Raw genomic sequence first — 115,343 nt, 5'->3', positions numbered from 1 at the left:
CACTTGGCTCTAAAATTCCTACACATTTGGCTAAACGTTTAAATGTGAACGATTTTGCGACCCCTGTTTCTAGCATCGAGTCTTATAACGAAAAAGGTAATGGTGTTATTACGATCCAATCCACTGGTAGCTATGAATATATGGCTTATCAGGCGGAAAATAAACTCACCATTAGCTTAAAGCGTCCACAAGATAAAAACGTAACCTCTTTATATAAAACACCTAATTACTCTGGTAATAAGCTTTCTCTTGATTTTCAAGATATTGAAGTTCGTAGAGTTCTACAGTTACTTGCCGATTTTACTGGCATTAATATGGTAGCTGCCGATAGTGTTCAGGGTAATATTACTTTGCGCTTAAAAGATGTTCCGTGGGATCAGGCACTTGATATTATTTTAAAGACCAAAAATCTTGATAAGCGCAGAAATGGTAATGTTATTTGGATTGCTCCTGTTACAGAATTGATCAAGGCTGAAGAAGAAGAAGCAAAAGCTGTCGCGCAGAGTGTCAAATTGGCTCCATTGCAAACTGAATATATTCAACTTAAATATGCGCAAGCTCAGGATATTATGGGTTTAATTACTCAAGGCTCAAATAATAGTAATGGTTTGCAGCATACTTCAGGTGGAGGTACTTCAACTTCTACTAACTTAAATACGGGTGTTGATAGTTTAGGAAATAACGTAGGAAGTTTATTGAGTCCACGTGGAACGATTACTCAAGATGATCGCACCAATACTTTAATTATTAATGATACGGCTCAGTCGATTGATCAAATTCGTAAAATGATTGATTTACTGGATGTACAAGTTAAGCAGGTCATGGTTGAGGCGCGAATTGTAAGAGCATCTACATCTTTCACCAAAGAACTTGGTGTTAAATGGGGAATATTATCGCAAGGGATTACCAATAATAATAACTTGCTGGTTGGTGGTAGTGAAACAACCTTATGGAATTTAAGAAAGCCAGAAAAAGACAGTACAACGGGTGGTTATAAATATACGATTGAACGTCCAGATAACTTAAACGTCGATTTAGGGGTAACCAATCCGGCTGGAAGTATTGCCTTTGGTTTGATTAGCATGTCTGATTTTATGCTTGATCTTGAACTTTCTGCATTACAAGCTGATGGCTATGGTGAGGTTATTTCTACGCCTAAAGTGATGACAGCAGATAAACAACCAGCGAAAGTTGCGACAGGGCAACAGGTTCCTTATCAATCTACAACGAACTCTGCTGCAGGTTCAACGGCCACAACTTCTTTTAAAGATGCGCTATTAAGCTTAAACGTGACGCCAAGTATTACACCTGACGGTAAGATCCAAATGAAATTAGATATTTCAAAAGATTCCGTTGCTGGTGCAGCACCTAATGGCGAGTTAATTTTAAATAAAAATCAAATTAACACCAACGTATTGGTTAATAACGGTGAAACGGTCATTTTAGGAGGGGTATTTGAGCAGACCACCTCTAACTCACAAACCAAGGTTCCTTTCTTAGGTGATATTCCTGTACTTGGGCATTTATTCAGAAAAGATGTGAAATCTGATGATAAACAAGAGTTACTGATTTTCGTTACGCCACGAATTGTTAATGACACTTTAGTGAGAAATCATTAATATATTTTTCAATGAAAGCAATTGAAATAGGTGGCGCCTTGCCAAGCAAAGCGTTTGAAACCCTGCCAAATATTTATTTGGTAGGGCCCATGGGGGCAGGAAAAACAACCGTTGGACGTCATTTAGCCGAAATATTAGGGCGTGAATTTTTAGATAGTGATCATGAAATTGAACGCAAAACGGGTGCTACTATTCCTTGGATTTTTGAAAAAGAAGGGGAATTTGGATTTCGTGCTCGTGAAACCATGGTGTTGAATGATTTAACTTCCCGTAATGCTTTGGTTTTAGCAACAGGCGGTGGTGCGATTACTCAAGCACCCAATCGTGAGTTCCTAAAGCAGCGTGGTATTGTTGTTTATCTTTACACTCCAGTGGAACTACAATTACAACGAACTTATCGCGATAAAAACAGACCTCTATTACAAGTTGAAAACCCTGAACAAAAATTGCGCGATTTATTAAGAATACGTGATCCTTTGTATCGTGAAGTTGCTCATTACACGATTGAAACCAATCAGGGTGCTGCACGCGATCTTGCTCAAAAGATTTTGCAACTTATTTTGTCTAACACGCTAAAATAGCCAAACTTACTCGTGGTTTAATAAACTCATGCAAACTTTACATGTTGAATTAGGCGAACGCCGTTATCCTATTTTTATTGGCAGTCAACTTGATCCTAAACAGTTGCTTGAACCTTATATTCATGGTCAACAGGTCATGATTGTGAGTAACGAAACGGTCGCACCTTTATATTTATTTCACTATCAAGAAGTATTAAAAAGTTTGGGTAAAACGATAGCTACTTGTATTTTGCCCGATGGTGAAAAATATAAAGATATTCAACATTTAAATTTAATTTTTGATGCACTACTTGAAGCTGGTTTTAACCGAGATTGTACGGTTCTAGCTTTAGGTGGCGGTGTTATTGGGGATATGGCTGGCTTTGCCTCAGCATGTTTCCAGCGTGGGGTGTATTTTATTCAGGTTCCTACCACACTTCTTTCACAGGTAGATTCAAGTGTAGGTGGTAAAACTGGAATTAATCATCCACTAGGTAAGAACATGCTTGGTGCATTTCAGCAACCTCAAGTCGTTTTGGCTGATATGGCTCAACTCAACACTTTACCGGATCGAGAATTGTCTGCTGGATTATCAGAAGTTATTAAATATGCTTTGTTAGGTGATGCTGAGTTTCTGGTGTGGTTAGAGCAAAATATGGATGGGTTGGTTGGACGAGACGCTGATCTTTTAGCAGAAGCTGTTTATCGTTCATGTGCCCATAAAGCTCGTATTGTTGCAAATGATGAAAAAGAACAGGGCGAGAGAGCTTTACTCAACCTAGGTCATACCTTTGGTCATGCGATTGAATCTTATCTTGGGTATGGTACTTGGTTGCATGGCGAAGCAGTAGCTACAGGCATGGTCATGGCGGCTGATTTATCACAGCGTTTAGGCTGGATTTCAAGCGATGATGTAGAGCGTACAAAAAAAATTATTCAACGCGCTAATTTGCCGATATCATGTCCAAAAATTCCATTGGATGAATTCCTTGGATATATGGCACATGATAAAAAAGTCCTCAATGGTCAATTACGTTTAGTGTTGTTAAAGCAACTTGGACAAGCTGTAATTACTAAAGACTTTGATGTTGAACTCATGAAACAAGCTATTTTGGCAAATCAACACGGATAATAAATTAAGGTAACACATGACTGTATCACGTACACTTTGGCAGAATGTTCAACAATATATCTGGTTGGTGGGTGGTATCGTCTGCTTGTTTCTGGCTTTTCTTTTCTGGGTAATGACTGATAGTAAGAAGCTTGTAGAAGTAGAAAAAGCAGCCGATTCAGAAACACCCGTGCAAATTCAGCCAGAAAAAGTGGCAACAACGGCTAACTTAGGGGCTTTAGCTGATGAAGTTAGGCCTCTTGATTTAACGACTCGTACAGTTGCTTCAGGTCAGCATGAGGCAGAGTTCCGCGGTACAAAATTTATTAACGAAAACAAGAAACAGTGGACGCTTGAGCTGTTCCGTGCATCTGATGAAGATATTGTTAAAAACTTTTTAAAGAATCGTTCAGACCGAAATAAATTTATCTACTTCCGATTAAGTGGTGATAAGCAATCTGAACAATATGTTTTGACATATGGTGTATTTAAACGTTCTGAAGATGCAATTCAGCAGTTAACACAGCTGAATCTTGATTTGCCTGAATCAATTAAGCCGCAACCGCAACAATTTTCGACCTATGTACCACTAGTCAATGACTTGGGTGCAGATGAAATGAAAGGTGGGATTAGTCAAACTTATGAAGTGCGTTTACGTCCAGCTGCATTGCCTAGAATTGATGAGTCTTTGCTTATGGGTACAGGTGCAAATAATGCTATAAGTACGCAACCTAAAGTAGCTGCTCCAGCAACAAACTCCACAACTCGGACAACCATTATTCGCAGAGATGCTGAAGGAAATGTTGTGGATGTACATCAGTCGAATTCTGCTGCTGATACTGCTAAAAAGGCTCAACAAAATCGTGCAACTGAAGCTCCTCCTAAAAATGCAACAAATGAGGGCACAAAAGGGAACTAAGGATAAGAATAATGTGCACAAATATAGTGCAATAACAAAAGATATATATAATTTTTGATCAAGTGTGGTGCATATTTGGTCATTTATTAAAATGATAACCTGAATAAAACCGATCTATTTTTAATAAATATAAACACTTAAGCTCTAAAAATTATATTGGCATAGTTTTTGCTTTATTCTTGTGCTTATTAATGTACTGCTAACTATTTTGGCGCTCTAAAGAGTGAAGTCTATGCAGAGTCGTGGGGTCGAGCTGCTTTAAAAGAGTGCGAAATAAGTCAAAACATTTTTCTAGCAAAAACCAGTGTACGTAAAAATGGAACAGCGTATATTGGCTTATCAGCCCAAAATTTTTTTTTGCGAAACATTGAGCTAACTGTCGTCCATAGGCAATATCGCAGAAATAAGTTGTTTGTTTGACGCTCGAAAGAGCCTTATTGAAAGAAGGGTACGCTATGCACATGCCATCGCCTAATACTGTAGCTCCCGCTCAAGGTTTATATCAACCTGATGAGTTTAAGGATAACTGTGGTTTTGGACTGATTGCCCATATGAAGGGTGAATCAAGTCATCATCTTGTAGAAACCGCGATTCACAGTTTAAGTTGCATGACGCACCGTGGTGGTATTGCCGCAGATGGCAAGACGGGAGATGGTTGCGGCTTATTATTGGCGATGCCAAAGCAATTTTTTCGTGATGAAGCAAAAAAACTAAGTGATATTACACTTAGCGAAGTTTTTGCTGTCGGTACTGTATTTTTAAATGTTGATCCGGCATTAGCGCAGCACTCTAAAAATATTTTAACTAAAGAAATTGAGGCTGATGGCTTACGCGTACTAGCTTGGCGTGTTGTCCCTACAAATAACGATGCACTAGGTGAAATTGCACTTCAATCTTTACCAGCTTTTGAACAGGTCATTGTGAACTGTCCAATGGGTGTAACAGAAGTTGAGTTTAACCGTAAACTATTTTTGGCACGTCGTCGTGCAGAACAACAATTACTAAATGATTCATCGTTCTATGTGAACACGCTTTGTTCGACAGTAATCAGCTATAAGGGCTTGATGATGCCGGCTGCAATTGCTGAGTTCTATACAGATTTAGCAGATGAGCGTTTAAAATCTCATATTGTGGTATTCCACCAACGTTTCTCGACTAACACTTTACCGCGTTGGCCTTTGGCTCAGCCTTTCCGTTACCTTGCGCATAATGGTGAAATTAACACTATTACAGCAAACCGTAACTGGGCATTGGCACGTACCCCTAAATTTGAAAATCCATTGTTGCCGGGCTTAACTGATCTTAATCCAATTGTGAATCGTACAGGTTCAGATTCTTCAAGTTTAGATAACATGCTTGAAATCTTGGTCGGTGGCGGTATGGATTTATTCCGTGCATTGCGTATGCTCGTGCCACCAGCTTGGCAGAACGTTGAAACTTTAGATGCAGACTTACGTGCATTCTATGAGTTTAACTCTAAGCATATGGAAGCTTGGGATGGTCCTGCGGGCTTGGTTATTCAAGATGGTCGTCATGCGATTTGTATGCTTGATCGTAATGGTTTGCGTCCTGCACGTTGGGTCGTTACCAAAAATGATTACATTACCTTAGCATCTGAAATTGGTGTTTGGGGTTATGAGCCTGAAGATGTGGTTTCTAAAGGTCGTGTTGGACCAGGCCAAATTTTGGTAGTTGATACTTTAACGGGCAAAGTACTTGATACAAAAGATGTAAATACACATCTTAAAAATATGCGTCCGTACCGTGAATGGTTGCGTGACCATGCAATTCGCTTAAATGCCAACCCTGAACTTGAAGAACAATTAGTTGATAAGGGCTTAACTGGCGATGCTTTAAAAGCAGCTCAAAAAATGTTTATGGTGACATTTGAAGAGCGTGACCAGTTGTTGCGTCCTATTGCTGAAAGTGGTCAGGAAGCTGTAGGTTCTATGGGGGATGATACGCCAATGGCTGTATTGTCTCGTCAAGTGCGCCATGTGACTGATTATTTCCGTCAACAATTTGCGCAAGTAACAAACCCTCCAATTGATCCATTACGTGAATCGATTGTAATGTCGCTCGAAACCTGTTTAGGCCGTGAGCAGAATGTATTTGAGCAAGGCCCAGAGCACGCAGATCGAATCATTATTTCGAGCCCTGTTCTGTCTAACTCAAAAATACAGCAAATCCGTAGTATTGATCGTGCAGGCTATGAGTCTGTTGACATCAATTTGAACTATGCCGAAGAAGAGGGTTTGCAAGCTGCGATTACTCGTATTTGTGAAGAAGCGGCTCAAGCGGTTCGTGATGGTAAAACTTTAATTGTTTTAACTGATAAAAATATTCGTCAAGGTTTCTTGCCTGCAAACGCAGCGCTTGCAACAGGTGCGGTACACCATTACCTCATTAAAACTGGTTTACGTACTGATGCAAACATCATGGTTGAAACTGGTTTTGCACGTGATCCGCACCAATTTGCGGTATTACTTGGTTTCGGTGCAACCGCTGTTTACCCGTACCTTGCATATGACGTGATTAATGATTTGATTGCTAAAGGTGAGCTTTTAGGTGATCCAATCCATGCTCAAGCCAACTTCCGTAAAGGTATTGAGAAAGGCTTATTAAAAGTTCTTTCAAAAATGGGTATCTCTACAGTTGCTTCGTATCGTGGCGGTCAGCTTTTTGAAGCAGTGGGTTTATCATCTGAAGTTGTAGATCAGTGCTTCTTGGGTGTTCCAAGTCGTATTCAGGGTGCAACATTTGCTGATCTTGAAAAAGACCAGAAAAAATTAGCTGCTACAGCATGGTCAAATCGCAAACCAATTGATCAAGGTGGTCTGCTTAAATTCGTATTTGATAAAGAGTATCACGCGTTCAACCCAGATGTGATTAACTCATTACACAAAGCAGTTCGCTCTGGTAAATACGAACACTTTAAAGAATATGCTGAGCTGGTTAATAACCGTCCAGTGGCGACTATTCGTGACTTATTTAAGTTAAAAACAACGAATCCGATTCCAGTTGAGCAAGTTGAATCAGTTAAAGATATCTTGCCTCGTTTTGACTCGGCAGGGATGTCTTTGGGGGCTCTTTCTCCAGAAGCACATGAAGCGATTGCAATTGCGATGAATACAATTGGTGGTCGTTCAAACTCTGGTGAAGGCGGCGAAGATCCTGTTCGCTACGGCACAATTCGTAACTCGAAAATCAAACAGATCGCATCTGGTCGCTTTGGTGTAACTCCTGCATACCTAACTTCTGCTGAAGTATTGCAAATTAAAGTTGCTCAAGGTGCAAAACCGGGTGAAGGCGGTCAGTTACCGGGCGGTAAAGTAAATGGTTTAATTGCACGTTTACGTTATTCTGTACCGGGTGTAACACTGATTTCACCTCCACCGCACCACGATATTTACTCAATTGAAGATTTGTCTCAGTTAATTTTTGACTTGAAACAAGTTAACCCACAAGCAATGGTTTCGGTAAAACTGGTATCTGAGCCGGGTGTAGGAACAATTGCTGCTGGTGTTGCGAAGGCTTATGCAGACTTCATTACCATTTCTGGTTATGACGGTGGTACTGCTGCATCTCCACTTTCATCGATTCACCATGCGGGTTCTCCATGGGAATTAGGTCTAAGTGAAGCGCATCAAGCTCTTCGCGTTAATGACTTACGTGGCAAAGTACGCGTACAAACTGATGGTGGTTTAAAAACTGGTCTTGATGTGATCAAAGCAGCAATTTTAGGTGCTGAGAGCTTTGGTTTCGGTTCAACACCAATGATTGCGTTAGGTTGTAAATATCTACGTATTTGCCACTTAAACAACTGTGCGACCGGTGTTGCAACTCAACAAGATCACTTACGTCAAGAGCACTATATTGGCGAGCCAGAAATGCTCATCAATTTCTTCCACTTTATTGCGGAAGAAACGCGTGAGTGGTTGGCAGCACTAGGTGTTTCTTCATTGAAAGACTTAATCGGTCGTGTTGATTTACTCGAAGTATTGCCGGGTGAAACTGAAAAACATGCTCATCTTGATTTAAGTCCATTGTTAACTTCTCATCCATCTGCTGACGGTAAAGCGCAGTATTGTGAAGTACAAGGAAATGCGCCATTTGATAAAGGTGTGTTAGCTGAGAAAATGGTTGCTGAAATGCTTCCTGCAATTGAATCAAGTGCAGGTGGTCAGTACAACTTTACTGTTGTGAACTGTGACCGTTCGATTGGTGCTCGTGTGTCAGGTGAAATTGCTCGTCGCTATGGCAACTTAGGCATGGAAGTGCATCCAGTTGTGATGAACTTAACGGGTACAGCGGGTCAGTCACTTGGTGTATGGAACGCTGGTGGTTTACACATCCGTCTTGAAGGTGATGCTAATGACTATGTGGGTAAAGGTATGGCAGGTGGTCGTATCTCAATTTTCCCACCAAAAGGTTCACCTTTCCAAACTCAAAATACAGCAATTATTGGTAATACCTGTTTGTATGGTGCAACTGGCGGTAAGCTTTTTGCAGCGGGTACAGCGGGTGAGCGTTTTGCAGTTCGTAACTCGGGTGCATTTGCTGTAATTGAAGGTGCTGGCGATCACTGCTGTGAATATATGACAGGTGGTGTTGTGACTGTACTTGGTAAAGTAGGCCATAACTTTGGCGCGGGCATGACCGGTGGTTTTGCTTATGTACTTGACCTTGATAATGATTTTGTAGATTACTACAACCACGAATTGATTGATTTAAATCGTATTTCAACAGAATCTATGGAAGATCATAAAGAGTTCTTGTTGCGTATTATCGATGAGCATATTAAAGAAACAGGTAGTGCCTGGGCTTATAAAATCCGCAATGAGTTCGATTTCTACAGCCGTAAATTCTGGCTTGTGAAACCAAAGGCTGCTAATTTGCTAACGCTTTTGAAAACAACACAAGCTGATCCACAATAATTCCACGACTGCAACGACATAGGCAGGTGCGGGCAACAGTGAAAACCGCGCCTACCCACGGAGAGAGACATGGCAGAACGCCTAAATAATGACTTTCAATTTCTGGATGTAGCACGCCAAGACCCAGAGAAAAAAGATATTACTGTCCGCAAAGCAGAATTTGTGGAAATTTATAAGCCTTTTACATCGGAAACAGTCGCCAATCAGACTCACCGTTGTTTAGGTTGTGGTAACCCATATTGCGAATGGAAATGTCCTGTACATAACTATATTCCAAACTGGTTAAAACTCATCGCTGAAGGCCAAATTTTCCAAGCTGCTGAGCTTTGCCATCAAACCAACACACTACCTGAGGTATGTGGTCGTGTATGCCCACAAGACCGTTTATGTGAAGGTGCTTGTACCTTAAATGATGGTTTTGGTGCCGTAACGATTGGTAATGCTGAAAAATATATCAACGATACAGCCTTTGCTTTGGGCTGGCGTCCAGATATGTCAGGCGTAAAATGGACTGACAAAAAAGTTGCAATTATTGGTGCTGGCCCTGCAGGTTTAGGTTGTGCAGATATCCTAGCTCGCGGTGGTGTTAAACCAGTTGTATTTGACAAGCGTCCTGAAATTGGTGGCTTACTTACATTTGGTATTCCAGAATTTAAAATGGAAAAAGATGTGATGAAACGCCGTCGTGAAATCTTCACGGGTATGGGCATCGAATTCCGTTTGAATACTGAAATTGGCACAGATGTAACCATCGATGAATTACTTGCAGAATATGATGCAGTGTTTATGGGTATGGGAACTTATACCTACATGAAGGGTGGTTTCCCAGGTGAAGATCTTAATGGCGTTTATGATGCCCTAGATTTCCTCATCTCTAACGTGAACCGCTGCCAAGGTTGGGAAAAAGACCCAAGTGAATACATCAGTTTAGATGGTAAAAAGGTGATTGTACTTGGTGGTGGTGATACAGCGATGGACTGTAACCGTACTTCATTACGTCAAGGCGCTCATGATGTAACGTGTGCATACCGTCGTGATGAAAGCAACATGCCGGGTTCTGCACGTGAAGTAAAAAATGCCTATGAAGAGGGTGTAAAATTCCTATTCAATCGTCAACCGATCGAAATCGTTGGTGAAAATGGTAAAGTAACAGGCGTAAAAGTGGTAACGACACAAATGGGTGCACCAGATAGTCGTGGCCGTCGTAGCCCTGAACCAGTTCCTGGTTCTGAAGAAGTATTACCAGCCGATGCTGTTTTACTTGCATTCGGTTTCCGCCCAAGTCCAGCTGACTGGTTTGGTAACGCGAATATTAGTCTTGATGGTTCGGGCCGTGTTGTCGCGGTTGAAAAGCAAGAATTCAAATTCCAGACATCAAACCCAAAAATCTTTGCGGGTGGTGATATGGTGCGTGGTTCAGACCTTGTCGTGACTGCAATTTGGGAAGGTCGTCAAGCTGCCGAAGGCATTTTAGATTACCTTGGTGTTTAATAAAGTCATTTGTTAAAACACTCAAGAAAGCCTACTTCAAGTAGGCTTTTTTGTTTTCTACCATTAGTCACTTTGATGCTTTTGGCAAATACAATAAGCTCTTTTGCCCTTTTTAACCTTTAACGGTCACGACATACTCAAAGCTTCCTTCTTCAATACAATAGGTGTTGAATATGAACATCGCAGATATGACGGCAGAAAAATCATATTTAAATCGTCGAAAAGCGTTGGGTATTACAGTGCGTCGCCTTGAATTTAATCCAACGGCGATTAAACGTCACTATTTTGCAAACTCGCCACTTATGTCTCACTTTTTAACTGCACTTTCCTCGACTTTTCCTGTAGGAGAGCAATTTTTTGTAAATAGCGTGCGTAATGTGCGTGATAAAGTCTCAGACCCTCAACTACAAGCACAAATTGCAGCTTTTATTGGACAAGAGGCTATGCATTCCAAAGCTCATAGTGAGTTTAATGAAGCTTGGCGGCGTGATGATTATAATCTGGACAGTTTTCAAAACTGGTTAAATCAGCGTGATAAATATTTAAGAACGATTCCGCCTAAACTACAGTTGGCTCTTACCTGTGCTTTTGAACATTTTACTGCTTTACTTGGAGCATATGTTTTACAGCATCCAGAGTTATTAAAAACGTTAGATCAAGATGCGCTAAAACTTTGGGTATGGCATGCGATTGAAGAAATTGAACATCGTTCAGTAGCATTCGATGTCTATCAGCATGTGTACGGAGATGATCGTATCCGTCGTTTACTCATGCGTAGTGTCACGACAGGATTTGCGAGTCTCGCTTTTTATGGAACCACTCGTTTGTTTTGGCAAGATAAGTGGAATAGCTTACCTAAAATTGGGGGTAATTTGTTTGGGCTGTATTTACTGATGAAAATGCTTGTCCAGTTAATGCCTGAATATTTTTCATATTACAAAAAAGATTTTCATCCTAGTCAAAAGGATTACGGCAAGATGGTCGATTACTGGAAAAGTTCGTTAGCAGAAGAATATCAAATGGCAAGTTTTCAATAAGAAAAACATCCAAGATTAAGTTAATAAATAACCGGATTTAAAAATCCGGTTTTTAAAAATCAATAAAATAAAAGCAACACAATAATGCCAAATTCATCATACAATCGGGTAAAGAGGTTAAAAATATAAAGAAAAACTTGAGGATAATGTGACGATGAAAACATTGAAACAACTCGCAATCGCGACGACACTTGCCAGTACCTTACTATTTTCGGGGTGTGGCTATAACACGTTACAAGTAAAAGATGAGGCTGTAACAGCATCTTGGTCTGAAGTACAAAACCAATATCAACGTCGATCAGATTTGGTACCAAACCTTGTAAATGTAGTTAAAGGTTATGCTAAACATGAAGAGCAGGTATTAACCGAAGTAACACAAGCACGTTCTAATGTTGCTGGTTTAAAGGTTGATAAAGAAGTTTTAGAAGATCCAGCTTTACTTGAAAAATATCAACAGGCTCAAAGTCAGTTAACAGGTGCATTATCTCGACTGATTGCTGTATCTGAAAACTACCCAGATTTGAAGGCCAACACTCAATTCCAAGAATTACAAGTTCAGCTTGAGGGTACAGAAAACCGTATTGCAGTTGCCCGTAATCGCTATATTACAACGGTACAAGACTATAACTCGTATGTACGCCAGTTCCCGCAAGCAGTGACTGCAAAAGTAATTGGCATGCATCCAAAAGCCAATTTCTCAGCAGAAGCTTCTGCACAACAGGCTCCAAAAGTTTCTTTTGATTAATTTAATAAATCAAAGGAGTGCCGTATGAGAAATATTATATTGCTTCAGTCTAAGCAAATTAAGGTCTTTATTACGACCTTAATTTTGCTCTGTTGTGGTGTTCTTTTTCAGAATACGGCATGGAGTGAAAGTAATATTGCAACTGCTATTGATGAGACTGACACAATAGTAGCGGGCAAAATTATTCAAAAGCAGCAAAATCAAGCTACGCTGTCTAAATCGGGTGAACAACCAGCTTCGGACGTTGTTCCTCAGCCTAAAGTCGCTAACGATATGGCAGATGGTGAGTCAATTCGTGGTTTGCCAACTTTAAACCAACCTGTTATTGATCAAGCTAACATTTTAAGTGAGGCTGAGAAGCAGCAGCTCAACCAAAAAATTCTAAGTTTATACCAACAAGGCAAAGCGCAAATTGGTGTCGTTATTGTTCCAACGACGGGCCAAGAAGATATTTTTGATTATGCATTACGAGTGGGTGAACAGTGGCAATTAGGCTCAGCTAAGCGTGACAATGGATTACTCATTGCGATAGCGGTAAATGATCGCCGTATACAAATTTTAACTGGATATGGTTTAGAAGGCGTATTGCCTGATATTGTCGCAAGTCGGATTATTCGAAATCAAATTACACCTTATTTTAAACAAGCCCAATATGCGCAAGGTTTAAATGCGGGTCTTGATGAAATCGGAAGAATTTTAAATCTTGATCCAGAAGTTGCTCAGCAAGCTGCTCAAGATTTAAAAGAAAGACAACACCAAGCAGCAGAAGAGCAACAAGCCAAACAAACAACCCTGACAATGGCTTTATTTATTCTTGTTGCCGGAATTGTTGGTTCATTTATTGTAGGACGACCTCTTAGTGCATCTACTGCTGGTGTTGCTGCCGCCGTAGCAGGTTTTGTAAATGGCGCAGGTCTAGTGACTAGCTTATTACTTGGTGTTGGAATTTTCTTTTTACTCATCACCTCAATTGCTCAACTTATTTTACAGGCTATTTTGAGTGGCTCTGGCGGCGGTGGACGTGGAGGAGGCTTCGGCGGTGGTGGCGGAGGCTATGGCGGCGGTGGAGGTCGTTTTGGCGGTGGAGGTGCTTCAGGCTCATGGTAACAACATCAGAAACAACACAAATTATTACTCAGCCCAAAATTGAGGAATCTGTAGAGCCAAGCCTAAAACGTTGGTTTAAACATTTATGTTATTTTCCGGCTAGTAGTCGTTATTTTTCAAAACAAGATAAGCAAATTATTGCCGATGCTGTACAGCAAGCAGAACATGGACATATTGGCGAAATACAGGTTGTAATTGAAGGCCATATTCCATGTTCACAAGCCTATAGACAAAACACGCGTTTACGAGCACAGCAGTTATTTGCAGAATTAGGCGTTTGGGACACCGCATTAAATAGCGGCGTATTGTTATACCTAAATTTATGTGAACGTACTGTAGAAGTTATATTTGACCGTGGTATTAGAAATGCGACTAATGATCAGGTCTGGCAACAGATTTGTGAGTCGATCATTCAACAACTTAAACAAAAACAATATCAACAAGCTGTAGTGATTGGTGTACAGCAAATTGGAGAGGTGTTGTCACATTTTTATGACGAAAATATGCCCGATCAATCCAATGAATTGGGAAATGCTCCAATTATTATTAATTGAGTTATTTTCTAAAAAGTTTATATCTCATAGTTTTCTCAGTTTTTATTTTTTAGGGTGACTGACAAAAAATGTCACCTATTTATTTATTTTTAAAGAGAATTTTCTTACAAAATCAAATAAAAAAATTGATGGATTTTATTTAATTTTTTTTATATGTGATGTGTTGTGCTAAAAAGTTATATGACGTTTTTTGTCAGTTATTTACAGAGATTTTATATTCAATAAATTGAAAAAATAATATAAGTTTTTGTTTTATAAATAAAATAAAAGTTGGCATGAATGCTGCTATATGGTTGATAGCTGAAAAAGCTTATATAAAAACATACATACAATCTTTGGGGAAAAGGCTATGAATGCACAAAAAGGTTTTACATTAATTGAACTCATGATCGTGGTTGCGATTATTGGTATTTTGGCGGCAATTGCAATTCCTGCTTATCAGGATTACACGGTTAGAACAAAATGGGCATCTAATGTAGCAGATGTGGAAGGTATTAAGTCCGCTATTAAAAATTGTTTAAATGATCAGGCAACAGATGGTACTAAATGCGATACTCTAACTGAGCTTCAGGGGTATGATTTTCCTGGCACAGCTTTACCTAGCCCTAGCTATGCTACAGCTGCTGTAACAATTACTGGTACCGCTCCAGCAGCAGCCTCAGGAACTGCTCCAGCAGCGCCAGGTAAAGTAAATATTGCATTTACAGGAACATCTGAAGTGAAATCTCTAGTTTTTAATGCAGATTGTAGTGTGAATGCTGGCGGTAATTTCGAGTGTACTAAAACTACTACTGATACTTTGGATAAATATATGAAAGGTAGTAAGCGTTAATTTGTATCTAATTAAAAATAAAAAAGCGCCTTAAGTAAGGTGCTTTTTTATTTTATAAGTTGAAGTTTATCTAACTGTATTGCTTTTAAAATTAGCTTAATCTCCTTTATTTCTTGTTAAGATTATCCTTCCCTATTTCCATGTATAATTCTTTCAAGTTTTAGTCTTTAACCTGTCACTATGCAAGTATTCTTCCTATTCCTCGCTGCAATCCTGTTAGGTTTTGCATGGTTGTCTCCATTTCACTATAGTCCTTGGGTTATGTTTTCAAGTGAAGTGAGTACTTTTGGGGCTGGATTATGCGTATTAGCTGCCCTCATTCAGCAAAATATTAAAATTCCTAGAGCACAACTGTTGTTGCTGCCATTTACTTTAATTCCAATGGTGCAGTGGGGTTTTGGTCTAGTTTTTGATTTGAGCACAGCCTTATTGAGTTCATTTTACTTGTTAGGTTTTTGGTTTATGGTCTTGGCTGGCTACAACCTGTCTTTAGATCAACAAAAGCGAGATCAAATCTTTTCTGGTTTTAGCTTACTTGTAATTATTGTATCGCTTGTTACTAGTTTCATTGCAATTTGCCAATGGTTGAATATTGAGTCTCATATTCCGTATGTGCTTAAGTTGCTGGGTAATCGTCCTTACGGTAATTTTGGTCAACCCAATAATATGGCAACCTTTTTAATTATTGGATTATTAGGGTGTTTGTATTTATATGAAAAGAATAAAGTCACAATCTGGTTGTTGCTGCCTTCAACGCTCATTATTTTATTTACGGTCGCATTGAGTCAGTCAAGAACTTCATGGATAGTTTTTCCATTTTTACTTATCTATTGGGTGATCAAGCAGTTTAGAAAGCAAAAAAGATTTGGATTTGCTCAAGGCTTCTTGTGGTGCTTAACATTTTTCTTAATTGCTGGATTAATCTTACCTTATATTACTCAATTCATTGAATTCTCTACAAATACACAGATTACTGAAACAAGTACATTTGTTGCTCGTGCAGGTTCGGGGCATGAGCGTGTAGGCATGTGGATACAAATATTACATGCCATAGCACAGCAGCCATGGGCGGGGTATGGATGGAGTCAAACAAGTGTCGCTGTAGTCGATAGTATTCAATATGGAACTGTACATGTATGGTTTAATAGTGCCCATAATGTACTGCTTGATTTAATTGTTTGGAATGGTATTCCATTAGCAGCTGTAATTATTGCTTACTTTGCGTGCTGGTTCCTTTGGTTAAATCAACAGGCTAAAGAAACTATCTCAATTATAGCGATTATGATGGTGTGTGCAGTGTTTATTCATGCCATGTTCGAGTTCCCACAGCGCTATGCTTATTTCTTACTTACCTGTGGTTTCTTGCTCGGTATTGTTCAGGCGCAGACTCCAGTACTCAAGGGAGTTGTACTCAATAAGCAACTTTTTCGCTTAATATGGGTAGTTAGTTTGCTGCTTATTATTGCGATTTTACGTGATTACAATGTGTATGTTCTAAATAGTAATTTACTTTATAAGAATAAAAAGCCAAATGCAGAGTTCATGGGAAGCAGTAAAATTTTTGTTTTAACGCAGTTTGAAGAGCGTTTAAAATGGATTGAACTTAATCCAAAAACTAAATTACCTGAAGCTGATCTAGTCCAGTGGGGGAACTCGGTAAAGAATAAAGCAACTCCATATAATCTACGTAAATATGCAAAATTGCTGGCTTATAATGGAAAACCAGAGCAAGCAGAGCAGCAATTATTAATTTTAAAGCATCTCTATAAGCAAAAAATAACGCTACCAGAGTTATTAAAAGAAAAGTAATAAAAAAATCCCCTTGTACTCAAGGGGATTTTTTTATGAGAAATTACATCTGACTCTGGATGTAATTTTCAATGCCAACGTTGCCGATAAGGTCAATTTGAGTATCTAACCAGTCCCAATATTCTTCTTCTTTTTCTAAAATTTCTTGAACGAGATCACGAGTTACATAATCTTGTTCTGTTTCAGCGAGTGCAACTGTTTTTTGAATCGCCTCTATATTTTCTTTCACTTTACGAATGTCACAGTGTAGGACTTCTTCGGTGTGTTGGCCGATATAAAGTTTGCCTAAATGCTGAAGGTTAGGAAGGCCTTCTAAAAACAAAATACGTTCAATAATTTTGTCTGCATGCTTCATTTGACGAATTGATTCTTTATATTCGGCAGAACCGAGCTGTTCAATTCCCCAATCATTAAACATGCGTGAATGTAAAAAGTATTGATTAATTGCAGTTAAATGATGGTACAGCACTTGGTTAAGCTGATTAATGACATCACGATTGCCTTTCATTGTAGCTACTCCAAAACAATTTCTGCCTTAATCCAATTAAGGCAATCTATAAAACCATTTTAGTGAACAATCATGGATATGGCGAGTAATTTATGGAACAGCAAATGAAAATCGCAATCAAAAACAACACAATATTAGTACAGGAGAGTTTCCTGCCAAAAAAAACCGCTTGAATGAGGAACTATTAACGTTCCGCAAAAAGCGGTGGAGGAGCTAATAAATACGGTTAAATGTTTATAATTTTTTTAAGCAGCTACGGAAATACGAGCAGCGATTTCTGATAATTCTTCACTAATAATAGCACGTGCTTCTGGTGCACAGCGTCCACAGCAAGTACCGAGATCAAGCAAGTCACGAATTTCGCGATAGCTTTCAGCGCCATTTTCAACAGCGTCTTTAATATCTTGATCGGTAATGCCACGACACAAGCAAACGTACATGGGAGTGATCCCCAAATATAAATGCGATAATTGATATTATTGATAATTATTATCGTTTGTCAATGAAATTCATTTAAAATCTCATTTATTATTATTGGGATTTTGGATAAAAAAATACCACCTGAGCGGAAATCTGAGTGGTGTTCAGATTTTAAGCAAGGGTGGTATCTAATTTAGAGCTGAATATTTTTTAATTTCGAGTGTTTAATATTTTGTATCTTATTGATTGATAATAACAATACCATCCATCTCTACTAATGCACCTTTAGGTAGACTAGCTACACCTAATGCTGCACGGGCAGGATACGGTTGAGCAAAATATTCACCCATAATTTGGTTTACAAGTTGGAAATTTGATAAATCGGTTAGGAAAATATTAAGTTTGGCAATGTCTGCAAGTGAACCACCAGCAGCTTCACAAACCGCTTTTAAATTATCAAATACACGGCGAATTTGAGCTTCGATACCTTCTACAAGTTCCATACTGTATGGGTCTAAACCAATCTGCCCTGATAGATATAGCGTATTGTCTACTAAAATAGCTTGAGAGTATGTGCCGATAGCAGCAGGGGCATTTTCAGTATGAATCACTTGGCGGGACATTTGGTTCTCCTTGATTAAATCTCTTTCCATCATAATCGATGATAGGTTTGGACAAAAGTATCATCGATTTAATTGATTAAGTGAATTTGGAAAGTTTGATTTTGTTAAAGAAACATAAACCTGACCAATAGCTTTTGTAAAGATTAGCTTACTTTTGAAACTTCCATTTGGGGATTAGCAGCATCCAAACGTTCAATACGCGGGAAACCATAATGCATACGTAAGTCACGGATGACTTTTGCAATATGTTTACGGTTGTTGACTACAATATTAACAAAAGTTCTTTGCTCATTTGAATGAACCATCTCTACCCCAGCATTATTTTTACGACATTGATAGATCAGGTCTGATACCTGTTCATCATTCATTGCCATATCTATAGCGAGGTAGGCGGTAAAACGTACATCATCTACATCATCTGCTTTCCATTGAAGCGGCATAATATTTTCAGGATGTAGATGTTGTTCATGTAGCAAGTTATGGCAGCGGATGCGATGCACAATTAACCCACGACGTGTTAAGTGCCCCTGAATGGGGTCACCCAAAACTGGATTGCAGCAATGCGCATATTTAACGTCGATACCTTCGGTACTCTGAATAAGTCGATCTGAGTTTTCTACTTGTGGATGCTTGTCATGAGCAAATAGGTGATTAGCCACAAGTTGAGGAAGTAAGTCACCAACCGCAATTTGTTCAAACAATGTATTCTTGTTATCGATATGACGCCACTGCAGTAAATCTAACCAGTCAGCATCCGAGAGATCACTGATCGAACGATTGAAGAGTTTTAATGCGCGGGAAAGTGCTTGCTCACCGACAAGACGCTGTTCTTCAATTTCCTGATCTTTAAGAACATGTTGTAAAGCACGACGCGCTTTTTGCGTATTAATAAAGCTTAACCAGTCTGGATTTGGTGTTGCTAAAACATCCGTAATAACTTCGATAACCTGACCGCTAATTAATGGTGTAGATAATGGTTTAATCTCACCATCCACTTTTGCACCAACTGCATGGTTACCTAAAAATAAACTTGCTGAATAAGCAAAATCAACTACGGTAGCACCTTGTGGTAACTCGTGGAGTTGACCATGTGGTGTGTAAACCCAAATTTTTTCTTGATGTAAGTAATCTAATAAATCATTGAAGGTCGTTTTTGCACATTCTCCATCGATAAGTGTATTCAGGTTTTGCATAGAGGCCTGAATGGCTGAACGACAAGTTTGTGGGGCATTTTCACCAAGCACTACCCCAAAACGAGCAGCTTTACGCATAAGCTCGGTTTGAATGGTAAGAGATAGTGTAGTTTTTTCGCCTTTAAGTTTAATCAGTAAAGATTGGTTACCACCCGGTAGCGGACGACGGATATGGTCCTGATATTGAATGACCTGAAAGTTTTCTCTTAAAGCATCAACTAGACGGTCACAGTCAGCAATTGATTGTAAAACGATCTCAAAAGCATGACTATGGGTAAGCTCTTGTAAGTCCATCTCATTTTTGACGAAATGGCGTAATAATTCGATATTGTTATTTTTCTTTTTAATGCGGCCTTGAATGTGATAATTGTGGAGAAGTTCAGCGAGGTTTTGTTCCCAGATACTTTGATATTTACATCGCTCTGGTTTAGTTACACGTAGTGCATTTTGCACATTATCAAACATATCAAGATCAAGATTTTGATAACAAAGATTTTCTAGATTATCACCCATTTCATTCATGCCGACTAATCTTGCCATTGGCACAAAGATATCAAGCGTTTCTTGCGCAATGCGGGCGCGTTTATCTGGACGTAAAGCACCTAGCGTTGTCATATTATGATAGCGATCGGCTAATTTAATAATAATGACACGCGGGTCCTGTAGGGTTGCTTGCAAGATTTTTCGGAATGAGGCGGCTTTGTTATATTCTTTATCACTGGACTGGCTAAGTTTGGTTACACCGTCAACCAGCTCGGCAACTGTCAGTCCGAACTTTTCAGTAATATCTTCTTTTGTATATTGAGTGTCTTCAATAACATCATGCAAAAGGGCTGCCATTAAGGTTTCAGCATCTAAACGCATGTTCGCAAGAATGCAGCTAACAGCAATTGGATGCAGAATGTAGGGTTCACCACTTTTACGTGTAATGCCACTATGCGCTAGATCGGCAAAATCACAGGCAGCAAGCACTTTCTCGACCTCACTTACCGATAAGTAAGGGTCGACAATCAATTTAAGCTGTTGCTTGGCTTGGCTGACCTCTTCGCCTGGCATAAATCACCCTTTTTCCTAATGCTGAGAAACTAAATCTATCTACTTCTTAATGAAAAGCATATTGCGGAACTTGTCAATTTTTTCATTTGAAAAAGTGTGTTTTTTTTTCAATGAAAATAATTGCTTTTTTCAATATCTTTAAATTCAAGGCAAAGCCAAATAAAAAACCACCGCAGAAAAACGATGGTTTTTTTATTAAACAGAAAGAATTAGAAAGAAAAACCTTCTAAATTCAAGCTGTTTGTAGAAAGAGCAAGATCAAGACTAGAAGTTTGATAATCTTGTTCACGTTGCTTAAGAATTTCCTTAGTAACGTGACCTGCCGCGATTTCGCGCAAAGAAACTACAGTCGGTTTGTCGTTATCCCATTCTACAGTTGGCTCCATGCCTTGACGTGCCAATTGACGAGCACGCTTACTTGCAACGAGCACAAGCTCAAAACGGTTGTCTACATGATCTAAACAATCTTCAACGGTGACGCGTGCCATAAAAGTTCTCGTTTTGGAATGGTGAATTTGAACAGACTAAACAGTATAAAAGGCTTTCGATCTAGACTCAAGTTATTCCTGTTTTGGTTGAGGAGTAATCAAGTCTTGAATTAATGTTTGATAACGTTTCGCTTGCTGAGATAGCACTAGACGGTTTGCTGTAATTACAGCTTCAATCTCATGTAAAGCTTTATTAAAGTCATCATTAATAATGATGTAATCAAAGTTCGTAAAATGCTGCATATCTTCAACTGCACAGCTTAAACGATGTTCAATGACTTCAACTGAGTCTGTGCCGCGGTTAGATAAACGCTGACGGAGGTCAAACTGTGTTGGCGGTAAAATAAATATTTGCTTGGATTCAGGAAAAAGTTTGCGAACTTGCTCTGCACCTTGCCAATCAATTTCAAGTAGAACATCGTGTCCCTGAGCTAACTGTTGTTTTACAGTTGCTTGAGAAGTGCCATAGTAATTACCAAATACTTCAGCGTATTCAATAAAACCGTCATGGTTGACCTGGTCTAGAAATTCATCTTTTGTAGTGAAGTGATAGTGAACACCATCTAACTCACCGGGACGTTGACTGCGGGTAGTATGTGAGACTGAAACATGTAAATTGCTCACACGGTCAAGCAGGGCTTTCACCAAAGATGTTTTGCCCGTTCCTGATGCAGCAGAAACGACAAACAATAGACCCGACATGATATTTTTCCTGATATGATAAAATATCTTCGCTATTGTAGTGTACCGTGCGTTTAAACTGAATAGTTTTAATTGCAAATATTCAAGAGAAATTCCCCTGTTTTATTAATTTTGAGGCTGTTATGGAAATTGTGTTAGCTAATCCGCGTGGTTTTTGTGCCGGTGTTGATCGAGCCATAGCAATCGTCAATCGGGCTTTAGAATGTTTTAATCCGCCTATTTATGTACGTCATGAAGTTGTACACAATAAATTTGTGGTAGATGACTTGCGTCAAAGAGGGGCGGTTTTTGTTGATGAACTAGATCAGGTTCCAGATGACTCAATTGTAATTTTCAGTGCGCATGGTGTTTCAAAAGCAGTTCAGCAAGAAGCGGAGCGCCGAGGCTTAAAAGTTTTTGATGCGACCTGTCCTTTGGTTACTAAAGTTCATATTGAAGTGACTAAATATGCACGAGAAGGTACTGAAGCCATTTTAATTGGTCATGAAGGGCACCCAGAAGTTGAAGGAACCATGGGCCAATATGACAAATTGAAAGGTGGTGAGATTTATCTGGTTGAAGATGAAGCTGATGTTGCTGCATTGGCAGTAAGACATCCTGAAAAACTTGCATTTGTAACTCAAACAACTTTATCTATTGATGATACAGCTAAAGTTATTGATGCTTTGCGTGCAAAATTTCCTCATATTCAGGGTCCGCGTAAGGATGATATTTGCTACGCAACTCAAAACAGACAAGATGCTGTACGTGACTTGGCAGAACAGTGTGATGTGGTCTTGGTTGTAGGTTCACCTAACTCATCAAATTCAAATCGTTTACGTGAGCTTGCAGAGCGTATGGGTAAAGCTGCTTACCTTGTAGATAATGCTGATCAGTTAGAACGGTCATGGTTCAATGATACGTGCAAAATTGGTGTGACAGCGGGTGCTTCAGCGCCAGAAATTCTCATTAAGCAAGTAATTCAACGTTTACAAGACTGGGGCGCACAAGCACCTAAAGAATTAGATGGACGTGAAGAGAACATAACTTTTAGTCTTCCTAAAGAATTACGTATTCATGTGACTCAAGCATAAAGTGTGACTTGTTTAACATACTGATTTTAAAATAGTAAAACAGATAATTGTTGATATGACGATTATCTGTTTTTTTATACCCTTTATCTGCTTTGTATTTGTTTTGTAAATCTAAACCGTAAAATTTAAATAATAAATAAAAAATTCTTAAGTTTATTTGGGGTTTAAGGGGATGAGGGGAATTATTCCGCAAGAAGGGTTCACCTTGGTTGAGCTCATGGTGACGATTGCAGTAATGGCTATTATTGCGATGATGGCTGCACCGTCTTTTACTAAAACGATTCGTAAAAACGAATTGACCGTTGATACTAGTAATTTTGTTAACTTACTGGCTGAAACACGTTCAGAAGCTGTATTTAAACAAACTAATCGAGTGTTGGCTTTAGATAGTAGCGTGACAACCTTTTATAAAAAATGGATACCTTCTAGCCGCGTTGAGAAATACACAGGTGCTGCAAGTATTACGTATAACCGTCAGGGACAATCTACAGCAACTACAAACTTATGTTTTGTATTTCAGCATACTTCAGATAACACTTTAAAATCCTATATTTATGTGCAAAAAGATGGCATCGTTTTTTATGATAAATCGGCAACCAGCTGTCCGAATTAATTGGGGAAATAATAATGATAACGTCTCAAAAAGGTGCTGGTTTAATGGAAGTGCTTGTTGCATTACTTTTATTGAGCATTGCTGTACTGGGTTTTGTTGCTTTACAAATACGGGCAGTTGCTGCAAGCACTGAAGCAGGTCAGAACATTCAAGCAACCAATATAGCCCGAGATTTAGCAGAGCGTATGCGTGTAAACCGAGGTGGTTTAAGTAAGTATGGGGATATGGGTAGCACTGAAATATTAACAAACTGTTCTACCACATCTTGTGATGCTGATCAGATGGCAAAATATGATTATGCTCAGGTCAAACAACGTGCTACAGACTTAGGTATGAGTCTTGCCATGTTGGATTGTCAAGGTTCTACGTTAATTCGTCAATGCATATATGTAGCATGGGGTGGTACAACTGCTACAAATGGAAGTGGTGGTTCAAACTGTACCAATGGCACAGCCTATGTACCTGATGCCAAATGTATCATTATGGAAGTTTATAACCATGATTAAACCTCAACAAGCTTTTACTCTGATTGAACTCATGGTTGCTTTAGCGCTTGGTTTACTTATTGTTGCTGCAGGGCTTGCTGTTTTTTTAAGTAGTCAGCGCTCAATGGGACTACAAAGTAGTTTAGGAGGCTTACAGCAAAATGCCAATTTTGGACTTTCATCTTTAACACATGATTTACGACATGCAAATTTGAATACCCCATCGAGTCAATATGTAAATAATAAAATGATCGGCTCAGGTATCATTTTTGCGAAAGAAAACCTTCCTAATAGTTTGCAAAATATTCCCAATTTAGAAACTAAATTTGTGTCTTTACAAGGGAAAGATACTGATAACACTTCTGGGGAAAGTGATCAATTAACTATTCAATATGTGCCTGCTGCAAATGAAATTATAGATTGTGAAGGAAATTCGATTACCAATGCGCAGGCTAAAACTATTGTGCAACGCTATTTCTTAAAAGAGATTAGCACGTCTACAGGTGAGCCAGTTTCTTATTCATTGGCTTGTGATGCGGGATGGTATGCGAATGGCAATACCGCAATTACTGGTCTAGATAATAATGCTCAGCAAATTATGCAATACATTGATGCTTTTAAAGTGCGATTAGGTGTTAAAAATTTAGTAAATAATAATTTGCGTTATATGACTTTAGATGAATATAAAGCTGCTATGGGTAGTAGTGTGACTGATCCCAAAAATTATTTACAAGTGGTTTCAGTTGAAATTGGGATGTTAGCGCGTTCAACTGGAAAAATTGGTTCTGATTCAAATGTAAACACCCAGAAGACATTTAACTTGGCAGGACAGACTGTGACATTAAATGGAACAGATGCAGTCAATCAAAAATATTTACGACAGGCTGTAAGTCAAGTGGTGGCATTAAGAAATACATTGGGGGCATCATGAGAACAAAGCAGTACGGTGCAACACTCATTGTTGTTCTTATTATTTTAATTATGGTGACATTACTTGGAACACTTGCCATTAAATCGGGGATATTAGGCTTAAAAATTGCGACAAATAGTCAAGTAAATGCCTTATTGCTCGAAAACTCTGATGCAGCATTATTTAATATTGAGAACCCAGCAAAGATTGAGCAGCAACTGGCTTTAAATGGCATGTTTGCCTATTTTAACTCGGCAGATAATGCAAAAGATGAACTGGTATTTTGTTATAAGGCATCAGAAAGTACATTTTTTAGTTTGCAAAAAGCAAGTGTGATTACTTCTGATGGTGGCATAACGAAAATTGGGGTGGAAGGTTTTTGTAAGTCCAATTGGTTTGCAACAGGTCGTTCAGCTGTTTTATCTCAAATTTATTTAACTCGTGCAGCAACCACTGCAACTCCTTTTGGTAATGCGCCTTTAGGTACAAGTCAAGGGCAAAGTAGTATTCCTAGTATTTCAAATAATATTGGAGCTACTGTGATTTCTGTATTGCCAAGTTTTTCTGGCGCAAGTAGCTCAAGTATCGAGGCTTGTTTCAAAAAAAGTGCATCGGAAGTCGCAGCCTGTTTTGAAACTATAAATATACCTTACAACATGCAGCATGCAGATTATACCGTTGGTGGTTCGCCAAAGTTGGCATCGTAATATAGAAAGATTGGGGATTGAGAAAATGATGAACTTAAGTCAAAAAAAATGGCTTTCTATAACGATGTCCGCATTAATGACATTTACGACTTGTTATAGTGTTTCGAGCTATGCCAGTGATATTGATATTTATAAATCGGGCTTTACACCTAAACCTGTTGTTATGTTTGCATTAGACAATTCAGGATCTATGTCGGGTAAAAGAAGTGCTTTTGATTTAAAAGATTCTATGCAGGCGGTATTGCTTGGTGATGGTGATAAAATTAAACCAGCAAGGAATATTCGTGCAGGATTATCTACTTTTGAAAGCCCTCCATGGTATCCAATAAAAAATAATGATAATACGACTCTTTATTATACGGCAGTCCATCCTGCGACCAGTAGTGCTTCTTCTGATAGTTCAATAACTGCGCCACGTCGTGATGCCGGATATATTGCCCGACCAGCCCAGCTGTTGGACGATAAGGTAACTTATCCTTCCTCTCGTAAAGATTTATTTCCAACTAATGGTGATGTGATATTTAAGAGTAGTAATAATCAGCCAGTGGTATCAGGCGGGGCTTCCACCATAAATACTGATGATAAAAAAGTATATATTCGTTTTCAAGTGGATGTTCCGAGAGGAGCTACGATTAATTCTGCCTATTTGGAACTGCGGTCTAATATTGATAATGGAGCGAATAAACTAAAAGTTAGAGTAGCTAGGCATAGTGATTTATATATGTCAAATCCATCGGTTACAAGATTGCAATCCTACACTGGAGCTGATACATCAAAAACGATTCAAACAGGAGTAGATAATAATTATTTAACAACAATATTTTCTAATGCAACAACTCAAAGAGCTATAAATGCTTATAAAAATAGTTATGCAAATGATAATGTATCAAATCCAATGAATGTTTACTCTATGGATATTAAGAGTGAAATGGAGGAGTTAATTAAGAATAATAATAATTGGTGCGGAATGGGAGATATTATTTTTGAATTGTCTCGAGATAGTAGTAAAAACTATACTTTTTATTCTGACCGCGAGGATAGGGTAAATCCACACTTATATATTGATTGGACGCTCGATGATAATGCAAAACGCGCCAATAACTGCATGTTCACGGATACAAAACGTTCGTCTAGTCAGCGTATAACTAATCTAGGTAGTGTTGGTTCTGTAAGTACTATGACAGCAAGACAAGCGATGAATTTGCAAGTTCAGCGAATTATTACAGATACTGCTACTCCATCTGCACAATTGTATGCAGAAACAATAGCATATATGTTAGGGAATAGTACTAAACCATTAACTAATACTAATCCAGCAAACACTTCTATTGATGTTGCACAACCTGGTTTGACAACTGGCAGTGGTAATACTATTAAATATCTGAGTCCAATTGATAGTATACGTAATTATGTAAGTAATTCTACGAATGAGACTTATGCGAGTGTATATCATAAAGAACAAGAATGTGGTCAACACGGTATCTATTTTTTAACTGATGGTGAGGCGAATGCGCCTACTGCTAATGATAAGTTGTTTGCATCTTCAATGGGGTTGTCTTCCATTTCCTGTAATAGCTTTGATAGTTGTGCTCAATTCATGGCAAAGGGACTGCTGAAAACAGCTGGAAACCCTTTTAGTAATCGAGAAGTAAAAATTAAGACGTATACAGTTGGTTTTAATTATACAGGAAGTGCTTTATCAAATTGGGCTACTGCTGGTGGTGGGCAGTATACCTCTGTAAGTTCAAGTGATTCTGGTGGAGCAAAAGCTGGAGTAGTGTCTAGTATCAATAAATTCCTTGACGATGTCTTTGATCAAAATATTCCTCCTGTTGTTACAGGCTCACCAACATTGCCACAGGATGCATTAAATCCTCTGCGTATCCAGCCTTATGGCTATTATGCTTCATTCAATCCTAAACCTCAGGACAATACTCAAATGTGGGCCGGCAATATGGATAAATACCATGTGCTTAATGGTCAATTGTATGGAGCTAATAAGACGACCGGAATATTCAAAGATGGTTCATTTAATCAATCTGTAGAAGGTATCTGGAGTGGTGGAGTAAAAGGTCAGTTACCATTAGGTATTCATTTAAATACAGACAATATCCAAGTGGAAAATAGAACAATTTATACTAACCGGGAAATTACAGGAAGTGCAGCATCTTATACAGCAAATGAAATAAAATCATTGGAAAAGGTTACTTTACAAAATCTATTTGCTATTAACCCAAGTGATTCAACTCTATTTACTAATGATCCTGCTAAGAACTATTGGCTAAATTTATTGGGTTACAATGTTGGAGTGGATGAAGCTGTTGATTTAAGTGATGTGATTGGTAAAACAGAACTTCGCCAGATTGGTGCAGTTATGCACTCAGCTCCAGTTTTACTTACTCAAGAAGGTAAAATTACAATTACAGATGGACAGTTAGACACTACCAGTCGTAAAGATTACTTGTTATTTGGCACCACACAAGGACTTTTACATGTGGTAGATGTTAAAACAGGTAAAGAGATTTTTGCTTTCGTACCCAATGAAATGATGCAAAATGAAAAACAAAGAACAGCTTTCTTACAAGAAAAGTCAGATAGTCCAGAATTACTTTATGGTATAGATGGTCCTTGGACAGCGCATACCCAATACATTGCAAAGTCAGATGGAACACTCACGGTAAATGAGTCTGGGCGCACTGTAACAGATAGTACGAGTGGTAAAGACATTGCTTTAAAAGGATTGCAGTGGGTTTATGGTGGTTTACGTATGGGGGGACGCAGCTACTATGCATTGGACTTGTCTGATTTAACCAATCCTGAACTCAAATTTCATATTAATCCAGCTGGTGCAGACAATACAGATGGGACACTAAATACTAATAGTGCATTAAGTTATATGGGGCAAAGTTGGTCAAAACCAACATTAGCTTATGTTAATTTTGGTGGTGAAAAGAAACTGGTCATGTTTGTCGGTGGTGGTTATGACACTGGTTATGAATTGCCTAATTATAATCAGACCAACAGTAAGGGTGCAGGCGTCTATATGTTTGATGCCAACAATGGTAATTTACTTTGGTGGTCAAGTGCTAATGCATCTACAGATAAAGGTGCACAAGCATCAACTCAAAATAATGATTTAAAATATAGTGTAGTTAGTCAAATTAATGCTGTAGATCGTGATAGTGATGGTTTAGTTGATCATCTGTATTTTGGGGACTTGGGTGGCCAAGCTTTCCGTATTGACTTAAATAATACAACTACAAACAAATCTGATTTTGCAACACATGTAGTACGTTTACTTAATCAACATGTTGATAGTGATGGTACGAGCCCACGTTTTTATGAAATGCCAAGTTTCTCTGTCTCTAGGGATGAAAGTGGTTCACTTGTTGGTATTGTTGCACTCAGTTCGGGTAACCGTAGTTCACCCTTATCGGGCACTGTTGGTAAAAATAATACGACTGATTCAGCTAGTGCAAGTGATGGTGTATTTATTGTTTTTGATAAAGATGTAGTAAAAACTGATTTATATAGTTTAGACAATACTAAATTGAGTACAAAAGATATTAGTGTTCTTGATTCTTTAAATACATATTTTACCAAGACCTTTACTGGTGATGATTATAAAAATGGAGTAACTGTAGCTGGGCATAATGGCTGGAAATATATATATTCTAATAGTGCTGGTGTATATAAAGGTATGAATGGGCTTTATGCATTAGATGGCATGCTTTATGTCAATATATTTCACCGTGATGGTAATGGTATTGGTAGTACATGTACCGGTGGGGTAAAAGGCGATTCTAAACTCTATCAATTTTGCTTGCCAACTGGAAAGTGTAGTTTTTATGATAGCTCTACAACTCAACCGAATAATACAGATTTAGGTGCTGGTATTTTGGGAACAGGACTTGGAGCCTATTCTGGTAATGCTACGGGTAATAAGCTGATAAAAAATGTAGTTTCAACTGATCGTGATTGTACAACAGCAGCTAATAAAAATTTACCAGAATGCCAATTGTTCAATACTACTGCGAAGTTGCAACATTTGCGTTGGTATGAAACACGTTAAGGGGAAGTCAGGTTGAAACAACGAGCTTTTACTCTGCTTGAGCTAATGGTCACTGTGGTGATTATTGCGATTTTAGCTGCTATCGCGTATCCAAGTTATACGCGATACATTGAAAAAAAAGATCTAGCCGTAGCAAAACAAGAGGCTCAGCATATTGCTACGGAGTTAGAGCGTTTTAAAGCTAAAAACTTTAGCTATAAAGGTTTTGATGCGACTTACCTTTATAATGCTGGAGCGGTCACTCCTTATGATAAAACTACGGGTAAATTGCTGTTGCCGTTGAGTGCTACAGCAACTACAGCAAAATACACATTGACTCTATTAGATGGCAGCCAGCATTTACCTTTATCTATTTTAAAGGACTCTGATGATAAAGAGACGACAGATTCAGCGAAAGTACAGGGCTTAAGTTGGGTCATTGTTGTTGAGCGTGCTAAGGATAGTAGTGGCGAACCTAGGCAAGCTAATAACTATGATTTACTTATAAACAGTGATGGTTTTCGTTGTATGACAAAAGTTAAAGATGTAGTCAGCGCATATACAAACTGTGGTAGTAATAGTGAGACATGGTAATGAAAAAATATGAAGGTTTTACCCTCATAGAGCTAATGATTGTGGTTGCTATTATTGCAATTTTGGCAGCAATTGCTTATCCCTCATATACACAGTATAAAATTCGTGGAAATCGTGCAGATGTGCAAAGTGAAATGATGCAAACAGCACAGCGTCTACAAAGTTATTATGTGATTAATCATAATTATACTAGTGCAATGCTAGATAATGGTTTAGCTAGTAAAGATTATCCAGCATCCAATCCAATTTATACTATTGCATTAGTCACAAATTCTCAAACATGGACGCTTACAGCAACTCCTAAAACAAATACGATTCAAGCTGGAAACGGGACTGTACTTTTGAACAGTGAAGGGCAGAAATGTTGGACTAAAGGTCAGTCTTGTACAGCCTCAGCTACATCAAATTGGGATGGTCGCTAATTTAAATTCAAAACTGCGGATAACTCAAAATTTAATCTTTCTTTCAGGGCAAAAATCACGTAGAATGTTGCCCTCTATGAAAGGGGTTTGAAGTGTTGCCGATGGTCGGCGCAGGGATAATCCGTAAGAATTATAAGGCTTTTATCATGGTTGTTATTCGTTTAGCACGTGGCGGCGCAAAAAAACGTCCATTCTATCAAATCGTTGTGACTGATAGCCGCAATGCACGTGATGGTCGTTTTATCGAGCGTATCGGTTTCTTTAACCCGACTGCACAAGGTCAAGCAGAAAAACTTCGTTTAGATGCAGACCGTTTTGCTCACTGGGTTTCTCAAGGTGCTCAACCTTCTGAACGTGTTGCTTCTTTAGCTGCTCAAGCTAAAAAAGTTACTGCATAATTTTTTTGTAGTAGGTAGCCCATGACATCGACACAGAATGTTCCCGAAGATCGTATTCAGATTGGACAGTTACGTTCAGCTTATGGATTGAATGGGTGGCTCTGGGTGTATTCAAATACAGAACCTATGAGCAACATGTTTGACTACCTGCCTTGGTACATTGAGACCAAGGCCGGTTGGCAAACAATAGATGTAAAACGTTGGAAACCACATGGCAAAGGCCTAGTTGTTGCTTTGAAGGATGTGAGTGATCGCACTGGAGCAGAAAACTTGGTTGGCGCTAATATCTGGATTGCTAAGTCTCAACTGCCAAAAGCAGATGTAGATGAGTACTACTGGTCAGATTTAAAAGGCTTAACAGTGTTTGGTCTTGATGATGAAGAGCAGGAAGTAAACTTAGGTAAAATTCATGAGTTGTTTGAAACTGGAGCCAATGATGTGATGGTGGTACATGCTACCCCAGACAGCATTGATTCAGAAGAACGCATGATTCCTTGGCATAAAGATGTAGTACAACGTGTTGATCTTGAAGCTGGTCGTATTTACGTCAATTGGGGCGTAGATTATTAATCCTTTTAGGATTAATACAGCAGGAAAATAGAGGAGTCTGTGATGTTCTTTGCAGTCATTACGCTTTTTCCTGAAATGTTTGAAGCGATTACAGCCTACGGCATCAGCGGACGTGCGGCAAAACGGGATATTGTACAAGTCACTTGTATTAATCCTCGTGATTTTGCTGAGGGAAACTACAAAAGAGTGGATGAACGTCCATTTGGTGGTGGCCCTGGGATGGTGATGATGGCTGAGCCTTTAGCGAAAGCAATAGCGCATGCCAAACAGCTTGCCTCACAAGCAGGACATGTTCATGTTCCTGTGGTGTATATGTCTCCACAAGGCAAAACCTTAAATGAACAGGCAGTACAGCAGTTTGTTGATTACGACGGCTTAATTGTACTGTGTGGACGTTATGAGGGAGTGGATGAACGTTTGATCCAGCATTATGTTGATCAGGAATGGTCAATTGGTGATTACGTTTTATCAGGTGGTGAATTGCCCGCTATGGTGTTACTTGACAGTATTATTCGTCGTTTGCCGAATGTAATGTCAGATGAACAGTCAGCAGTACAAGATTCTTTTGTTGATGGTCTTTTAGATTGTCCACAATATACAAAGCCAGACCATTTTGAGGGGCTGGATGTACCGGAAGTTTTAAAATCTGGACATCATGGCAATATCGAAAAGTGGCGTTTTGTGCAGCGGTATCAACGAACTTTAGAACGTCGACCAGAGTTGGCTGAAAAAGTAGAGTTGAATAAGCAGCAGAAAAAATGGCTAAAAGATGCTAAAAGGAATGGTGGTAATTCTTAACCGCTATTCTCGGGAACGAAAGTTCTGCAACAAAACGAGAAGCAATGCTTCGAGTTAAAGCATGATTCTATTTAATGAATAGTTTTATGTATATTCTAAGGCTCTTTATAGACATGTTGTCGTAAAGGGAAAGATAAACGGGTTGATATGCGCTTTAGCCTCTATCCCCAGCGGAACCTCAGACCTCTTCTGACTCCGCACATATTGGAGATTCCACAATGAGTGGTAAACATCCTTTAGTTCAAATTATTGAAAATGCACAGTTAAAAACTGATATCCCTGCTTTTGCTCCTGGTGACACTGTTATTGTCCAAGTTAAAGTAAAAGAAGGTGAGCGTGAGCGTCTTCAGGCATTTGAAGGTGTTGTAATCGCGAAGAAAAACCGTGGTTTAAACTCTGCATTTACAGTTCGTAAAATTTCTAGCGGTGTTGGTGTTGAGCGTGTATTCCAAACTCACTCACCAGTTGTTGCTAAAATCGAAGTGAAACGTCGTGGTGACGTTCGTCGTGCTAAACTTTACTACCTCCGTGACTTGTCTGGTAAAGCTGCACGTATTCGTGAAAAATTACCAGCTCGTAAAGCGTAAGCTTATACCGAGTAAAAAAATGCGCCTTTTGGCGCATTTTTTTGTTTAAAAATTATAGTCCTTGTAGCTTTAAACGGTTTGCATGTTGACGGTAAACCGAGACAGGGTCTGAGGCAAAAATAGAACGAATTCCCAGCACTTGATTGACTTCATCTAAATGATTCCAGTTGTAATCATCACGAATTGTTTTACCAAATTTGGCGCTGCATCGAGAAACAAGACCATCATTATCACCAAATGGATCGACCACTAAACTACTGCCTGTAAGGGCGATATCAAATGGATCTAATGGATTAGTCAGAGCTTTATTTCCAGAGAAAGAATACATATAAATACCTTTCTCTTGGTATGTTCCTTCTCCACAAGAAGTGGTGGGTACACCCATAGGGAATTGAGCATTAAACTGAGCTGAACCTTTAGTTGATAAGCTATGGGCGCCTGCTAAAGAGTCATGCGGATAGCTAGTCGGATCTAGGCCTCCTGCCCAAGTAATTGCTGCTGAAAACCAGTTTACTAACGTTGCCAAGCCTGAAAGAGGAGTACCCTCAACGTTCAGAATGACATCTGCCATTGGTGAACCCTTATGAGGTGCACCAATCGTGGTAAGTGAGGCAACTTTTTCTGGCATGATACCGGCTACATAGCGAATTGTTGGACCCCCATGGCTATGACCGATTAAGTTGACTTTAGGCTTACCAGTAATGGCAATAATCTCTTCTACTTGCTGTGCAAGTTGTTCCCCACGCACTTCTGTTGAGTTAAATGGTGAGACTCTTGTAGCCCAGACATTTCCTCCATTACGAGCAAGATCAGGAAGAATTTGGTACCAGTAATCGAGGCCAAGTGTATCTGTTCCAACTCGGCTAAAGCCTGCCATACCGTGGTTAAAAACCATTGGATATTTTGTTTGTGCATAAGATGAATATACGAACGAGCTTTTAACTTGTTCAGCATTTGTTGCATGGGCCGCTGAAATACTCAGTCCTGAGAGCATTGCAGCGCAGAAAAACATTAACTTCCTTTTCATTTTTTACTCACTATTTTTATTTTGTATGAAAAGCAGCTTTCTACTGCTAGTGAATGTTTAGCCAGTTCCCAAAAAAGGAAAGGCTTAGTAATTAAATGGCAGTTCACCTCCCTGATCATGGACCGTTTCAAAAGTTCGAAGTCTTAGTTGTTCTTGTGATGAGTTAAATTGTTGTTGGCGTAATTGTTGTATTGCTTGGTTTTTAGCACTATCACTCATATTGCTTTTAAGAATTTCATCTCGTCCACCCAGGTAACTGTTGACCCTTTGTTGCCAAGCATTCCGCTCTGTATCTAAAGTTTCTAATCTTTGAGTCGCTTCGGCTCCCACAAGTGCTGTACGCATTTGCCGAAGTTCTTCTGCTGAACCCTTGCGAGCTTTAATTTGTTTGGTCAGTGTATGTAAATCATCAAGTTTAGAAAGTTCTTGCAGGTTTTGCTGCCAGTCTTCTGGAAGTTCTTCAAAACGTTCTTTAAGTTTTCGCGCTTTTTCAATTTCGCTTAAAGATGAGTCCTCAAGTATCTGCATTCGATCTAGCGTATAGTTCTGATAGATATCTTCGTTAGAGAAGAGTCCTTCAATTTCAGAGGTCGAAAAGAAGCGTTTTCTTATATCCTGAATTGAATTAAAGATCTTTTGAAAATAATTTTTATCTTGTTGTTTTGCTGATGGCGTTTGGATTTGAGCAAGTTGTTCACGATATTTTAAATAACGGGTCCATAAGTCCATAATCTGTGAACGAGCTGGCTCTAAATATTGTCCTTGAATAAATTTCCCAAAGTGATTTTTGATTTGTTCTAAATCATTTTCTCCATATTGGGTAATAAAATATTCAAAACAGTCGCGGGTTTGACTATTTACGACCAAATGTTGAGAACTATCAATTTTTAACTGGCAGTTAACTTCGGTGTCTTGCTGACTTTTACTATGGTAAGTATCTTCATTTAGCGATAGACGATCTTTGGGTGGAGCTGATGCTAAATTTTGAGCTGTATTTTCACTGACTTGGGCTGATGTTTTTTTTGAGTCAGGACTTAACCAATAGACACATGCAATGAGGCTCAAAATAAAAAATCCGAGCACGCACCACAATACCTTCTTCTGCATCCCTTGCATAAAGATATCTTCCTTAAGTTTTAATTTGTTGTTTTTTTACTCGATCATTAATGTGCCATAAAATAAGTGAAAAGGCACCTAAATATTGTGAAAATATCTTGCCGAATTTGCTAACATGTCGGCACTTTTTTCTAGCTTTGTGTTCCAATAAAAATGACGACAAAAAATCAAAAAATTTCTCGTCGCCATATTAGTGGTGTATTTCTATTAAATAAACCATTAGGGCTTAGTTCAAATGCGGCTTTGCAAAAAGTGCGTTGGTTATACCGTGCCCAAAAAGCAGGTCATACTGGAGCTTTAGACCCATTGGCGACAGGTTTACTCCCGATTTGTTTGGGAGAGGCCACCAAGTTCTCACACTATTTGTTGGACTCAACAAAGCGCTACCAAACCACCGTTCGATTGGGACAAACCACAACGACAGGTGATGTGGAAGGGGAAATTCTACAGGAGCGCTCTGTTCCTGTGCTCAGCCAAGAGCTTATTGAACAAGCCTTAGAAAAATTTAGAGGTGATATTCAACAAATTCCGCCAATGTATTCGGCTTTGAAAAAAGAAGGCAGGCCGTTATATGAACTTGCCCGAAAAGGTATCGAGATTGAGCGTGAAGCGCGTCCAATCACAATTTATGCCTTAGAGTTAATTGAATTTACTGAAAATAGTATCACTTTGGATGTAACTTGTTCTAAAGGAACATATATTCGTGTACTGGGCGAAGATATTGGTGAGGCACTTGGCTGTGGTGGGCATTTAACGATGCTAAACCGGACTCAAACAGGACATTTTGAGCTCATTCCGAGTTATACCATTGAATATCTGGAAAGTCTGACAGAAGAGCAAAGAGAAGCTTTGCTACTTCCAGTTTATGCTCCAGTTGATCATTTCTTAAAAATTCAGGTGCCTGAAGGGCGTGAAAAGTATTTTTGCAATGGTTTAGAAAGCAATATTGAGCATTCTGCAGAAGCAGAAGTTTTAGTTTTTTCAGATGAGCGCTGTCTAGGTTTAGCTGAGATTACTGATAGAAAACGGTTGGTACCTAAGCGTATCTTAAATTTGTAGTATATGTAGAGTATAGAGCATGGGCATGGAATGGGATGTTATCCTGAGTTTGATCTTTTTTGCGTTTACTGCTGGAGCAATTGATGCTGCTGTGGGTGGCGGTGGACTCATCCAGATTCCCGGGATCATGAGCACTTTCCCTAACATGTCGACTGCTACCGTAATTGGTACCAATAAAGTCTCATCCATTTTTGGTACTGCATCGGCTGCTTATACCTTTGCAAAAAGAGTAAAGTTGCAATGGAAGCTTTTAGCAGTCATTGCTGTTTGTGCGCTGATTAGTTCGTTTGCTGGCGCCGCTTGTTTATCGTTAATTCCTCAATCTGTATTAAGACCTTTCGTATTCGTAATGTTGATTGTGATTGCAATTTATACGCTAGTTAAAAAGAACTTCGGACAGGTTCATACTGAGCAAAAAATTACTAATAAAATGCTGATTTTGGCTGCTATTGGTAGTTTAGCAATCGGTTTTTATGACGGTATTTTTGGTCCGGGTACGGGTAGTTTCTTTATTTTCTTCTTTATTCGTTTTTTACAAGTCGATTTTTTACATGCTTCAGCTTTGTCAAAAATCGGTAACTTTATGACGAATTTAGCTGCTCTGAGTTTTTTAATTCCGACAGGTCACGCTATTTTGCACATTGGTCTAATGATGGCAGTTGCAAACGTGCTTGGTTCTGTTGTTGGGGTACGTACCGCGCTTAAATACGGAAGTGGATTTGTTCGTATTATCTTTTTAATTTTAGTGAGTATTTTGATTTGCCGTTTGGGCTATCAAATGTTTGTTACGGGTTAAATAAGATTAAAAGTATGAGCTGTCCATAAAATGCAGTTCATACTTTTATGTATCATTTAAAGCTAGAAATATAAAAATCATTACAGAAGTTTACTAGAAAGAAAACTGTGTAAAAAATAGTCTCATTTTAAGCTACTTAAACATTATAAATTTCAACGTATGATAAACCTTGAAATAAAAAAGATTTTTTAGCTAAAAATGAGGAAGAGAATGAATATTTTCGAAGCATTAAGAGAAAGCCATGAAAATCAACGTAGCCTTTCCGAACAACTTATTCAGACACATGGTTTAACCGAAGAAAGAAAAGAATTATTTGATGCATTAAAAAATGAATTGTATGCCCATTCAGTTGCTGAAGACCGTTATTTATATATTCCTTTAATGTTTGATGATGTTGGTTTAGATATTACAAGACATGCTTTATCTGAGCATCATGAAATGGATGAGTTGGTCGAGCAGCTCGAAAAAACCGATATGAGTAGCCCAAGCTGGTTAGCAATCGCCAAACAGTTGAGTGAAACAGTCCATCACCATTTAAAAGAAGAAGAGCATAAATTTTTCCAACAAGCAGGAAAAATTCTTAAAGACAGTGAAAAAGAAACGCTGGGTAATAAATATTTAAAGGAATATAAAAAGTATAAAAAGCAGCAATAGTATTTAACTATGCTACTTTTTTAGTACTTCTTAAAGTTACCCCAATCGATGCCAGCATTACACAAGCTAAAGCCATCCATTGCAGCATGCTGATTTCTTCGTGAAGTAATAAGAAACCCGTTAATGCTGCCAATGCTGGTGCTAAACTCGTTAGGGTGCCGTAAGTTAATTTAGTGAGTTGTTTGAGTGCCATTAAATCAAGTGCATATGGAATAGCAGTCGCTAAGACAGCAATAAGTAAAGCTTTACCCCAATACTGCGTTTCAAGTAATGCAGGAGCATTATGCCAGATGCCTATTGGTAGTAAGGTTAGGGCAGATAATCCAATCCCAATGGTTAAAGCATGCATCCCTATATTTTGGGTCACAACTTTTTGACCAAAATAAATATAGAAGGCCCAGCAAAATCCAGCCCCTAACGCGCAGGCAGCACCGACATAGGAAAAGTGGTGTTGTGTTGGGTCTTGCCAAGGAACCATCAGAGCAATACCTAACATCGCAAATGCTACCCAAATGTAGTCACTCTTTTGTTTAATCGAAAGTAGAGCAAGACCTAATGGACCAATAAATTCTAAGCCGACGGCAATCCCTTGAGGTAACTTGCCCAGCGACGTATAAAATAAAATATTCATGAGACCCAAAGACGCAGAGTACATCAATAAATCACGCCATTTTAAATAGGGTAAGCGCGACCAGATTTTCCATGAACGGAACATGATCGCGACAATAATCGTTGCAAAGCTCAACCTTAAAGCTGTAACGGTGAGAGGGTCTAATATGGCAATAAGCTGCTTAGCAAATGAAGCACTGATTTGATATGAGACCATCGACAGAATCATATATAGCACAGCAATAATGGGAAGATTCTGCATGGAAATACCCTAGGGCCTCATCTAATATTATTTAAAAATAACAATGGTCAATTATAGCGAATGCCATGTTTTAACTTGCAGTTTTAGTTGATTTAACTTACTGTTTTTTCACGTTCCAGACGTGCTTTTTGGGTAGTTATGGTACAACCGACAGAAGCTACAATAATTGTTGCAAGTGCCAACCATTGGTTCCATAACAAATATTCACCTAAAAAGATAAAACCAGAAAGTGCAGCAACTGCGGGTTCTAGGCTCATCAAGGTTCCGAAACTTAAGGGTGTTAAATTACGTAGGGCTAGCATTTCTAAAGAGAACGGTAATGCGCTGGCTAAAATTGCCAAACCAATAAAATAAAAAAGAGAGGGGAGCTCTATAACTTGCCCTATTGAGCCTGAGAAAAAAGTAATGGGTAATAAGATGCATGCGCCCACACTCATTCCTAAACACACAGTGTGATTGCCTGAAATACCTGAAGGTTTTTGTCCAGCAATAATATAAAGTGCCCAACATGCGCCAGCACTAACCGCAAATAATACTCCGATCCAATCTAGACTATGAGCTTGATTGAAAGGGAAAAGTAAAACGAGGCCAACAATCGCTAAACTGACCCAGACAAAATCATATTTTTGGCGTGCGTGATATAAGGCCACACTTAAGGGACCAATAAATTCAAAAGCAACTGCAATACCAATCGGTAATCGTTCAATCGATAGATAAAAAAGAGCATTCATTCCTGCAAGAGCAAAACCATACGCTAAAATAGCTTTCCAACGGACCTGACTATAATTAATTCGCCAAATTCTAAAAATAAAGGCAAGAATAATTGCACCTAAGCATAAGCGCATTGCTGAAACGGTAAGGGTAGGAAAGCTCTGGAACAGAAATTTAGCCAAGGATGCACTACTTTGAACGCTTAACATGGCAAGAATGAGAAAGCCCAAAGCGTGTAGCTGAGTTTTTTGGCTTGAAATGGACATTTTATTATTAGATCGATTGGTATACTTTTCACATGATAATGTAAATGTCCATAAAAAAGCCACAGACAATGCTGTGGCTTTTAAATTTACAGTTCGTATTAGAACAATACGCGCACGCGAATTGTACCTTCAACTTCATGCAACATATCTAAAGCTTCGTGAGAAGCAGAAGCGTCAACGTCCATTACGAGGTAACCGATGTCACCTTTAGTCATGAGTGATTGACCAGAAATGTTGATACCTTGTTCAGCAAACAAGTTGTTGATTTTAGACAATACGCCCGGTACGTTTTTGTGGATGTGCAATAAACGGTGTTGACCAGCAGTCAATGGTAACGCGATTTCTGGGAAGTTTACCGCAGAAAGCGTCATACCCTTGTCAGAGTAAGCAACAAATTTCTCTGCAACTTCTAAACCGATGTTTGCTTGCGCTTCCATGGTTGAACCACCAACGTGAGGAGTCAAAATCACATTGTCTAAGCCACGAAGTGGAGAAACAAACTCTTCGCCATTTGCTTTTGGTTCTTTAGGGAATACGTCAACCGCTGCACCAGCAATATGACCAGATTTGATTGCATCTGCTAAATCTTCAATTACTACACATGTACCACGTGCAGCATTTAAGAAGATTGCACCTTCTTTCATTTTTGCAAATTGTGCTTTAGTGAAGAAGTTACGTGTAGATGGAACATCAGGCACATGTAATGTAACTACATCAGCAGTCGCTAAGAGTTCGTCTAACGAACCAACTTGGCGAGCATTACCCATTGGTAATTTAGTCACTGCATCATAATAAATCACATGCATACCTAAGCTTTCAGCAAGAACAGAAAGCTGAGAACCGATAGAACCGTAACCTACAATACCTAAAGTTTTGCCACGAGTTTCGAAAGAACCGACAGCAGACTTATCCCAACCACCACGATGACAAGCCGCCGATTTTTCAGGAACACGGCGAAGAAGAAGAATCGTTTGAGCAAGTACAAGTTCTGCAACCGAACGCGTATTTGAATACGGTGCGTTAAATACAGGAATACCACGTGCCATTGCTGCTTTAAGATCAACTTGGTTTGTTCCGATACAGAAACAGCCCACTGCGATCAATTTATTTGCAGCTTCGAAAATTTCTTCAGTCAATTGGGTACGCGAACGAATACCAATAAAGTGAGCATCTTTAACAGCTTCTTTTAGCGCTTCGCCTTCAAGAGCAGTTTTGCGATAGTCAATATTGGTGTAACCCGCAGCGTTTAGAGTATCGACTGCGTTTTGGTGAACGCCTTCTAACAAAAGGAAACGGATTTTATCTTTAGGTAGTGAAAGATGTTGGCTCATTACGGCTCCGCTACAAAGGCCAAATTTGGTGGCGCTATCATAACATAATGGTCGGTACTATAGATATTTCGTTTGCGCCATCGTCTTATGGCAATTTTATCTATGTCTAATCACTTCTATTTATGGCTGGTTGGTAATTTAGAATATGTTTCGTATGGGATTTAAATGAGATTTTTCTCTGAAAGTCTTATAGGAAAGCATTTATTTACGTTAAACATGTTTTGTAGTGACAGTATCTCTATTCTGAACTTTATCGCTTGAGCTGTTGCATGTAGAATATAGGAGTTCCTTGAACATTATGGCTTTGCTCAGGTGAAAACCCTGAAAATATGAAGTCATAGTCCCACCATAGTTTACTTCTTGCTAGGTCTGCAAACGATGAATGCTCCAGTCGCTTTAACACCTGAGTTACTCACCCAATTAACAGCAATCGTTGGTGAAAACCGTATTAAAACCGATGCTGATAGTCTCGAAAACTGGGGTAAAGATCATACCAAGCATTTTAATCCGAACCCATCGGTCATCGTTTTTCCATCGACCACTGAACAAGTTCAGGCAGTTGTAAAGCTTGCGAACCAGTTTAATATCGCGATTACACCGTCAGGCGGTCGTACTGGTCTCTCTGCGGGCGCTGTAGCAACCAATGGTGAAATTGTCATTAGCATGGACAAAATGAACCAGATTCTTGAGTTCTTCCCAGCAGATCGTATGGTACGAGTACAAGCTGGTGTTGTGACTGAACAATTGCAGAATTATGCTGAAGAACAAGGGATGTATTATCCGGTTGACTTCGCATCAGCGGGTTCTAGCCAGATTGGCGGTAATATCGGAACTAATGCTGGCGGTATTAAAGTCATTAAGTACGGCATGACACGTAATTGGGTACTTGGTTTAACCGTTGTCACTGGTAAAGGCGATATTTTACGTTTAAACAAAGGTATGGTTAAAAATGCAACTGGTTATGCATTGCAGCATTTGTTTATTGGTGGTGAGGGTACATTAGGTTTAGTGACTGAAGCGGAAATTAAACTTGAGCGTCAACCACAAAACTTACAAGTTTTAGTTCTAGGTGTTCCTGATTTTGATGCAGTGATGCCTGTATTACATGCATTCCAAAAAGATATCGATTTAACTGCATTTGAGTTCTTTGGTGAACTTGCAATGCAAAAAGTTTTAGATCATGGACATGTACAACGCCCATTTGAAACTCAATGTCCGTTCTATGTATTGCTTGAGTTTGAAGCGCCATATGAGCCGATTATCGATAAAGCAATGGAAATTTTCGAGCATTGTATGGAGCAGGGTTGGGTACACGATGGTGTAATGAGCCAGAGCCTAGACCAAGTAGAAAGCTTGTGGCGTTTACGCGAAGATATTTCTGAATCAATCGCGCCGTTCACTCCATATAAAAATGATATTTCAGTATTAATTACTCACGTACCTGCATTTATTCGTGAGATTGATGCAATTGTTCAAGAGAACTATCCTGACTTTGAAATTTGCTGGTTCGGTCATATTGGTGACGGTAACTTGCACTTAAATATTTTAAAACCTGAAAACTTAACCAAAGATGAGTTCTTTGCGAAGTGTCAGGTTGTTAATAAATATGTGTTCGATACCGTGAAAAAATACGATGGTTCAATCTCTGCTGAGCATGGCGTAGGCATGACGAAAAAACCGTATTTGGAATATTCACGTTCGCCTGAAGAAATTGAATATATGAAAGCTTTGAAGAAAGTATTTGATCCGAATGGTTTGATGAACCCAGGTAAATTATTTGATCTTTAATACTTGATTAAATAAAAGAATCTTTGTGAAAAGCGTATCGAAAGATGCGCTTTTTTTTTAATCTATCATTTTTTATAAGCTTTCCAACCCGTCAAAATATGATAAATCAGCGGTAAAAGACAAAGAGCAAAGAAGCTACAAATTCCAATGGCCCACACAGGTAAGTTACGCGGATTACCTAAAAAGAAATAGGCAAAAATAGAATAAGACAACATTGCAAACATCGCCGTTGTACCTAACGGAAGCGTCACTCTAAAAATTAAAGTACTAGCAAATGTTTTATAAGGTTCCATGTTGCGCTTTAGGCTATAAGCAATAATCATGAGCAACACATAACCTAAAATAAACAGCATAAATAAAGCAGCCGCAAACAATAGAATTGTTCGCCAGCTCTTTTCTTGTGCGGTGTGATCACCAGATTCATAAACAACAGTAATATGTTCACCAACTACAGGCACATCACCAGAGCGAACTGAGTTGTCTAAAGTTAGAGTTCTGTTTTGATTATCTTTAAATTGAACCTGAGCAGTATGCATCAGTGTTTTAGTCTTATATTTACGTCCATTTGAGTCGGTACGTTCAGTATCTACCCATTCAGAAGTATAGTTCACTACCGTTGCATCGTAAGTTGGTTTGGTTGCTAAGCCGTACACTGCCTGAGAAACCCAATAAGTAAATGGGAAAAATAAAGCACTAATACTAAAAACCACAGCAAATAAATAAGCGAATTCAAACTTATTACTTTTACGATTTTTAGCTAACCGCTTGATCCAAAACTTGGTGAGTACAAATGACCAAATCATCAAAACTGCAACGACCACCAAGAAAACTTGTCCCGCATAAGTCAGTTGCATAATGACCCTATTTGTTATGTGTAATTGAAATTAATTTTATCAAACGATTGTCGTTAAAGTTGATTGAGCAAGAACAATTATTTGGTCTGTAAAAGAGTAGCTGTCTTTAGAACTACATAGTTTCTACAGAGTAACCGAGCAAGGCATAGCATCATAAAGCTATGCCTTTTGTTTTTGGTGATAAAAATGCAACGTTTATTTTTAATTTCAGCGCTCTGTGCTGGACTTTTCACTGGGTGTGCGACGACCAGTAAATTAATTCCTTTTGTGGGTTCCGAAACCCCAATGCAACAAGTAATTAAAGCTCAGCCTGAGATTGTAAAAGAGCACAATAACACCTCAGTTCAGCAAGTGTTTAACCGAGTAGAATCTCCAACTGTTTCCCGTATTGTTGTCATTCAAACAGGTTTAGTGGATGACTCTGTCTCTGCCATTCGAACAGAATATGCATTTAAATTAGTCGATGAAAAATGGCAATTGCAGAATAAGCAAAAAAGCTATCAGTGTGCGAGAGGGAAAGGCTCAAGAGGGTTCCAAACACAGCTTTGTTCTTAAAACCAAAAAAGACGATAAATATATCGTCTTTTTTTATGGGCTAAATTATACGCCGCTTTCTAAAATTTTAATTTTGACATCAATGACATCATCTTTAACTGCTTCATGATGTGCTTGCATATGAGGTGTAGCCAAATGTGCTTCAAGATGAGCAACACTTGCCCATTTTTCTAACATCACAATGGTGTCAGGCTCTTTAGTTTGAAAACTCGCATCCGAGATATGATCAACTAAAGGTTCATAACCATGACAACCATCTTCTGCTAAAACTGTTGGAATAATTTTTTGGAATGCATCCAATACGTTTTGACGATGCTGTCCAGCTGATTTGGTACGAATTTCTGCAATAATGGTTAGCATGGATTTTTCCTTATTAAGCTGCTGCAAATACAGTGTTCAAGTGTGCTTTATATTCTTCAACATAACTATCAACGTCAGGCATTTTAATCACGTCGTTTACAATAAAAGTCGGTAATGTGCCCATGCCTAAGAACTGATTAGCTTTATGAAATGGTAAATAAACACCATCTACGCCTACGCCGTGGAAGAACTGATCTGCATCGTCAAATGCTTCCATTGGTGCATTCCAAGTCAATGACAGCATATATTTTTTGTCATGAATTAAACCACCTGAACCATATTTTTTTGATGCATCAGAACGACTACGACCATCATTTGCGTAAAGTGAACCATGACCTACAGTAAATACATCATCAATATATTTTTTAACTGTCCAAGGCGCGCCCATCCACCAACCTGGCATTTGGTAAATAACGACATCTGCCCATAAGAATTTTTCAACTTCATTTTCGGCATCATAATCGCTATCGGCACGGGTCATTTGAACTTCATGGCCAAGTTCCGTGAGATGGGTCGTTGCGAGTGTGGTCAATGTGTCATTTAATTCACCATTTGAATGTGCAAATTGTTTGGCACCATTAATCACTAAAATCTTACTCATGGGAGTCACTCTAATTAAATTCCTAAATTTGATGTGTACTTTACGGAATTTACTCTTGTTGAAAAATGCATGAATTTGAAAAATATTGTTGACTAAAAATCAATAATATTGGGTTGCTATTTTATTCTGAGTTATTTGTTTTGAAGAAAAGCTTTATATTTATAAATCCGTTTACAATGTTGAACGGAAAAAAGTATTTGTAGTCTTTAGCATTAAGTTTGGGTAAATCTAAGAGATCACGTATGAGAAAAATGAGTTTGCTGATTGCTTTTAGCCTTGTAACGCTAACGGCGTGTACTCCAGCGAAAAATTCTTCTGCCCAACTTGCGGATAGTCCGATACAAGCAGTATTACTTGATCAGCCCGATCTTTTAAATGATGCAAACAATTTGGATATTTCACAGCAAATGAATGCTGCCGATGATCCCTCTAATGCTCAAGTCACTATTTTACAGACAGATCCTAGCGAAGATGCAATAACAAAAGTCCGTACAGAATATTTATTAAAACGAGACCAGCAAGTCTGGAAAATCGTGAATAAAAAGCAAAGCTATCAATGTACACAAGGACAAGATGCCCCAGACTTTCAAGTTAATCCTTGCCCTTAATGCTTAATTTTTTATCGAATATGTGGATAACTTTGAGTTTGTGCACAACAGGAATTTGTGGGTCTTTTAGTACAAAAAACTGAAATTTAAGCTTCTTGAAATTGCATGATTGCTGATCAATTTAAAAAGTGCTATTGTTGCGCTCGGCAATTGTGCCAATTGGTAAAATTACCGAATCTCACGTCATACATTTTTTCTCGTTTTAGACACCTTGTGAATACGGTGTTTCACATTCTAAACATGCACTCTCACGGCATATAAAAACTTATCTAAAGATTGATAGACCATACTGTCATCGTCAGGACTACATTATTTATTTCAATATGTAGTTACTGAGACATTTTGGCCGCTATTTTGAAGTGTACAACTCATGAAAAATATTCAAACGACAACGTTGAACCGTACAACGTTGATGTTTCCTTTGGCCTTAGTGCTATTTGAATTTGCGGTTTATATTGGCAATGACCTTATTCAGCCAGCAATGTTGGCAATTACTCAAGATTTTGGTGTAAGTGCAACTTGGGCGCCGTCTTCAATGTCATTTTATTTATTAGGTGGTGCCACGGTTGCATGGTTACTTGGGCCGTTGTCAGATCGTCTCGGACGTAAAAAAGTACTGCTAGCAGGGGTTTTGTTTTTTGCCTTGTGCTGTTTTTTAATTTTACTAACACGGCAAATAGAACAGTTTCTAGCATTAAGATTTTTGCAGGGAATTGGCTTAACCGTAATCTCCGCAGTCGGTTATGCCGCTATTCAAGAGAGTTTTGCTGAGCGTGATGCAATTAAAGTTATTGCACTCATGGCAAATATCTCGTTACTTGCACCTTTGTTGGGGCCAGTACTTGGAGCCTTTTTAATTGATTATGTGTCTTGGCATTGGGGCTTTGTCGCCATTGCTGTATTAGCATTACTCAGTTGGGTCGGTTTGAAAAAACAGATGCCAAGTCAGCAGGCTAGTGTAACTCGACAACCTTTTAGTTATCTTTTTGATGATTTTAAAAAGGTGTTTACTAACCGCCGTTTTTTAGGCTTAAGTCTGGCCTTACCGTTGGTGGGCATGCCTTTAATGCTTTGGATTGCTTTATCTCCAATCATTTTGGTAGATGAATTAAAGCTCACCAGTGTGCAATATGGCTTGGCTCAATTTCCAGTGTTTCTTGGTCTCATTCTCGGGAATATTGTTTTAATTAAAATTATTGACCGTCTCGCTTTAGGTAAGACCATTCTGATTGGTTTACCGATTATGCTGATTGGGACACTTATTTTAATATTGGGTGTAGTTTGGCAAACCTATTTAATTCCTTGTTTGCTTACAGGCATGACGCTCATCTGTTTTGGTGAGGGAATTAGCTTTTCAGTCTTATATCGCTTTGCACTCATGTCATCTGAAGTATCAAAAGGAACTGTTGCAGCGGCAGTTTCGATGCTATTGATGATGAGTTTCTTTGCAATGATTGAGTTGGTGCGTTATCTCTATATACAATTTCATTTATGGGCCTTTGTATTATCTGCATTTACCTTTATTGCTCTTTGGTTTAGTCAACCACGAAGTGCTTTAAAGCAGGAAATGCAAGAAAGAAAGCTCGAAGGAAATGATTAAATTAAAAAAACCGGAATCGATATTCCGGTTTTTTTGGCTATTCTTTTAACATTTTTTCCATTTCCTCGTGGTCTGTTTCATAAGTACAACCTAATAATGTCATCGGACTTTTTCCGGTCATTTCTGATAAGTTGAGATTATGATAAACAGTAAAAGAATCTGCTGTTGCAGGTTCTGTCTTGACAGTGCGAACACCTCTAAAAAAAGGTAATGTTTTAAAGTCTGGATGCTGAGGAATATTAAATTTCTTTGAAAGTTGTTGAACATTTACATTACGAAAAACGGCAGTTATACCTTGGCCAGCTAGGGCAATTTCGTTTGTCTTTAAACCAAACAGTTCAATGGGTTGATTAGTTTTATATAAATAAATGAAAGGTTGGTCTGAATCTTCAATTCTTTTAAAGCCAAGCGCTGATAAATTTTCATCATATTCAGAAGCAAAACTGGTATAAGTTTCTTGATCTGATTGACACTCTATAATCTTTTTTAAATCATTTATTTCAAATGCATATGATGTGCTACTCAGCAATAAAAAAGTGGCAGATAGAAATTTATATATCTTTGGAAAGTCCATTTTTTATCCTCAATAAAGTGTTATAGCTATTTAATCTCTTGTTCTAAAAGCTTACCTTTTAAAGTTAAGAGTTCAGGTAGGGTTTCTAATAGTAAACTCATTTGTTTTAAGACTAGAGTATAGCTTTCCGAAAAGTGCTCATGCGTTGTTAGATTTTGAATTTGTTTTAAAGTTCGCTCAAGAAAATTAAAGTCAACAGAAGCTTGTTCAAATAAACTCTGATTAAGAATGTGCTGACAATCTAGTAAGAGCTGTAATACCTGTTGATCCTCAATTTTCTGCCGTTGGCTACCTAACGCTGCCACATAGCTCAACTGGCTGTGGCTATAAACCAAATAGCGAAAAGCGTAATGAATGAGTTGAGGATTTGGATTCGGTTCAGCACTTAAACTCGAGATCATGTTCGACAGCTCGATTTGAGCATTATGAGCAGCACGACGAATTCGTCGGTACTCTATATCTTGATTTTTGCCATATTGATATTGCTCAACAATCACATTGAAATAATCTAATGTTGCTTTGCTGCTTTTCTTAATATTGTTGGGAATATTGCGAAAGTTCCAATCAGGCCAAATAAAGTTTACGGCAAGCCATGCAATAAAACAGCCTAACAGCGTATCTATCAGGCGAGGTAAAATAATGCTGTAGCCTGCACCTTTTAGGTTAAAAATTAATAGCACCATGAGGGTGGCCATAAGTGTAGCCAAAGCATATTTCTTTTGCCGTAAATAGAAAAAACAGACTCCGCAAATAATCGTAATGATGAGCTGACCTTCAATACTCGGTACAAAATATAGAATCGGTATTCCTAATAAAACACCGAGTAAGGTGCCAATAGTTCTTAGTTTAAGACGGCTTTTAGTCGCAAAATAAGTGATCTGACAGACAAACAAACTAGTCAGTAAAATCCAATAGCCATGCTGTGCAAAGGGTAATAATGAAATCGCATAACCTGCGGCGAAAACGACTGCAATTCGTATGGCATGTCTAAATAAGGCCGACTGTGGTGTAAGCTGTTGCCTGAGTTTTAAGATCAGATCTGAAAACCCTTGAATATCATCATCAAGTAAATTTAAGTGTTCTTGTCTTGTTTGGGTATTATTTTCAGGGAAGGGCTGTGCATATTGTAGTTGTTCAAACTGTTCATGCATGCCTTTTAAATTATCAAAAATAAGTCTTAAATTTTTAACTTCAAAGTTTTGTGGATGCTGCTGTATCCAGTCCTTTAAAGAACTTTCCAAATGGTTCAATACCGTCCGACTTTCTTGCGAAGGCTGAGATGGCCGATTATGCAAAATACACTGAGCTAGATCTTGGCACGCTTGTGCTTGTAGGCGCAGGTTTTTTTGGAAACGGAAAATAAGATCACTACGGCTGAAGTTCTGTTGAATATGCTCGTAATGTAAATAATTAGAGGTTGCTTGCTCGTGAATGTCCCGTGCAAAAAAATACAGGTTTAGCCAATAAATACTTTTATTACTTACCCTAGAAGCCTTGAGTCGAGTGAGTAGGGAGCTACGTATTTGATTAAGACTTTGGGCAACTTGCGTATTTTGTAAAGATAATTCATATAAGAGTTGTTCTACGTTCTCTTTATTGTCGGGATCAAACAAACGTGCTTTTGTTTGCAGTAGAACAGAAATTTCTTTAAAAATTTGTGAGAGCTTATCTTGTAAGGGAAGGGTTGGTTTAATAATAAAAAACACAATAGAAGTGAAGCCATACCACAAAGCGCCATAAACAAAGTAGGTAGGCTGTTGATACCAGTGTGTATATTCTCCTAAACCGAACATGCTATAAATGGAAAGCAAAATAGTGCCAAACGAAATTGTGGCGTAGCGTTGCCCTAACGCCCCTAATAAAATGAAAAAAGCACTAGAAATAGAAAGATATAAAATAAAGAAAATTTTGTAGGGAGCTAAAAAGCCAAGAATACTGCTGACTGTAAAAAAGAGGAGGCAGACATAAACCAAGTTACGTAGTCGAATACTTAAGCGATCATCAAAGTCGGTTAACGCTGCTGCAATTGCTCCTAAAGTCACAGGAACAATCAGCTCGTTATGGCCTAGCGAAAGCAAACCTAAAGTTGTGCCTGTGAGTACAATCAAAATTTGCAGGCAATAAATTAAAATCGAGTTTGTCTTAAAACTATTAAATATCTGGGTCAAATAATTCACGGCTTTTGTTCTAAATTAGAGAATACGTGAGAAAGCAGTATGTAACTTTAAATTTTTATTACTTCAAAAATATTATTCTTTTTATCTACAAAAGTCAGTCACTTTTTAAGATTTTATTAGGCTTAAACCAAGTTATAGTGATCAATAAATTAACAAAATTGTGGATATCTTTTTAGATACCCACAATTTAATAAACAGATAAATTATTTAATCACGCCACATGCGATTCGTGCTCCGCCACCGCCGAGAGGCAGAGGAGAGTCTGAATAATTATCTCCACCCGCATGAATCATGATCGCTCGGCCTTGAATATCTGCAAATTTCAATCGAGGTGCGATCACAGCAGTTGTTGCAACACCAGTATTATCGACCACTAAAGCAGGTAGATCGCCTAAATGGCCAGTCGTTGGCGTACCATGATGAGGAGCTTGATTCGGGTTATAGTGACTGCCAGCAGCTAAAGCTGCACCAGGTTTTCCATCTTTCTCAGCAGGATCACAAGAGGCATTTTCGTGAATATGGAAACCACGAGTACCACTAGGTAAGTCAGCTAAAGCAGGAGTAATAATTAAACCTTTGTCGCTATCTTGAAAGCTAATAGTACCTATTTTTTTACCAATACCATTTGCGGTAACTTCATTTACATCAACCACTTTTTTCGTATGCATTGTGGTTAATGAGTGAGCCGTGTCGGATACAGTTTTTGTGACTGAACTACAGCCGACTGCAAAAAAAGCTGTAAGCGCAAAGACTGCGCCAATTTTATTAAAAGTCTGCATGGTTGGATGCCCTTATAAATATATATGTCTGATTATTAGATTCAAACAAAGGAAGGCTTAGCCTACAAGTTAATTTAAATAGTCACTTTGTATCTTGAAACATTTTTAAATTAAATAAGTATGTCACTCTTTATGATTGGAAGATTCATTATCAGAATCATAAATCATGGTCGTTTTAGGCATAGGTTCAGGTTCAATAGTTTCATGTAACCATTCACGCCAAATCGCCAGTAAAATAGCTAAAATTACAGGTCCAATAAATAATCCCACCAAACCGAAACTCGCAATACCACCTAACACACCAAACATAATTAATAGGAATGGAATTTTAGTGGCACCGGAAATAACAAGCGGGCGAATCACATTATCTGAGCTACTAACAATCACCACACCCCATACAATTACACCAATTGCTTCCATGGTTTGTCCCTGAGAGAACAACCATAGACCGACACCTAAATAGGAAATTGGTGTACCAAATGGGATTAGAGCCAATAAGAAAGTAGCAATGGTGAGTACCATTGGGTTTGGTACACCCGCTACGAAATAACTTAATCCAGCTAAAACGGCTTGAGCAATTGCAGTTAAACCCACACCATAGACTACGGCACGAGTCGTTTCAGAAATCGTATCAAGATAGTGATGAACACGAAGGCCTATGACCATTTCTAAAGCTTTGCTCACCTGAGACAAAATCAGTTGTCCATCACGGTAGAAGAAAAAGAGGCTAAATACGGCAAAACCAAGTTTGACAATATTTTTACTAATTTCACCGAGCAGCACACGACCATAACTTAAATGGCTTTGTACCCAAGCTGCAATGTTCTGAATGGTGCTATTAGGATCGTTATTTAACTCATTGAGTGTGCGAGAAATTTCTTTTCCAACAAAAGGAAGATCGCGAATAAAATCAGGAACGCTTAAATGACCCGAAAAAACCTGACGTTGTAAATCAAAATATAAGTTGCGGCCTTCATGCTGCAAAATAAAAATAGCGCATGTAAAAGGTATGCCAACAACCAAAATGACCAGACTAATCATTAGTGTTGCATTTAAAGTATTACGGCTTTCTCCAAAAAAACGCTGAATTCTTAAATAAATAGGCCAAGTCATATAAGCAATGATGGCAGCCCAAAGAACAGGAACAATAAAGTATTTCAGGATATTAAATCCTAAAAAAATCAAAATAAAAAACAGCCCAAACAATAAAACGCGCTGTAAATTAGGAGCGTATGGATGCACGAACAATATTTCTCTAATTTTCTATGTAGAATAAAGTCATATTAACTGAAAAATAACCTGAGGCAAATTTTAAGGCTGTAATGTAAAGAACCTTATACAACTCTTTTTAGAAGCTAAAATTCACTTAAAACCACTCAGCTTTGTCTTCAACTAACTTGTTTAGAACAGGTTGCCATTGATCTTGAATACTAATAAAGTTTTTTTGTGGTTTATCAAAAACACTTAAACCCTGCATAGCTAAGCTACCATAAGCACTGCGTTCAGAAATCCATGCAACAGGTTCTTGTTCAATTTTTTCAAAAAACTGTTGAATATCTTTTGAGCTTGCACTGTTCGGTTTTACACGATTAGCAAGAAGTAAAATTTGTACTTTGCCTTTACGAATACGTTTAATATCTTGTAAATGCTTTAAAAAACGGCGAGTACTGTCTATATCAAAAAATGAAGGCTGAAGTGGAGTAATAATGGCATGAGCTTCGCTGATGAGTTGTTCAGCATGTTCACCTGAAAGTGCACCTGGTGCATCAATAATTAAATAGTCCAGATGTTTAGGCGCATCACCAATCGATTTTTCATGACGCCAGTCGAGGCTCTGAATCGTTGCGACGGTATCAGGGCGTTGTTTTAACCACTGTAAAGCCGATTTTTGGTTATCGGAATCTGCTAATGCTACTTTATATCCTTTTTGTGCCAATGCTGTTGCCAACGTAATGGCCGTCATGGTTTTCCCGCATCCACCCTTCTGATTTGCAATAAGTATCGTTTTCATAAATTCAATTATTTTCAGCAGCACATTTGTTTATGTTTTATACCTTAGCATCTTTTTATGAGAAGTAGATGACCGCATTTGACAAAAGTTTAAGCTGTTTCGTTATTTTAGATATGATTAGATCTGCAATGTTGATTTGTGCTTGTTAAGGAAAGTTTATGTCTGTATGGCTTGCCATGCTAATTGGAGCGGGTATTGGTATTATTATCACTACTATTATTTTATCAAATACTCGCAATGGCCGAATTAAGGCTGAATATGAGCAATATATTGCTGAACTTGAATTGGAGCACCAACAAGCTCTGATTCAAGCACAAAAGCGAAGCGTGAATACAAGTCGTGCGGTGTTGAAAGGGAAAATGGCAGAACAATTCGCTCCCATTTTGCCAGAATTTCAGTATCTACCGAGCGATGCAAAATTCATGGGCGATCCAGTGGATTATATTATTTTTGATGGATACACCGATTTTCGAGATGGTGATGGAACGGCAGAAGACATTAATATTATTTTACTTGATGTAAAAAGCGGTGGGGCAAGGCTAACCAAAGGCCAACAAGCAATTGCACAAGCTGTGCAACAAGGCAACGTCCGTTTTGAAACTTTAAGAGTGGATTTTGAAGATTAAATTTTAATTTTGAGTGCACAAAAATAGACGAAATTAATCTGTATTGTTACTAAATTCCGATATTTTTTTCATGGCTTGTGACTACTATAAATTGAAGATCTATTTAATTTGATCTAGCAATATTCGAGGTATAAAGCGATGAAAAAACAACGTTTGATGATGGGCTTGCTGGCTGCTATTGGCATAAGTTCAGCATTTGCATCGACCTCAAGTGAATATAATATTGCCAACGGTCTGAGTCCTATAGAAAAAGACCAATCCATTTCTGTGTTACAGCCTTTTCAAGGGAATTTCAGGATCTTGGGTTCAAAAGTTTATCAAAATGATGAACAAGCTAAGTTTTCACCTATTGACTATGCAGTAAGTTGGGGACTGTTTGCACAGCCTGAAATTGCACGCCATATTTCAGTTAAACAATATGACCGTTATCTAAACTGGAAAATTCCTAAATTACCTGTTCCAGCAGATCAGGCGATGCAAATGGTGTCTAACATGCACATCATTCCTGCGAACCCGCAAATCGCCCAACAGATTAAACAAGTAAAACGTGGAGATCTGGTCTATCTCAAAGGTGATCTTGTCGAAATTAAGGATAAAGATCTAGTCTGGAAATCATCGCTTACACCAACTGATACAGGTGATGGTGCTTGTGAACTATTTCGTGTGCAATCTATTCATTGGGTTGAAAAGCAAAATATATAATTTAAAAAAGCCTTCATAAATATGAAGGCTTTTTATTAAGGAATGTTGCACTTATTTCTGTTGCGATGCTTTCCAATATTTTAATTGGTTTTGTGCTTGTAAATAGTCGGCAAGATCATTGATCTGCTCATCTTTATTGGCTTGCTTATCACTCAAGTGTTTTTCTTGGTTTTCCCAATATTGATAAAGTAGACCTTGAATGTAACGGCCTTGTTCAGTTTTTAAATCCAAATCTTTTAGCATGGTCAGAGAAGAGCGCACATTATCAAGAGTACGTTGTTGCTCAAACTCTGTAGTGAGGGTTCCAGCTTCATGCATTTTTGCTAATTCGCTTTCCATCTCGTCACTCATTTCTGTAAAGCGGCGGTCATAATCCTCTAGTAGCGCAATATCGTGTGCATCATCAGCAGTTGCTGAAAAAGTCTTAATAGGTCTTTCATTCAGTTTTTCTAAAACCTGATCGGTAGATGAGGTGGCAGAAGGTTGCTCCGTCTTAGCAGGCTCATCCGCTTTTTTACAAGCAGTAAGAAATAGGCTAGAGCAAAGCAAAGACATTAATATGACCTGAGGTGTTTTCTTCTTCATAACTTTCAACCAAACCTATTCACTAATTATTTAACGGGTAACGTACTTTTCTGAAAGTGATATGCATACGTAACATATGGAAAATCAATCTGATCTTGAGGACCTAATCCCGTAAAATCATAAACAATTTTTTCAAACTGTGCTTTGAGTTGTAATTGATCTTTTTCAGTCATTGCGGCAATAAAACTTGTTGAGAGTAATCGTTTGCTCACCACTTGTTCGACACTACCTCGTTGTGACTGTGTAAACGTTTGTAGGCTATCAAACACAAATAAATCCTGCTGTTCAAATACGCGCTTCCACTTTTCACTATGATAACGGGGTGTATCTCCTTCAAGTGGAAGTAGAAAATCAGCTAAAGCTTTGACCCAATCCGTACGCTCATCGCGTTGATTCCAAACCAGCCCTAAATGTCCTTGTGGTTTTAATATCCTATACATTTCTGTTAGGGTATCTATGTTGTCAAACCAATGAAAAGATTGCGCACAAATAATGGCATCAATTTTATGATCTGCTACAGGAATAGAATGGCTAAAAGCCTGTAATGTTTTGATATCAGGATAAACGTGTTGAAGCTGCTGTAACATCTCGCCAATTGGCTCAACTGCAATAATATCTGCATGTGTTTGTTTTAAGTAGGGTAAGAATTTGCCAGTACCCGATCCAAGATCGATAACAGTAGAGTTTTACTGTATTTGGAGGCAATTTTGCAGCCAACTCACTATTTCTGCGGGATAATTAGGCCTAACTTGCTGATACAGTTCAGCAGCTGAGCTGAAGCCTTTTTGAGCGGCAGGATGTAAGGATTGTGTCATATTTTGCGCTTTTTAATCTGACTGGCATCTATAAAATAAGATACTCCGCAATCATAAATTGGCAAAACACCTATTTTGTTTCATTTTTGACGTTGTATGTGGGAGCAAATTTTCTTTCGGTGTGAGCATGGATAAGCAAATTATTTTTGAAGACGAACACATTAGAGCCATTTTTTTACCAGGCGATTCTAATACATTGGTTCTCTCTTTTGGCGATTTGATTACCCGAGCGAGTGGCTTATCTATCAATGCTGAAAAGTCCCTAATTAAATACCAATACAATGTTATTGGGATAATGCCAAAACAAAAATCATGGTTTCCTCAAGCGAGCATGATTGAGCTGGCGAAAACAATTTCGCCTGTTCTTCAGGGTTTTAAAAATATTGTGGGTTATGGCGGTTCGATGGGCGGCTATGCAGCAATCAAATATTCTAATTTATTGAATATGAACCGTGTGATTGCATTTGTGCCTCAATATTCAATTGATCCTGATCAAGTTGAAGATCGACGTTATGCTGAGTTTTTCGATGCTGTAGCAAATAAAGAGATGCAGATCCAGCCGCAAGATGTGGATGCAGCACGTGAATACGTCATTGTTTATGACCCTTATTTTTCGACTGACCGCGAACATTACCTAAAAATAAAAGCGTTGTTGCCAAGCTTACATACGATTCATTTGCCATTTACTGGTCATGAAGCATTGTCAGTACTGGCAAGTTCAAGTTTATTGCATGATTTTATTGAACATGACTTTGATGAAATTTATTTTTATCAGCAAGTTCGTAAGGTCAAAAAGCAAAGTAAATTTTATTTTCGTAATGTGCTTGCACATGTTCTTTCGCATCATGACGACATGTTGTTAAAAATATTACGCCAAAATGATTTTCAGCTTGATGAGCGTTATTTTGATAACCCGCTTAAACAGGCTATTACTCGTAGCCTCATGAAAGCAAAACAGGCGACTGAGTTAGACTTTCAAAAACTGGGTATTAAAGTACAACAAACTCAGCAAGAGGCGAGTTATATAGAAGGGTTACAAAATAGCTTTGGTTCAATTTTGGTCTTCAATCTCATTAACTCTAAGTTTGAGAGTTATACTCTAGATGTTCTGTTGGCAAATAAGTCTTATTTGATTCCAATTGTGGCTGAACACACTGGTGTAGTTCACATTGAATTAAATAACGAAACCTATTTGTTAGGAATGAATGATCGTAAAGTCATTAAATTGTTTAAGTGCGAAGAGCCTTTAACATCTGACATGAGTCCATTTGTAATCAAAAAATATTCCGACTTTTTTGCAATCAGCTATAAACAATTGAATTTATCTTGTGATGAACATGAGATGTGTGAATTTATAGAAGGTTCGATACAGCCTACTGAACAACTGATCTCAATCAGCTATTAAAACGTTATAGCGGTTAAATAAAGCTCAAACCTTTAGGTTTGAGCTTTATTTTTTGCTTAAAAAATATTTTTTCATAAACTTATTTGTATATTAATTTAAAATTCATTATTTAAATAAATAGTACATTTGATCTGCGAATATTTAGCGTATTAAATGTTGATATAAGCAGGGGTGTCTATAAATAGTATATTTTAAAATAAATGGGTTGTGCTTATATATAAATTATAGAAATAGTATAAGGTTAATTAAAATACATAAATAACTATATTTTTCTATAAGAATTTGTTTTTGTTGTTTATTTTATTTAAAGAGAAAAGGGTTGCTTAAAATAAGTTCACTATTCAAAGATAATTGCATATTTATTTTTTTATCCTAAAATGATTTTTTACTAAATTGTCGTTACAGTTTTTTATATGCAATCATTAAATTATCGGAATAATGATGCATCGCAACATGGAAGTTCTGCACCTTTGAAACGAGCAATGAGTACTCGGCATTTGGTGATGATCTCCCTTGGCGGTGCCATAGGTACAGGTCTTTTTTTAGGGTCGGGTGATGTAATTTCCCAAGCTGGCCCAATTGGCGCAATTATTTCTTATTTTTTAGGCGGTTTAATTGCCTATACCGTGATGTTATGTCTGGGTGAACTTGCAGTACATGTACCAGAATCAGGATCATTTGGTGAGTACGCTCGTCGCTATATTGGTCCGGGCACAGGGTATATGATTACTTGGCTCTATTGGTTAACTTGGACAGCAACTTTAGGAACCGAGTTTACCGCCGCAGCTTTACTGGTTCGAGAGTGGTTTCCCTCTACGTCTGTTTGGGCTTGGACACTATGTTTTGGTGCCTTGGTTTTTTTCCTGAATGTTAGTTCAACACGATTATTTGCTGAGTCAGAGTTTTGGTTGGCACTTGTCAAAGTTGTTACGATTATCTGTTTTATTGGTTTGGGTTTGTTGGCAATTTTTGGTTTTATTCCTTACCACGGACATGAAACTGCACCGTTGTTTGGTAATCTAACTGCTCAAGGTTGGTTTCCGCATGGATTATTCCCAATTTTTGCAACCATGCTGATTGTTAATTTTGCCTTTTCGGGTACCGAATTAATCGGAGTAGCTGCGGGTGAAACTGAAAATCCTGAAAAAACTGTTCCAAAGGCGATTAATGCAGCCATTTGGCGTCTATTAATTTTCTTTGTTGGCACAATTGTTGTAATTAGTTCATTGTTACCATTTCATCTTGCTGGCTTGAGTGGTAATGAAGTAAGTAATAGTCCATTTGTGACTGTGTTTAATTACATTGGTATTCCATATGCAGAAGATATTATTCGCTTTGTAATTATTACGGCTTTACTCTCTGCTGCAAATTCAGGTTTGTTTGCTGCTTCACGTATGATGTGGTCGCTTTCAGTAAAAAACCAGTTACCAAAAATATTTTCAAAACTTACACCTTCAGGAACACCTATTGTGGCTATTGTGGTCACAATGCTGGGCGCTATTCCAGGTTTACTTTCAGAACAGTTTGCACCGGAAACTATTTTTAAAAATTTATTAGGTGTTGCTGCTTTTACAATGGTTGTAGTGTGGATTGCAATTTGCGTATCTCAATTCAATTTCCGTAGGCAGTGGTATAAATCTGGTAAAACTGCAAAAGATTTACGTTTTGCTGCTCCTTTGTTTCCTTTGACGCCAATTGTGGGCGGTCTGTTCTGTGCTATTACTTGTATTAGTATGGTGGTGGATCCTTCGATGCGGGTCGGCTTTATCTGTTGTGTTGTTTTTATTATTTTATGTTATGCGAGCTACTTTATTTTTTATCACAAGAAAGATGTGGTGCAGAGCTAAGCAAAGTATGCTTTTACAAGCGTAGTCAAAAGGTCCCATTTGGGGCCTTTTTTATGGTCTGTAGGAAATTAAAAGAAAGGGACTTTATATATTTTTTTTAAAAATGAATTTTTATTTTTAATCATGGAAACAAATGTTGTTTTATAAATTTACCATTGATCGGATTTTTATTAATATTTATTTATTATAAATATTTGATTAAGTCTATGTTTAGTCTTGTTATTTAATAAGGTGGTGTTTTTAGTTTTTTGGAATAGAGGGGTGGAATAGGATTAATATGGATTTAATGTGGAGAATAGATAATTTTTTGATGGTTTTTGAAAAGATTGAATTTTATAACTAGTTGTTATTTATAATTAAAAATATTTACATTTTTTATATTTATGGAAGTTTATTTTCTATAAGTTTTTTTTATTAGAGTTAAGGTTTTTTTAATATTTGTTGTTTTTTTATTATAAAAGACAGTACGATTTGATTATTTTTTCTCTGCTTATTTATTTTAAAATGTTCTAAATGAGCGTGCTCTGTGCTATATTTATTGGAAGATTTTATATCTATGTTTCGGCTTAATTTTAAGCAGTATGTATGGAAATAATTAATCTGTAGCATTATTGAACAAAGTTTATTTTTAAAAAGACTAATGGAGGGATCTATCGATTAGTCAAAAATAATTTTATGGACTCATGATTTTTGTAAATCATAGTTCTTTTTAACTCCCAAACGGTTATGTCGCTTCTTTTGTATTCATATTTCAGCCGGCTGGTTTAGTGGGTTGTGGTTAGTTTTTGCTTTTATAAAGCTATCTTTATAAACAGTAATTTAGACAAAAGAAAACTTGTAAAAGATATCGATATATAAAAGTAGATCATACTTTTAGTATCAACAAATGGAATTTAAAAAGTCTGATGCTTTAGAAGGGCAGAAGATTTGGTAAATAAACTAAGGCATTGTTATTTCAAAGTTTTAGTTGATAAATAATAAAGATTGCAGATTTATCAAATCTGAATCTATGAAGGTATATAGGAAAAAAGATGGCAGATCTTTCATACGTAAATGAACACAGCGATGCTTGGCAAACTTACTTGGCACAAATTGACCGTGTTGCTCCATATTTAGGTCACTTGGAAGAGTATATCGATACTTTAAAACGCCCAAAACGTGCGCTTATTGTAGACGTGCCAATTGTAATGGACGACGGTTCTATCCAGCACTTTGAAGGCTACCGTGTACAACACAACTTGTCTCGTGGTCCTGGTAAAGGTGGTGTTCGTTACCATCCAAATGTTGATTTGAACGAAGTGATGGCATTGTCTGCATGGATGACAATTAAAACTGCTGTTTTGAACTTGCCATTTGGCGGTGCAAAAGGTGGTATCCGTGTTGATCCGCGTAAATTATCAAATCGTGAATTAGAGCGTTTGACTCGTCGTTATACGACTGAAATCGGTCACATTATCGGGCCTCAAAAAGATATCCCTGCTCCAGACGTTGGTACAAATGCCAATATTATGGGTTGGATGATGGATACTTATTCTACGAGCCAAGGTTACACGGTAACAGGTGTTGTAACTGGTAAACCAGTTCACTTAGGTGGTTCTTTAGGTCGTGTAAAAGCGACTGGTCGTGGTGTATTTGTTACAGGCCGCGAAGTAGCTGCAAAAATCAATTTACCAATTGAAGGCGCAAAAATCGCTATTCAAGGTTTTGGTAACGTTGGTAGTGAAGCTGCTTTCTTGTTTGTTGAATCAAAAGCGAAAGTTACACACGTTCAAGACCATACAGGCACTATTTTCAATGCTGACGGTATTGATCTTGAAGCGTTACGTGATCACGTAAATGCAAATCAAGGTGTTGGCGGCTTCGCTGGCGCGCAATCAATTGCTGATGAAGATTTCTGGACAGCAGAAGTTGACATTATTGTTCCTGCTGCATTGGAAGGTCAAATCACTGTTGAACGTGCTGAAAAACTTAAAGCTAAGTTGATTTTAGAAGGCGCAAACGGCCCGACTTATCCTAAAGCTGAAGATGTGTTAGTTGAGCGTGGCATTGTTGTAGTACCTGACGTTGTATGTAACGCCGGCGGTGTAACTGTAAGTTACTTCGAATGGGTTCAAGACATGGCGAGCTACTTCTGGACCGAAGAAGAAATCAATGAGCGTTTAGACAAATTGATGGTTCAAGCTATGGATGACGTTTGGAATGCAGCGAACAGCAACGCTTGTACTTTACGTACAGCAGCTTACATCTTGGCATGTGAGCGTATTTTAAAAGCTCGTAAAGAGCGCGGTATTTTCCCAGGCTAATCTGCGGAAATTACTTTTAGAAAAAGTGGTCTGAGCAAATACAAAGGATGTTATAGGGTTTATTTGTTCAGTCCCTTTTTCTGAATTATTAAAATTTAAGTGATATCGAATATATTAAATAAATACTGAGGTAAGCATGGAACAGCCAATTTCTGTAACTCGAAGCAACTTTAACGACTGGATGGTTCCAGTTTTTGCACCGGCAAATTTCATTCCTGTACGTGGTGAAGGTTCGCGTATCTGGGATCAAGAAAATAAAGAATATATTGATTTTGCAGGCGGGATTGCAGTAAACGCATTAGGTCATGCGCATCCAGTGGCAGTAAATGCTTTAACAGAACAAGCAAAAAAACTTTGGCATGTGGGCAATGGTTATACAAATGAACCTGTTCTACGCCTTGCAAAACAACTCACTGAAAATACATTTGCAGACAAAGTTTTCTTCTGTAACTCAGGTGCTGAAGCGAACGAAGCGGCACTAAAACTTGCACGTAAAGTGGGTTTAGATAGTGGTGTTGCTGGTAAAAGTGGCATTGTGGCATTTAATAATGCTTTCCATGGTCGTACTTTATTTACCGTTTCAGCGGGTGGTCAACCTAAATATTCACAAGACTTTGCACCACTTCCAAACGGAATTAACCACGTTGCCTTTAACGATTTAGAAGCTGCAAAAGCGGTGATTAATGAGCAAACGTGTGCAGTCATTGTTGAACCGATACAAGGTGAAGGCGGCGTTATTCCTGCTGACATCGAATTTTTAAAAGGTTTGCGTGCACTGTGTGATCAGTTTGGTGCCTTACTTATTTTTGATGAAGTACAAACGGGTGTAGGCCGTACCGGTGCGCTTTATGCATATATGAACTCTGGTGTTATTCCAGATGTGTTAACGACTGCAAAAGCATTAGGTGGTGGTTTCCCCGTCGGTGCAATGTTAACAACAGATAAATTTGCTCCGCATTTTTCAGTCGGTACACACGGTACGACTTACGGTGGTAACCCGTTAGCAAGTGCAGTTGCAGGTGCAGTATTCGAGTTTATTAATACACCTGAAGTACTTGAAGGCGTGAAACATCGTTATCAATATTTCCTTGATGCACTAAATGCATTAAACGCTGAACATCAGATTTTTGAAGAAATTCGTGGTCAAGGTTTACTGATTGGCTGTGAATTAAAAGCTGAGTATGCAGGGAAAGCTAAAGATATTACGACTTGGGCTGGTGAAGAAGGCTTACTTGCTTTAATTGCAGGCCCGAATGTGGTTCGTTTTACTCCGTCGCTTATCATTCCTGAACAAGATATTGATGAAGGAATTGCTCGTTTAAAAAGAGCATTGGCAAAATTGGCTAAATAAAAAAAAGGAAAGCTAGCCATGATGATCGTCCGTCATGCCGAGTTTCGAGACCTTGAAGATATTTATAAATTAGCGGGTAAGTCGGGTGTAGGCCTGACTTCCTTGCCACAAAATATGGATACACTTTCGGCTCGAATTTCACGTACTCGCAATACTTTAAATGGCAATGTCCATAAAAGTGAACAAGGCTATCTGTTTGTTCTTGAAGACACAGAAGCTCAACGTGTTATTGGTTTAAGTGCAATTGAAGTTGCTGTAGGACTCATTGAACCTTGGTACAACTTTCATGTTGGTACTCAAGTACACGCTTCAAAAGCCTTAAACGTTTATAAGTCATTACCTACCTTATTTTTGAGTAATGACAGAACGGGTAGTAGCGAACTCTGTACATTATTTTTAGATCCAGAGCGTCGTGAAAACCAAAACGGTAAATTCTTATCGAAAATCCGTTTTATGTTTATTGCTGCTTTTAAGCAATATTTTGAGAAAAAGTTAATTGCTGAAATGCGTGGTTTCTCAGACGAAAATGGATGTTCTCCGTTTTGGGATGCGATTGGTCACCACTTCTTTAATATGGATTTCTCAACAGCAGACTATTTGAGTGGAATTGGGCAAAAAGTATTTATTGCAGAGCTTATGCCACGTTTTCCAGTCTATGTAGATCTCTTGCCAAAAGACGCGCAAGAGGTAATTGGGAAAATGCATCCACATACTCTGCCTGCTTATCATGTGCTTGAGTCGGAAGGCTTACGTTATCAAGGATATGTCGATATTTTTGATGCGGGTCCAACCATTGAAGCCAATATTGATGAATTGCGCGCAGTAAAAGAAAGTCAGTTCTTAAACGTCAAAATTACAAGTGAAGCTGCGGTCGGTAAGACCCAATATCTCGTTGCCAATGATAATTATCATGACTATAAGGCAATGTTAATGAAGCTTGATCTTGTTGATAAAACTATAAATTTAACAGATGAACAAGCTGAAAAACTCGGTGTACAAGAAGGTCACGTTGTTCGTGTGTTATCACTAAATCCAATGGAAGTATCCTGATGTCAAACTCTTTATTTATAAACGGTGTCTGGTTACAAGGCAGCGGCACAACATTTGAAAAAACAAATCCAGTTGATAACCAAACTGTATGGTCGGGTGCTGAGGCAACTGCTGCTGATGTAGAGCAAGCTTGTCAGGCAGCGCGTACTGCATTTCCAGCATGGGCACGTTTACCACTTGTAGAACGTGTAGCGATTGTTGAAAAATTTGCGGCTTTGCTTGAAGAAAATAAAAAGCATTTAGCAGAAGTGATTAGCCAAGAAACCAGTAAGCCATTTTGGGAAACATTAACTGAAGTTCAGTCAATGATTGGCAAAGTTGCAATTTCAATCCGTGCTTATCATCAGCGTACAGGTGAAAGCTCAACTGAAATGGCCGATGGCGTAGCATCTTTACGTCACCGTCCGCATGGTGTGCTTGCAGTTTTCGGTCCATATAACTTCCCGGGCCATTTACCAAATGGGCATATTGTTCCTGCGTTACTTGCAGGCAATACCGTGGTATTTAAACCAAGTGAATTAACGCCTTGGACTGCTGAAGAAACTGTGAAACTTTGGCAGCAAGCTGGTTTGCCAAATGGTGTGATGAATTTGGTGCAAGGTGGTCGTACCACTGGTGAAGCGCTAGCTGCTTCACATGAAATTGATGGTTTATTGTTTACCGGAAGTGCAAACACAGGCTATCACTTGCATAAGCAAATGGCGGGTGCTCCTGAGAAAATCCTTGCGCTTGAAATGGGCGGCAATAATGCATTGATTATTGATGAAATTATTGATGTCGATGCTGTGGTTAATCTCACTATTCAATCTGCATTTGTTTCGGCGGGTCAGCGTTGTACATGTGCACGCCGTATCTTGGTAAAAAATGGCGCAGAAGGTGATGCATTTATTCAACGTTTTGTTGAGGTTGCTAAAAACCTAAAAGTTGGTCGTTGGAACGATGAACAACAACCATTTATGGGTGGCGTTATCTCGTCAGTTGCTGCAACAAACATGATGCTTGCTCAGCAAAAATTGCTTGAGCTTGGGGCAAAAAGCTTGTTGCTAATGACACGTCCACAAGAAGATAGTTCGTTACTTACGCCAGGCATTGTTGATGTAACAGGCGTGACAGATATTCCAGATGAAGAATATTTTGGTCCACTTACGACAATTCAGCGTTATGACAACTTTGATGAAGCATTAAAAATTGCGAATGCAACTCGCTTTGGTTTGTCTGTTGGTCTAGTTTCACCAAAACGTGAACTATTTGATCAAGTACTTATTGAAGCGCGTGCTGGTATTGTGAACTGGAATAAGCCATTAACAGGTGCTTCAAGTGCTGCACCATTTGGTGGTGTCGGAGCATCTGGTAACCACCGCGCAAGTGCTTTTTATGCAGCTGATTATTGTGCTTGGCCAATGGCTTCACTTGAAAGTGACAGCTTAACCTTACCAGAAAAATTATCTCCAGGGATTGTGTTGCCTTAAACACTAGGGAAAGAAAAATGAAAGGATATGAAGTAAATTTCGATGGTTTAGTGGGTCCAACACATCACTACGCGGGCTTGTCGTTTGGTAATGAAGCATCGACAAAAAACCGTAATAATGCCTCGAATCCAAAATTAGCAGCCAAACAAGGCTTGTTAAAGATGAAAGCCTTGGCTGATCTGGGCATGAAACAAGGTGTGCTTGTTCCACATGAGCGTCCACATGTTCCAATGTTACGCCGTTTAGGTTTTACAGGAGATGACATTAGCGTTGTTGCTCAAGCAATGCGTCATTCACCTGAACTATTATCATCGTTAAGTTCAGCTTCGCCAATGTGGACTGCAAATGCGGCAACTGTTTCACCTTCGGCAGATAGCCAAGATGAACGCGTGCATTTTACCGCAGCAAACCTGAATAATAAGTTTCACCGCTCAATTGAAGCTGAAACTACAAGTCAGGTCCTTCAAGCGATCTTTAAAAATGAACGTCATTTTGTTCATCATGAAGCGTTGCCACAAGTGGCTTTGTTTGGTGATGAAGGTGCAGCAAATCACAATCGTTTAGGCGGTGATTATGCTAAACGTGGAGTTCAAGTTTTCGTTTATGGTCAACAACATTTAAATAATGGTTTACCGGGACCAAAACGCTATCCAGCTCGTCAGACACGTGAAGCAAGTGAAGCAATTGCACGTTTGCATCGTTTAGATGATGCACATACCGTTTTTGTTCAACAAAATCCGGATGTAATTGATCAAGGCGTTTTCCATAACGATGTGATCGCGGTAAGTAACCAACAGGTTTTATTCCATCATCAACATGCCTTTTTAAATCAAGATCAAGCTTTTGCTGAAATTCGTCAAAAAATGGCAAGCATCGGTGAAGATTTTATTTCGATTGAAGTGCCTGAAAACCGCGTTACCGTTGATGATGCCGTAGCAACTTATTTATTTAATAGCCAGATTTTGACTCGTCCAGATGGTGGAATGACCATTGTCGTACCGGAAGAGTCTCGCCAGAATAAGGCAGTTTGGGGTTATCTGAACGATATGGTTCAGATGGGTACACCAATTGATGCTATTCAGGTATATGACTTACGTGAAAGTATGCGTAATGGTGGTGGTCCTGCATGTTTACGTTTACGCGTAGCTTTAAACGAAACTGAGTTAAATGCTGTAAATCCAAAAGTATTAATGAATGATCAATTGTTTGGCACACTCAATCAATGGGTGGATAAACACTATCGTGATCGTTTAGCACAAGAAGATTTAGCAGATCCGCATTTACTCATGGAAAGCCGTATGGCGCTCGATGAGCTGACTAAAATTTTAGGTTTAGGTTCGGTTTATCCTTTCCAAAAATAATGAGGAGGTGACATGCAAGATTTTCTAGCATTAACCTTACAAGGTGAGCAGCCTACAACATGTGAAGGAAAACAAGATAATTTTTCTTGGCGTTGGTTAGGTGAGGGACTTCTTGAATGTACGCCAAATGCACAGTACGACAAAGCCGTCGTACTGTCAGCTGGCGTACATGGTAATGAAACAGCACCAATTGAATTGTTATCTCATCTTTGCACAGATTTATTTACGGGACGTTTAAACCTTGCTGTGAGATTGCTGTTTGTATTGGGTAACCCCTATGCAATGCGTCAAGGTAAGCGTTATGTGCATGACGATGTAAACCGAATGTTTTGTGGTGGATATAAAACTCTACCTGTGACTGAAGAATCAAAGCGTGCTGAAGTTTTAGAGCAAGTTGTCACGACTTTTTTTCAGGAAAGTTCAAGCCAAGCAAAACGTTATCACTATGATTTGCATACAGCAATTCGTGCTTCATTATTACCAACATTTGCTTTATTTCCCTATCAAACGCATGCTTATGATGCAGATTTGACAGCGAGCCTTGAAGCAGCCGATTTGGATGCTTTGGTTTACCACAATTCGGTCGGTAAAACCTTTACGCATTTTACCAGTGAAAATTTTAAAGCTGCGAGCGCAACTTTAGAGTTAGGCAAAGCCTTACCATTTGGACAAAATGACTTGAGCCAGTTTGCTGCAATTGATGAAGTTATTCGTCATGTGGTTTCTGAGCAAGCCTTGCCTCCGCGAAATAAAACAAAAATTCGGGTCTTTAAAGTATCGGACTCTTTAATTAAAAAAGACGAAGATTTTCAGATGAACTTATCGGCTGAGGCTCCAAATTTTTCGACTTTTACCAAAGGTGAAATTATTGCGACTCAACCTTCTGGCAATTATGTTGTTGAGCAAGATCAAGTCTGGATTTTATTTCCAAATCCAAATGTGAAACTTGGCTTGCGTGCAGGTTTGGTTTTAACTGAAACCAGCTGAACATTTGATTTTTAAGAAATAAAAAAGGGCAATTAACTGCCCTTTTTTATGTATAAGCTATTAGTTCGTACCGAAAAGACCTTTAATCCAAGATTTCTTTTCTGCTTTTTGTGTAGACGTTTGAGCACCAGCGTTTATATTTGCGTTTGTGTTAACTCCAACAGGGCCAACGTTAACACCAACATTTACACCAGTTTGAGCATTAATTGCATGTGCTGGTTCAGCTGCATTCAACTGTGCTTGGGCATCAGCTTTTGTGTCTGCAACAAATTCTTTTTGCTCAGCTTGGTTTTGAGCTACACGAGTTTTTACTGCATCTACATGAGCTTGAGCATCAGCTTGTTTTTCAGCAGTAAATTCTTTTTGGTCAGCTTGGTTTCCAGCAACTTTAGTTTTTACAGCGTCAAAACCTGCTTTTGTATCAGCTTTAGCTTCAACTGCTAGATTTTTAGTACCGTTTGCAGCTTTAGTCGCTACATTTTTAGTACCTGTTACTGCTTCGGTAGCAAAATGTTTAGTACCAGTTGCAGCTTTAGTTGCTACATTTTTAGTACCTGTCGCAGCTTCGGTAGCAAAGTGTTTAGTACCAGTTACAGCTTCAGTTGCTAAGTGTTTAGTACCTGTCGCAGCTTTAGAAGAAAGTTCAGTCACTTTTCCTGTTGTTTTTTTAGTTGCTTTAACCGTAGTGTCAGCAGCAACATGACCAGCATGCTTTGCTGTGCTACCTACAGTGTGTGCAGTATTTTTGACTGTGTTGGCTACGCCACTAACAAGACCGCCCGGTTGTACATTTACTTGAGCAGAAGCATCTGCATTAACGCCCGCACTTTGTGCAAAAATAGAAGCAGAAGCAAGAACACTTGCAGTAACGATAGCTGTTTTCATCATTTTCATTGCGATATCCTTCAAAGAATATACCTTTTTAGTGAGGTATTTCATAAATGCAAACGAATCATAGCCAAGAGAATATGGATTTGGGAACTGACTTCATCAAAACGTTACAACAGTGTTACGTTGAGTAAACAGACTAGGGATGAATTGTGGAGATTAATAAAAATTAATAATAAAGTGAAAAAGAACATTTATTTATTAGAAATTCTAATTAAGAAAAATTAGCTCTTATTTTTTCATTTGGGGTTTTCGAATTTATCCTCTATATCTTTAAATGTGATGTAAATCTCATTATTTATTGGGGTAAACGGCATAGTTATTGCTTATTATGAGAATAAGTCGCTTTTTAGCACTCTTTTGAACCATCTTCTGCCAGAAATATAAACGTACAGGGCAGAACTGTATTTTTGCTTATTCGGGATAAAGTTATTCTAACTTTTTAGTGGTTATGTATTTCATTAAATAGACTTTTCACATGAAAAATATATTAAGAAATGCTGCTTTATTTCAAATAATCAAAAATAAAAATAGATATCTATAAACAAAAAAACAGAGATATGACAGATGAAAATTATTGCTTCCCTTCTTGTAATAGTCGGCTTGGTCGCCGTTGTCCTTTATTTAAAGCCCACAAGTGGTGCATCTGATGTGTTTAATTCTGCTTTACATGAGTCGAATTCGTCACAACCAGACACATCGTCTTTTCTTTCTAAACTTAAGGAGCCTACTCAACCTAAAAATCTATCTCAACATTTTACTCATCCACAATCGGTATCAGCTGATACTGTTCCTTTTTATGACACAAAAAGTGATCTTTCTATTCAACCGATTGATCCAGAAAAAGATCCAGCAAATGAAATAAAAGCGAAATAAGTAAATTGTTAGTTGAAAAACTACGGAGAAAAATAATGCAAAGTAAAACGTTATTTCTATTAGGTCTATGTACGATTTTAAGTACAACTGCATCAGCTCTCCCTTTAGATTCTAAAGGTGCTAAACAGCGATTAAATCAGGCAGCAAAACAAAAAGTATTTCAGGGTAAAATCGATTTAGATGCCTTGGTGAATAATGATTCGAATGATTTAATTGTTGAATACAATATTGCTTCGGTGAGCGTGCCTTCCGGGTTAGAACGGCGAAGTTATATTGCAACAAATAAGAAAAATTTACAGGCAAGGTTTAACCGTGCTGGTGGTGTTCAAGTACTTCGAGACTACAATAACTTGCCTTTAGCTTTTTATCGGATTAGTAACCGCGAAGCTTTGGTCTCTTTACTCAATGACCCTAACGTTAAAGCGGTTTATCCAAATCGTATTAATCAAACCGCGACCAATGAAAGTTTACCTTTAATTAATCAACCACAAGCAAATGCCAATGGTTTCACTGGTGAAGGCTCTAGTGTGGCCGTGATTGATACTGGGGTGAATTATCTTCACTCTGATTTTGGGTGTACGGCAGTAAACACACCATCAAACACTTGTCGGGTGGTTTATTCATTTGATAGTGCACCAGATGATGGCACTTTAGATGATGATGGGCATGGTAGTAATGTTTCAGGCATTGTGTCCAAGGTTGCCACCAAGACTAAAATTATTGGTATTGATACCTTTCGACGTGTTCGGGTAAATGGTCAGTGGAGTAGTACTGCTTATGACAGCGATATTCTGGCGGCTTTAAACTGGACTGCAAATAATGCTCAGACTTATAACATTAAAGCGGTGAATTTAAGCCTTGGTGTGCCAGGTGTTAAATACACTTCAGAATGTAGTAATAGCAGTTATGCAACAGCATTTGCTAATGCGCGAGCTGCTGGTGTGGTTCCGGTTGTAGCTTCAGGCAATGATGCATTTTCAGATGGAATTTCATCTCCTGCCTGTGTTGCTGGTGCAGTAAGAGTTGGTGCTGTTTATGACAGCAATATTGGAGGAGTGTCATGGGGAAATCCAGTGAAATGTTCTGACCCAACAACAGCAGCAGATAAAGTAGCGTGCTTCAGTAATGGGGGTAGCCTTGTGACTTTATTGGCACCCGGAGCAATGATTACCGCGGGTGGTTACACCATGGGCGGTACATCTCAAGCGACACCGCATGTGGCAGGTGCGATTGCTTTATTGCGAGCGAATAGCGTGAGTCCAACAGAAAGTATTGATCAAACCATTAGCCGTTTAAAAACGACAGGTAAACCAATTACTGACTCAAGAACGGGCTTGGTTTTCCCACGTATTGATTTACTGACAGCAACAAATGGCTTGATTGCTAATTAAATAGCTTATTTATAATTTTTTAAATTAGGTCCAATAAATTTTTAAAATAGCTATAACCCGTTGCAGAAGGTAGCTTTTGCAACGGGCTTTCTATGGAAGAGTATTACTTACACTTTTCTAAATTTGCTGGATTAAAGTTATTTTGGAGTTTTTTGAAATTATTCTGAATTTCTGGATCTTGAATGTTAAAAGTGGTCGAGCTTTTGGTTGTAGAGTTAGTTGCCTGATTTAATATGCCTGATTCATCAGGGTATTGTTGTGTAAATGAGGTGGCTGAAATGAGACGACCTTTATCATTAAATACCCAGTGTTCGGTAACGTGTCCGCCCCCTAAATATCCCGTAAATTCAATCATACAAGCTTGCTTATCTTGTTTAATGAGTTTGGCTACATTACCTGTAGTCGATGGATAAGCTTCAATATTCGTATCTTGCTCTAAAACTTGTGCTGAAGAATAAGACGAAGAAGGAGGTGCAGAGGTCGCACATGCAGTTAATGCTAAGCAGCATAGTGATGAAAAGAGAAGTTTTTGACTATTCATAAGGCAGATTCCTAGCTCTTTATAGTTGATGATCATTAGTTCTAGTTGAATATCTGTATTTATAAAAGCGCGAAGTTATCACGCTGTCCAAGCAAATTAGTTCGTTGTTGTGCTCGATTTACTTAACTGACCTTGCTCTATCGGAATGCTTTCACCATTTCGGCTACTGGTAATATTTTGCTTCGCCTGATCTATTTTATTTTCTGTAAAAGCTTTGGCTGTATCTGCTTTTTGCTGAACGACTTCTGCTTTTTTAGCCGTAAATTCTTTGGTGTTTTGCCATTTTTCACTAATTTTATTTGAGGTCTTTTCAGAAGCTCCTTGAATAGAGTCTCCTAAATTTTGTATGCCTTTTCCAGTTTTATATAACAATACACGACCTAAACTTGGGTTGTCACCATAAGGTTGTGCTTTAGAGGTTGTTTCACCCACTTGTTGTGGTTGCGTTGTTTCTGCAAATAAGGTTGATGAAGCCAACATAGAGGTCGCAATACATAAAATGTGTATGGTTTTCATTTTGGATAAATCTCCCCAACCAGAATCAAAAGATGAAGTGGTGATCTTACTGTTAAAAATAAAGCTTGTACTGCAATGAGATAAAACCCATACGATTTGATTACGATAAATCATCACTTGATCGCAATAAAGTAATTACCCCAATGGCTCATAAACAAAATTCAGACTTAATTAAGTCTAAAAACATATCTCGAGCTTTATGGTTACTGACATTTTTATGCCAGAAAAATTGATTCTGCATAAAAGCAAGGTGTTCAAATTTATAGCCTCGAATATTGGTTAAATTTTTATATTGTTCATAAATACTCTTCGGTACCAAAGACACACCAGAGCCTGCACTGACGCAACCAATAATAGTGGCGTAACTGGTAATGCTAGTAATTGGAAGTGAAATATTTTTGAGCTTAAGCCATTCTTCAAGAGCTGCTCGGTAAGGACAGCCTTCAGTCCACATAAAAATTTCTTTACCAATCAGGTCTTCTTGGTTGTGGATTTCTCTCAAAGAATGAGATGCAATCAAGACCATTTCTTCTTGATAAATACTAAGTTTATTTAGCATAGGGAACTCAATATTACCCGCGACAATCGCGCCATCAAGTTTATGCTGAGAAATATCAACTAATAGTTGTTTCCATGTACCCGTAATAATTTGAATGGAAACTTCTGGATAACGTTGATGATATTTCGCAAGTAAATTGGGTAGGCGAGTCGTAGCAGAAGATTCAATAGCCCCAATTTTTAATGGACCAGAGGGCGGTGCATCTGGATGAATACTTCGTTTTGCTTCATCACACAGTGCCAAAATTTTATGACAATAATTAAGGAAAATCTCACCAGAAGAAGTGAGTTTTAAACTTTTTCCTTCACGATAAAATAGCGGTGATCCTAGTTCTTCTTCAAGTTGTTTAATGCGTGTTGTAATATTGGATGGTACGCAATGCAGTTGCAGTGATGCCTTAGCCATTGTTCCGCACTCAACCACCGTCTGAAACATTTTTAACTGGGTGATATCCATATTTCATCATTCACTTTTAATGAATATTTGACTCAATATAAGTTAATTTTATTCAACTATCCATGCGCATATGATGAAAGAGTTCCATTTCATTAGTGCAGATTTAACATGGCAATTTCTCTTGCTGCCGAAACCCAGCCTCCCGCATTTAAGCTCTATTTATGTATTGCTGTGACCGTCTTTTGTTGGGGCTATTCACCGATTGGCGTACATAGTGCTTTGCATTCATATACACCGCAGCATATTGCCTTGCTTCGCTTTTTGATTGCATCGTTTTTTTTACTGCTTTTGGTCATGAAAAAAGGCATTCAACCTTTAAAGTGGAAAGAGGCTCCTGCACTTGCTGTATTAGGATTTTTCTCTGTAACTCTGCATCATTTGCTTATAAATACAGGGCAGCAATATGTGAGTGCGGTTGCATCCAGTATTTTGAGTCAATCCATTCCGTTATTTACCTTTATTATTTCAGCTTTGCTTTTTAAAGAAAAAATCAGTTTTAAACAATGGTTATGTATCTTGCTCGGTCTTTGCGGCGCCGTTTTGGTAGTCAGTGGAGATCATGGTTTTGGTGTACCGAGCCCTTATAGTTTATTAATTGTTTTAGCCGCAATTGCATGGGGTCTCTACTTTAATTTATATAAGAAATTTGCTTTAAATTATGATGCCTTGAGCATGATGTGCTACATCATCTGGTTCGGAACCATTCCTTTACTATTTTATAGTGCCAATTTACCTAATGAAATTTTACATGCCACTTGGCAAGCCAATATTTCGGTTATCTTGTTGGGTATTTTCCCAAGTGCAATGGCTTATGTACTTTGGGGATATGTACTTAAAAATATGCCGTTAACGATTGCATCGAATTTTTTATATTGCTCGCCAATTGTTGCCATGAGTTTAGCCGTTGTTTTCTTAAATGAAAAACCATCAATGATGGTGTTGTTAGGTGGAGTGATTATTGTGGGGAGTTTGGTGTGGATGAATTGGGGGAATAGGCGTACGATCGAATAAGCTATCGGTATTTAGCCTTTCTACGTCATATGTTGCTTACTTTAAGAGAATGAGATGATTGTTGTTACTTTGACCTATAAAAAACCATTAGCCGAAGTTGATGCTGTACTCAAAGAGCATATTGCTTTTTTAGATCATTATTATGAGCAAAAGAAGTTTCTGGCATCAGGGCGTCGAGAAAATAGAGTGGGTGGAGTGATTTTAGTTCTAAGCTCTTCGATTCAAGAAGCTAAAGAGATCATGAAAAATGATCCGTTTTATATTCATGATGTGGCTGATTATGATTTTATGTGGTTTGAACCATCGAAAAGTTTAGAAGAAATTAAAGCATTTGTTTAACGTAAAAAATAAAGGGATCTATAGAAGATCCCTTTATTTAGTCATAAGCTAATTAACCCTGCAACACGCTCACATCAGCAATAGCAGTAAACAAGTTACGCAACTGAGCCAATAAACGTAATCGGTTTGCTTTCAGGTCAGCATCATCTGCCATTACCATTACGCCATCAAAGAATGCATCAATCGGCGCGCGAAGTGCTGCAAGCTTAGAGAGTGCAGCAGTGTAGTCTTTTGCCGCGAGTAATGGTTCAACCACAGGTGTAACTGCTTGAAGCTCAGCAAATAATGCTTTTTCAGCATCTTCAACTAAGTTCGCTGCAACTACAGAACCTTCTGGTGCAGCTTCTTTTGCAAGAATGTTAGCAACACGTTTGTTTGCAGCAGCAAGTGCGGCAGCTTCAGGTAATGCGCGGAAGTGGTTTACAGCATTTACACGTTTGTCAAAATCAAGTGGAGATTTTGGTGCAAGTGCTTGAACGGCTTGAAGTACGTCAACAGCAACGCCTTGGTCTTCGTACTTTGCACGGTAACGACCTTCCAAGAATGCAACAGCATCAGCACGAGTCTTGTCGTGGTCTTTAACGATATCGCCATAACCTTGAAGTGCAAGATTTACTAGCTCTTCAATTGTTACATCTAATTCATTTTCAATGATTAAACGTAAAATACCAATGGCTGAACGACGAAGAGCAAATGGGTCTTTAGAACCTGTAGGCGCTTGTCCAATACCGAAAATACCAACGAGGGTATCTAAACGGTCAGCAAGGGCAATCGTTGTGCCTGTTTTGGTTTTTGGTAAAACATCACCAGCAAATTTTGGTAAATATTGCTCGCCTAAAGCTTCTGAAACTTCAGTGTTTTCGCCTTCAATACGAGCGTAGTAAGTACCCGCAATACCTTGAAGTTCTGGGAACTCACCAACAAGCTCTGAAGTTAAGTCGCATTTAGCAAGTAATGCAGCTTTTTCAGCATCGGTTGTGTTGGCACCAGTGATCGGAGACAACGCAACTGCAAGTTTTGCAATACGTGTTGATTTGTCCCAAAGCGTACCAAGTTGTGCTTGGAATACCATGTTTGCTAGTTTTTCTTTACGAGATGCAAGTGGTTGCTTTTGATCTTGTAAGAAGAAGAATTCAGCATCAGATAAACGCGGGCGAACAACTTTTTCATTACCTTCAATAATTTGAATCGGATCTTTAGACTCAATATTTGAAACAGTAATGAAGTAAGGCTGCAATTTACCTTCGCTATTAATCAAGCAGAAATACTTCTGGTTGTCTTGCATCGTCGTAATAAGGGCTTCTTGAGGAACAGCAAGGAAGCGCTCTTCAAAGTTTGCACGAAGAGCAACTGGCCATTCAACGAGGCTTGTTACTTCATCAAGTAAGTCACTTGGAACAATAGCAGTTGCGTTAACTTCATCAGCTAACTTTTTCACTTGTTCTTGAATAGTTGCTTGACGTTTTTCAAAGTTTGCAACAACGTAAGCTTTTTCTAAAGCAGCTAAATAGTCATTTGCATGCGCTAAAGTCACAGCTTCAGGCGCGTGGAAACGGTGACCATAAGTCACATTGCCAGCTTTGTGATCTTGAATAGTTGCGTCAACAATTTGGTCATCTTTAAGTAAAAGAACCCATTTCACTGGACGTACAAATTCGGTACGGCTTGCAGCAGAACGCATGCGCTTAGCAATCGGTAAGTTATCTAGCGCAGTTTGTAAAATCTGTGGAAGTAAAGCATCAAGGCTTTGACCTTTCACATCTTTTAAATAGCAAACTTTTTCAACTTTACCTGCTTGGAAAGTAGAAAGCTGATCAACTGTAACACCTTGACCACGCATAAAGCCTTCAAGTGCTTTAGTTGGTTTGCCTTCAGCATCGTAAGCCGCTTGAACAGCAGGGCCGTCAAAACGTTTTTGTGTATCAGCTTGAGCAGCATCGATATCAACAATTTTAAGCGCTAAACGACGTGGAGCAGCATAAGCTTCAATTGATGCGAAGTTTAAGCCCGCATCTTTTAAGCCTTTTACCGTTTCGGCTTGTAATGCATCACGTAAGTTTTTTAAGCTTTTTGGTGGAAGTTCTTCACAGCCAAGTTCGAATAAAACAGTATGTTTGCTCATTAGTTTTTCTCCGCCTTTGCTGCTTCACTTTCAGCTTGTGCTTTTAGCTGTGCCAATACTTCATCACGTAAGTGGGGTTCTGCCATTGGGAAGCCAAGCTCTGCACGTGCTTGTACATAACTTTGTGCAATAGCACGCGCCAAAGTACGTACACGTAAAATGTAACGTTGACGCTCAGTTACAGAAATTGCGCCACGTGCATCAAGCAAGTTAAAGGTATGAGATGCTTTAACAACTTGCTCATAAGCAGGAAGAGAAAGTTTTGCTTCAATTAAACGGTTTGCTTCTGATTCGTAAAAATCAAACAGTTCAAATAGTTTCTCAACTGGAGCGTATTCAAAGTTATAAGTTGATTGCTCAACTTCATTTTGATGGAATACGTCGCCGTAAGTCACAGTACCGAATTGGCCTTTGGTCCAAACAAGGTCATAAACCGAGTCAACACCTTGAAGGTACATTGCAAGACGTTCTAAACCGTAAGTGATTTCACCTGTTACTGGGTAACATTCAATGCCACCGACTTGTTGGAAGTAAGTGAACTGAGTTACTTCCATACCGTTAAGCCAAACTTCCCAACCTAAGCCCCAAGCACCTAGCGTCGGAGATTCCCAGTTGTCTTCTACAAAGCGAATATCATGAGTAAGCGTATCAATCCCGATTGCTTTTAAAGAATCAAGATAGAGCTGTTGGATGTTGTCTGGATTTGGCTTAAGTACTACTTGGAACTGGTAGTAGTGTTGCAAACGGTTCGGGTTTTCACCATAGCGACCATCTTTTGGACGACGTGAAGGTTGAACGTATGCAGCATTCCAAGTTTCAGGCCCTAAAGCACGTAAGAATGTTGCGGTGTGGAATGTTCCAGCGCCCATTTCCATGTCGTACGGTTGTAGTACGACGCAGCCTTGTTCGGCCCAATAGTTTTGTAGGGCAAGAATTAAGCCCTGAAATGTATCAATGTGCGAGATGGCGCGACTCATGTAGCATCCACGAATTTATGAGAAAAATTGCCCCTAAGTATAAGGATTTTGTGGGGGAGTGGCAAAGACTAGTTTCTATACCTATAAAAAATTATTGGCTGTCATTTAGCTGGGATTTTCCTGCATGTTTTGCTTTTAATCGAGGTTGAAATGATGCAAAAAACCAGAAAATGAGGCTAAGAATAAAACTTACAGTGAATGTAGAGGTTGAGATCAAAGTACGTCCAACAGTTGGGAATACATAATCAAATATTGGTAAATTATGAGAAATATTTTCATAGATAGCTAAGAAGAAATAAATCAAGCTAAATGATACATGTGCGCCTAACCACATTAATGGAAAGATAAAGCGGTTTTTAGTAATGAGTACTTGGCATATCTTAAGTAGTAATGGGAATAAGATAATATAATAAGTACCAACAAAGATTCCAATAATATAGAGGAGATCAAGTGCAAACTTGCCAGTAAGTACGGACAATAAAATTAAGAGGCTGATCGGGATAAGAGGGGTAATAATAAGAGCAATTTTAGGTTGGTATTCGATATTTAGCGTTGTAGGATTCATCTTAATCATAGTGAGTTATGTTTTTTTAATTCTAAAATGATCTACTGATAATGTCCATGAACCATTAAAACAAGATTATTATCTTTTGTATTTAATACATCTTTTGATAGGATGATTTTTCATAATTTAAATTAGATTGTTTTAGAATGAATTTGAAAAAATATTATTTTGGAGCTTTTATATTATTTTTAGGCTTTGTTGGTTTTTACTCTTTAAAGAATAATTGGATTTATTATTCCGCTAAATATAATCAAAATTTCAATAAGTTAAATGCGGATGAGCTGAATAATTATGCTGCATTATTATATTATAAAAATAGAAATGATTGGATTCGAAGTAAAGAGGGTGATGAGGCCACTGAAGCAAAAAAAGCCTTAGAAATTGAAAAGCTCTTTCAACAAGCGGCTGAACAAGGGAGTGCTTTAGCTAAATTGAATTTGACTACGCTTTATTATCGGAAAGAAGACTTAAGTACTTTTGTACCTAAGATGTTCAAACTATCTGAAGAGGCAGCGCAAGCAGGCAATGCAGATGCTCAGTTCAGGGTAGGTACGTTTTATCATCTAGGTTATGGTGTAGATACAGATTATAAAAAAGCAATGTATTGGTATACAAAAGCTGCTGAGCAGGGTAATCCAGCAGGAATGAATAATATAGGGGTTCTTTATCAACAGGGTTTAGGCGTAACAGAAAATGGTAAAGTTTCAACAGATTGGTATATTAAAGCCGCCAATCTTGGTTATGCGAATGGTCAAGAAAATATGTTTCAAAATTATTATTCTGGGTTAAATGGTCTACCTAAGGATAAAGAGGAAGCAATGAAATGGCGCGATATGTGCTCTTACCGTACCGAGGAGATACCAATACAACCTGTTTATAATATTGATCTTAAAGTTGATGAAACCTATCCGAACACCTGTAAAAAATAAGTAAACCTTTAAACTGTAACTGTGCAGAATGATTGGGGTTATTTCATAAATAGTAGAAATGGATTGTTTCCTATTACTGAGGGAAATTCAACTTATAAGGATTTTATATTCAAAGAGTAGAGCGTTCATTCAATGTTTATATTCTGCTCTTTGGCCTTATTATCTTTGTAGTTATACCAAGTCAATAATGCCCAAAAATTAAAAGCTGTAATTAAGGTAGAAGCCCCAACCCAACTAAAAACTAACTCAGAAAAGAAGGATTCTAAAGGTATATAAATCAGCTCTTTAAAGAAAATGAGTACCCCAAATGTCGTTAATAGTATTGTTAGAAAATTTAATAGCTTAAATCTATTTAGTAGTAAGGATATTGCAATAAAGAATGGTAAAAAGAACAGATATATAATGATTAAAAAATAAAGCATAGGATTTGTTGAAATTAAAATAATGAGTACTGGTATGGGTGCGAACAATAGCCCCTTTATTATGTCTAAATAGCGATAGGCAACCGTTACAGAATTTTTGTTATATTGAGACATATTAAAAATTATAGAATCGAGAATTAATTATGCTGAAATTTTGCTGCAAACTCATTGTTTTATCCAGCCTTTTTTGTAGTACATGGCTTTATGCACAGACCGATGCTGATCAGCAAGATGAATATAATCAATGTGTAGATCAGACCATTAAAGAAATGCAGCTTGAAAGTATTAACAACATGGTTGTGCATAGTTGTTCTGAACAAGCTAAAAAGACTTATGAAGAAAAAATTGTGGCTCTCATTGATCAAATTCGTACACAAAGCGAAGAATATAAACAGCCAGAACGTTATCAAGATATTTTAAAATCTCAGCGACTTTGGAAAGCTTATGTAGATCAGGAATGTAGTAATGCCGGTTCATATATTGGCTCACCGATGTATTCGTATTGCCCAATGCAAGAGTATGCAGCGCGTGTAAAGCAACTTGAAGAATACGTTAATTAGACGGATTATTTTAAACGTCACCTCATGACGCTTAGCGTGCTTCACTGGATTAAATTTAAGAATGCAAAATGATATTTTTTAAACGATGCCATAAATGAGTCGTTTGATATGTCTGATCGCATTCGAGAAAAACTACAGATTCTTGCCGATGCTGCTAAATATGATGTGTCTTGTTCATCAAGTGGCAGTGACCGTAAAAACAAAGATAAAGGTCTAGGTGATGCTAGTCATTCAGGAATTTGCCATAGCTATACTGAAGATGGCCGCTGTGTATCTCTCTTAAAAATTCTATTTAGTAATGTATGTATTTTTGATTGCGCCTATTGCGTTTCACGCCGTTCTAATGATGTCCAGCGTGCAGCTTTTACCGTGCAAGAGGTTGTAGACTTAACCATTAATTTTTACCGCCGTAATTATATCGAAGGCTTATTTTTAAGCTCGGGCATTTTTAAATCAGCCGACCATACGATGGAGCGTATGCTTCAAGTTGTGAAGAAGTTGCGCCTTGAAGAAAATTTTAATGGCTATATTCATCTAAAAACTATTCCGGGAGCATCGCCTGAACTGATTCATGAAGCAGGTTTATATGCTGACCGTATGAGTATTAATTTAGAGATGCCGACCGAGGTTGGCCTAAAAACTTTTGCACCAGAAAAATCACATCAGGTAGTGCAAAAAGATTTAGGTTTAGTCCGTGACAGGCTGATTCAGCTTAAAGATGAGCGACAAATCATTAAGCATGTGCCGAAATATGTACCAGCAGGGCAGACCACCCAAATGGTAGTGGGCGCTCATCAAGAGTCAGACCAAGATGTCTTGTTTATGGCAGACAAGCACTATAAAGAATTTAAACTCAAACGCGTCTATTTTTCGGGCTATATCCCAATTAATACTGAAAATAATTACTTGCCAGCAGTGGGTTCTGCACCGCCATTACTGCGGGAAAACCGCCTCTATCAAAGCGATTGGCTGATGCGTTTTTATGGTTTTCAGGTCAATGAAATCGTCAATGAAAAACACCCAAATTTGGATCTTGATGTAGACCCAAAATTAAGTTGGGCTTTAAGGCATCCTGAGCAGTTTCCAGTAGATCTAAACCGTGCAGATTATCAAATGATTTTGCGTGTACCGGGCATTGGGGTGAAATCTGCGAAGAAAATTGTGCAGGCTCGCCGCTTTGGCAAAATCCACATCGATTTACTTAAAAAGTTAGGTGTTGCCTACCAGCGAGCAAAATTCTTTATCCACTGTGAAGACAGTCCAAAATTCCAAAAAGAATTATCTTCAAGCTTTATCCGACAGCAGATTTTAACGCAGGGTTCATCGAAATATGTGCAGCAGCTTTCGCCCCAATTAAGCCTTGGGTTTTAGTTATGTTTAATGATGAAGTGGCTTACTATTTTGATGGTTCAATGATTGGACTGCTCAGTTGTGTGTTTCGCGCATTTCAATTTAAAGAATTACAGGTCAGACTCTGTTTAAATGATGTGGCTCAACATGGGTTATTTGCCGATAAAATTGAGGTTTCAAATAATGAGCAACATGCCGAACGTGTGTGGTCCGCGCTGCAAAAAAAGCTTTCTTCGTCTTCTTTAAGACAATTTTATTTTGCTTATTTATCTGAGTCTTTAGATGCCTATCAGCATTTATTGAATTACTGTATTTATGTGTTTACTAGCCATGTTTCCATAGAAAAAGATTATTCGCACCCAAGTGTTTTAGCAATTTCGCAGTGGACGAAAAAGGTGGGGCGAGAGAAGCATCGAATGGAAGCTTTTATCCGTTTTAAGAAAACCAAAGAGGAGCTTTTTTTAAGTTTGGTACGTCCCGATTTTAATGTTTTACCGCTCATTCAGCCGCATTTTAAACGGCGTTATCAGGACCAGCATTGGCTCATTTATGATGAGAAACGTAAGTTTGGACTTTATTATGATTTACGTGAAATACATGAAGTTTCATTAGAAGCCTCGGATGTTGATCGTAATTTAAAAAATGGAATGAGCCAAAGCTTTCAGCTTGAGCTTGATGAGCAAGAAGTCTTATATGACCAGCTTTGGAAAGATTATTTTAAGAGCGTGAACATTACGGAACGTCAGAATATAAAACTTCATGTGCAATATTTGCCGAAACGTTATTGGCGCTACTTAAATGAAAAATTAATTGAATATTAAAGTTTTAAAATAACAAAAGATGGTTCAACAGAGTTTCTTATCTTTGAAAGATATAATTTAAATGCACTTTATGTGGCTTTGAGCGTATACTTTTGCCCGTTATAAATAACGGCATATCCCCAAAGGTGTACTGTGAGTGTTATACAGCGAGAATGGTTACAGATTTTAAAACCAAATTTTAAGGTTTTGCCTTTAAAAGAACGGTTGCTTTGTGGTGTTGGAGCACTGTGTGGTTTAGCAATTTCTTCCTTAATTAGCTGGTATGTTTTAGGTGGAATTAATGCCTGGTACATTGCACCCATGGGAGCTTCATCTGTTCTCTTATTTGCTGTGCCAACCAGTCCATTGGCTCAACCATGGAATGTGATTGTTGGTAATACGCTAGCCGGAATTATTGGAGTTGCCTGTGCACAGTGGATTCCTGATTTAACCACTGCTTTTAGTGTCGCAGTAGGCTTTGCCATATTCTTAATGATGACCACTGACTCTTTGCATCCACCAAGTGGTGCAGTCGCGATTACGGCTGTGTTAGGTGGTGCTGCAATTCATAAATTAGGCTTTTATTTTATTTTTTATCCGGTTCTGCTCAACTCGTTACTTTTACTCGGTTTTGCCGTCTTTTTTAATAGATTAATTGGAAGACATTATCCAGTTACCGCACGTCTCAATGAGCGTAGTAAAGATCCAACACCGACTCAAAAAGTATCGATTCAACCGAAAGATATTGAATACGCTTTAGAGCACCACACTGAATTGCTAGATATTAGCCAGTACGATTTAGAAAAAATTATTTTAGATGCACAAGAACATGCCAACGAACGCATAGTCAATCAATATACCTGTCAGGATATTATGAGCCGTGATGTGATTAAGCTGCATGAAGATGATGATATTCATCAGGCACTGGATAAGTTCAAGCATATTAATCTCATGAGCTTACCGGTGGTAAATGCTGACAATCATCTAGTAGGAACTTTAGCTTTATATGAAGTTGTGGAATGGTTTAAAGGTGCAGCGGACCCAAGAAACTCTTGGCAGCATTATGTGAAACAGATTATGAGTCATAGAGTGGTGACAGTATTGCCAACACAGCCTATTCAAGATCTTGTACCTTATTTTGTCGAAAAATCTTTTAATTATATTCCGGTGGTCGAAGAACGGAAGTTAATCGGAATGATCAGCCGCGCAGATATGATTGCTGCTTTACAACAACAGTTAAACCGTAAAATATAATCTAAAAAAACAGAGCAAAAAAAAGCTACGGTTGATTAGGGGATGCAACCGTAGCGACCAAAATTAATTAACGTGTTTGTTCTTCATGTACAGTTCGGACGGATTGTCGATAGCCTTCAATATGTTCTGGCTGTTTTTTCGGAATGACTAACCACAAAACCAGATAAACTAAGATTCCGGGAAAGGCCGCACTCATAATTGAAATCACAACAAAAATAATGCGTAGTAAAGTTACGTTCCAACCAAAACGTTCAGCAATACCACCCATTACACCGGCGATCATGCTATGTCGGTTCGAGCGATATAAACCAGAACTGGCCATCTAATTCTCCTTAAAAATAAAAAGTTGCAAGGAGTTGTTTATTCTCTTGCTTAATAAAAATATGGAGACGAAATAACGGGTTTAAAGTCTTCTAAAAAGTAAAATGGTTAAAATATGTAAAGGATTGGAATGAAGGAAACTAACATCAACTAAAATGCACCTTTTCAGGGCTTAAGGGTTTATGGCAGCAATGGGCTCGTGCCTGAAATGAATATAAACATGGTTGTTGCTGTTATCTGTGAATAATGTATATGTCTTTGAAGCGGTCTAGGTTTTTAGTTAAGCATTTGGTTGTAGGGACTATGATGTGCCTGACACTTAGTGCTTGCGACATAAACCATACCAACTCCAAAGATCACTCTAGTGCAAGTTCTAATTCTACCGATGAAGAAAATTTAATAAAAAATAGTACATCTACAAAAACATTAGATTATGTGGCAGGTCGTACTTTTTTACCTGAAGAAAATTTAGATCAAACCAAAAAATTAAGCGCAATTTCATTGCAATATGTAGGGCGATATCACACCCGAATTTCATGTGAGGATGCGTTTGCCGATTGTGAGTCTGGAGAGGCAGAGTACATTTTAAATTTATTACCCAATGGATCAGCTTATTGGAATGTTATTCATTTTGGCCGAGTGGGAAGTAAGGATGGAGCCAAAAGTACTGCTATAAATCAGTTGTGTCCTGATTTAAATTGGAAAGTACATGAAAGAGAGCATGAGTTAACCATTCACTGTCCTTTATCTAATGTTAATTTTTATTTTAATGTTGATTCAAACAAAAGATTGATCGTGAATCTAGAAAAACTGTTTTATAGCGACTACGGTAAAAACCGTGAGTTTTTGGAACAAAACTATTTTGTTCCGAAGCAAGCTTATGTCCTGACTAAAGAATAAATATTAAATTTTTACTTGAATAAAAAAGAGCGCAATATGAATTGCGCTCTTTTCATTTCACGATTTAAAAATCATTAGTAGTCGAAGCTAAAGTGTTCAACTGGTAATGATGTTAATGTGCGAGAGGTTGTCACCATTGATTCTGCATGACCTTGAGTACGAGGTAACATACGGTCAAAGTAGAAGTCTGCAACTTTGATTTTTGCTTTATAGAATTCAGGTGTTTCTGCACCATCACCTGCTTCTAGTTTTTCAGAAGCAATGACTGCTTGTTGCGCCCAGAAATAAGCCATCATCACGTAACCTGAGAACATCAAGAAATCTACAGAAGCAGAAGATACGATGTCACGGTCTTTACGTGCAGCAAGCATGATACGAACTGTTAAAGTGTTCCATTGAGCACAAAGCTTAGTTAAATCCCAAGCAAAACGACGTAAGTATTTATTACGTGCGTGTGCAGCACAGAATTTTAAGATTTCAGCAGTGTAGTCACGAACCACTTTACCTTTTGAGCTAAGCAATACTTTACGACCAATCAAATCAAGTGCTTGAATGCCTGTTGTACCTTCGTATAGCGTTGAGATACGAGCATCACGAGCGATTTGTTCCATGCCCCATTCTTTGATGTAGCCATGACCGCCGTAAACTTGCATACCGTTGTTTGCAGCTTCTAAACCAAGTTCAGTCAAGAAACCTTTCAAAATTGGTGTGTAGAAACCAAGTTTATCATCGTAGTCTTCGTAAGCAGCTTGGTCGCCACGTGTTAATGCATCTGTCATTTTGTCTGCAAGTTTTGCAGCATGATAGATCATTGAACGACCACCTTCAGCAATTGCTTTTTGAGTCAACAACAGGCGACGTACGTCAGCATGATGAATGATGGCATCTGCAACTCTTTCAGGTTCTTTTTTACCAGAAAGTGCACGCATAGACATACGATCTTTCGCATAAGGTAATGCACCTTGGAACGATAACTCAGCGTGCGCAATACCTTGAACAGCAGTACCAATACGTGCTGTATTCATGAAGGTAAACATTGCATGTAAACCTTTGTTGACTTCACCGATTAAATAACCAGTGGCGTTATCAAAGTTTAGTACAGCGGTTGCAGAAGCACGGATCCCCATTTTGTGTTCGATTGAACCACAGGTCACTGCATTACGTTCACCGATGCCACTATCAGCAGTTGGGATAAATTTAGGTACGATAAATAATGAAATACCACGAGTACCAGCAGGCGCATCTGGAAGACGTGCAAGTACGATGTGAATAATATTTTCAGTTAAATCATGTTCACCGGCAGAAATGAAGATTTTTGTACCAGAGATTTTATAAGTGCCATCTGCTTGAGGTTCAGCTTTAGTTTTAACTTGCCCTAAGTCGGTACCACATTGAGGTTCGGTTAAGCACATTGTGCCGCTCCAAGTTCCTTCAACAAGTTTAGGCATATACGTTTGTTTTTGCTCATCGGTACCGAATTGCAAAATGGTGTTCATACAACCCGAACTTAAGCCAGGGTACATGGTAAATGACCAGTTTGCAGTACCCATCATTTCTGATTTGATGAGGTTTAAAGACATTGGTAGGCCTTGACCACCAAATTCTTCTGGATAAGAAAGACCTTGCCAACCACCCATAACGAACTGGTCATAAGCTTCTTTAAAGCCTTTAGGTGTAGTTACTTCGCCGTTGTCAAAATGGCAACCTTCTTCATCGCCAGACTGGTTAAGTGGCGATAATACGTTTTCACAATAATCTGCCGCACCTTCAAGAATCATATCAACGGTATCTGGATCTGCATTTTCACCATTTGATAAAGTTTTGTAGTGAGCAGGGTAATCTAATACTTCATTCATTAAGAAGCGAATATCGTGTAGCGGGGCTTTATATGCTGGCATGGCTTTAATCCTAATTTTGAATCATTGTGGGATTATCTGAATCGATGATTTGATTATTCACTCGCATGATAAAAATACAATGATAATCACATCCGAAAGAAATGTCAGAAAAGCGAATTTTGTCGAAAATAAATACACCTGAAAATACATTTTCTGCTACATTCAGGACTTATACTTTTATGTGAAAAAACAACTATTTTTTTATTTTTAGCAAGTTTTGCTAAAAAGATAAAGCGATAAGGTTTTAAAAAAGGTTATGCATTTAAAATATCTCAGTTTATGTTTATTCAGTTTGGGTTTGACCGCATGTGCGCAGCATAGCCTACGTCCATCAGTGGCATCTGCTCATTTAGATCAAAAAGTCATTCAGGGTATGAATGCAATGTATGAATACCCAAGCTATGACTACCGCGGGCATTTTAAAGTTAATGTTGATTCAAATCAGCCCAACAAAATAAGCACTGTAGAGAAAAGTGCTCAACTTGATGCTGAAGTGCAAAAAAAAGTAGATCAATATTTACGTGAACAAAAAATTAATTTGAATAAAAAACAGAAGCAGGCGCTTTATGCTGCAATTGCAAATGAGCAATCTGTTTCAGGTGTATCTGGCGAATCACGTTCAGAAAAAGTAAATGCCGTATTAATCAATTTATTAAATGATCTCCAATTTAGTTACGATGGTTCAGTTCATTATCATCAAAAAATGGGGTCTTTCAACCTCACTGCAAGATATGAAAAACCGACTTTGCTCGTGCAGGCAAAATTGCCAATGGTGCTTGATCTAAAGGATTATAAGTTTTACGTTAATTATTTCGGATTAATGCCTTATTTAGTTAATAAAGATAATCAAAACAACTTAGCCTATGTCGATTTTTCGAAATATAAGGATCTGTTTACGAACGTCGATATGAAGAAGTTCGTTGAATATGCGAAGGCTTCTGGCGCCGTGTCTTATCGTTTGGCTGATCCGCAAAATTTACAACGTTTACCAATTACAGACGCTGACCGCAAAGCGGGAATTGTAGAAAAAATTCGTTTAAAAGATACGGTTGAAGAGTTGCTGCTGCAAGTCGATCTATATGGTCAAGTCAATGAAAAATACCTGCAAAAAAGTGTTTTAGGATTTGATGATCAAAAGATTGCTGAATCTATAGCAACTGAACTCGCAGCTTCTGAAGCTAAGAAAAAGTCGGGTGGTGCCGAAGGGCAGAAGGTTTCTTCTGAAGATGCAGCAGCAGTCAGCCAACAACTTTACTCACTCATTAACGCTCATTTTGGCGGTACATTGGCTTCTGAGGAAGGCGATGAAGAACAATCAAGTGCAGCTCAAGATGCCGCGGCAGCAGCAGAGGAAGCTTCTGCTTCAGGCCATGATGAGGATGCTGCTGATGTTGCGGTAGCGGATGCAGAACAAACTACCCAAGATGAAGACGGCCCAACCCTTACAGAAGAACAATGTGTTGAATTACAGACCCTTAAAAAACCAGTAGTTTTAGGGGATATTAATTACTGTCAAATATATGGTGTTGATGTTCTTGATCAAAGCGTAGAGAGTACCCAAAAAACTCAGATCAAGTCTCGTCAAGCTGCTTTAAAACAAACTTTTGCCGCTTATGATCAGAACCAGTTTGTGAATGATGAAGCATTCAAAGCTTTATGGTTAAAGTACAAAGCAGAGATCGAACAAGCTTTACCAAAACAAAGAAATCCAATTACGATTGATGTTGGTCTCGATGAAAAAGGCCGTGCAGTCAACGTAGATTATGATATTGCATATACACCTGCTGAATTTAACCATCGCTTCAATATTAAAGCAGACATGCAAATTCTAAATTATGGTAAAGCAACCTCAATTAATCAGCAGCAACTTAAACAAGCTAAATCAGTTGCAGAGGCAAGCAAAGGTTCTTTGTTTGAAAACTTCGTAAAAGGTTTTAGTGAAAAACTTGGGCAGAGTGATGTTTCTGAACATCCAGTTGGCTCACATAGCGATGTACAAGATTTAGATTCGAATCTGGCGCTGTTGGCTAACCAAACTTATGATGCAACACGTGCCTATGACAAAACGTATAAGGCTGTGTTTATTGCAAAATTGACTGCCGAAAAACCGTCATATATTAATTATTATTCAGTTCAACAGTTGCAAGAAATTGCCGAAGTTTATGCTTATTGGTTCTCTGAAGAAGAAACCTATAATCCTCAAGGTAAGGCTTTAGAGCGTATCGAGGCATTGCAGAAAAAGCATCATCTTGAACAAGAAGATCAGTTTGATAATGATTTAGGCCGTGCTGTAGACCATATTGTGACTACAACAATACAAGGTAAGGCGGGGCGTGAAGCATGGCAAAAATTACAGAAACAATATAAGCAGCCTGAGCAGCTTTTCTCAAAACAATATCAATTAGAATTTGAACAACAAAATGGTGCTTCTGCTGAAGAGAAACCATTGTTATCACAAACGGCTGATATTTTAGGGAAGGTGTATGTTGCTGCACGTAAACAGCAACTTAAGGAAAAAACAATTCAGAATTTAAAACCTGAACATAATGAATTTATTGATTATGAGATTTTCCGAGATGTTTATCAGCAAATGGTTACGACCAAAAAATAATAAATGAAGTAAAAGAGAACCTACATGATGTAGGTTCTTTTTTTATATTTATAGAAAATCTTTTAATTCAGGTCTTACGCCATTCCAGATAGAAAAGGATTCAATAGCCTGACCGACTAACATCCCAAAACCTTCAGAATAGGGCACATTGCGTTGTTTAGCTTGATCAAGGAAGCTAGATGGTTTCCCATATGCCATTTCATAGGCATATTTAAACTCTAAAGTTTCTGGGAGTTGTAATGCATCACCCGAGAGGCTTGCAGAAGTCGCATTAATTACAATATCAAACTTCCCTTCTAGCTCATTTAGAGAAATTGCTTGTAATTGAGCTTGCGGGACGGCTACTTTTAGGTCATCTACAAGTTGCTCTGCACGAGCTAAAGTACGGTTTGCAATCACAATCTTTTTTGCGCCAGCTTGTACTAGTGGATAAATAACACCACGAGTTGCACCCCCAGCTCCTAAAATTAAAATAGTCGTATTTTCCAGGTTCCAGTCTAAAGCTTGAATCGCGGCAACCAAGCCTTGGCCATCAGTATTATCGCCGTGCAATTTCCCATTTTCCATCCATAACGTATTAACTGCTTTTGCAATCTGAGCACGCTCGGTTAGCACATCGCACAAAGCGAAAGCCTGTTCTTTAAACGGCACAGTAACGTTCATGCCACTTCCGCCATTTGCAAAGAAACTACGCATACTCGGCTCAAAACCATCAAGAGGGGCAAGACGTTTTTGATAGTCGAGATCAACACCTGTTTTTTGAGCGAAAGCATGATGCAATTCAGGAGAGCGTGATTGTTCGATTGGGTTGCCAATTACTGCAAACTGTTTGGTCATTCTTATATCCAAAATTTTAAAATGGCATGAAGCAGTTAAAAACGTGTGCTGAATATTCAGCAGGCCTCACTATAAGCCAAATTGGAATAAGAAAAAATATTTGAATGAGGTTCAGAAAAGTGAAAATAAAAAAGGAGATTCTTTAGGGTGGAAGCCAAAGAATCTCCAAAAAGCAAAAAATTAAGCGACTTTTTCTTTTAGATTTAACCAGTCACGTGGTTTTAGGTAATAGTCGGTTAAACGTTTCTCTGCCGAATCTTCATCCCATTCTGGACGATACGACCAACCTGCAAGGTTAGGGAGGCTGACTAAAATAGATTCGATCCGTCCACCTGTTTGTAAGCCAAACAATGTTCCGCGGTCGTACACTAAGTTGTATTCGACATATCTACCGCGACGGTAAAGTTGGAACTCTCGTTGAGCTTCGGTATAAGGCTGTTCACGATGTTTTTCAAAAATTGGCAGAATGGCATTTAAATAGCCATTACCTACAGCTTGAATATATTTAAAGCAAGTTTCGAAATCCCAGCCATTGAGATCATCAAAAAATAAACCACCAACTCCTCGTTGTTCATCGCGATGTTTTAAATAGAAATAATCATCACACCATTTTTTATGTTCAGCATAGACACTGTCACCAAAAGGCTGACACAGGTCGTAAGCGGCTTGATGCCAATCGATAACATCTTGTTCATCTGGATAGAACGGTGTTAAGTCAAAACCACCACCAAACCACCAAATTGGATCTTGTCCTTCAGGCTCTGCAACGAATAAACGTACATTGGCATGAGAAGTTGGAATATTGGGGTTTTTAGGGTGAATCACTAATGACACACCAAGTGCCTGCGCTTTAGCACCAGCAATTTGAGGGTGTCTTTCTGTAGCAGAAGCGGGGAGTTTACTAATGTTGATGTGAGAAAACATCACACCACCTTTTTCAATCACTGTACCATTTTGCAAAACTCGCGAACGACCACCACCACCTTCAGGACGTTCCCAATCATCAATAATAAATTCAACCGTACCGCCGCCAGCTTTTTCTTGTTGTTCTAAACCAGCACATATACGGGCTTGTAAATCGAGGAGAAATTCGCGGACACGTTGAATATCTGTTGAAGTCGGATGTTGCATAGTGACCCTCAAAGATGATTGAGATAGGAGATAGATACATCAAAGCATAAAACCATAAAAAAAGTAAGGGATTTTTAAGAAATGTCTTAAAAATCCCTTCCAATTATTTTTAAATTTATAATTTGGGCTTAAAAATCATCTTTTTGATAAAGATGATCCATACGTTCACGTTTGGTTTTTAAATATTGTTCATTAAAAGGGTTGCGTCCAACCGTTAATGGAACGCGGTCAACCACATTAATTCCTTGATCTTTGAGTGCCTGAATTTTCAAAGGATTGTTGGTAATTAATTTTACTTCTTTCACTGCTAAGTGATCTAGCATAATGCTACACATGTCATAACGACGTGCATCGGCAGGTAAATTTAAAAGTAAATTTGCATCTACGGTGTCATGACCCTGATCTTGTAAAGCATAGGCGCGAATTTTATTAGTCAGTCCAATGCCACGGCCTTCTTGACGTAAATATAAAATAACGCCTTGACCTGCCTCGTTGATGAGCTTTTGAGTTGCCTGCAATTGAGGACCACAGTCGCATTTTAATGATGCAAAAGCATCACCTGTTAAACATTCTGAATGTACACGAACCAAAACAGGGCCTGTAGGTGGATTTTCTAACCCTTTAGAAAGTGCCACATGTTCTTCACCTGATACTGGATCTTGAAACACAGAAATATTGAATTCACCAAAAGCGGTCGGGAGTTTTGATGTTGCAATGAACTCTATAGGCACAGATTAACTCATCTTTTAACCGAAAACGGTTTAAAGTATAGCGTAATGCTGGGAGATTGGTCGAATTGTCATAATCATTTTGCACACTAAGGTTTTCTTTTTTGTATAAAGATGACGATAATAGTTGATAAATAGTCAGATTATTCAGGATAATCTGCCAACCATACCCATGATGTATGAGAGACTGCTTTGCATGACCTCGTTCGCAAATGTGGCTGATTGAAGGTGACTTCATTCGATTGTATGATCGACCCATTTTGACCCAGCTTAGGATTTGCCAGGCTTATAAAGGCTTTGCCACATATGTTGTATACCGAAATTCCAACTCAACGCCCTGTTACGCCATTGTTAGATGCAATTGATCATCCTCAACAATTACGTCAGCTCGAGCATAGCCAATTGGTTCAAGTGGCTGATGAGTTGCGTCAATATATTTTATATGCAGCAGGCCAGAGTGGTGGCCATTTCGGTGCTAATCTCGGCGTGGTTGAGCTGACGGTTGCGCTGCATTATTGCTTTAATACACCAAATGACCGATTAGTTTGGGATGTAGGACATCAGGCCTATCCGCACAAAGTCCTGACAGGTCGTCGTGAACAAATGACGACGATTCGTTCTAAAAATGGTTTAGCAGCATTTCCAGCTAGAGAAGAATCAGTTTTTGATACATTCGGTGTAGGGCATTCATCAACAGCAATTTCAGCTGGTTTAGGAATGTCGTTAGCACGTCGTTATCAAAACGATCCATGTGAAGTGGTTTGTATTGTAGGTGATGGTGCAATGACAGCGGGTATGGCATTTGAAGCCATGAACGATGCTGTTGCACATAATGCCGATTTAATTGTTGTGCTCAATGACAATGACATGTCAATTTCTTGTAGTACAGGTGGTTTTGCTAAACATTTGGCTGCAATTTGGGAAAAAGGCCATTTAGTTAACGTTAATGAAGATGGTGAAGCGTATATACAGCCACATCCAAAATGGACTTATAACTCTCGTTTGCATCAATCAGCAACAGATGCGGCCGATAATTTATTTAAAGCAATTGGTTTTGATTACTTTGGTCCATTTGATGGCCATGACGTAAATCAACTGGCCCAAGTATTTAATGCTCTGAAGAAGCGTAAAGGTCCACGTTTAGTACACGTCTATACTAAAAAAGGTAAAGGTTTTACTCCCGCAGAAGCGGATCCGATTACCTACCATGCCATTAGCAAAATTAATGCAACTTCAGCAGGTAAAACACCACCTAAATATTCTGATGTATTTGGTCAGTGGTTATGCGATGAGGCTGCACAAGATGAGCGTTTACTCGCGATTACACCTGCGATGTGTGAAGGTTCAGGCATGGTTCAATTTGCTAAAGAATTTCCGCAGAGATTTTTTGATGTTGCAATTGCTGAACAGCATGCGGTAACACTTGCAGCTGGAATGGCTTGTGAAGGCTTAAAACCTGTTGTTGCAATCTATTCTACGTTTTTGCAGCGCGGCTACGATCAGCTTATTCATGATGTTGCATTACAAAATCTTGACGTAACTTTCGGTATTGACCGTGCCGGTTTGGTTGGTGAAGATGGTCCAACTCACGCAGGTGCATATGATTATGCATACATGCGTACAGTTCCAAACTTGGTCATCATGGCACCAAAAGATGAAAACGAATGCCGTCAGATGCTTCATACAGCCTATGCCTATAATGGACCAGCTGCGGTGCGTTACCCACGTGGTGCAGGTGTAGGTGTTGAAATTCAGCAAGAGTTGACCGCTATTGAATTAGGTAAAGCTGAAATCGTTGCTGAAATTAAATCTGCTTGTGATGAGCAGATTACAATTTTGGCATTTGGTAGTCGTGTTATGGTTGCCATAGAAGCTGCCGAACAATTTGCACAAAAACATGATGTAGGTGTGCGTGTTGTAAATATGCGTTTTGTGAAACCACTTGATGAAAAAATGATTCGTGATTTAGCTGAACACACTCATTTATTTGTCACTGTTGAAGAGCATGCTGTTATGGGTGGCGCGGGTAGCGCTGTCAATGAGTTCATGGCACAAGAACAAATTGTTAAACCTATCATTAATTTAGGCTTGCCAGATTTGTTCTTACAACAGGCTTCACACGGGCAAATGCTACAAGATTGTGGGTTGGATGCTAAAGGTATTTTGAGCTCAATTGAGAAAGTTTGGCTTAAGCTAAATCAGGTGGTTTAACCCTCAATAAAATTTTTGAAATATTTTCCCCCTAAAAGCGCATATATTTGCTAAAATATCTGCGCTTTTATGCATATTCTTTGTCAAAATCTTTTCAAATTTGTCTAGTGGGTGTTCAATGGAACCTATGGTGGTTATGGCTGCGCGTGCGGCTCAAACAGTTGGTCAAGAGCTTTTAAAAGCGCATCAAAATCGTCATAAACTCGATTTACAAGTTGAAGAGAAAGGCATTGATGGCCCGGTAACACGCCTAGATCGTTATTTAGAACAGTTAGCGATTGATACGTTACGTAAAAGTTATAAGAATCATAGCTTCTTAGGTGAAGAGTTTGGTTTGCAAGAAGGCAAAGGCCATGATGCAGAGTGGTGCTGGGTAATTGACCCGCTTGATGGCACACAAAACTTTATTAATGGTTTCCCTCATTTCTGTATTTCAATTGCAGTCCAGCATAAAGGTGTTACTCAACACGGCGTAATCTACGATCCAGTACGTGATGAGTTATTCTCTGCTAGCCGTGGTCGCGGTGCAGTCATGAATCAACGCCGTATTCGTGCCAATGTAAAAGATACTTTAGAAAATACATTCTTAGCAGTAGGTCATCCTTACCGTGCTAAACGTGCTGGCGAAATCGTATCTTATGCAGAGCAGCATTTCGCATCTTTATTAGCGGTTACTGAAGCTGGTGCGCAAATCCGTCGTGGCGGTTCAGCTGCTCTAGATTTAGCATATGTAGCTGCTGGTCGTTTTGATGGTTTCTTTGAGCTTGGTTTAAAGCCATGGGATATTGCTGCTGGTGAGCTTATTCTTAAAGAAGCGGGCGGTGTAGTTGTTGACGCGCGTGGCGGTAATAACTCATTTGAAAATGGTCAAGTACTTGCATGTTCGCTTAAAATGTTAAAACCTTTAATGCAAACTGTTGTTCCAGCTTGGGATAAAGCTGCAAAATAATTTAGTTTATTATAAATAAAACCCTCTTTAATCAGAGGGTTTTATGTTTTAAATGAAGAGTAAATTAAATTAATTTAAGAAATATGAATAAAGTTGATTAAAACAGGTGACTTTTAATTTATTTCTGCTATAATCCGCCAACGCACTTAAATTTCCGTTCATTACCTGAACATTCTGTTCTATTCATTGTAAGCGCACGCCGTCCATAGAGAGGACCATTTCTTGCGCCCCGATCGCTCAGCGATTCTTCAGGTTCGGCCGTAATCAAGCATGCGTTTAGTCCACATCGTCGTTACTCGGATTGCCGCTGAATAAAATTTTCAGCTAATTTTGCTTTGCCGCTTTTTGCCGATGTCTATTTTTTTGTATTTATTAAAAATGGAGCACCCACAAGGGTGAAACTCTCTATGAGCAAAACTTTTGCCGAATTTTCTTTGCATGAAACCTTACAACAAGCGCTTGAAGGTTTAGGTTTTACTGCCCCGACTCCTGTGCAAGAACAAGCAATTCCTGCTGCCTTAGAAGGTAAAGACCTTCTCGTATCAAGCCAAACTGGCTCTGGTAAAACTGCTGCATTCTTACTCCCAACATTAAATGCTTTAGCTGGTGAAGAAGCGGTTGTACCGTTCAAAGACCGTATGAAAGCAGTAACTCAACCGAATATCTTGGTAATTTCGCCGACTCGTGAATTGGCACAGCAAGTAAGTCAAGATGCAATTGCACTTGTACGTCACATGAAAGGTGTTCGTATTGCTGCCATTATGGGCGGTATGCCATTTGCAAAACAAATTCAACAATTAAAAGGCGCGCAAGTTGTTGTTGCAACACCTGGTCGTTTACTTGACTTGGTGAATCGTCGTCAAATTAAATTAGATCAAGTAGATGCTTTAATCGTTGATGAAGCTGACCGTATGCTTGACCTAGGTTTCTCTGAAGACTTAGAAGCAATTAGCGAATTAGCGGCTAACCGTAAACAAACATTAATGTTCTCTGCAACATTTGCTGATCGTATTATTCGTCTTGCATCATGCATGATGAAAGATCCTATGCGTATCGCAATTGAAACAGGTCATTCAACCAATACAGATATTACGCAAACATTGCATTGGACTGATGGCTTTGAACATAAGAAAAAATTACTTACACATTGGTTAAGTGATGAAAGCTTAGATCAAGCTGTAGTTTTTGCTAGCACGCAAGAAGATACAGATATGTTGGCAGAAGAACTTGCTGAAGCGGGTCACTCTGTTGTTGCACTTCATGGTGCAATGCCACAAACAGTTCGTAACCGTCGTTTACGTAGTATTCGTGAAGGTCGTGCAAAAATCTTAGTTGCAACTGACGTTGCTGCTCGTGGTCTTGACGTTCCGACTATTTCTCACGTAATTAACTTCGGTCTTCCGATGAAGCATGAAGATTATGTACACCGTATTGGTCGTACTGGTCGTGCTGGTCGTACTGGTCAAGCAATTACTTTAGCGACTTATCGTGAACGCGGTAAGATTCGTGCACTTGAAGAATATTTAGAAGCGCGTTTAAGTGTTTCTGAAATTGAAGGCTTAGAACCATCTCCACCTCCTGCTCGTTCAGGTCGTGGTGATGGCGGTGGTCGCGGTCGTAGTGGTAATGGCGGTAGCCGTGATGGTCGTCGTAGTAGTGGCGGCGGTTTCGGTGGTGGTCGTCGTTTTGAAGGCGAAAGCAACTTCAAGCGCCGTGAAGGTGGTCGTGATGACCGTCCACGTCGTAGCTTTGATGACAAACCACGTGGTGAGCGTCCAGCATTTGGCGGTGAAGATCGTCCACGTCGCGAGTTCAATTCTGACCGTCCACGTCGTGAAGGTGGTTTTGAAGATCGTCCACGTCGTGAGTTCACTTCAGATCGTCCACGTCGCGAAGGTGGTTTCAATGATAAACCGCGTTTTGAATCGAATGATGATAACCGTGGTAACCGCGTAGATTATAAACCACGTCGTGAAGGTAGTTTTGCTGATCGTCCAAAACGTAGCTTCGGTGGTGAAGATCGTCCACGTCGTAGTTTTGATGACAAACCACGTGGCGAGCGTCCAGCGTTTGGTGGTGAAGATCGTCCACGTCGTAGCTTTGATGACAAACCACGTGGTGAACGTCCAGCGTTCGGCGGTGGTGATGATCGTCCAAAACGTAGCTTCGGTGGTGAAGATCGTCCACGTCGTAGTTTCGATGACAAACCACGTGGCGAGCGTCCAGCGTTTGGTGGTGAAGATCGTCCACGTCGTAGCTTCGATGACAAACCACGTGGTGAACGTCCAGCGTTCGGCGGTGGTGATGATCGTCCAAAACGTAGCTTTGGTGGTGAAGATCGTCCGCGTCGTAGCTTCGATGATAAACCGCCGCGTCGTAAATTCGACCGCTAATCAATATTTAGTTTGAAAAAAAGGCCAGTAAAAATACTGGCCTTTTTTATTTTTCAGTTTTGTTATAAACTAACAAAATGTGAATTGGTTCAATTTTTTATTAAATAATGCGTAAAAGTAAGCGAAAAGAAACAATAATGGCACAATTGAAGAACCTTTTGGTTCAGCATGGTTTGCCTTATCTTTTTATTGCACTCGTTTTGTGTAATGGTGTTTACTTTGCCTATGCTTTTATAAATGGAAGTTCTGTTGAGCAATTCCAAGCTTCTGAATTGACCTCTTTTTACGAACATACTTCTTCTATTTCTATAAAATAAGTTAGATTTGCTTTTGTTAAAATTACAACAAGTTTGCTAATTTTCAGTGTTATAGTATGCGTGCATAAAAGTGCAGGAACGATTGCCATTATGAATAATAAAACTCCTCTCTCGACTCAACCGCTTATTGAAGTGAAAAACCTGAGTTTTAATCGAGGGGAACGCGTCATTTATGACAATATTAGTTTAAATATACGTCGAGGCCAGATTACGGCCATTATGGGACCTTCTGGTACAGGTAAAACAACTTTATTGCGTCTGATTGGTGGACAATTAGTTCCAGATCAGGGGGAAGTTTTACTCGACTCTAAAGATATTGCCAAAATGTCTCGTCAGGAACTGTTTTCAGCCCGTGCACGTATGGGAATGTTATTTCAGAGTGGCGCTTTATTTACGGATATGTCCGTTTATGAAAATGTAGCGTTTCCAATTCGAGCGCATACAAAGCTTCCTGAAAATCTCATTGCTGAACTGGTTGCATTAAAACTTGAATCAGTGGGTTTACGTGGTTCTGAACAATTAATGCCGACAGAACTTTCAGGTGGTATGAATCGTCGTGTGGCATTGGCTCGCGCGATAGCACTTGATCCCGATTTAATCATGTACGATGAACCTTTTGCTGGTCAAGACCCAATTGTGAAAGGTGTTTTGACGCGTTTAATTCGTTCACTACGTGAAGCGTTAGATTTAACAACAATTATTGTTTCGCATGATGTCGCAGAAACATTATCGATTGCTGACTACATCTATGTGGTAGCTGAAGGAAAAATTCAGGGAGAGGGTACACCTGAAGAGTTGCAAAAATATGCTTCTCCATTTGTACACCAATTCTTAACAGGTTCGGCAGAAGGACCAGTTGAATACCAGTTTAGTCATCAAACTTATTTAAATAACGAGGTTCGTCCATGAATACGATTGCCTGGTTAGGTAGACTCGTTATTGAGCGGATTCGAGGCATTGGTGCTGCGGCACATATGCTCTTGCAAATTATTTTTTCATTTCCTACCAAGGGTGGTTTTGGTCGTTTTGGTTACCAAATGCACCGCGTAGGTGTGATGTCTTTACTTATTATTACCGTTTCTGGTTTGTTTATTGGTGCTGTTCTTGGCTTGCAGATGTATAGCATTTTGGTCACTTTCGGTGCTGAGTCGATGTTGGGTACAGCGATTTCGTTAACACTACTCCGTGAGCTTGCTTCTGTGGTTGCTGCATTGCTATTTGCAGGACGAGCAGGTTCTGCATTGACTGCCGAAATTGGTTCAATGAAGCAAAGCGAACAGCTTGCCAGTATGGAAATGATTGGTGTTGACCCTTTAAAGCAAATCGTATCACCACGTCTTTGGGCAGGTATTGTCAGTTTGCCAATGTTAACTGTGATATTTGCAGCCATTGGTATTATTGGTGGCAAGATGGTCGGTGTTGACTTTTTAGGTGCTGATGAAGGCTCTTTCTGGAGTGGTATGCAAAATACAGTGCGTTTCTGGCATGACATTTTCAATGGCACGATTATTAAAAGTATTGTTTTTGCTTTGATTTGTACATGGGTTGCCGTATATCAAGGATATGCGTGTGATCCGACACCAGAAGGCATTGCAACGGCAATGACCCGGACGGTTGTGTATTCTTCATTATGTGTTTTAGGTTTTGATTTCGTGTTGACTGCGGTCATGTTCGGAGGGATTTAATGAAATCACGTAGTAGTGAACTGGCCGTTGGTGTCTTTGTTATTATCTTCGGTATTGCATTGTTTTTTTTAGCGATGAAAGTCAGTGGTCTTGTTGGTACGAACTTAAGTGATAGTTATACCATGAAGGCTCAGTTTGATAACGTCAATGGGCTAAAGCCGCGCGCTAAAGTAACAATGAGTGGTGTTACAATTGGTCGTGTTGATTCAATTACGCTTGATCCGGTTACGCGTTTGGCTACCGTAACATTTGGTTTAGACGGAAAGTTGACAAGTTTCAATCCTGAACAATTAAAAGAAGTTCAGAAGAATGCGCTGGAAGAGTTGCGTTATAGCTCAGATTATACGCAGGCTTCTCCTGAGCAACAAAAAACAATGGAACAGCAACTGACCAGTAACATGACCTCCATCACCAGTATTGATGAAGATGCTTATATAATGGTAGCAACCAATGGTTTGTTGGGTGAGAAATATTTGAAAGTTGTACCGGGTGGTGGTGTGAACTACCTCAAACGAGGCGACACAATTTCAAACACTCAAGGAACTATGGATTTAGAAGATTTAATTAGTAAATTTATTACTGGTGGCGGGGCTGGTAAAGTTGCTGCCGGTTCAAGCTCAACAGAAGCAAGTGCTCCTGCAAGCGCTAATAAAGATAGTGCTCAAGCATCATTTGTTGAGTAAAAGATTATTTGAAGGAGTGGTTCCTGGTGAATACGTTGTTTAAACAAACCCTGACAGCAAGTCTTTTGTCTACCATGATTGTCGGTTCAGCATTTGCTGCACCTTCAGAAGCACCACCTGATTTTATCAAGCGTGTTGCTGATGGTTTGATTACTCGTTTAAAAGCTGATCATGCAAAATTGCAAAGTAATCCAGCATTAGTGAAGTCTATCGTTCGTCAGAATTTAGACCCTTATGTTGATTCACAAGCATTTACACGCATTGTAATGGGTACTTATGCAACAAATCAGTATAGTACAGCAGCGCAACGTGCTCAGTTTGAAACAAACTTCCGTAATACATTAATTGAAAATTACGGTACTGCATTTGCTAAATATACGAACCAAAGCTATACAATGCGTCCTTACAAGGCAACTGCGGGTAAAAACCCAGTAGTGACATTGGACTTTAGTCACAACGGTGACAAAATTCCTGTGTCTTTCCAGTTGGCTGATAAAGGTACTCAGTGGAAAATCCGTAATATCAATGTTTCTGGTATTGATTTAGGACTCCAGTTCCGTAATCAGTTTGCTGCAACAGTGAAACGTAATGGCGGCGATTTGAATAAAGCAATTGCAACCTTCCAACCGGATGCAGATGCTGCTGTTAATCAGAACAAACAAAAATAGTAGGTGACGAGTGGTTCAGTATCTCAACCAACAATTGGTTGTTTCGGGAAAAATTGATTTTGAAAATGCGGAACAACAGTATCAAGCAGGTTTAGCTATCATCAAGAAGCAGCAAAGCTTCCCTCTGGTGGTAGATTTAACAGCGCTTGAGCATGGCAGTACCTTGGCATTGGCTGTTTTAGTTCAATGGTTACGAGTGACTCCACAAAAAGCTGGTTTGCATTTTAAAAATGTACCCGAAAAAATGCTGAAGATTATTCAAGCCTGCCATTTGCAAGAAGATCTACATTTGATCTGATGTTTAAGATGTAAAAAAGCACCTATATTTAGGTGCTTTTTTATGCTTTGGACTAGCATTTTATTACAAAGCTTAAATCCATTTTTTCCAGCGGAAATAAATAATAGGGCCAATAAAGAAACCGATAATAATTAGTAAAACGATGATGAAACTGGTCGTACCATGTGCAAAAGGTAATACATCTGTATTCATCCCATAGATGCTGGCAATAAGCATTGGAGGCGCCAACATACTTGGTAAGATCGAGAATCGACGGATCGTATCATTCTGTTCGGTATTAATGAATCCAGACGTTGTATCAAGCAAGAATCGTACTTTTTGGAATAAGAAAGCATCATGTTCTACGAGTGAGCGGACATCTTCACTCAGTTCTCGAATATCAGCATCGTAAATATGACTGCCTAATGCGCGTGGACGTGATAAAAAAGTAAGTACACGTCGCAAATCAATTAAACAGAGCTGCGCTTTTCCTAGCATATCTTCTTGTTGAGCTAGGCGCGTAATCATGTCATCAAGATCTAGAATTTGCTCACGTTGATGATTATTAAGAACTTCTGTCGAGTATTTTTCTAAATCTTTGTGGATATCTTCTAAGATATCCGCAAGCTCATCGAGTTTTGCCTCAAGAAGGCCCAATAAAATCCATGTTGGATCTTTATAGTCCATATCATAGTCATTTCGGCGAGCGCGCGCACGGAAGGCACGAAAGGCAACTAACTTTTCTCCTCGCATCGTAAAGAGACGGTCTTTATGTAAAATAAATGCAACTGTTTGCACCATCGCTAAAATATGTGATGAATCTTCTGCGTCACCATCCACTTGATAGTTTTTATTTTTCGTTAAAAAATAAGTACTGATATGCAAAATACCATCATCATCACGGTAGAATCGTGCTGAGGATGAAATATCTTCAAGCGATTTTAGTGTAGGTAAATTTTGGTCATAGGCATCTAGTACCCATTGTTGCTCTTCTTGCGAGGGTGCAATAAGATCAAGCCAGACTAATTCGGGATGTAGATCAAATCCACCATTGATGGTGGCATCTTCCAGACTTCCGCGTTCTGTGGCATAAAAGGCTTCAAGCATGTGTCTTTTTTCCTCACGCAGTCTGATGGAAATGGATGGGTGTATTTTAGACAAGGATTTGCCGAAAAACACTTGCTAATACGCTATTTTGCAAAAAAAAACTCTTTCGATAGTTTAGTTTGTCAGCATGACAGTTCAATAAAACGGTTTTTTACACTATGAATTCAATTTGTATTTTCTGTGGTTCATCTCTTGGTTCAAACCCAATTTTCCAACAAGTTGCCAAAATTACTGGTGAGGCTATCGCAAAACAAGGTAAGACCTTGGTTTATGGCGGTGGTCGCTCAGGCTTAATGGGCGTTGTCGCTGACAGTGCTTTGCAAGCAGGTGGGCAAGTCATCGGCGTGATTCCTCGTGCTTTGGTCGATCGTGAGTTAGCTCATCCGGGCTTAACCAAATTATATGTGGTCGAAAATATGCATGAGCGTAAAACCAAAATGGCAGACCTCTCCGATGGTTTCATTGCTTTACCTGGTGGTGCGGGTACATTGGAAGAAATCTTTGAACAATGGACGTGGGCGCAATTAGGTATTCATCAAAAGCCATGTGCTTTCTTAAATGTAGCTGGCTTTTATGAAGATTTACTTAAAATGATTCAAGGGACGGTAGATAATGGATTTAGCCAAGCACGGTTCGTTGATAAATTGATCGCATCAGACAAAATTGAAGATATTCTTCAACAATTTGAGCAATATCAGGCTCCTGCTCCAAAATGGGTAAATGCAGATGTTCAACCATAAACGAGGTTAAATAAGTGAAAACAATTACGGTCGCTGCTGCAGTGATCTTGAACGAGCAAAATCAGTTGTTGCTCGTAAGAAAGCGTAATACTCATGCTTTTATGCAAGTGGGTGGCAAGCTCGAACCTAATGAAGCACCAGATGTCGCAATGCAGCGAGAAATTTTAGAAGAAGTTGGAAGTTCTTGTGTAATTGAACAATTTCTTGGTCGTTTCGAAACAGCAGCGGCGAATGAGCCAGATCATATTCTGGTCAGTCATTTATATCTTGTTCAGCTCGATCAGGCACCTAAAATTGCAGCCGAAATTGCAGAAATGAAATGGGTAGACTTGAATGATTCAGAAACGCACCTCGCACCATTAACCCGTGAAATTGTTATTCCTTGGTGTGAGCAGCATTTATCTACAGTTTAATCGTTTTAACTGGTCAAAGTTGCCGCTAGACAAGCGGCATGGATAGATGTGCAGCCTAATTGATTAAGTGCTTGACTGAGCGCATGAATAGAGCTTCCAGTGGTTATCACGTCATCAATAATAAGAACGCGGCGATAACGTCGTTTTTCTTGAGTAAGCGCAATAAATTGTTGCTCAATATTCTCAAAGCGTTCCAGTCGAGAAAGCCCTTTTTGCGAATGTTCAGCAAGACGTTGCACCGGCTGCCAAACAGGTATTTTTAATTGCTTGCTTAAGATATTTGCGAGTAACAACGACTGATTAAAACCACGTTCAATTAAGCGTTGATTGGAAATAGGCATAGGTACGATAGCCTGTACCTTGGGAAATTTGAGTTGTTGTAAAATTTCACCTAACAAAATTTCATAATGTAATTTTTGTTCATATTTAAACTGCTGAATGATTCGGCTAACTGGATAAGCATAATCACAAGCCACAAGAACTGATTGATCATTGCGTTGAATTGTTTGCTTAAGCCAAGGTAACTGTTTCCAACAGTCCTTGCAGAGCGAATGTTTTTCTCGCACACCTGAATCACATAACAAGCAAGGTAAGAGCGAGCGAATAAGATGCTGCGGATTTAAGAAACTAAACATACGCGTAACGAGGTGCTTCTGGGAGCCAGCGTTTTAACAGTGCATCTGCTTGTTCTGGATAATCTTTTAAGACTTGCTGAGCTACATAATGAGCTTGACTGAGTAAGTGATCGTCTCGTTCTAGACGAGCCACTCTAAATCCCATATCTCCAGTTTGTTTGGTACCTAGTAATTCACCTGGTCCGCGTAACTCTAGATCTTTTTCTGCAATCACAAAGCCATCGTTACTTTCTCTTAAAATAGAAAGTCTCTCTTGCCCATTTTGAGAGAGAGGTGTTTTGTATAAAAGGACGCAAAAGCTGGCCTGTGCGCCTCGACCTACGCGACCTCGTAATTGATGTAACTGAGAAAGCCCTAAACGTTCGGCATTTTCAATGACCATAATAGAGGAGTTGGGAACATCGACCCCAACTTCAATGACTGTGGTTGCGATAAGAAGCTGTAACTCATTATTTTTAAAAGCTTGCATGACCGACTGTTTTTCGTCAGCTTTCATTTTGCCATGCACTAAGCCAATATTAAGTTCAGGAAAGCGTTCTTTCATTTCTTGATAGGTGGCTTCTGCTGCTTGAGCATCTAAAGTTTCAGACTGTTCAACCAGTGTGCATACCCAATATGCCTGTTTCCCATCTTTACAATTCGATGCAATCCGTTGAAGTACTTCCTCGCGACGATCAAGTGGAATCGTAACGGTTTGAATTGGAGTACGACCCGGTGGCAACTCATCAATAATTGAGGTGTCTAAATCGCCATATGCACTCATTGCCAGTGTTCTTGGAATAGGGGTGGCTGTCATAACGAGTTGGTGCGGGGTGAACTGCTCAGCACCTTTATTACGTAGAGCTAAACGCTGATCTACGCCAAAACGATGTTGTTCATCAATAATCACCAGACCTAATTTTGCAAATCCAACGTTATCTTGAAATAGAGCATGTGTACCAATAATAAGTTCAGCATGACCTTCTTTAATTTGCTGCTCTGCTTGAGCACGCGCTTTACCTTTTTGTTTGCCAGACAACCATGCGACAGTAATGCCTAAAGGTTCAAACCAACGTTTAAAATTCAGATAATGCTGTTCTGCAAGAATCTCAGTAGGGGCCATTAATGCAACCTGCCAATCAGCTTCTAGAGCATGGCAAGCCGCTACAGCAGCAACTAAGGTCTTTCCAGCGCCTACATCGCCTTGCACTAATCGAAGCATCGGTTGGTTCTGCTTCAAATCATTTAAAATTTCTTTAGATACACGCTTTTGTGCATTGGTCATTTGAAAAGGTAAAGCTTCTAAAAGCTTTTTAGCTAATATTTTACTACTTGAGAAAGCTGGAGATGCAATTTGACGAATATAAGCACGGCGATTAAGTAAACTAATTTGGTGTGCAACCAGTTCTTCAAAAATAAGTCGTTGTTGGGCTGGATGTGAACCTTGGGCCAACTGGAGCATATTGGCATCAACGGGAGGCTCATGAATGTAATACAGAGCCTCTTTAAGCGCATAGCCATTAGTATATTTTTTTGGGAGCAGCTCTGGTAAGGCATCACTATGATGCTTTAAAGCTTGTTTTACATATTCGCGAAGTTTGGGTTGAGTCAGCCCATCGGTACTTGGATAAATTGCTGTAAGCTGAGTTTTTGGTAGGGGAGTATGTTCATGAATGAGCTGAATTTCGGGATGATACATCTCAAGGCCGCGAGCGCCGACGCGAACTTCACCAAAAATACGTAAGCGATGACCCGGTTTTATTTTGTCAGTCAGGTTTTTATAAATATGATAAAAGCGTAAGGTGACTTTACCGAATTCATCTTGAACCAAGGCCGCCATAGATTTTCGTTTTCCCGGAGGGAAGTCAATTGATCTGACCTCACCTTCGAGTAAATAGCTACGCCCAACCACAAGTTGATTCATTGCAATAATTGTACTGCGGTCTTCATAATCACGTGGCAGATGAAACAGTAAATCATCTGTGGTAAAAATATTTAGTTTTTCGAGCAGGGCTGCTGAAGCCGATCCAACGCCTTGTAACTGATGGACTGAAGTCATGTCCCCTCAACGAGTATTCTATGCATATATTATTTATCGGTTATGGTAAAACATCTCAGCGTGTTGCTAAACAACTATTTGAGAAAGAACATCAAATTACCACAATCAGTCGTAGTGTAAAAACGGATAGTTACGCAATACATCTTGTTCAAGATATCTTTAAACTTAATTTAAGTAAAATTGAACCTGTGGATGTCGTATATATTTTACTTTCTCCAAACGAGAGTATGGTTGAGGGCTACCAACATACGTATGTAGATAGTATTGAACCGATTCGAGAAGCATTAAAAATACATCCAGTAAAAAAAATAATCGTAGTGTCTTCTACACGGGTATATGGGGAAAATGCGGGGGAGATCATTGATGATTTTAGTGAGATTCAGCCAAATGACGCACAAGGCCATATATTGCGTAATATGGAACTCCTTTGGCAAAAACACTATCCAGCACAATGTGTAATTGTTCGCCCAACTGGGATTTACGGAACCTCAGTTGCCCGTTTAAAGAAAATGGCTGAAAATAGTCAAAGTTATCCAAATATTCATTATAGCAATCGAATACATATTGATGATTTAGCAAGATTCTTAGCTTTTATGGCTGACTATGAAAATCATCAAGCGAGCTATATTGTAACTAATAGCCAGCCATTGCCATTGCATGAAGTTCTAGTCTGGTTTCAAAAACAATTGGGATTACCAGAGTTAACTTTAGAATCGAACCAAACTTCAGGTAAACGAATTTATGCGAAACATTTGCCTGCAACGGGTTTTCAGTTAGAGCATCCAATTTGCTTTAATGACTATTTATTATGTTTAAATGTTCATAGCACTAAATAAAATTTTGATTAAACTTTAAATAAGAACAGAAATACCTGATGAGGCAGTCAAATTGCCGATAAAGATAAAAAGGTTGAAAGTGAAAAAAATTTGTTTAGCTCTTATTTTGAGCGTAACAGCTGTTGCCAGTTGGGCCGAGGATCAGGTGTGGTGTGCATATGATCCGATTGGTTCCCAAGGGGATATCACACGTCGTTTAAATGACATTCGATTATATGCTCAGCAATATCAAGTCAACTTTAAAGTGGTGACCTATCAAAAAGAACAACAGGCCATACAAGCTTTTGATGAGGGTAAATGTTCAGGTTTAGCGGCATCTAATTTTAATACTTATCGTTATAACCAGTTTATGGGGAGCACCGCAGGTATCGGGCTGATCCCAAATAATCGCACCGCTAAAAGCTTATTGCAGCTTTTGAATCATCCAACAGTCGAGAAAAGGCTAATTTCCAAGGACTATGAAGCTGTAGGGATGATTCCAATTGGCACTGCCTATATGGTTCTAAAAAATAAGAAAATCTCTAGAGTTGCTCAATTAAGAAATCAGCGTATTGGCGTGTTACCCAACAACCCACCACAGCAAGCATTGGTACGAAGTGTGGGTGGTCAGCCAGTTTATGTTGATTTATCTAATGCGATTGTTCAGTTTAAACAAGACAAAATCGATATTGTTCCTGCCCCCATATATGGACTATTACCATATAACTTGCAAAAAGAATTTGGACCAGATGTGCAAGTCATTAACTTTCCTTTGGCATATTTCGGCGTCAATTTAATTATTAAACCACAAGCTTATCCTGCTAATTTTGGGCGAAAAATTCGAGGATGGTTTGTTCAAAACAGCCAATTACTGACTAACCGTGCGACTCAGTGGGAAAACCATTTACCTGCCTATTACTGGGTAGATGTCTCTTTTTATGAAAAGCAGAGCTATGACGTTATGGTTGCAAAAATACGTAATCAGTACGTTCTTTCAGGTTATTACGATGCTTATTTTGTTCAACTTATGAAGCGTCTGCGTTGCATGGATGATCCACGCTATTTTGAATGTCCAATTCGCTAATAAAATAAAAGGCAACTTTCGTTGCCTTTTACTTTGACTAAAAATCTTAAGATTTTTTACGTTTTAAACGTCTTTTTGCTTGTTGAGATGCCATAGCTTCAAGCGCATCTTTTAACTCTTCGTCGGTAAAGGTCGTGATGTGTTGCAACATTTGTAAGGTTACTTCATCAAGAACCAATTGTGCACCCGCAGCCATTTGACGGAAATTATCATCAAATTCGATTTGACCTTGGTCATTGGTTCGAATGTAATTTTGCTGTGTAAGTACTTTTAAGAAGCTTTGGAATAAAGCTTTGTCAAAGAACTCGGGCGAATTAAATTCATATAGAACAGACAAACGTTGTCCGAGTAAATGACTTAATTCTTCAACCTGTTTAGCAGAAATATTACCCGAACCACGTTGAGTAATGAGCGCAAGCGTCATGTAGTAACGCTCAAGACTTTGCTTAACAGGAGTAGCTAAAACAACGAGTTGATTATGCTCTTCAGTATTTGGTGCAGAGCTAATCAAGTTACCTTCATCGTCTTGTTGAATCAGTTTCGATTGAACCAACGCATCTGCATATTGCTCAATTTGTTCTTTAAGCTCGCTACTCTTCCATTTAAGGAATAACTCTGCCTTCAAGAATGGATACAGGGTATAGATCACATTGGTTAAATCTGAACGGCTGATTTTTCCATTATGTTCAACAAGTGATGCAACCAATGACGGTAAAACAAAGGCGTGCAAAATGTTATTACGGAAATAGGTTAGAAGAACAGCTTGGTTATCTTCAATCCCAATAATATCGCCGAGTGCATGCTGAACTCGTTTAATGAGTTTAAGCTTTAAACCATAAGCAATAATTTCTTTACCAGAAAGTGGTGTTACTTCCATACGTTGGTCATATGGGAAGTTTGATGCTAGATTGCGGTAAGCTTCAAGCTGCTTAATACAGATTTCTTCATCAAGCGTATGCTTTGGAGTTGCAAGCAAAATAATAGAAAGTAAAGAGACAGGGTTAATCACCACAGCTCGGTTAATATTTTCTAAAATGGCATGTGCAGAGCTATTTACTGCATCTGAAACCGCTTGAGGAATTGGATCGTCATTTTTCTCGATATAGACATTTTCTGCATTATGTTGCTTAAGCAGATCATCAAGGAAAACAGGCTCACCAAAGTTCACATGGACTTTACCGAAAATACGTTCAATTTTTCGTAAGGTTTTTACAATACCAAAAATTGATTCGGCTTCTTTCGGTTTACCTTGCATTTCGCCCACGTAGGTCGAGCCTTCCATCAATCGTTCATAACCAATATAAGTTGGTAAGAAGACGATCGGTTTAGCACGGCCACGTAAATGGCTGTGAACTGTCATGGCAAGCATGCCAGTTTTAGGCGGTAATAGGCGTCCTGTACGTGAACGACCACCCTCAATAAAGTATTCAAGAGGGGTGTTGCGTGACAAAATACTATATAAATATTCTTTAAATACCGTTGTATAAAGGCCATTTCCACGGAAAGAACGACGAATAAAGAATGCGCCACCTCCACGTAAAAGTTGCCCTACAAATGGTAGATTTAAGTTATCACCGGCAGCAATATACGGAACCATTAAGCCACGTTTATAAATCACGTAGGATAATAATAAATAGTCAATGTGACTGCGGTGGCAAGGTGTATAAACCACTTCGTAATCTTTTGCCAGTTCACGAACAGTGCTGAAGTTGTGCACTTCTACGCCGTCATAAAGTTGGGTCCATAAGCGCGTTAAAGCAAGATCGGCAAAGCGTACAGCTGAGTGTGAATAATCAGATACGACTTCATTTACATAACCAATCGCACGACGTTCAGCTTCGAGCATACTCACTTTTCCGCGAATACTTTCACGGCGGATCGCTTCTTGCACATCGCGAGATTTTACAACCGACTGCATGACATTACGGCGATCCGATAAATCGGGGCCTAAGACCACTTCACGTTGACGATCTAAGTAATCATTTAACGTACTTACAATATATGTAGCTGGTGAAAGGTTTGGATAATGCTGTTGTGCATATTCAACCAGTTCACGTAGCGATTGCGGTTCATGAAATTCTAAATACGATTGGCGACCATGCAAGCCAATGTTGACCAATTGCTTAACGGTGCTTGGTGTAGCCCATGTATCTGAAAATAAGAGCTTAAACCAAGAATCTTCTTTATCTGGTGTACGGCCCCATAAAACGGTAACCGGAACAAGCTCTATATCAAGTTCAGGATTTTCTTGTAAGACTTCAATTAATTTGAGTAAGCGTGGTGGAAAAGCATGAGGAGGCGGATTCAGTAAATTATTTTCATCATTGTGCTGTAAAAATAAAACCGATGCTTTTTCCTGATGAGTGCCAACAATTAATGGGTCTAACGCAGGTTTCAAATTTAAACGACGCGTTTCTCCATCAACCACCAAAGCATTGCTTCGAGAATGGTTTTGTAAGACATAGCACACCACTTTCTGGCGGTCAGTCTTTGCTTCTGTTTCTGATACTGGTTCAGTAGGAACTTCCCCAAGAACATGTGGTGTTACCACGAGGTCAAGTAGTTTACTCGAAAGCCGACGATACATTTGACCAAACCCACTCTTGGACATAAGAACTCCTACTTCTTAAAGACAAATCCCAGCACCAAATGCGGAGGGTAATTATTTTGAGGCATTTATTGAAAAAAACAATATGCTAATAGCGTATAAATTATAATGCTTTTGGCATATTTTATCGTTAAAAATCGTATTTTTAGCTGTTATATCAGCAATGTTCGTCAGAAGTTGACTGATTGTTCCATGTTCAAATAGTTTTTTATGGCACAATAGATTCTACACATCTGTCCTTTAATACGATTTTTTACCTGAAATATGAAGGTATCTCTCATGAATGCGCTAACCCAAGAACTAGTCGAGCTTCTCACTTTAGAAAAGCTAGAAGAAAATATTTACCGTGGCATGAGCCGTAATCTTGTCGGTAAACGTGTATTTGGTGGACAGGTTTTGGGTCAGGCTTTACGTGCAGCATCTTATACAACTGATCGCCCGGCGCATTCTTTGCATGCATACTTTTTATATGGTGGCGATATTAATGCCCCGATTATCTATGAAGTAGACCGTTTACGGGATGGGAAGAGCTTTGTAAGTCGTCAAGTTCGTGCGATTCAGCATGGGCGAGTAATATTTTCAGCGATGGTTTCTTTTGCCAATCCAGAAGAAGGTTTGAACTATCAACATCAAGAACCTGAGTATCCTGCACCAGAAACGCTTAAATCTGAAAATGAGCTGAAACAGGGTATTCTAAACTTTGTACCTGAAAATGTTCGTGCTAGTTTCATGCGTGAGCGTCATGTAGAAATTCGTCCAATTGATCCGGTAAACCCGTTTCAGCCGCAACCCGAAGCTCCATATAATGCACACTATATCCGTACACATGATCGTATTCCAAAACAATTAGATGATATTGCTCTTCATCAAGCGATTGTTGCCTTTTATTCAGATTTTACCTTAATGACAACGGCTTTAAGACCGCATGGCTTAAGTTATATTTCTCCAAGTTTGCAATGTGCAAGCATTGATCATGCGATTTATTTCCATCGCCCACTTCGTGCGGATGAGTGGATGTTGTATGACATGGAAGCCACAGTGAGCGCGGCTTCTCGCGGTTTAAACTTCGGTCGTATGTGGCAAAATGGTCAGCTTGTATGCAGTACAGTACAAGAGGGTTTAATCCGTTTGCGGGAAATTGAAACGCAATAGATTCCTCGAAAAAGCCATCTAACCAGATGGCTTTTTTCTTTTTAATGGGATCGATGTGACAAAAAATTGCTCGAATGAAAAGCAAGCTCATGTCATATTGTAAAAAGGTATGCCAACTGAAAAAAATAATGCTGATATGAACTTAAATACACAAATTCTGATTGCCGCCATTTTAGGTTTAGCCTTTGGTTTCCTACTCACAATGTATCCAGATACAGCTTTTGTAAAACATAGTTTATATGGGCTTGGAATATTAAGTAGTGTTTTTATTGGGCTCCTTAAAATGCTTTTGGTACCTTTAATTTTTAGTTCGATTGTTGTGGGGGTATCAAATCTACAAGCAGGCGGACAGTTAGGGCCAGTCTGGAAAATCACATTTTTATGCTGTTTAACCACAACCACTTTAGCCTTAATTTTAGGCATCAGTTGTGCTCATTTATTTGAAGTTGGACGTGGTATAGATATTTCTATTTTCCAGACATCTATGCAAAATTATCAGGCACCAGATAGTTTGAACCCTGCCAGTTTTTTTACTAATTTTATTCAAAATACTTTAATTAACCCATTTAAAGCGTTTAGTGATGGTAACGTTTTAGCTGTCGTAGTCTTTGCTTTATTCGTCGGTGTCGCTTTGGTGCAGGGTGGGGAACGTTTCAAAAGTATTCGTTTATTGAGTCACCAGTTCTTTGAAATGATGATGCTGCTAGTTGGCTGGGTGATGAAATTAGCGCCGTTGGGTATTTTTGCTTTGTTAGCAAAGTTAATGGCAACAGAAGATATTTCAGTATTAAGTCGTTTGGCTGAGTTCGCGGTCGTTGTAACGGGTACAACTATTTTTCATGGTGCTGTTGTTTTACCACTACTGCTTTGGATTTTTGGTCGTATGAGTCCGTGGACCTTTTTTAAAGGGACTCGTACAGCACTGATTACCGCCTTTGCAACCAGTTCTAGCTCTGCCACTATGCCGCTTAGTATGAAGTGTGCGCAAGAAAACTTAGGCGTGCGCCCGCAAACAGCAGGATTTGTTATTCCATTAGGCACACAGTTGAATATGGATGGTACTGCACTATATGAAGCGGCAGCTGCATTGTTTGTGGCAAATTTGGTGGGTCTAGATTTAAACCTGACACAACAAATTATTGTGTGCTTAACGGCAATGATTGCATCACTCGGTGCGCCAGGAATACCTAGCGCGGGCATGGTCACTATGATTATGGTTTTACAGTCTGTGGGTTTGCCCGCTGAGGCAATTGCAATTTTACTTCCGATTGACCGTTTGTTAGATACAGTAAGAACGGTGGTAAATGTGCAGGGCGATATGATGATTAGTGTGGTTGTAGACCGTTATACGAAAGATAAAGATATCAGTGTCTAACTATCTATAGATCAAAAAAAAAGCAGGATTTTAAATCCTGCTTTTTTTATTTTAAGCAGCTTGAAGTTCTGCTCTTTTTGCTGCTGGAGATTGCGATAAATAGCTAACCGCATCTTCAGTGCTGCCTTCTTTGACTGGATCATACCAAGGCATGAGGTAATCAATTTGCTGGGCAATAAGCCAGAGAGGGTTAGGTAAAACCTGATTATCTTTTCGGCTGATTTTGTACCACTCTAAAGTAACCCACACTGGAAAAAATCTAGATTTAGCCGCATCTGCAAAACGTGGATCTTGTTTCATAATATGTGCAGCGCCATCTACCCATAATCCAAGTACAAGTGTGATAACAGCAAGACTCATATAGTAACGTGGAATATAACCGCCGCCAAGATGACGATATAAATCAAAGGCAACCGTGCGGTGTTCAATTTCTTCTGAACCGTGCCATTTAACCAGATCCACCATTTCTGGATCTGCGCCTAGTTCTTCCCATCGCTCGTTATATAACGCATATTTACCCAACACGCAGGTCATATGCTCAACAGTTGCAATAACTCCTAAACGGAATAAATCCCACTGTTTTTCTAAAATTTTTGGAACTTCTCTATCAAAAGGTTTATCTGCCAAAGCGATAGTAAATACATAATTCATAATGTCCAGATTTCTCTGGATATCAATATTACGTGCGCTTAAATATTCTTTGTTTGCAGAAGTGTGGGCATTGGCATGCATAGCTTCCTGACGGATAAATGCCTGTACATCCTGCTTGAGTTTTTCATCTGTGATTTGCGGTAAAACCTTATTATACAAACGGCAAAACCAGAACTCTCCAGCAGGCAAGATGTTATTAATTTCATTAATAAAATAACTTGCGAAAGGTTGATTAGGAATCCAGTCGACAGGGGTATCTTTCCAGTCAAATTTTACTTTACGTGGAAGAATTTTATAATCAATAGAAGAACCTAAAGCCTTGTTCTTCAAAAAAGATAACAATTTCATCATTTATTCCTGATTTTTAACTCGATGAAGTTATAACGAGTATAAAAAAAGCCCCTACATTTGTGTTTAGCAATAGGGGACAATTGAGTATAAATTTAATGAAGAAATTGTATCTGTGAGGATAATTTAGCTTTCAGCATCCTCATCTGTCGCTTCAGGGATTGAATCGACATCAAATTCTGGCTGTTGATCCAGTGTGAAATGTAAACGCCCTGCCATAACACTTGCTAGCTCTTCTAAGCCTATTTTGTTAAGTGAAGAGAAAAGCTGAATAGAAAAATCAAGCTTCATTTTTTTCAGCTGTTGCTTAACTTCTAGTAGAACTTTATTTGCAGGACCGCGATTAAGTTTGTCTGCTTTTGTTAATAGAATATGAACAAAGAGATGACGTGAATAAGCCCACTCTAGCATCATCATGTCGAAATGCTGTAGAGGATGGCGAATATCCATAAGTAATACTAAACCTTGTAAGCTTTGGCGATGGATCAGATAGTTTTCTAATTCTTTTTGCCACACCCGTTTCATATCTTCGGGAACCGCTGCATAACCGTAACCTGGAAGGTCGACCAAGCGTTGATCAGGGTTACCTAGACTAAAAAAGTTAATCATCTGGGTACGGCCTGGCTTTTTAGAAGCGCGGGCAAGTTGTTTCTGATTGGTTAATGCATTAATCGCACTCGACTTACCAGCATTTGAGCGCCCTGCAAAAGCAATCTCGTAGCCGCTATCTTCAACACAAAGTGCCAATTTAGGTGCACTCATTAGAAACTCAGCTTGGCGTAACCAGTTTAGTGATTGCACAGCATAGGCTGTGATCGCCGGATCTGGTGCTTTTTCATAGCTGATCTTTTGCTTGGGTGCGAGTCTGGCTTTGGTGTCTTTCGATTTTTCACTACGACGCATAAAAAATAACTTTTTAGATGAGAGGGCTCGTGCCTAGTATAAAGGAGCTTGGTTATTCTTGCTAATTTTCAATAAATCTACTTATGAAAATCAATAGAAGTCAGATTTGTAAAAAGGCAATAGGAGAGTCAGGTGGAGCAGACTTTGACTGTTGCAAAACCTCTCCAAGCGTGTATTGGTCTAGACTTTGGTAAAAGCTTTCTAAAGCTTGGTCAAGAATACCTTTTAAACCACAGTGACTTCGCAATACACAAGGTGGCGTATTGCATTCAACGATTTGATTGTCACCCTGTAATATTCGGACAATTGAACCTAAATTTGAGTTAAGTGCATCTGGATTTAAGCGAATTCCACCGCCTTTTCCACGAATGGTAATAATCCATTCCTGCTTACCCATGAAGTGAACAACTTTAACCAGATGGTTTTGTGAAACATGCAAATCTTTCGCGATTTCTGCAATCGTGTAGGGTGCATCACTTGGGCGTGCAACATACATTAATAGTCGTAATGCATAATCGGTAAATTTATTAAGCTGCATGATCACCAAAAATGGAAGAGATTAAAAGGATGATCATCTTAGCCTGAAAGTCTAAATAAGAAAACTTTCAGGCAAGAGGTTTTTATATTAGAGCGTTAAAGGTGCTGAAACTTGAACTTGATCGCCAACTCTATAATGTTCAAGCAAGATGTTTGAAACTGAAAATTCAGTATGGTTTTCTTCAGGCTGAACTTCAAAGTGATATGAGTTGTTTTCCTGAGCTTCTGTAAATTTAAAAGCTTTCGGCTGTTCAAGCTGTTGCTCTGGGACTTGTACTTTTACCGAAATAAAAGCATTTGCAGGACCAGTTAGTACGTCTTCATGGTCAGTTGCTTTTAAGGTAAAACGTTTACCAGATTCAAGAGGATCAATTTGTGTAATTTCAAATGGACGCCAGCCAGCCCATCCACCTTTTAGGCTTTCAAGTTGTTCATATTTTTGTTTTTCAACACCAATCAAGATATCTGCTAATTGTAAATAAGCTTGCTTCCACGCTTCGATAAGCTCGGACTCAAATGGAACGTTGAGTACTTCACTAATTGAATGCAGTAAGTTGTCACCAACGATTGCATATTGGTCTGGTTGAATATCTAAGCTCACATGTTTAGTGGTG

Annotated in this window: 108 protein-coding genes and 3 pseudogenes (2 of these 111 running past the window's edge); 67 read left to right on the top strand and 44 right to left on the bottom strand. The window is 38.8% G+C overall.

Features of this window, described 5'->3' with window-relative positions; translation table 11 throughout:
- The 12 genes from pilQ to FY048_RS08410 form a co-directional block, all read left to right on the top strand.
- Positions 1-1,619, top strand: the 3' portion of a protein-coding gene (gene pilQ / locus FY048_RS08465; protein WP_446090831.1) for a type IV pilus secretin PilQ. The gene continues 547 nt to the left of window position 1, outside the view; only the last 1,619 of its 2,166 coding nucleotides appear in the window; its start codon lies off the left edge, out of view; the stop codon is at positions 1,617-1,619.
- An 11-nt stretch (positions 1,620-1,630) separates the two neighbouring features.
- Positions 1,631-2,200 carry a shikimate kinase AroK gene (aroK, locus tag FY048_RS08460; RefSeq protein WP_446090830.1) on the top strand — a complete coding sequence of 190 codons (570 nt, stop codon included), beginning with the start codon at positions 1,631-1,633 and terminating at the stop codon, positions 2,198-2,200.
- Between the two features lie 28 nt (positions 2,201-2,228).
- A complete protein-coding gene (gene aroB / locus FY048_RS08455) occupies positions 2,229-3,311 on the top strand; it encodes a 3-dehydroquinate synthase (RefSeq protein WP_446090829.1) in 1,083 nt (360 codons plus the stop codon).
- A 16-nt stretch (positions 3,312-3,327) separates the two neighbouring features.
- Entirely contained in the window at positions 3,328-4,209 is an 882-nt protein-coding gene (locus tag FY048_RS08450; RefSeq protein WP_446090828.1) for a hypothetical protein, read from the top strand.
- Between the two features lie 461 nt (positions 4,210-4,670).
- Positions 4,671-9,146, top strand: coding sequence for a glutamate synthase large subunit (gene gltB, locus FY048_RS08445; protein WP_171068120.1), 4,476 nt, complete (start codon positions 4,671-4,673; stop codon positions 9,144-9,146).
- 69 nt (positions 9,147-9,215) lie between these two features.
- Complete coding sequence (locus FY048_RS08440; RefSeq protein ID WP_446090827.1) at positions 9,216-10,637, top strand: glutamate synthase subunit beta; 1,422 nt, start codon at positions 9,216-9,218, stop codon at positions 10,635-10,637.
- A gap of 173 nt (positions 10,638-10,810) precedes the next feature.
- Positions 10,811-11,674, top strand: coding sequence for a metal-dependent hydrolase (locus tag FY048_RS08435; RefSeq protein WP_446090826.1), 864 nt, complete (start codon positions 10,811-10,813; stop codon positions 11,672-11,674).
- A gap of 154 nt (positions 11,675-11,828) precedes the next feature.
- Positions 11,829-12,419: a LemA family protein gene (locus tag FY048_RS08430; protein WP_446090825.1), complete on the top strand. Its 591-nt coding sequence runs from the start codon at positions 11,829-11,831 to the stop codon at positions 12,417-12,419.
- Positions 12,420-12,443: 24 nt separating this feature from the next.
- Positions 12,444-13,526 carry a TPM domain-containing protein gene (locus FY048_RS08425; protein ID WP_446090824.1) on the top strand — a complete coding sequence of 361 codons (1,083 nt, stop codon included), beginning with the start codon at positions 12,444-12,446 and terminating at the stop codon, positions 13,524-13,526.
- A complete protein-coding gene (locus FY048_RS08420; RefSeq protein WP_446090823.1) occupies positions 13,520-14,080 on the top strand; it encodes a TPM domain-containing protein in 561 nt (186 codons plus the stop codon). The genes FY048_RS08425 and FY048_RS08420 overlap by 7 nt, the downstream gene beginning before the upstream one ends.
- A gap of 349 nt (positions 14,081-14,429) precedes the next feature.
- Positions 14,430-14,912, top strand: a complete 483-nt coding sequence (locus tag FY048_RS08415) for a pilin (RefSeq protein ID WP_446090822.1) — start codon at positions 14,430-14,432, stop codon at positions 14,910-14,912.
- A 180-nt stretch (positions 14,913-15,092) separates the two neighbouring features.
- Positions 15,093-16,721, top strand: coding sequence for a Wzy polymerase domain-containing protein (locus tag FY048_RS08410; protein WP_446090821.1), 1,629 nt, complete (start codon positions 15,093-15,095; stop codon positions 16,719-16,721).
- 43 nt (positions 16,722-16,764) lie between these two features.
- Here the strand turns inward: FY048_RS08410 and bfr are convergent, their stop codons facing one another.
- The 7 genes and pseudogenes from bfr to gmk form a co-directional block, all read right to left on the bottom strand.
- Positions 16,765-17,229 (bottom strand): heteropolymeric bacterioferritin subunit Bfr, encoded by a 465-nt coding sequence (bfr, locus tag FY048_RS08405; RefSeq protein WP_003653790.1) that lies wholly within the window; start codon positions 17,227-17,229, stop codon positions 16,765-16,767.
- Positions 17,230-17,474: 245 nt separating this feature from the next.
- On the bottom strand, positions 17,475-17,669 hold the full coding sequence (locus tag FY048_RS08400; protein WP_004639703.1) for a bacterioferritin-associated ferredoxin: 195 nt from the start codon (positions 17,667-17,669) through the stop codon (positions 17,475-17,477).
- 219 nt (positions 17,670-17,888) lie between these two features.
- On the bottom strand, positions 17,889-18,272 hold the full coding sequence (locus tag FY048_RS08395; RefSeq protein ID WP_002116996.1) for a RidA family protein: 384 nt from the start codon (positions 18,270-18,272) through the stop codon (positions 17,889-17,891).
- A 143-nt stretch (positions 18,273-18,415) separates the two neighbouring features.
- The gene (locus FY048_RS08390) at positions 18,416-20,521 is read right to left on the bottom strand and encodes a RelA/SpoT family protein (protein ID WP_446090820.1); all 2,106 of its coding nucleotides are present in this window, start codon (positions 20,519-20,521) and stop codon (positions 18,416-18,418) included.
- Positions 20,522-20,560: 39 nt separating this feature from the next.
- Positions 20,561-20,650 (bottom strand): annotated as a pseudogene (locus FY048_RS08385) (hypothetical protein); the annotation flags it as partial.
- Positions 20,651-20,730: 80 nt separating this feature from the next.
- Positions 20,731-21,009, bottom strand: a complete 279-nt coding sequence (rpoZ, locus tag FY048_RS08380) for a DNA-directed RNA polymerase subunit omega (RefSeq protein ID WP_002116990.1) — start codon at positions 21,007-21,009, stop codon at positions 20,731-20,733.
- A gap of 72 nt (positions 21,010-21,081) precedes the next feature.
- The gene (gene gmk / locus FY048_RS08375; RefSeq protein WP_446090819.1) at positions 21,082-21,711 is read right to left on the bottom strand and encodes a guanylate kinase; all 630 of its coding nucleotides are present in this window, start codon (positions 21,709-21,711) and stop codon (positions 21,082-21,084) included.
- A gap of 122 nt (positions 21,712-21,833) precedes the next feature.
- On the opposite strand from gmk, the gene ispH reads away from it, so the two are divergent.
- Positions 21,834-22,784 carry a 4-hydroxy-3-methylbut-2-enyl diphosphate reductase gene (ispH, locus tag FY048_RS08370; protein WP_016140003.1) on the top strand — a complete coding sequence of 317 codons (951 nt, stop codon included), beginning with the start codon at positions 21,834-21,836 and terminating at the stop codon, positions 22,782-22,784.
- Here the strand turns inward: ispH and FY048_RS08365 are convergent.
- A pseudogene (locus FY048_RS08365) lies at positions 22,750-23,051 on the bottom strand (hypothetical protein); the annotation flags it as partial. The gene ispH and the pseudogene FY048_RS08365 sit on opposite strands and share 35 nt — an antisense overlap.
- Here FY048_RS08365 and FY048_RS08360 point away from each other — a divergent pair.
- From FY048_RS08360 to rplS, 11 genes are all read left to right on the top strand, one after another.
- Complete coding sequence (locus tag FY048_RS08360; RefSeq protein ID WP_252061039.1) at positions 22,957-23,397, top strand: pilus assembly FimT family protein; 441 nt, start codon at positions 22,957-22,959, stop codon at positions 23,395-23,397. The pseudogene FY048_RS08365 and the gene FY048_RS08360 sit on opposite strands and share 95 nt — an antisense overlap.
- 14 nt (positions 23,398-23,411) lie before the next feature.
- On the top strand, positions 23,412-23,903 hold the full coding sequence (pilV, locus tag FY048_RS08355) for a type IV pilus modification protein PilV (protein WP_446090818.1): 492 nt from the start codon (positions 23,412-23,414) through the stop codon (positions 23,901-23,903).
- Positions 23,896-24,813, top strand: a complete 918-nt coding sequence (locus tag FY048_RS08350; RefSeq protein ID WP_446090817.1) for a PilW family protein — start codon at positions 23,896-23,898, stop codon at positions 24,811-24,813. Before pilV ends, FY048_RS08350 begins: the two co-directional genes overlap by 8 nt.
- Entirely contained in the window at positions 24,810-25,499 is a 690-nt protein-coding gene (locus FY048_RS08345) for a pilus assembly PilX family protein (protein ID WP_446090816.1), read from the top strand. The genes FY048_RS08350 and FY048_RS08345 overlap by 4 nt, the downstream gene beginning before the upstream one ends.
- Positions 25,500-25,524: 25 nt before the next feature.
- Positions 25,525-29,571: a PilC/PilY family type IV pilus protein gene (locus FY048_RS08340; protein WP_446090815.1), complete on the top strand. Its 4,047-nt coding sequence runs from the start codon at positions 25,525-25,527 to the stop codon at positions 29,569-29,571.
- Between the two features lie 12 nt (positions 29,572-29,583).
- Complete coding sequence (locus FY048_RS08335) at positions 29,584-30,144, top strand: type IV pilin protein (RefSeq protein ID WP_446090814.1); 561 nt, start codon at positions 29,584-29,586, stop codon at positions 30,142-30,144.
- Positions 30,144-30,566 carry a type IV pilin protein gene (locus FY048_RS08330; RefSeq protein WP_446090813.1) on the top strand — a complete coding sequence of 141 codons (423 nt, stop codon included), beginning with the start codon at positions 30,144-30,146 and terminating at the stop codon, positions 30,564-30,566. The genes FY048_RS08335 and FY048_RS08330 overlap by 1 nt, the downstream gene beginning before the upstream one ends.
- 146 nt (positions 30,567-30,712) lie before the next feature.
- Positions 30,713-30,964, top strand: a complete 252-nt coding sequence (rpsP, locus tag FY048_RS08325) for a 30S ribosomal protein S16 (protein ID WP_016140011.1) — start codon at positions 30,713-30,715, stop codon at positions 30,962-30,964.
- A gap of 21 nt (positions 30,965-30,985) precedes the next feature.
- Positions 30,986-31,534 carry a ribosome maturation factor RimM gene (gene rimM, locus FY048_RS08320; protein ID WP_016140012.1) on the top strand — a complete coding sequence of 183 codons (549 nt, stop codon included), beginning with the start codon at positions 30,986-30,988 and terminating at the stop codon, positions 31,532-31,534.
- A gap of 42 nt (positions 31,535-31,576) precedes the next feature.
- On the top strand, positions 31,577-32,332 hold the full coding sequence (trmD, locus tag FY048_RS08315; protein ID WP_446090812.1) for a tRNA (guanosine(37)-N1)-methyltransferase TrmD: 756 nt from the start codon (positions 31,577-31,579) through the stop codon (positions 32,330-32,332).
- 218 nt (positions 32,333-32,550) lie between these two features.
- Positions 32,551-32,919 (top strand): 50S ribosomal protein L19, encoded by a 369-nt coding sequence (rplS, locus tag FY048_RS08310; RefSeq protein ID WP_016140014.1) that lies wholly within the window; start codon positions 32,551-32,553, stop codon positions 32,917-32,919.
- 52 nt (positions 32,920-32,971) lie between these two features.
- Here rplS and FY048_RS08305 read toward each other — a convergent pair whose 3' ends face one another.
- Positions 32,972-33,913 carry a lipase family alpha/beta hydrolase gene (locus tag FY048_RS08305; RefSeq protein WP_336167309.1) on the bottom strand — a complete coding sequence of 314 codons (942 nt, stop codon included), beginning with the start codon at positions 33,911-33,913 and terminating at the stop codon, positions 32,972-32,974.
- Positions 33,914-34,030: 117 nt separating this feature from the next.
- Positions 34,031-35,062, bottom strand: coding sequence for a lipase secretion chaperone (locus FY048_RS08300; RefSeq protein WP_446090811.1), 1,032 nt, complete (start codon positions 35,060-35,062; stop codon positions 34,031-34,033).
- A gap of 153 nt (positions 35,063-35,215) precedes the next feature.
- On the opposite strand from FY048_RS08300, the gene truB reads away from it, so the two are divergent.
- The 3 genes from truB (at position 35,216) to FY048_RS08285 (ending at position 37,571) form a co-directional block, all read left to right on the top strand.
- Positions 35,216-36,121 carry a tRNA pseudouridine(55) synthase TruB gene (gene truB / locus FY048_RS08295; RefSeq protein WP_446090810.1) on the top strand — a complete coding sequence of 302 codons (906 nt, stop codon included), beginning with the start codon at positions 35,216-35,218 and terminating at the stop codon, positions 36,119-36,121.
- 19 nt (positions 36,122-36,140) lie between these two features.
- Positions 36,141-36,917: a sulfite exporter TauE/SafE family protein gene (locus FY048_RS08290; protein ID WP_016140018.1), complete on the top strand. Its 777-nt coding sequence runs from the start codon at positions 36,141-36,143 to the stop codon at positions 36,915-36,917.
- 210 nt (positions 36,918-37,127) lie between these two features.
- The gene (locus tag FY048_RS08285) at positions 37,128-37,571 is read left to right on the top strand and encodes a hemerythrin domain-containing protein (RefSeq protein ID WP_016140019.1); all 444 of its coding nucleotides are present in this window, start codon (positions 37,128-37,130) and stop codon (positions 37,569-37,571) included.
- A gap of 7 nt (positions 37,572-37,578) precedes the next feature.
- Here the strand turns inward: FY048_RS08285 and FY048_RS08280 are convergent, their stop codons facing one another.
- The 3 genes from FY048_RS08280 to serA all read right to left on the bottom strand — a co-directional run bounded on the left by FY048_RS08280 (position 37,579) and on the right by serA (position 40,750).
- Positions 37,579-38,442, bottom strand: coding sequence for an EamA family transporter (locus FY048_RS08280; protein ID WP_446090809.1), 864 nt, complete (start codon positions 38,440-38,442; stop codon positions 37,579-37,581).
- Between the two features lie 92 nt (positions 38,443-38,534).
- A complete protein-coding gene (locus tag FY048_RS08275) occupies positions 38,535-39,419 on the bottom strand; it encodes an EamA family transporter (RefSeq protein WP_446090808.1) in 885 nt (294 codons plus the stop codon).
- Positions 39,420-39,517: 98 nt separating this feature from the next.
- Positions 39,518-40,750 (bottom strand): phosphoglycerate dehydrogenase, encoded by a 1,233-nt coding sequence (gene serA / locus FY048_RS08270; RefSeq protein WP_042895382.1) that lies wholly within the window; start codon positions 40,748-40,750, stop codon positions 39,518-39,520.
- A 378-nt stretch (positions 40,751-41,128) separates the two neighbouring features.
- Here serA and FY048_RS08265 point away from each other — a divergent pair, with 378 nt between their 5' ends.
- A complete protein-coding gene (locus FY048_RS08265) occupies positions 41,129-42,538 on the top strand; it encodes an FAD-binding oxidoreductase (protein ID WP_446090807.1) in 1,410 nt (469 codons plus the stop codon).
- A 65-nt stretch (positions 42,539-42,603) separates the two neighbouring features.
- Here FY048_RS08265 and FY048_RS08260 read toward each other — a convergent pair whose 3' ends face one another.
- Positions 42,604-43,392 (bottom strand): xanthine permease, encoded by a 789-nt coding sequence (locus FY048_RS08260; protein WP_446090806.1) that lies wholly within the window; start codon positions 43,390-43,392, stop codon positions 42,604-42,606.
- 186 nt (positions 43,393-43,578) lie between these two features.
- On the opposite strand from FY048_RS08260, the gene FY048_RS08255 reads away from it, so the two are divergent.
- Positions 43,579-43,947 (top strand): hypothetical protein, encoded by a 369-nt coding sequence (locus FY048_RS08255; RefSeq protein ID WP_446090805.1) that lies wholly within the window; start codon positions 43,579-43,581, stop codon positions 43,945-43,947.
- 45 nt (positions 43,948-43,992) lie between these two features.
- Here FY048_RS08255 and FY048_RS08250 read toward each other — a convergent pair whose 3' ends face one another.
- Both FY048_RS08250 and FY048_RS08245 read right to left on the bottom strand, forming a co-directional pair.
- Entirely contained in the window at positions 43,993-44,307 is a 315-nt protein-coding gene (locus FY048_RS08250) for a putative quinol monooxygenase (RefSeq protein WP_446090804.1), read from the bottom strand.
- A 13-nt stretch (positions 44,308-44,320) separates the two neighbouring features.
- Positions 44,321-44,908, bottom strand: a complete 588-nt coding sequence (locus FY048_RS08245; RefSeq protein WP_446090803.1) for an NAD(P)H-dependent oxidoreductase — start codon at positions 44,906-44,908, stop codon at positions 44,321-44,323.
- Between the two features lie 242 nt (positions 44,909-45,150).
- Here FY048_RS08245 and FY048_RS08240 point away from each other — a divergent pair, with 242 nt between their 5' ends.
- Both FY048_RS08240 and craA read left to right on the top strand, forming a co-directional pair.
- Positions 45,151-45,516 carry a hypothetical protein gene (locus tag FY048_RS08240; RefSeq protein WP_005301067.1) on the top strand — a complete coding sequence of 122 codons (366 nt, stop codon included), beginning with the start codon at positions 45,151-45,153 and terminating at the stop codon, positions 45,514-45,516.
- A 370-nt stretch (positions 45,517-45,886) separates the two neighbouring features.
- A complete protein-coding gene (craA, locus tag FY048_RS08235) occupies positions 45,887-47,116 on the top strand; it encodes a chloramphenicol efflux MFS transporter CraA (RefSeq protein ID WP_446090802.1) in 1,230 nt (409 codons plus the stop codon).
- Positions 47,117-47,153: 37 nt separating this feature from the next.
- Here the strand turns inward: craA and FY048_RS08230 are convergent, their stop codons facing one another.
- The 5 genes from FY048_RS08230 to FY048_RS08210 form a co-directional block, all read right to left on the bottom strand.
- Positions 47,154-47,690 (bottom strand): hypothetical protein, encoded by a 537-nt coding sequence (locus tag FY048_RS08230; protein ID WP_446090801.1) that lies wholly within the window; start codon positions 47,688-47,690, stop codon positions 47,154-47,156.
- A 26-nt stretch (positions 47,691-47,716) separates the two neighbouring features.
- Entirely contained in the window at positions 47,717-49,867 is a 2,151-nt protein-coding gene (gene yccS, locus FY048_RS08225) for a YccS family putative transporter (protein WP_446090800.1), read from the bottom strand.
- A gap of 203 nt (positions 49,868-50,070) precedes the next feature.
- Positions 50,071-50,646, bottom strand: coding sequence for a superoxide dismutase family protein (gene sodC / locus FY048_RS08220; RefSeq protein WP_017390978.1), 576 nt, complete (start codon positions 50,644-50,646; stop codon positions 50,071-50,073).
- Positions 50,647-50,769: 123 nt separating this feature from the next.
- The gene (locus FY048_RS08215) at positions 50,770-51,888 is read right to left on the bottom strand and encodes an AI-2E family transporter (protein WP_446090799.1); all 1,119 of its coding nucleotides are present in this window, start codon (positions 51,886-51,888) and stop codon (positions 50,770-50,772) included.
- A gap of 124 nt (positions 51,889-52,012) precedes the next feature.
- Entirely contained in the window at positions 52,013-52,657 is a 645-nt protein-coding gene (locus FY048_RS08210; protein WP_017390979.1) for a ParA family protein, read from the bottom strand.
- Between the two features lie 158 nt (positions 52,658-52,815).
- On the opposite strand from FY048_RS08210, the gene FY048_RS08205 reads away from it, so the two are divergent.
- On the top strand, positions 52,816-53,283 hold the full coding sequence (locus tag FY048_RS08205) for a Holliday junction resolvase-like protein (protein WP_446090798.1): 468 nt from the start codon (positions 52,816-52,818) through the stop codon (positions 53,281-53,283).
- 138 nt (positions 53,284-53,421) lie between these two features.
- Positions 53,422-53,985, top strand: coding sequence for a hypothetical protein (locus FY048_RS08200; RefSeq protein ID WP_446090797.1), 564 nt, complete (start codon positions 53,422-53,424; stop codon positions 53,983-53,985).
- Between the two features lie 51 nt (positions 53,986-54,036).
- Here the strand turns inward: FY048_RS08200 and FY048_RS08195 are convergent, their stop codons facing one another.
- The gene (locus FY048_RS08195) at positions 54,037-54,570 is read right to left on the bottom strand and encodes a hypothetical protein (RefSeq protein WP_056482531.1); all 534 of its coding nucleotides are present in this window, start codon (positions 54,568-54,570) and stop codon (positions 54,037-54,039) included.
- Positions 54,571-54,596: 26 nt separating this feature from the next.
- Positions 54,597-55,385 (bottom strand): annotated as a pseudogene (locus FY048_RS08190) (class I SAM-dependent methyltransferase).
- Between the two features lie 127 nt (positions 55,386-55,512).
- Here FY048_RS08190 and FY048_RS08185 point away from each other — a divergent pair.
- From FY048_RS08185 to astE, 8 genes are all read left to right on the top strand, one after another.
- On the top strand, positions 55,513-56,790 hold the full coding sequence (locus FY048_RS08185) for a hypothetical protein (protein ID WP_446090796.1): 1,278 nt from the start codon (positions 55,513-55,515) through the stop codon (positions 56,788-56,790).
- Positions 56,791-57,203: 413 nt separating this feature from the next.
- Complete coding sequence (locus FY048_RS08180; protein WP_446090795.1) at positions 57,204-58,637, top strand: amino acid permease; 1,434 nt, start codon at positions 57,204-57,206, stop codon at positions 58,635-58,637.
- A 1,031-nt stretch (positions 58,638-59,668) separates the two neighbouring features.
- On the top strand, positions 59,669-60,940 hold the full coding sequence (locus tag FY048_RS08175; protein WP_004639628.1) for a Glu/Leu/Phe/Val family dehydrogenase: 1,272 nt from the start codon (positions 59,669-59,671) through the stop codon (positions 60,938-60,940).
- Between the two features lie 136 nt (positions 60,941-61,076).
- The gene (locus FY048_RS08170; protein WP_446090794.1) at positions 61,077-62,291 is read left to right on the top strand and encodes a bifunctional succinylornithine transaminase/acetylornithine transaminase; all 1,215 of its coding nucleotides are present in this window, start codon (positions 61,077-61,079) and stop codon (positions 62,289-62,291) included.
- Between the two features lie 18 nt (positions 62,292-62,309).
- Complete coding sequence (astA, locus tag FY048_RS08165; protein ID WP_446090793.1) at positions 62,310-63,341, top strand: arginine N-succinyltransferase; 1,032 nt, start codon at positions 62,310-62,312, stop codon at positions 63,339-63,341.
- Positions 63,341-64,810, top strand: a complete 1,470-nt coding sequence (gene astD / locus FY048_RS08160; protein ID WP_446090792.1) for a succinylglutamate-semialdehyde dehydrogenase — start codon at positions 63,341-63,343, stop codon at positions 64,808-64,810. Before astA ends, astD begins: the two co-directional genes overlap by 1 nt.
- A 17-nt stretch (positions 64,811-64,827) precedes the next feature.
- Complete coding sequence (gene astB / locus FY048_RS08155; protein ID WP_016140063.1) at positions 64,828-66,171, top strand: N-succinylarginine dihydrolase; 1,344 nt, start codon at positions 64,828-64,830, stop codon at positions 66,169-66,171.
- A 12-nt stretch (positions 66,172-66,183) separates the two neighbouring features.
- The gene (astE, locus tag FY048_RS08150) at positions 66,184-67,158 is read left to right on the top strand and encodes a succinylglutamate desuccinylase (protein WP_446090791.1); all 975 of its coding nucleotides are present in this window, start codon (positions 66,184-66,186) and stop codon (positions 67,156-67,158) included.
- Between the two features lie 60 nt (positions 67,159-67,218).
- Here the strand turns inward: astE and FY048_RS08145 are convergent, their stop codons facing one another.
- Positions 67,219-68,052 carry a hypothetical protein gene (locus tag FY048_RS08145; RefSeq protein WP_446090790.1) on the bottom strand — a complete coding sequence of 278 codons (834 nt, stop codon included), beginning with the start codon at positions 68,050-68,052 and terminating at the stop codon, positions 67,219-67,221.
- A 561-nt stretch (positions 68,053-68,613) separates the two neighbouring features.
- On the opposite strand from FY048_RS08145, the gene FY048_RS08140 reads away from it, so the two are divergent.
- Complete coding sequence (locus FY048_RS08140) at positions 68,614-68,922, top strand: hypothetical protein (protein ID WP_446090789.1); 309 nt, start codon at positions 68,614-68,616, stop codon at positions 68,920-68,922.
- A gap of 35 nt (positions 68,923-68,957) precedes the next feature.
- Positions 68,958-70,313, top strand: a complete 1,356-nt coding sequence (locus tag FY048_RS08135) for a S8 family peptidase (protein WP_446090788.1) — start codon at positions 68,958-68,960, stop codon at positions 70,311-70,313.
- 103 nt (positions 70,314-70,416) lie between these two features.
- On the opposite strand, the gene FY048_RS08130 is transcribed toward FY048_RS08135, so the two are convergent.
- The 3 genes from FY048_RS08130 to FY048_RS08120 all read right to left on the bottom strand — a co-directional run bounded on the left by FY048_RS08130 (position 70,417) and on the right by FY048_RS08120 (position 72,385).
- Positions 70,417-70,854 (bottom strand): hypothetical protein, encoded by a 438-nt coding sequence (locus FY048_RS08130; RefSeq protein ID WP_446090787.1) that lies wholly within the window; start codon positions 70,852-70,854, stop codon positions 70,417-70,419.
- Positions 70,855-70,950: 96 nt separating this feature from the next.
- Positions 70,951-71,370 carry a hypothetical protein gene (locus FY048_RS08125; RefSeq protein WP_446090786.1) on the bottom strand — a complete coding sequence of 140 codons (420 nt, stop codon included), beginning with the start codon at positions 71,368-71,370 and terminating at the stop codon, positions 70,951-70,953.
- A gap of 148 nt (positions 71,371-71,518) precedes the next feature.
- Positions 71,519-72,385 carry a LysR family transcriptional regulator gene (locus FY048_RS08120; RefSeq protein WP_446090785.1) on the bottom strand — a complete coding sequence of 289 codons (867 nt, stop codon included), beginning with the start codon at positions 72,383-72,385 and terminating at the stop codon, positions 71,519-71,521.
- 108 nt (positions 72,386-72,493) lie between these two features.
- Between FY048_RS08120 and FY048_RS08115 the strand changes: the two genes are divergently transcribed.
- Both FY048_RS08115 and FY048_RS08110 read left to right on the top strand, forming a co-directional pair.
- Positions 72,494-73,396 (top strand): DMT family transporter, encoded by a 903-nt coding sequence (locus tag FY048_RS08115; protein ID WP_446090784.1) that lies wholly within the window; start codon positions 72,494-72,496, stop codon positions 73,394-73,396.
- A 54-nt stretch (positions 73,397-73,450) separates the two neighbouring features.
- The gene (locus tag FY048_RS08110) at positions 73,451-73,735 is read left to right on the top strand and encodes a YciI family protein (RefSeq protein ID WP_446090783.1); all 285 of its coding nucleotides are present in this window, start codon (positions 73,451-73,453) and stop codon (positions 73,733-73,735) included.
- Between the two features lie 52 nt (positions 73,736-73,787).
- Here FY048_RS08110 and glyS read toward each other — a convergent pair whose 3' ends face one another.
- The 3 genes from glyS to FY048_RS08095 all read right to left on the bottom strand — a co-directional run bounded on the left by glyS (position 73,788) and on the right by FY048_RS08095 (position 77,408).
- Entirely contained in the window at positions 73,788-75,857 is a 2,070-nt protein-coding gene (gene glyS / locus FY048_RS08105) for a glycine--tRNA ligase subunit beta (protein ID WP_446090782.1), read from the bottom strand.
- Complete coding sequence (glyQ, locus tag FY048_RS08100; RefSeq protein ID WP_151795323.1) at positions 75,857-76,834, bottom strand: glycine--tRNA ligase subunit alpha; 978 nt, start codon at positions 76,832-76,834, stop codon at positions 75,857-75,859. Before glyQ ends, glyS begins: the two co-directional genes overlap by 1 nt.
- Positions 76,835-76,925: 91 nt before the next feature.
- A complete protein-coding gene (locus FY048_RS08095; protein WP_446090781.1) occupies positions 76,926-77,408 on the bottom strand; it encodes a hypothetical protein in 483 nt (160 codons plus the stop codon).
- 137 nt (positions 77,409-77,545) lie between these two features.
- On the opposite strand from FY048_RS08095, the gene FY048_RS08090 reads away from it, so the two are divergent.
- Positions 77,546-78,328, top strand: a complete 783-nt coding sequence (locus FY048_RS08090) for a tetratricopeptide repeat protein (protein WP_446090780.1) — start codon at positions 77,546-77,548, stop codon at positions 78,326-78,328.
- 125 nt (positions 78,329-78,453) lie between these two features.
- Here FY048_RS08090 and FY048_RS08085 read toward each other — a convergent pair whose 3' ends face one another.
- Positions 78,454-78,864: a hypothetical protein gene (locus FY048_RS08085; RefSeq protein WP_446090779.1), complete on the bottom strand. Its 411-nt coding sequence runs from the start codon at positions 78,862-78,864 to the stop codon at positions 78,454-78,456.
- 29 nt (positions 78,865-78,893) lie between these two features.
- Here FY048_RS08085 and FY048_RS08080 point away from each other — a divergent pair, with 29 nt between their 5' ends.
- From FY048_RS08080 to FY048_RS08065, 4 genes are all read left to right on the top strand, one after another.
- Positions 78,894-79,310: a lysozyme inhibitor LprI family protein gene (locus FY048_RS08080; RefSeq protein ID WP_446090778.1), complete on the top strand. Its 417-nt coding sequence runs from the start codon at positions 78,894-78,896 to the stop codon at positions 79,308-79,310.
- 108 nt (positions 79,311-79,418) lie between these two features.
- Positions 79,419-80,681, top strand: coding sequence for a putative DNA modification/repair radical SAM protein (locus FY048_RS08075; RefSeq protein ID WP_446090777.1), 1,263 nt, complete (start codon positions 79,419-79,421; stop codon positions 80,679-80,681).
- A gap of 2 nt (positions 80,682-80,683) precedes the next feature.
- Positions 80,684-81,481, top strand: coding sequence for a TIGR03915 family putative DNA repair protein (locus tag FY048_RS08070; protein WP_446090776.1), 798 nt, complete (start codon positions 80,684-80,686; stop codon positions 81,479-81,481).
- 132 nt (positions 81,482-81,613) lie between these two features.
- Positions 81,614-82,714, top strand: coding sequence for an HPP family protein (locus tag FY048_RS08065; protein ID WP_198078135.1), 1,101 nt, complete (start codon positions 81,614-81,616; stop codon positions 82,712-82,714).
- 67 nt (positions 82,715-82,781) lie between these two features.
- Here FY048_RS08065 and FY048_RS08060 read toward each other — a convergent pair whose 3' ends face one another.
- Positions 82,782-83,036 (bottom strand): PspC domain-containing protein, encoded by a 255-nt coding sequence (locus FY048_RS08060; RefSeq protein ID WP_004639576.1) that lies wholly within the window; start codon positions 83,034-83,036, stop codon positions 82,782-82,784.
- 251 nt (positions 83,037-83,287) lie between these two features.
- Here FY048_RS08060 and FY048_RS08055 point away from each other — a divergent pair, with 251 nt between their 5' ends.
- Positions 83,288-83,935 (top strand): hypothetical protein, encoded by a 648-nt coding sequence (locus tag FY048_RS08055; protein WP_446090775.1) that lies wholly within the window; start codon positions 83,288-83,290, stop codon positions 83,933-83,935.
- A 74-nt stretch (positions 83,936-84,009) separates the two neighbouring features.
- On the opposite strand, the gene FY048_RS08050 is transcribed toward FY048_RS08055, so the two are convergent.
- Positions 84,010-85,833 carry an acyl-CoA dehydrogenase C-terminal domain-containing protein gene (locus FY048_RS08050; RefSeq protein WP_003653705.1) on the bottom strand — a complete coding sequence of 608 codons (1,824 nt, stop codon included), beginning with the start codon at positions 85,831-85,833 and terminating at the stop codon, positions 84,010-84,012.
- A 256-nt stretch (positions 85,834-86,089) separates the two neighbouring features.
- Here FY048_RS08050 and FY048_RS08045 point away from each other — a divergent pair, with 256 nt between their 5' ends.
- The gene (locus FY048_RS08045; RefSeq protein WP_446090774.1) at positions 86,090-88,444 is read left to right on the top strand and encodes a hypothetical protein; all 2,355 of its coding nucleotides are present in this window, start codon (positions 86,090-86,092) and stop codon (positions 88,442-88,444) included.
- A 48-nt stretch (positions 88,445-88,492) separates the two neighbouring features.
- Here the strand turns inward: FY048_RS08045 and aroE are convergent, their stop codons facing one another.
- The 3 genes from aroE to ribA all read right to left on the bottom strand — a co-directional run bounded on the left by aroE (position 88,493) and on the right by ribA (position 91,143).
- Positions 88,493-89,281, bottom strand: a complete 789-nt coding sequence (aroE, locus tag FY048_RS08040) for a shikimate dehydrogenase (RefSeq protein WP_446090773.1) — start codon at positions 89,279-89,281, stop codon at positions 88,493-88,495.
- A 180-nt stretch (positions 89,282-89,461) separates the two neighbouring features.
- Positions 89,462-90,412 (bottom strand): oxygen-dependent coproporphyrinogen oxidase, encoded by a 951-nt coding sequence (hemF, locus tag FY048_RS08035; protein WP_446090772.1) that lies wholly within the window; start codon positions 90,410-90,412, stop codon positions 89,462-89,464.
- Between the two features lie 128 nt (positions 90,413-90,540).
- Positions 90,541-91,143, bottom strand: a complete 603-nt coding sequence (gene ribA, locus FY048_RS08030) for a GTP cyclohydrolase II (protein WP_003653698.1) — start codon at positions 91,141-91,143, stop codon at positions 90,541-90,543.
- 303 nt (positions 91,144-91,446) lie between these two features.
- Here ribA and dxs point away from each other — a divergent pair, with 303 nt between their 5' ends.
- The 9 genes from dxs to FY048_RS07985 all read left to right on the top strand — a co-directional run bounded on the left by dxs (position 91,447) and on the right by FY048_RS07985 (position 100,344).
- Positions 91,447-93,351, top strand: coding sequence for a 1-deoxy-D-xylulose-5-phosphate synthase (gene dxs, locus FY048_RS08025; RefSeq protein ID WP_446090771.1), 1,905 nt, complete (start codon positions 91,447-91,449; stop codon positions 93,349-93,351).
- A 118-nt stretch (positions 93,352-93,469) separates the two neighbouring features.
- On the top strand, positions 93,470-94,300 hold the full coding sequence (locus tag FY048_RS08020; RefSeq protein ID WP_035366406.1) for an inositol monophosphatase family protein: 831 nt from the start codon (positions 93,470-93,472) through the stop codon (positions 94,298-94,300).
- A gap of 407 nt (positions 94,301-94,707) precedes the next feature.
- A complete protein-coding gene (locus tag FY048_RS08015; protein WP_446090770.1) occupies positions 94,708-96,693 on the top strand; it encodes a DEAD/DEAH box helicase in 1,986 nt (661 codons plus the stop codon).
- A gap of 107 nt (positions 96,694-96,800) precedes the next feature.
- Positions 96,801-97,010: a hypothetical protein gene (locus FY048_RS08010; protein ID WP_026055540.1), complete on the top strand. Its 210-nt coding sequence runs from the start codon at positions 96,801-96,803 to the stop codon at positions 97,008-97,010.
- 90 nt (positions 97,011-97,100) lie between these two features.
- Complete coding sequence (locus FY048_RS08005) at positions 97,101-97,919, top strand: ABC transporter ATP-binding protein (RefSeq protein ID WP_016140089.1); 819 nt, start codon at positions 97,101-97,103, stop codon at positions 97,917-97,919.
- Positions 97,916-98,695 (top strand): lipid asymmetry maintenance ABC transporter permease subunit MlaE, encoded by a 780-nt coding sequence (mlaE, locus tag FY048_RS08000; RefSeq protein ID WP_005038455.1) that lies wholly within the window; start codon positions 97,916-97,918, stop codon positions 98,693-98,695. Before FY048_RS08005 ends, mlaE begins: the two co-directional genes overlap by 4 nt.
- Positions 98,695-99,378: an outer membrane lipid asymmetry maintenance protein MlaD gene (gene mlaD, locus FY048_RS07995; protein WP_446090769.1), complete on the top strand. Its 684-nt coding sequence runs from the start codon at positions 98,695-98,697 to the stop codon at positions 99,376-99,378. The genes mlaE and mlaD overlap by 1 nt, the downstream gene beginning before the upstream one ends.
- Before the next feature lie 26 nt (positions 99,379-99,404).
- Positions 99,405-100,046, top strand: coding sequence for an MlaC/ttg2D family ABC transporter substrate-binding protein (locus tag FY048_RS07990; protein ID WP_016140091.1), 642 nt, complete (start codon positions 99,405-99,407; stop codon positions 100,044-100,046).
- A 10-nt stretch (positions 100,047-100,056) separates the two neighbouring features.
- Complete coding sequence (locus FY048_RS07985; protein ID WP_446090768.1) at positions 100,057-100,344, top strand: STAS domain-containing protein; 288 nt, start codon at positions 100,057-100,059, stop codon at positions 100,342-100,344.
- Positions 100,345-100,416: 72 nt separating this feature from the next.
- Here FY048_RS07985 and FY048_RS07980 read toward each other — a convergent pair whose 3' ends face one another.
- Complete coding sequence (locus tag FY048_RS07980) at positions 100,417-101,430, bottom strand: CorA family divalent cation transporter (protein ID WP_004789661.1); 1,014 nt, start codon at positions 101,428-101,430, stop codon at positions 100,417-100,419.
- 158 nt (positions 101,431-101,588) lie between these two features.
- Here FY048_RS07980 and FY048_RS07975 point away from each other — a divergent pair, with 158 nt between their 5' ends.
- Both FY048_RS07975 and FY048_RS07970 read left to right on the top strand, forming a co-directional pair.
- Positions 101,589-102,170 (top strand): LOG family protein, encoded by a 582-nt coding sequence (locus FY048_RS07975; protein ID WP_446090767.1) that lies wholly within the window; start codon positions 101,589-101,591, stop codon positions 102,168-102,170.
- 14 nt (positions 102,171-102,184) lie between these two features.
- Positions 102,185-102,583, top strand: a complete 399-nt coding sequence (locus tag FY048_RS07970) for an NUDIX hydrolase (RefSeq protein WP_446090766.1) — start codon at positions 102,185-102,187, stop codon at positions 102,581-102,583.
- A 5-nt stretch (positions 102,584-102,588) separates the two neighbouring features.
- Here the strand turns inward: FY048_RS07970 and FY048_RS07965 are convergent, their stop codons facing one another.
- Positions 102,589-103,218, bottom strand: a complete 630-nt coding sequence (locus FY048_RS07965; protein ID WP_446090765.1) for a ComF family protein — start codon at positions 103,216-103,218, stop codon at positions 102,589-102,591.
- Positions 103,211-105,256, bottom strand: a complete 2,046-nt coding sequence (gene recG, locus FY048_RS07960; RefSeq protein ID WP_446090764.1) for an ATP-dependent DNA helicase RecG — start codon at positions 105,254-105,256, stop codon at positions 103,211-103,213. Before recG ends, FY048_RS07965 begins: the two co-directional genes overlap by 8 nt.
- Positions 105,257-105,276: 20 nt before the next feature.
- Here recG and FY048_RS07955 point away from each other — a divergent pair, with 20 nt between their 5' ends.
- Together FY048_RS07955 and FY048_RS07950 are read left to right on the top strand one after the other, a co-directional pair.
- Positions 105,277-106,092, top strand: coding sequence for an NAD-dependent epimerase/dehydratase family protein (locus FY048_RS07955; RefSeq protein WP_446090763.1), 816 nt, complete (start codon positions 105,277-105,279; stop codon positions 106,090-106,092).
- Between the two features lie 79 nt (positions 106,093-106,171).
- On the top strand, positions 106,172-107,155 hold the full coding sequence (locus tag FY048_RS07950) for a putative solute-binding protein (RefSeq protein WP_446090762.1): 984 nt from the start codon (positions 106,172-106,174) through the stop codon (positions 107,153-107,155).
- Positions 107,156-107,201: 46 nt separating this feature from the next.
- On the opposite strand, the gene plsB is transcribed toward FY048_RS07950, so the two are convergent.
- Entirely contained in the window at positions 107,202-109,766 is a 2,565-nt protein-coding gene (gene plsB, locus FY048_RS07945) for a glycerol-3-phosphate 1-O-acyltransferase PlsB (RefSeq protein ID WP_446090761.1), read from the bottom strand.
- 276 nt (positions 109,767-110,042) lie between these two features.
- Between plsB and FY048_RS07940 the strand changes: the two genes are divergently transcribed.
- Complete coding sequence (locus FY048_RS07940) at positions 110,043-110,915, top strand: acyl-CoA thioesterase (RefSeq protein ID WP_003653674.1); 873 nt, start codon at positions 110,043-110,045, stop codon at positions 110,913-110,915.
- A 109-nt stretch (positions 110,916-111,024) separates the two neighbouring features.
- A complete protein-coding gene (locus FY048_RS07935; protein WP_035359955.1) occupies positions 111,025-112,290 on the top strand; it encodes a dicarboxylate/amino acid:cation symporter in 1,266 nt (421 codons plus the stop codon).
- Between the two features lie 51 nt (positions 112,291-112,341).
- On the opposite strand, the gene FY048_RS07930 is transcribed toward FY048_RS07935, so the two are convergent.
- The 4 genes from FY048_RS07930 to FY048_RS07915 all read right to left on the bottom strand — a co-directional run.
- Positions 112,342-113,292 carry a metal-dependent hydrolase gene (locus tag FY048_RS07930; RefSeq protein WP_198496984.1) on the bottom strand — a complete coding sequence of 317 codons (951 nt, stop codon included), beginning with the start codon at positions 113,290-113,292 and terminating at the stop codon, positions 112,342-112,344.
- A gap of 123 nt (positions 113,293-113,415) precedes the next feature.
- The gene (gene yihA / locus FY048_RS07925) at positions 113,416-114,192 is read right to left on the bottom strand and encodes a ribosome biogenesis GTP-binding protein YihA/YsxC (RefSeq protein WP_003653671.1); all 777 of its coding nucleotides are present in this window, start codon (positions 114,190-114,192) and stop codon (positions 113,416-113,418) included.
- Positions 114,193-114,292: 100 nt separating this feature from the next.
- Positions 114,293-114,730 carry an RrF2 family transcriptional regulator gene (locus FY048_RS07920; RefSeq protein WP_004639536.1) on the bottom strand — a complete coding sequence of 146 codons (438 nt, stop codon included), beginning with the start codon at positions 114,728-114,730 and terminating at the stop codon, positions 114,293-114,295.
- 87 nt (positions 114,731-114,817) lie between these two features.
- Positions 114,818-115,343 carry the 3' portion of a globin domain-containing protein gene (locus FY048_RS07915; protein WP_016140104.1) on the bottom strand. Its footprint extends 239 nt past the window's final position, so only the last 526 of its 765 coding nucleotides appear in the window; the start codon falls outside the window, past its right edge; it ends in the stop codon at positions 114,818-114,820.

The organism is Acinetobacter sp. 1124_18A, assembly GCF_052824995.1.
The sequence above is the reverse complement of the archived record's forward strand: the minus strand, read 5'-3'. Positions and strand labels throughout refer to the sequence as shown.

Bases quoted from the DNA above. Each gene is read 5' to 3' on its own strand.
- sodC (WP_017390978.1), bottom strand. From the start codon at position 50,646: ATGCAGACTTTTAATAAAATTGGCGCAGTCTTTGCGCTTACAGCTTTT.
- FY048_RS08090 (WP_446090780.1), top strand. From the start codon at position 77,546: ATGAATTTGAAAAAATATTATTTTGGAGCTTTTATATTATTTTTAGGC.
- serA (WP_042895382.1), bottom strand. From the start codon at position 40,750: ATGAGCCAACATCTTTCACTACCTAAAGATAAAATCCGTTTCCTTTTG.
- glyQ (WP_151795323.1), bottom strand. From the start codon at position 76,834: ATGAGTCGCGCCATCTCGCACATTGATACATTTCAGGGCTTAATTCTT.
- mlaE (WP_005038455.1), top strand. From the start codon at position 97,916: ATGAATACGATTGCCTGGTTAGGTAGACTCGTTATTGAGCGGATTCGA.
- FY048_RS08195 (WP_056482531.1), bottom strand. From the start codon at position 54,570: ATGAAGAAGAAAACACCTCAGGTCATATTAATGTCTTTGCTTTGCTCT.
- pilV (WP_446090818.1), top strand. From the start codon at position 23,412: ATGATAACGTCTCAAAAAGGTGCTGGTTTAATGGAAGTGCTTGTTGCA.
- craA (WP_446090802.1), top strand. From the start codon at position 45,887: ATGAAAAATATTCAAACGACAACGTTGAACCGTACAACGTTGATGTTT.
- FY048_RS08210 (WP_017390979.1), bottom strand. From the start codon at position 52,657: ATGAAAACGATACTTATTGCAAATCAGAAGGGTGGATGCGGGAAAACC.
- FY048_RS08205 (WP_446090798.1), top strand. From the start codon at position 52,816: ATGTCTGTATGGCTTGCCATGCTAATTGGAGCGGGTATTGGTATTATT.
- FY048_RS08430 (WP_446090825.1), top strand. From the start codon at position 11,829: ATGAAAACATTGAAACAACTCGCAATCGCGACGACACTTGCCAGTACC.
- FY048_RS08280 (WP_446090809.1), bottom strand. From the start codon at position 38,442: ATGCAGAATCTTCCCATTATTGCTGTGCTATATATGATTCTGTCGATG.
- FY048_RS07935 (WP_035359955.1), top strand. From the start codon at position 111,025: ATGCCAACTGAAAAAAATAATGCTGATATGAACTTAAATACACAAATT.
- gltB (WP_171068120.1), top strand. From the start codon at position 4,671: ATGCCATCGCCTAATACTGTAGCTCCCGCTCAAGGTTTATATCAACCT.
- aroE (WP_446090773.1), bottom strand. From the start codon at position 89,281: ATGACCAAACAGTTTGCAGTAATTGGCAACCCAATCGAACAATCACGC.
- astD (WP_446090792.1), top strand. From the start codon at position 63,341: ATGTCAAACTCTTTATTTATAAACGGTGTCTGGTTACAAGGCAGCGGC.
- FY048_RS08410 (WP_446090821.1), top strand. From the start codon at position 15,093: ATGCAAGTATTCTTCCTATTCCTCGCTGCAATCCTGTTAGGTTTTGCA.
- FY048_RS08180 (WP_446090795.1), top strand. From the start codon at position 57,204: ATGCAATCATTAAATTATCGGAATAATGATGCATCGCAACATGGAAGT.
- trmD (WP_446090812.1), top strand. From the start codon at position 31,577: ATGTTCTTTGCAGTCATTACGCTTTTTCCTGAAATGTTTGAAGCGATT.
- FY048_RS08080 (WP_446090778.1), top strand. From the start codon at position 78,894: ATGCTGAAATTTTGCTGCAAACTCATTGTTTTATCCAGCCTTTTTTGT.
- FY048_RS08305 (WP_336167309.1), bottom strand. From the start codon at position 33,913: ATGCTCTCAGGACTGAGTATTTCAGCGGCCCATGCAACAAATGCTGAA.
- FY048_RS08060 (WP_004639576.1), bottom strand. From the start codon at position 83,036: ATGGCCAGTTCTGGTTTATATCGCTCGAACCGACATAGCATGATCGCC.
- FY048_RS08440 (WP_446090827.1), top strand. From the start codon at position 9,216: ATGGCAGAACGCCTAAATAATGACTTTCAATTTCTGGATGTAGCACGC.
- FY048_RS08120 (WP_446090785.1), bottom strand. From the start codon at position 72,385: ATGGATATCACCCAGTTAAAAATGTTTCAGACGGTGGTTGAGTGCGGA.
- FY048_RS07920 (WP_004639536.1), bottom strand. From the start codon at position 114,730: ATGCAGCTTAATAAATTTACCGATTATGCATTACGACTATTAATGTAT.
- FY048_RS08070 (WP_446090776.1), top strand. From the start codon at position 80,684: ATGTTTAATGATGAAGTGGCTTACTATTTTGATGGTTCAATGATTGGA.
- aroB (WP_446090829.1), top strand. From the start codon at position 2,229: ATGCAAACTTTACATGTTGAATTAGGCGAACGCCGTTATCCTATTTTT.
- bfr (WP_003653790.1), bottom strand. From the start codon at position 17,229: ATGAAAGGCAATCGTGATGTCATTAATCAGCTTAACCAAGTGCTGTAC.
- FY048_RS08230 (WP_446090801.1), bottom strand. From the start codon at position 47,690: ATGGACTTTCCAAAGATATATAAATTTCTATCTGCCACTTTTTTATTG.
- yihA (WP_003653671.1), bottom strand. From the start codon at position 114,192: ATGCGTCGTAGTGAAAAATCGAAAGACACCAAAGCCAGACTCGCACCC.
- FY048_RS08185 (WP_446090796.1), top strand. From the start codon at position 55,513: ATGGATAAGCAAATTATTTTTGAAGACGAACACATTAGAGCCATTTTT.
- FY048_RS08450 (WP_446090828.1), top strand. From the start codon at position 3,328: ATGACTGTATCACGTACACTTTGGCAGAATGTTCAACAATATATCTGG.
- truB (WP_446090810.1), top strand. From the start codon at position 35,216: ATGACGACAAAAAATCAAAAAATTTCTCGTCGCCATATTAGTGGTGTA.
- FY048_RS08010 (WP_026055540.1), top strand. From the start codon at position 96,801: ATGCGTAAAAGTAAGCGAAAAGAAACAATAATGGCACAATTGAAGAAC.
- FY048_RS07965 (WP_446090765.1), bottom strand. From the start codon at position 103,218: ATGTTTAGTTTCTTAAATCCGCAGCATCTTATTCGCTCGCTCTTACCT.
- dxs (WP_446090771.1), top strand. From the start codon at position 91,447: ATGTTGTATACCGAAATTCCAACTCAACGCCCTGTTACGCCATTGTTA.
- FY048_RS08045 (WP_446090774.1), top strand. From the start codon at position 86,090: ATGCATTTAAAATATCTCAGTTTATGTTTATTCAGTTTGGGTTTGACC.
- gmk (WP_446090819.1), bottom strand. From the start codon at position 21,711: ATGTCGGGTCTATTGTTTGTCGTTTCTGCTGCATCAGGAACGGGCAAA.
- FY048_RS08265 (WP_446090807.1), top strand. From the start codon at position 41,129: ATGAATGCTCCAGTCGCTTTAACACCTGAGTTACTCACCCAATTAACA.
- FY048_RS08435 (WP_446090826.1), top strand. From the start codon at position 10,811: ATGAACATCGCAGATATGACGGCAGAAAAATCATATTTAAATCGTCGA.
- FY048_RS07930 (WP_198496984.1), bottom strand. From the start codon at position 113,292: ATGATGAAATTGTTATCTTTTTTGAAGAACAAGGCTTTAGGTTCTTCT.
- aroK (WP_446090830.1), top strand. From the start codon at position 1,631: ATGAAAGCAATTGAAATAGGTGGCGCCTTGCCAAGCAAAGCGTTTGAA.
- FY048_RS08255 (WP_446090805.1), top strand. From the start codon at position 43,579: ATGCAACGTTTATTTTTAATTTCAGCGCTCTGTGCTGGACTTTTCACT.
- FY048_RS08290 (WP_016140018.1), top strand. From the start codon at position 36,141: ATGGGCATGGAATGGGATGTTATCCTGAGTTTGATCTTTTTTGCGTTT.
- FY048_RS08395 (WP_002116996.1), bottom strand. From the start codon at position 18,272: ATGTCCCGCCAAGTGATTCATACTGAAAATGCCCCTGCTGCTATCGGC.
- FY048_RS08240 (WP_005301067.1), top strand. From the start codon at position 45,151: ATGAGAAAAATGAGTTTGCTGATTGCTTTTAGCCTTGTAACGCTAACG.
- plsB (WP_446090761.1), bottom strand. From the start codon at position 109,766: ATGTCCAAGAGTGGGTTTGGTCAAATGTATCGTCGGCTTTCGAGTAAA.
- FY048_RS08110 (WP_446090783.1), top strand. From the start codon at position 73,451: ATGATTGTTGTTACTTTGACCTATAAAAAACCATTAGCCGAAGTTGAT.
- mlaD (WP_446090769.1), top strand. From the start codon at position 98,695: ATGAAATCACGTAGTAGTGAACTGGCCGTTGGTGTCTTTGTTATTATC.
- astE (WP_446090791.1), top strand. From the start codon at position 66,184: ATGCAAGATTTTCTAGCATTAACCTTACAAGGTGAGCAGCCTACAACA.
- FY048_RS08170 (WP_446090794.1), top strand. From the start codon at position 61,077: ATGGAACAGCCAATTTCTGTAACTCGAAGCAACTTTAACGACTGGATG.
- rplS (WP_016140014.1), top strand. From the start codon at position 32,551: ATGAGTGGTAAACATCCTTTAGTTCAAATTATTGAAAATGCACAGTTA.
- FY048_RS07980 (WP_004789661.1), bottom strand. From the start codon at position 101,430: ATGCTTGAAGCCTTTTATGCCACAGAACGCGGAAGTCTGGAAGATGCC.
- FY048_RS07975 (WP_446090767.1), top strand. From the start codon at position 101,589: ATGAATTCAATTTGTATTTTCTGTGGTTCATCTCTTGGTTCAAACCCA.
- FY048_RS08085 (WP_446090779.1), bottom strand. From the start codon at position 78,864: ATGTCTCAATATAACAAAAATTCTGTAACGGTTGCCTATCGCTATTTA.
- FY048_RS08055 (WP_446090775.1), top strand. From the start codon at position 83,288: ATGTCTTTGAAGCGGTCTAGGTTTTTAGTTAAGCATTTGGTTGTAGGG.
- FY048_RS08005 (WP_016140089.1), top strand. From the start codon at position 97,101: ATGAATAATAAAACTCCTCTCTCGACTCAACCGCTTATTGAAGTGAAA.
- FY048_RS08075 (WP_446090777.1), top strand. From the start codon at position 79,419: ATGTCTGATCGCATTCGAGAAAAACTACAGATTCTTGCCGATGCTGCT.
- FY048_RS08425 (WP_446090824.1), top strand. From the start codon at position 12,444: ATGAGAAATATTATATTGCTTCAGTCTAAGCAAATTAAGGTCTTTATT.
- FY048_RS08340 (WP_446090815.1), top strand. From the start codon at position 25,525: ATGATGAACTTAAGTCAAAAAAAATGGCTTTCTATAACGATGTCCGCA.
- FY048_RS08260 (WP_446090806.1), bottom strand. From the start codon at position 43,392: ATGCAACTGACTTATGCGGGACAAGTTTTCTTGGTGGTCGTTGCAGTT.
- FY048_RS08420 (WP_446090823.1), top strand. From the start codon at position 13,520: ATGGTAACAACATCAGAAACAACACAAATTATTACTCAGCCCAAAATT.
- FY048_RS08050 (WP_003653705.1), bottom strand. From the start codon at position 85,833: ATGCCAGCATATAAAGCCCCGCTACACGATATTCGCTTCTTAATGAAT.
- glyS (WP_446090782.1), bottom strand. From the start codon at position 75,857: ATGAGCAAACATACTGTTTTATTCGAACTTGGCTGTGAAGAACTTCCA.
- FY048_RS08135 (WP_446090788.1), top strand. From the start codon at position 68,958: ATGCAAAGTAAAACGTTATTTCTATTAGGTCTATGTACGATTTTAAGT.
- FY048_RS08175 (WP_004639628.1), top strand. From the start codon at position 59,669: ATGGCAGATCTTTCATACGTAAATGAACACAGCGATGCTTGGCAAACT.
- FY048_RS08200 (WP_446090797.1), top strand. From the start codon at position 53,422: ATGAAAAAACAACGTTTGATGATGGGCTTGCTGGCTGCTATTGGCATA.
- FY048_RS08300 (WP_446090811.1), bottom strand. From the start codon at position 35,062: ATGCAAGGGATGCAGAAGAAGGTATTGTGGTGCGTGCTCGGATTTTTT.
- recG (WP_446090764.1), bottom strand. From the start codon at position 105,256: ATGACTTCAGTCCATCAGTTACAAGGCGTTGGATCGGCTTCAGCAGCC.
- FY048_RS08015 (WP_446090770.1), top strand. From the start codon at position 94,708: ATGAGCAAAACTTTTGCCGAATTTTCTTTGCATGAAACCTTACAACAA.
- rpoZ (WP_002116990.1), bottom strand. From the start codon at position 21,009: ATGGCACGCGTCACCGTTGAAGATTGTTTAGATCATGTAGACAACCGT.
- FY048_RS08275 (WP_446090808.1), bottom strand. From the start codon at position 39,419: ATGTCCATTTCAAGCCAAAAAACTCAGCTACACGCTTTGGGCTTTCTC.
- FY048_RS08285 (WP_016140019.1), top strand. From the start codon at position 37,128: ATGAATATTTTCGAAGCATTAAGAGAAAGCCATGAAAATCAACGTAGC.
- ispH (WP_016140003.1), top strand. From the start codon at position 21,834: ATGGAAATTGTGTTAGCTAATCCGCGTGGTTTTTGTGCCGGTGTTGAT.
- FY048_RS08115 (WP_446090784.1), top strand. From the start codon at position 72,494: ATGGCAATTTCTCTTGCTGCCGAAACCCAGCCTCCCGCATTTAAGCTC.
- FY048_RS08330 (WP_446090813.1), top strand. From the start codon at position 30,144: ATGAAAAAATATGAAGGTTTTACCCTCATAGAGCTAATGATTGTGGTT.
- FY048_RS08130 (WP_446090787.1), bottom strand. From the start codon at position 70,854: ATGAATAGTCAAAAACTTCTCTTTTCATCACTATGCTGCTTAGCATTA.
- FY048_RS08145 (WP_446090790.1), bottom strand. From the start codon at position 68,052: ATGAAAATGATGAAAACAGCTATCGTTACTGCAAGTGTTCTTGCTTCT.
- astB (WP_016140063.1), top strand. From the start codon at position 64,828: ATGAAAGGATATGAAGTAAATTTCGATGGTTTAGTGGGTCCAACACAT.
- hemF (WP_446090772.1), bottom strand. From the start codon at position 90,412: ATGCAACATCCGACTTCAACAGATATTCAACGTGTCCGCGAATTTCTC.
- FY048_RS08345 (WP_446090816.1), top strand. From the start codon at position 24,810: ATGAGAACAAAGCAGTACGGTGCAACACTCATTGTTGTTCTTATTATT.
- FY048_RS08400 (WP_004639703.1), bottom strand. From the start codon at position 17,669: ATGTACGTTTGCTTGTGTCGTGGCATTACCGATCAAGATATTAAAGAC.
- FY048_RS08245 (WP_446090803.1), bottom strand. From the start codon at position 44,908: ATGAGTAAGATTTTAGTGATTAATGGTGCCAAACAATTTGCACATTCA.
- FY048_RS08250 (WP_446090804.1), bottom strand. From the start codon at position 44,307: ATGCTAACCATTATTGCAGAAATTCGTACCAAATCAGCTGGACAGCAT.
- FY048_RS08020 (WP_035366406.1), top strand. From the start codon at position 93,470: ATGGAACCTATGGTGGTTATGGCTGCGCGTGCGGCTCAAACAGTTGGT.
- FY048_RS08390 (WP_446090820.1), bottom strand. From the start codon at position 20,521: ATGCCAGGCGAAGAGGTCAGCCAAGCCAAGCAACAGCTTAAATTGATT.
- FY048_RS08360 (WP_252061039.1), top strand. From the start codon at position 22,957: ATGAGGGGAATTATTCCGCAAGAAGGGTTCACCTTGGTTGAGCTCATG.
- rimM (WP_016140012.1), top strand. From the start codon at position 30,986: ATGACATCGACACAGAATGTTCCCGAAGATCGTATTCAGATTGGACAG.
- FY048_RS08125 (WP_446090786.1), bottom strand. From the start codon at position 71,370: ATGAAAACCATACACATTTTATGTATTGCGACCTCTATGTTGGCTTCA.
- FY048_RS07940 (WP_003653674.1), top strand. From the start codon at position 110,043: ATGAATGCGCTAACCCAAGAACTAGTCGAGCTTCTCACTTTAGAAAAG.
- FY048_RS08350 (WP_446090817.1), top strand. From the start codon at position 23,896: ATGATTAAACCTCAACAAGCTTTTACTCTGATTGAACTCATGGTTGCT.
- FY048_RS08095 (WP_446090781.1), bottom strand. From the start codon at position 77,408: ATGATTAAGATGAATCCTACAACGCTAAATATCGAATACCAACCTAAA.
- FY048_RS08415 (WP_446090822.1), top strand. From the start codon at position 14,430: ATGAATGCACAAAAAGGTTTTACATTAATTGAACTCATGATCGTGGTT.
- FY048_RS08140 (WP_446090789.1), top strand. From the start codon at position 68,614: ATGAAAATTATTGCTTCCCTTCTTGTAATAGTCGGCTTGGTCGCCGTT.
- astA (WP_446090793.1), top strand. From the start codon at position 62,310: ATGATGATCGTCCGTCATGCCGAGTTTCGAGACCTTGAAGATATTTAT.
- rpsP (WP_016140011.1), top strand. From the start codon at position 30,713: ATGGTTGTTATTCGTTTAGCACGTGGCGGCGCAAAAAAACGTCCATTC.
- FY048_RS07955 (WP_446090763.1), top strand. From the start codon at position 105,277: ATGCATATATTATTTATCGGTTATGGTAAAACATCTCAGCGTGTTGCT.